The sequence below is a fragment of the Streptomyces sp. 840.1 genome (assembly GCF_003751445.1).
Classification (GTDB): domain Bacteria; phylum Actinomycetota; class Actinomycetes; order Streptomycetales; family Streptomycetaceae; genus Streptomyces.
Map to the genome: position 1 here is coordinate 115,202 of NZ_RJUU01000002.1, position 115,343 is coordinate 230,544.

At 70.5% G+C, this 115,343-nt stretch carries 91 protein-coding genes and 1 tRNA gene (2 of these 92 running past the window's edge); 49 read left to right on the forward strand and 43 right to left on the reverse strand.

Translation table 11 applies throughout. From position 1 onward, the window contains the following. The 3 genes from EDD93_RS26835 to EDD93_RS26845 all read left to right on the forward strand — a co-directional run. Nucleotides 1-619: the end of an ABC transporter ATP-binding protein gene (locus EDD93_RS26835; RefSeq protein ID WP_123528076.1), read on the forward strand. Its footprint begins 740 nt before the window's first position; only the last 619 of its 1,359 coding nucleotides appear in the window; the start codon falls outside the window, past its left edge; the stop codon is at nucleotides 617-619. A 112-nt stretch (nucleotides 620-731) separates the two neighbouring features. Continuing rightward, on the forward strand, nucleotides 732-2,126 hold the full coding sequence (locus EDD93_RS26840) for an aldehyde dehydrogenase family protein (protein ID WP_123528077.1): 1,395 nt from the start codon (nucleotides 732-734) through the stop codon (nucleotides 2,124-2,126). A gap of 97 nt (nucleotides 2,127-2,223) precedes the next feature. After that, a complete protein-coding gene (locus EDD93_RS26845; protein WP_123528078.1) occupies nucleotides 2,224-3,303 on the forward strand; it encodes a zinc-binding dehydrogenase in 1,080 nt (359 codons plus the stop codon). A gap of 130 nt (nucleotides 3,304-3,433) precedes the next feature. Here the strand turns inward: EDD93_RS26845 and EDD93_RS26850 are convergent, their stop codons facing one another. From EDD93_RS26850 to EDD93_RS26870, 5 genes are all read right to left on the reverse strand, one after another. Then, on the reverse strand, nucleotides 3,434-3,994 hold the full coding sequence (locus EDD93_RS26850; RefSeq protein WP_123528079.1) for a hypothetical protein: 561 nt from the start codon (nucleotides 3,992-3,994) through the stop codon (nucleotides 3,434-3,436). A 110-nt stretch (nucleotides 3,995-4,104) separates the two neighbouring features. Then, the gene (gene ppk2 / locus EDD93_RS26855) at nucleotides 4,105-5,028 is read right to left on the reverse strand and encodes a polyphosphate kinase 2 (protein ID WP_123528080.1); all 924 of its coding nucleotides are present in this window, start codon (nucleotides 5,026-5,028) and stop codon (nucleotides 4,105-4,107) included. Further along, nucleotides 4,994-5,965: a DMT family transporter gene (locus EDD93_RS26860; RefSeq protein WP_123528081.1), complete on the reverse strand. Its 972-nt coding sequence runs from the start codon at nucleotides 5,963-5,965 to the stop codon at nucleotides 4,994-4,996. Before EDD93_RS26860 ends, ppk2 begins: the two co-directional genes overlap by 35 nt. 33 nt (nucleotides 5,966-5,998) lie before the next feature. After that, a complete protein-coding gene (locus EDD93_RS26865; protein ID WP_123528082.1) occupies nucleotides 5,999-6,709 on the reverse strand; it encodes a helix-turn-helix transcriptional regulator in 711 nt (236 codons plus the stop codon). A gap of 15 nt (nucleotides 6,710-6,724) precedes the next feature. Next, nucleotides 6,725-7,399 (reverse strand): TetR/AcrR family transcriptional regulator, encoded by a 675-nt coding sequence (locus EDD93_RS26870; protein WP_123528083.1) that lies wholly within the window; start codon nucleotides 7,397-7,399, stop codon nucleotides 6,725-6,727. Between the two features lie 62 nt (nucleotides 7,400-7,461). Here EDD93_RS26870 and EDD93_RS26875 point away from each other — a divergent pair, with 62 nt between their 5' ends. The 3 genes from EDD93_RS26875 to EDD93_RS26885 all read left to right on the forward strand — a co-directional run bounded on the left by EDD93_RS26875 (nucleotide 7,462) and on the right by EDD93_RS26885 (nucleotide 9,701). Next, nucleotides 7,462-8,613, forward strand: coding sequence for an acyl-CoA dehydrogenase family protein (locus EDD93_RS26875; protein ID WP_123528084.1), 1,152 nt, complete (start codon nucleotides 7,462-7,464; stop codon nucleotides 8,611-8,613). A gap of 90 nt (nucleotides 8,614-8,703) precedes the next feature. Then, the gene (locus EDD93_RS26880) at nucleotides 8,704-8,994 is read left to right on the forward strand and encodes a YiaA/YiaB family inner membrane protein (RefSeq protein ID WP_185092537.1); all 291 of its coding nucleotides are present in this window, start codon (nucleotides 8,704-8,706) and stop codon (nucleotides 8,992-8,994) included. Between the two features lie 83 nt (nucleotides 8,995-9,077). Beyond that, on the forward strand, nucleotides 9,078-9,701 hold the full coding sequence (locus EDD93_RS26885) for a TetR/AcrR family transcriptional regulator (protein WP_123528086.1): 624 nt from the start codon (nucleotides 9,078-9,080) through the stop codon (nucleotides 9,699-9,701). Between the two features lie 22 nt (nucleotides 9,702-9,723). Here EDD93_RS26885 and EDD93_RS26890 read toward each other — a convergent pair whose 3' ends face one another. Beyond that, on the reverse strand, nucleotides 9,724-10,185 hold the full coding sequence (locus tag EDD93_RS26890) for a MaoC family dehydratase (RefSeq protein ID WP_123528087.1): 462 nt from the start codon (nucleotides 10,183-10,185) through the stop codon (nucleotides 9,724-9,726). A 130-nt stretch (nucleotides 10,186-10,315) separates the two neighbouring features. Between EDD93_RS26890 and soxR the strand changes: the two genes are divergently transcribed. After that, nucleotides 10,316-10,798 carry a redox-sensitive transcriptional activator SoxR gene (gene soxR / locus EDD93_RS26895; protein ID WP_123528088.1) on the forward strand — a complete coding sequence of 161 codons (483 nt, stop codon included), beginning with the start codon at nucleotides 10,316-10,318 and terminating at the stop codon, nucleotides 10,796-10,798. A gap of 73 nt (nucleotides 10,799-10,871) precedes the next feature. Here the strand turns inward: soxR and EDD93_RS26900 are convergent, their stop codons facing one another. Then, the gene (locus EDD93_RS26900) at nucleotides 10,872-11,483 is read right to left on the reverse strand and encodes a hypothetical protein (protein WP_123528089.1); all 612 of its coding nucleotides are present in this window, start codon (nucleotides 11,481-11,483) and stop codon (nucleotides 10,872-10,874) included. A gap of 233 nt (nucleotides 11,484-11,716) precedes the next feature. On the opposite strand from EDD93_RS26900, the gene EDD93_RS26905 reads away from it, so the two are divergent. Continuing rightward, entirely contained in the window at nucleotides 11,717-14,557 is a 2,841-nt protein-coding gene (locus tag EDD93_RS26905) for a penicillin acylase family protein (protein WP_123528090.1), read from the forward strand. Between the two features lie 46 nt (nucleotides 14,558-14,603). Here the strand turns inward: EDD93_RS26905 and EDD93_RS26910 are convergent, their stop codons facing one another. Further along, a complete protein-coding gene (locus tag EDD93_RS26910; RefSeq protein ID WP_123528091.1) occupies nucleotides 14,604-15,881 on the reverse strand; it encodes an exo-beta-N-acetylmuramidase NamZ domain-containing protein in 1,278 nt (425 codons plus the stop codon). A gap of 184 nt (nucleotides 15,882-16,065) precedes the next feature. Between EDD93_RS26910 and EDD93_RS26915 the strand changes: the two genes are divergently transcribed. Genes EDD93_RS26915 through EDD93_RS26925 form a run of 3 tightly spaced genes read left to right on the forward strand, consistent with a single transcriptional unit; the run spans nucleotide 16,066 to nucleotide 19,114 of the window. Beyond that, nucleotides 16,066-16,830 carry an SDR family oxidoreductase gene (locus tag EDD93_RS26915; RefSeq protein ID WP_123528092.1) on the forward strand — a complete coding sequence of 255 codons (765 nt, stop codon included), beginning with the start codon at nucleotides 16,066-16,068 and terminating at the stop codon, nucleotides 16,828-16,830. Continuing rightward, nucleotides 16,827-18,482 (forward strand): class I adenylate-forming enzyme family protein, encoded by a 1,656-nt coding sequence (locus EDD93_RS26920; RefSeq protein WP_123529367.1) that lies wholly within the window; start codon nucleotides 16,827-16,829, stop codon nucleotides 18,480-18,482. The genes EDD93_RS26915 and EDD93_RS26920 overlap by 4 nt, the downstream gene beginning before the upstream one ends. Nucleotides 18,483-18,520: 38 nt before the next feature. After that, nucleotides 18,521-19,114: a TetR/AcrR family transcriptional regulator gene (locus tag EDD93_RS26925; protein ID WP_123528093.1), complete on the forward strand. Its 594-nt coding sequence runs from the start codon at nucleotides 18,521-18,523 to the stop codon at nucleotides 19,112-19,114. 109 nt (nucleotides 19,115-19,223) lie between these two features. Here the strand turns inward: EDD93_RS26925 and EDD93_RS26930 are convergent, their stop codons facing one another. Then, nucleotides 19,224-20,141, reverse strand: a complete 918-nt coding sequence (locus EDD93_RS26930) for a LysR family transcriptional regulator (protein ID WP_123528094.1) — start codon at nucleotides 20,139-20,141, stop codon at nucleotides 19,224-19,226. Nucleotides 20,142-20,215: 74 nt separating this feature from the next. Here EDD93_RS26930 and EDD93_RS39700 point away from each other — a divergent pair, with 74 nt between their 5' ends. Together EDD93_RS39700 and EDD93_RS26935 are read left to right on the forward strand one after the other, a co-directional pair. Beyond that, nucleotides 20,216-20,380: a hypothetical protein gene (locus EDD93_RS39700; protein ID WP_185092538.1), complete on the forward strand. Its 165-nt coding sequence runs from the start codon at nucleotides 20,216-20,218 to the stop codon at nucleotides 20,378-20,380. A gap of 63 nt (nucleotides 20,381-20,443) precedes the next feature. Then, entirely contained in the window at nucleotides 20,444-25,159 is a 4,716-nt protein-coding gene (locus tag EDD93_RS26935; RefSeq protein WP_123528095.1) for a HEAT repeat domain-containing protein, read from the forward strand. Nucleotides 25,160-25,189: 30 nt separating this feature from the next. On the opposite strand, the gene EDD93_RS26940 is transcribed toward EDD93_RS26935, so the two are convergent. Continuing rightward, nucleotides 25,190-26,404: an acyl-CoA dehydrogenase family protein gene (locus EDD93_RS26940; protein ID WP_123528096.1), complete on the reverse strand. Its 1,215-nt coding sequence runs from the start codon at nucleotides 26,402-26,404 to the stop codon at nucleotides 25,190-25,192. A gap of 8 nt (nucleotides 26,405-26,412) precedes the next feature. Continuing rightward, on the reverse strand, nucleotides 26,413-27,435 hold the full coding sequence (locus tag EDD93_RS26945) for a phosphotransferase family protein (protein ID WP_123529369.1): 1,023 nt from the start codon (nucleotides 27,433-27,435) through the stop codon (nucleotides 26,413-26,415). Between the two features lie 155 nt (nucleotides 27,436-27,590). On the opposite strand from EDD93_RS26945, the gene EDD93_RS26950 reads away from it, so the two are divergent. The 3 genes from EDD93_RS26950 to EDD93_RS26955 all read left to right on the forward strand — a co-directional run bounded on the left by EDD93_RS26950 (nucleotide 27,591) and on the right by EDD93_RS26955 (nucleotide 30,313). After that, nucleotides 27,591-28,880 (forward strand): glucarate dehydratase family protein, encoded by a 1,290-nt coding sequence (locus EDD93_RS26950; protein ID WP_123528097.1) that lies wholly within the window; start codon nucleotides 27,591-27,593, stop codon nucleotides 28,878-28,880. A 329-nt stretch (nucleotides 28,881-29,209) separates the two neighbouring features. Further along, nucleotides 29,210-29,341: a hypothetical protein gene (locus EDD93_RS40720; protein ID WP_311318339.1), complete on the forward strand. Its 132-nt coding sequence runs from the start codon at nucleotides 29,210-29,212 to the stop codon at nucleotides 29,339-29,341. A 36-nt stretch (nucleotides 29,342-29,377) separates the two neighbouring features. Continuing rightward, entirely contained in the window at nucleotides 29,378-30,313 is a 936-nt protein-coding gene (locus EDD93_RS26955; RefSeq protein WP_123528098.1) for an NADP-dependent oxidoreductase, read from the forward strand. Nucleotides 30,314-30,343: 30 nt separating this feature from the next. On the opposite strand, the gene EDD93_RS26960 is transcribed toward EDD93_RS26955, so the two are convergent. From EDD93_RS26960 to EDD93_RS26985, 6 genes are all read right to left on the reverse strand, one after another. Next, entirely contained in the window at nucleotides 30,344-30,655 is a 312-nt protein-coding gene (locus tag EDD93_RS26960) for a DUF202 domain-containing protein (protein WP_123528099.1), read from the reverse strand. Beyond that, a complete protein-coding gene (locus EDD93_RS26965) occupies nucleotides 30,652-31,047 on the reverse strand; it encodes a YidH family protein (protein ID WP_123528100.1) in 396 nt (131 codons plus the stop codon). Before EDD93_RS26965 ends, EDD93_RS26960 begins: the two co-directional genes overlap by 4 nt. Before the next feature lie 43 nt (nucleotides 31,048-31,090). Continuing rightward, nucleotides 31,091-31,603, reverse strand: coding sequence for an NUDIX hydrolase (locus EDD93_RS26970; RefSeq protein ID WP_123528101.1), 513 nt, complete (start codon nucleotides 31,601-31,603; stop codon nucleotides 31,091-31,093). Nucleotides 31,604-31,637: 34 nt separating this feature from the next. Then, the gene (locus EDD93_RS26975) at nucleotides 31,638-32,411 is read right to left on the reverse strand and encodes a glucose 1-dehydrogenase (protein ID WP_123528102.1); all 774 of its coding nucleotides are present in this window, start codon (nucleotides 32,409-32,411) and stop codon (nucleotides 31,638-31,640) included. 46 nt (nucleotides 32,412-32,457) lie between these two features. Further along, complete coding sequence (locus tag EDD93_RS26980; RefSeq protein ID WP_123528103.1) at nucleotides 32,458-33,096, reverse strand: TetR/AcrR family transcriptional regulator; 639 nt, start codon at nucleotides 33,094-33,096, stop codon at nucleotides 32,458-32,460. A gap of 102 nt (nucleotides 33,097-33,198) precedes the next feature. Then, nucleotides 33,199-34,092, reverse strand: a complete 894-nt coding sequence (locus EDD93_RS26985; RefSeq protein ID WP_123528104.1) for a DMT family transporter — start codon at nucleotides 34,090-34,092, stop codon at nucleotides 33,199-33,201. Between the two features lie 224 nt (nucleotides 34,093-34,316). Here EDD93_RS26985 and EDD93_RS26990 point away from each other — a divergent pair, with 224 nt between their 5' ends. Together EDD93_RS26990 and EDD93_RS26995 are read left to right on the forward strand one after the other, a co-directional pair. Then, nucleotides 34,317-35,972: an FAD-binding dehydrogenase gene (locus EDD93_RS26990; protein ID WP_123528105.1), complete on the forward strand. Its 1,656-nt coding sequence runs from the start codon at nucleotides 34,317-34,319 to the stop codon at nucleotides 35,970-35,972. Between the two features lie 103 nt (nucleotides 35,973-36,075). Continuing rightward, a complete protein-coding gene (locus tag EDD93_RS26995; RefSeq protein ID WP_123528106.1) occupies nucleotides 36,076-37,335 on the forward strand; it encodes an aromatic acid exporter family protein in 1,260 nt (419 codons plus the stop codon). Nucleotides 37,336-37,341: 6 nt separating this feature from the next. Here EDD93_RS26995 and EDD93_RS27000 read toward each other — a convergent pair whose 3' ends face one another. Further along, nucleotides 37,342-37,785, reverse strand: a complete 444-nt coding sequence (locus tag EDD93_RS27000; protein ID WP_123528107.1) for an ASCH domain-containing protein — start codon at nucleotides 37,783-37,785, stop codon at nucleotides 37,342-37,344. 188 nt (nucleotides 37,786-37,973) lie between these two features. On the opposite strand from EDD93_RS27000, the gene EDD93_RS27005 reads away from it, so the two are divergent. After that, entirely contained in the window at nucleotides 37,974-38,639 is a 666-nt protein-coding gene (locus EDD93_RS27005) for a molybdopterin-dependent oxidoreductase (protein WP_260256031.1), read from the forward strand. A 67-nt stretch (nucleotides 38,640-38,706) separates the two neighbouring features. Next, nucleotides 38,707-39,273: a cytochrome b/b6 domain-containing protein gene (locus EDD93_RS27010; RefSeq protein WP_398905841.1), complete on the forward strand. Its 567-nt coding sequence runs from the start codon at nucleotides 38,707-38,709 to the stop codon at nucleotides 39,271-39,273. Between the two features lie 206 nt (nucleotides 39,274-39,479). Here EDD93_RS27010 and EDD93_RS27015 read toward each other — a convergent pair whose 3' ends face one another. Together EDD93_RS27015 and EDD93_RS27020 are read right to left on the reverse strand one after the other, a co-directional pair. Then, nucleotides 39,480-40,877, reverse strand: coding sequence for a GntP family permease (locus EDD93_RS27015; protein WP_123528110.1), 1,398 nt, complete (start codon nucleotides 40,875-40,877; stop codon nucleotides 39,480-39,482). A gap of 11 nt (nucleotides 40,878-40,888) precedes the next feature. Continuing rightward, nucleotides 40,889-41,398: a gluconokinase gene (locus EDD93_RS27020; protein ID WP_123528111.1), complete on the reverse strand. Its 510-nt coding sequence runs from the start codon at nucleotides 41,396-41,398 to the stop codon at nucleotides 40,889-40,891. Nucleotides 41,399-41,541: 143 nt separating this feature from the next. Between EDD93_RS27020 and EDD93_RS27025 the strand changes: the two genes are divergently transcribed. The 3 genes from EDD93_RS27025 to EDD93_RS27035 all read left to right on the forward strand — a co-directional run bounded on the left by EDD93_RS27025 (nucleotide 41,542) and on the right by EDD93_RS27035 (nucleotide 44,043). Beyond that, a complete protein-coding gene (locus EDD93_RS27025) occupies nucleotides 41,542-42,243 on the forward strand; it encodes a FadR/GntR family transcriptional regulator (protein ID WP_123528112.1) in 702 nt (233 codons plus the stop codon). 85 nt (nucleotides 42,244-42,328) lie between these two features. Beyond that, the gene (locus tag EDD93_RS27030; protein WP_123528113.1) at nucleotides 42,329-43,414 is read left to right on the forward strand and encodes an S-(hydroxymethyl)mycothiol dehydrogenase; all 1,086 of its coding nucleotides are present in this window, start codon (nucleotides 42,329-42,331) and stop codon (nucleotides 43,412-43,414) included. Next, nucleotides 43,414-44,043, forward strand: a complete 630-nt coding sequence (locus EDD93_RS27035; RefSeq protein ID WP_123528114.1) for an MBL fold metallo-hydrolase — start codon at nucleotides 43,414-43,416, stop codon at nucleotides 44,041-44,043. Before EDD93_RS27030 ends, EDD93_RS27035 begins: the two co-directional genes overlap by 1 nt. Nucleotides 44,044-44,054: 11 nt before the next feature. Here EDD93_RS27035 and EDD93_RS27040 read toward each other — a convergent pair whose 3' ends face one another. The 4 genes from EDD93_RS27040 to EDD93_RS27055 form a co-directional block, all read right to left on the reverse strand. Beyond that, nucleotides 44,055-44,990: a pseudouridine synthase gene (locus tag EDD93_RS27040; RefSeq protein WP_123528115.1), complete on the reverse strand. Its 936-nt coding sequence runs from the start codon at nucleotides 44,988-44,990 to the stop codon at nucleotides 44,055-44,057. 101 nt (nucleotides 44,991-45,091) lie between these two features. Next, the gene (locus EDD93_RS27045; RefSeq protein WP_123528116.1) at nucleotides 45,092-46,312 is read right to left on the reverse strand and encodes a hypothetical protein; all 1,221 of its coding nucleotides are present in this window, start codon (nucleotides 46,310-46,312) and stop codon (nucleotides 45,092-45,094) included. Next, nucleotides 46,309-47,376, reverse strand: coding sequence for a hypothetical protein (locus EDD93_RS27050; protein ID WP_123528117.1), 1,068 nt, complete (start codon nucleotides 47,374-47,376; stop codon nucleotides 46,309-46,311). Before EDD93_RS27050 ends, EDD93_RS27045 begins: the two co-directional genes overlap by 4 nt. A 55-nt stretch (nucleotides 47,377-47,431) precedes the next feature. Next, the gene (locus tag EDD93_RS27055) at nucleotides 47,432-50,374 is read right to left on the reverse strand and encodes a glycoside hydrolase family 2 TIM barrel-domain containing protein (RefSeq protein ID WP_123528118.1); all 2,943 of its coding nucleotides are present in this window, start codon (nucleotides 50,372-50,374) and stop codon (nucleotides 47,432-47,434) included. A 325-nt stretch (nucleotides 50,375-50,699) separates the two neighbouring features. On the opposite strand from EDD93_RS27055, the gene EDD93_RS27060 reads away from it, so the two are divergent. After that, nucleotides 50,700-51,434, forward strand: a complete 735-nt coding sequence (locus tag EDD93_RS27060; RefSeq protein WP_123528119.1) for a dienelactone hydrolase family protein — start codon at nucleotides 50,700-50,702, stop codon at nucleotides 51,432-51,434. Between the two features lie 296 nt (nucleotides 51,435-51,730). Here EDD93_RS27060 and EDD93_RS27065 read toward each other — a convergent pair whose 3' ends face one another. From EDD93_RS27065 to EDD93_RS27085, 5 genes are all read right to left on the reverse strand, one after another. Next, on the reverse strand, nucleotides 51,731-55,480 hold the full coding sequence (locus EDD93_RS27065; protein ID WP_148083907.1) for an ATP-binding protein: 3,750 nt from the start codon (nucleotides 55,478-55,480) through the stop codon (nucleotides 51,731-51,733). Nucleotides 55,481-55,617: 137 nt separating this feature from the next. After that, nucleotides 55,618-59,034, reverse strand: coding sequence for a hypothetical protein (locus EDD93_RS27070; RefSeq protein ID WP_123528121.1), 3,417 nt, complete (start codon nucleotides 59,032-59,034; stop codon nucleotides 55,618-55,620). A gap of 158 nt (nucleotides 59,035-59,192) precedes the next feature. Further along, nucleotides 59,193-60,713 (reverse strand): 5'-methylthioadenosine/S-adenosylhomocysteine nucleosidase, encoded by a 1,521-nt coding sequence (locus tag EDD93_RS27075; protein WP_260255964.1) that lies wholly within the window; start codon nucleotides 60,711-60,713, stop codon nucleotides 59,193-59,195. A gap of 135 nt (nucleotides 60,714-60,848) precedes the next feature. After that, complete coding sequence (locus EDD93_RS27080; protein ID WP_123528123.1) at nucleotides 60,849-65,126, reverse strand: hypothetical protein; 4,278 nt, start codon at nucleotides 65,124-65,126, stop codon at nucleotides 60,849-60,851. Then, nucleotides 65,123-66,061 (reverse strand): 5'-methylthioadenosine/S-adenosylhomocysteine nucleosidase, encoded by a 939-nt coding sequence (locus EDD93_RS27085; protein ID WP_185092539.1) that lies wholly within the window; start codon nucleotides 66,059-66,061, stop codon nucleotides 65,123-65,125. The genes EDD93_RS27080 and EDD93_RS27085 overlap by 4 nt, the downstream gene beginning before the upstream one ends. A gap of 181 nt (nucleotides 66,062-66,242) precedes the next feature. Between EDD93_RS27085 and EDD93_RS27090 the strand changes: the two genes are divergently transcribed. From EDD93_RS27090 to EDD93_RS40845, 3 genes are all read left to right on the forward strand, one after another. Further along, nucleotides 66,243-66,782, forward strand: coding sequence for a hypothetical protein (locus EDD93_RS27090; protein ID WP_123528125.1), 540 nt, complete (start codon nucleotides 66,243-66,245; stop codon nucleotides 66,780-66,782). 306 nt (nucleotides 66,783-67,088) lie between these two features. Continuing rightward, a complete protein-coding gene (locus EDD93_RS27095) occupies nucleotides 67,089-70,871 on the forward strand; it encodes an AAA family ATPase (protein ID WP_260255965.1) in 3,783 nt (1,260 codons plus the stop codon). Nucleotides 70,872-71,756: 885 nt separating this feature from the next. Then, nucleotides 71,757-72,203: an NUDIX domain-containing protein gene (locus EDD93_RS40845; RefSeq protein WP_398905844.1), complete on the forward strand. Its 447-nt coding sequence runs from the start codon at nucleotides 71,757-71,759 to the stop codon at nucleotides 72,201-72,203. Nucleotides 72,204-72,227: 24 nt separating this feature from the next. Here EDD93_RS40845 and EDD93_RS27100 read toward each other — a convergent pair whose 3' ends face one another. Then, nucleotides 72,228-72,995 (reverse strand): IclR family transcriptional regulator, encoded by a 768-nt coding sequence (locus EDD93_RS27100; protein ID WP_071330616.1) that lies wholly within the window; start codon nucleotides 72,993-72,995, stop codon nucleotides 72,228-72,230. A 278-nt stretch (nucleotides 72,996-73,273) separates the two neighbouring features. Here EDD93_RS27100 and EDD93_RS27105 point away from each other — a divergent pair, with 278 nt between their 5' ends. Next, a complete protein-coding gene (locus EDD93_RS27105; protein ID WP_123528126.1) occupies nucleotides 73,274-73,798 on the forward strand; it encodes a hypothetical protein in 525 nt (174 codons plus the stop codon). A gap of 209 nt (nucleotides 73,799-74,007) precedes the next feature. Here EDD93_RS27105 and EDD93_RS27110 read toward each other — a convergent pair whose 3' ends face one another. After that, entirely contained in the window at nucleotides 74,008-74,328 is a 321-nt protein-coding gene (locus tag EDD93_RS27110; protein WP_123528127.1) for a helix-turn-helix transcriptional regulator, read from the reverse strand. Between the two features lie 21 nt (nucleotides 74,329-74,349). Between EDD93_RS27110 and EDD93_RS27115 the strand changes: the two genes are divergently transcribed. Together EDD93_RS27115 and EDD93_RS27120 are read left to right on the forward strand one after the other, a co-directional pair. Further along, a complete protein-coding gene (locus EDD93_RS27115) occupies nucleotides 74,350-75,354 on the forward strand; it encodes a hypothetical protein (protein WP_148083908.1) in 1,005 nt (334 codons plus the stop codon). Continuing rightward, nucleotides 75,351-77,252, forward strand: coding sequence for a hypothetical protein (locus EDD93_RS27120; RefSeq protein WP_148083909.1), 1,902 nt, complete (start codon nucleotides 75,351-75,353; stop codon nucleotides 77,250-77,252). Before EDD93_RS27115 ends, EDD93_RS27120 begins: the two co-directional genes overlap by 4 nt. A 242-nt stretch (nucleotides 77,253-77,494) precedes the next feature. On the opposite strand, the gene EDD93_RS27125 is transcribed toward EDD93_RS27120, so the two are convergent. Further along, nucleotides 77,495-77,582: transfer RNA gene (locus tag EDD93_RS27125), tRNA-Leu, on the reverse strand. A 183-nt stretch (nucleotides 77,583-77,765) separates the two neighbouring features. Here EDD93_RS27125 and EDD93_RS27130 point away from each other — a divergent pair. From EDD93_RS27130 to EDD93_RS40725, 3 genes are all read left to right on the forward strand, one after another. Beyond that, nucleotides 77,766-79,100: a M20/M25/M40 family metallo-hydrolase gene (locus EDD93_RS27130; protein ID WP_123528130.1), complete on the forward strand. Its 1,335-nt coding sequence runs from the start codon at nucleotides 77,766-77,768 to the stop codon at nucleotides 79,098-79,100. Between the two features lie 142 nt (nucleotides 79,101-79,242). Continuing rightward, complete coding sequence (gene chpH / locus EDD93_RS27135; protein ID WP_123528131.1) at nucleotides 79,243-79,476, forward strand: chaplin ChpH; 234 nt, start codon at nucleotides 79,243-79,245, stop codon at nucleotides 79,474-79,476. A 138-nt stretch (nucleotides 79,477-79,614) separates the two neighbouring features. Continuing rightward, nucleotides 79,615-80,421, forward strand: a complete 807-nt coding sequence (locus tag EDD93_RS40725; protein ID WP_123528132.1) for a chaplin — start codon at nucleotides 79,615-79,617, stop codon at nucleotides 80,419-80,421. A gap of 112 nt (nucleotides 80,422-80,533) precedes the next feature. Here EDD93_RS40725 and EDD93_RS27145 read toward each other — a convergent pair whose 3' ends face one another. Continuing rightward, complete coding sequence (locus EDD93_RS27145) at nucleotides 80,534-80,722, reverse strand: DUF5703 family protein (RefSeq protein ID WP_123528133.1); 189 nt, start codon at nucleotides 80,720-80,722, stop codon at nucleotides 80,534-80,536. Between the two features lie 47 nt (nucleotides 80,723-80,769). On the opposite strand from EDD93_RS27145, the gene EDD93_RS27150 reads away from it, so the two are divergent. Then, complete coding sequence (locus EDD93_RS27150; protein ID WP_123528134.1) at nucleotides 80,770-81,441, forward strand: hypothetical protein; 672 nt, start codon at nucleotides 80,770-80,772, stop codon at nucleotides 81,439-81,441. A gap of 66 nt (nucleotides 81,442-81,507) precedes the next feature. Here the strand turns inward: EDD93_RS27150 and EDD93_RS27155 are convergent, their stop codons facing one another. Both EDD93_RS27155 and EDD93_RS27160 read right to left on the reverse strand, forming a co-directional pair. Beyond that, a complete protein-coding gene (locus EDD93_RS27155; RefSeq protein ID WP_123528135.1) occupies nucleotides 81,508-83,757 on the reverse strand; it encodes a helix-hairpin-helix domain-containing protein in 2,250 nt (749 codons plus the stop codon). Continuing rightward, a complete protein-coding gene (locus EDD93_RS27160) occupies nucleotides 83,754-84,737 on the reverse strand; it encodes an aldo/keto reductase (protein ID WP_123528136.1) in 984 nt (327 codons plus the stop codon). Before EDD93_RS27160 ends, EDD93_RS27155 begins: the two co-directional genes overlap by 4 nt. Before the next feature lie 140 nt (nucleotides 84,738-84,877). On the opposite strand from EDD93_RS27160, the gene EDD93_RS27165 reads away from it, so the two are divergent. Beyond that, on the forward strand, nucleotides 84,878-85,927 hold the full coding sequence (locus EDD93_RS27165) for an LLM class F420-dependent oxidoreductase (protein WP_123528137.1): 1,050 nt from the start codon (nucleotides 84,878-84,880) through the stop codon (nucleotides 85,925-85,927). A gap of 425 nt (nucleotides 85,928-86,352) precedes the next feature. Continuing rightward, complete coding sequence (locus EDD93_RS27175) at nucleotides 86,353-87,141, forward strand: ferritin-like domain-containing protein (protein ID WP_123528138.1); 789 nt, start codon at nucleotides 86,353-86,355, stop codon at nucleotides 87,139-87,141. A gap of 15 nt (nucleotides 87,142-87,156) precedes the next feature. Here the strand turns inward: EDD93_RS27175 and corA are convergent, their stop codons facing one another. Further along, nucleotides 87,157-88,152 (reverse strand): magnesium/cobalt transporter CorA, encoded by a 996-nt coding sequence (gene corA / locus EDD93_RS27180; RefSeq protein WP_123528139.1) that lies wholly within the window; start codon nucleotides 88,150-88,152, stop codon nucleotides 87,157-87,159. A 59-nt stretch (nucleotides 88,153-88,211) separates the two neighbouring features. Between corA and EDD93_RS27185 the strand changes: the two genes are divergently transcribed. The 5 genes from EDD93_RS27185 to EDD93_RS27205 all read left to right on the forward strand — a co-directional run bounded on the left by EDD93_RS27185 (nucleotide 88,212) and on the right by EDD93_RS27205 (nucleotide 94,985). Next, a complete protein-coding gene (locus EDD93_RS27185) occupies nucleotides 88,212-88,922 on the forward strand; it encodes a histidine phosphatase family protein (RefSeq protein WP_123528140.1) in 711 nt (236 codons plus the stop codon). A gap of 107 nt (nucleotides 88,923-89,029) precedes the next feature. Next, nucleotides 89,030-89,620: a DUF3090 domain-containing protein gene (locus tag EDD93_RS27190; protein ID WP_123528141.1), complete on the forward strand. Its 591-nt coding sequence runs from the start codon at nucleotides 89,030-89,032 to the stop codon at nucleotides 89,618-89,620. After that, on the forward strand, nucleotides 89,584-90,423 hold the full coding sequence (locus EDD93_RS27195; protein WP_123528142.1) for an SCO1664 family protein: 840 nt from the start codon (nucleotides 89,584-89,586) through the stop codon (nucleotides 90,421-90,423). The genes EDD93_RS27190 and EDD93_RS27195 overlap by 37 nt, the downstream gene beginning before the upstream one ends. A 178-nt stretch (nucleotides 90,424-90,601) precedes the next feature. Continuing rightward, entirely contained in the window at nucleotides 90,602-91,831 is a 1,230-nt protein-coding gene (gene mshC / locus EDD93_RS27200) for a cysteine--1-D-myo-inosityl 2-amino-2-deoxy-alpha-D-glucopyranoside ligase (RefSeq protein WP_123528143.1), read from the forward strand. 109 nt (nucleotides 91,832-91,940) lie between these two features. After that, a complete protein-coding gene (locus tag EDD93_RS27205; RefSeq protein WP_123528144.1) occupies nucleotides 91,941-94,985 on the forward strand; it encodes an NPCBM/NEW2 domain-containing protein in 3,045 nt (1,014 codons plus the stop codon). A 77-nt stretch (nucleotides 94,986-95,062) separates the two neighbouring features. On the opposite strand, the gene EDD93_RS27210 is transcribed toward EDD93_RS27205, so the two are convergent. Next, nucleotides 95,063-96,175 carry a PAC2 family protein gene (locus EDD93_RS27210; RefSeq protein ID WP_123528145.1) on the reverse strand — a complete coding sequence of 371 codons (1,113 nt, stop codon included), beginning with the start codon at nucleotides 96,173-96,175 and terminating at the stop codon, nucleotides 95,063-95,065. Between the two features lie 257 nt (nucleotides 96,176-96,432). On the opposite strand from EDD93_RS27210, the gene EDD93_RS27215 reads away from it, so the two are divergent. The 5 genes from EDD93_RS27215 to EDD93_RS27235 all read left to right on the forward strand — a co-directional run bounded on the left by EDD93_RS27215 (nucleotide 96,433) and on the right by EDD93_RS27235 (nucleotide 102,273). Next, on the forward strand, nucleotides 96,433-97,770 hold the full coding sequence (locus tag EDD93_RS27215) for an L-fuconate dehydratase (RefSeq protein WP_123528146.1): 1,338 nt from the start codon (nucleotides 96,433-96,435) through the stop codon (nucleotides 97,768-97,770). Then, nucleotides 97,767-98,546: an SDR family NAD(P)-dependent oxidoreductase gene (locus EDD93_RS27220; RefSeq protein ID WP_123528147.1), complete on the forward strand. Its 780-nt coding sequence runs from the start codon at nucleotides 97,767-97,769 to the stop codon at nucleotides 98,544-98,546. The genes EDD93_RS27215 and EDD93_RS27220 overlap by 4 nt, the downstream gene beginning before the upstream one ends. Nucleotides 98,547-98,651: 105 nt before the next feature. Continuing rightward, entirely contained in the window at nucleotides 98,652-99,692 is a 1,041-nt protein-coding gene (locus EDD93_RS27225; protein ID WP_123528148.1) for a sugar ABC transporter substrate-binding protein, read from the forward strand. A 2-nt stretch (nucleotides 99,693-99,694) separates the two neighbouring features. After that, nucleotides 99,695-101,224 carry a sugar ABC transporter ATP-binding protein gene (locus tag EDD93_RS27230; protein ID WP_123528149.1) on the forward strand — a complete coding sequence of 510 codons (1,530 nt, stop codon included), beginning with the start codon at nucleotides 99,695-99,697 and terminating at the stop codon, nucleotides 101,222-101,224. Then, nucleotides 101,221-102,273 (forward strand): ABC transporter permease, encoded by a 1,053-nt coding sequence (locus tag EDD93_RS27235; protein ID WP_123528150.1) that lies wholly within the window; start codon nucleotides 101,221-101,223, stop codon nucleotides 102,271-102,273. Before EDD93_RS27230 ends, EDD93_RS27235 begins: the two co-directional genes overlap by 4 nt. 92 nt (nucleotides 102,274-102,365) lie before the next feature. Here the strand turns inward: EDD93_RS27235 and EDD93_RS27240 are convergent, their stop codons facing one another. From EDD93_RS27240 to EDD93_RS27260, 5 genes are all read right to left on the reverse strand, one after another. Next, nucleotides 102,366-103,037, reverse strand: coding sequence for a FadR/GntR family transcriptional regulator (locus EDD93_RS27240; RefSeq protein ID WP_123528151.1), 672 nt, complete (start codon nucleotides 103,035-103,037; stop codon nucleotides 102,366-102,368). Between the two features lie 207 nt (nucleotides 103,038-103,244). Next, nucleotides 103,245-104,858: a glycerol-3-phosphate dehydrogenase/oxidase gene (locus tag EDD93_RS27245; protein ID WP_123528152.1), complete on the reverse strand. Its 1,614-nt coding sequence runs from the start codon at nucleotides 104,856-104,858 to the stop codon at nucleotides 103,245-103,247. A gap of 5 nt (nucleotides 104,859-104,863) precedes the next feature. Further along, entirely contained in the window at nucleotides 104,864-106,405 is a 1,542-nt protein-coding gene (gene glpK, locus EDD93_RS27250) for a glycerol kinase GlpK (RefSeq protein ID WP_123528153.1), read from the reverse strand. 55 nt (nucleotides 106,406-106,460) lie between these two features. After that, entirely contained in the window at nucleotides 106,461-107,252 is a 792-nt protein-coding gene (locus EDD93_RS27255; RefSeq protein WP_123528154.1) for an MIP/aquaporin family protein, read from the reverse strand. A 240-nt stretch (nucleotides 107,253-107,492) separates the two neighbouring features. Next, a complete protein-coding gene (locus EDD93_RS27260; protein ID WP_260255966.1) occupies nucleotides 107,493-108,257 on the reverse strand; it encodes an IclR family transcriptional regulator in 765 nt (254 codons plus the stop codon). Between the two features lie 238 nt (nucleotides 108,258-108,495). On the opposite strand from EDD93_RS27260, the gene metH reads away from it, so the two are divergent. The 3 genes from metH (at nucleotide 108,496) to EDD93_RS27275 (ending at nucleotide 114,801) form a co-directional block, all read left to right on the forward strand. Then, a complete protein-coding gene (gene metH, locus EDD93_RS27265; protein ID WP_123528156.1) occupies nucleotides 108,496-112,008 on the forward strand; it encodes a methionine synthase in 3,513 nt (1,170 codons plus the stop codon). 120 nt (nucleotides 112,009-112,128) lie between these two features. Beyond that, nucleotides 112,129-112,830, forward strand: coding sequence for an HAD family phosphatase (locus tag EDD93_RS27270; RefSeq protein WP_123528157.1), 702 nt, complete (start codon nucleotides 112,129-112,131; stop codon nucleotides 112,828-112,830). A gap of 375 nt (nucleotides 112,831-113,205) precedes the next feature. Next, nucleotides 113,206-114,801, forward strand: coding sequence for an ABC transporter substrate-binding protein (locus EDD93_RS27275; RefSeq protein WP_123528158.1), 1,596 nt, complete (start codon nucleotides 113,206-113,208; stop codon nucleotides 114,799-114,801). 69 nt (nucleotides 114,802-114,870) lie between these two features. On the opposite strand, the gene EDD93_RS27280 is transcribed toward EDD93_RS27275, so the two are convergent. Next, nucleotides 114,871-115,343: the 3' portion of a response regulator transcription factor gene (locus EDD93_RS27280; RefSeq protein WP_123528159.1), read on the reverse strand. It continues 199 nt past the right edge of the window; 473 of the gene's 672 nt are visible here — the last part of the coding sequence; its start codon lies off the right edge, out of view; it ends in the stop codon at nucleotides 114,871-114,873.

The following is a 115,343-nucleotide window of genomic DNA, read 5'->3' on the forward strand; positions in this document are numbered from 1 at the left end:
GCACGCCCCCCTGGAGGGGCGGATGTCCATCGACCTCGGCCGCCAGCGCCTCACGCTGACCGAACCGCTCAGCCCGGACCACCAGTTGCTCCGCATCCAGCAGGGCCGCCGGATCATCGTCGGGCTGCGCTCCGAGGCGGTCCGGATCGCCCCGCCGAGCCGGGCCCGCCCCGGAGAGGTCGCGCTCAGCGGCATCGTCGAGCACGTCGAGTACCAGGGGCACGAGGCGCTGGTCCACCTCAACACCGGCTCGCGGCCCGCCGTGGTGCCGGACCTGGAATCGGCCCGCCAGGACCACGGCACCCAGCGCAGGCGCCGCGCCGCCGAAGGCGGAGCGGGGGTGCTGGGGCGGCTCAGAGAACGCGCCGCCGGGCACCTCGGCGGCTCCGTCGCCGTCCTGGACGCGCCGGAGGCCGACGCGCAGGCGCCCGCCGTGCGCAGCCCCGACCGTCCCGCGGTCACCGCCAGCGACCTCGTGGTGCGCACCGGACCTGACATGCGGCTGCGCAATGGCGGCCAGGTCCCGCTCCTGGTGGATCTGGCACACCTGTACGTCTTCGACCACCACGGGCGCCGGATCTGCCCGTTGCCCAGGGACGTTCCGGGGCTGGACATGTAGCGGGGCGTCCGGGCGGGCGCGGAGTGACCTGTGTCTCTGGCGCCAGAAAACTAACGGCGCTAGTTTGGGGCGAGGACGACCGTGTCCGTCACCGTGCCCGGGAGGAACAGCCATGAAGGCCCACGACGGTATGTACATCGGCGGCGAATGGCGGCCGGCCGCGGGAACGGACACGATCGCGGTCGTGAATCCGGCGGACGAGCAGGTCATCGCCCACGTCCCGGCCGGGACGGCGGCCGATGTCGACGACGCGGTACGGGCCGCGCGCGCCGCGTTCCCCGGCTGGGCCGCGACCCCGCCGGCCGAGCGCGCCGCCCGGATCGGCGCGCTGCGCGACGTGCTGGCCGCCCGCAAGGACGAGGTCGCCGAGACGGTCACCGCCGAACTGGGCTCACCGCTGCCCATGTCGCAGATGGTGCACGCCGGGGTGCCGGTGCTCGTCGCCGGCTCGTACGCCGAACTGGCCGCGACGTACGCCTTCGAGGAGCGGCACGGCAACTCCACCGTCCTCCTGGAGCCGGTCGGCGTGGTCGGCGCGATCACCCCGTGGAACTACCCGCTGCACCAGATCGTCGCCAAGGTCGCCCCGGCGCTCGCCGCGGGCTGCACCGTCGTCCTCAAGCCCGCCGAGGACACCCCGCTCACCGCCCAGCTCTTCGCCGAGGCCACCGCTGAGGCGGGTCTGCCCGCCGGGGTCTTCAACCTGGTCACCGGTACGGGGCCGGTCGCCGGACAGGCCCTCGCCGCGCACGAGGACGTCGACCTGGTCTCCTTCACCGGCTCCACCGCCGTCGGGAAGCAGATCGGCGCGGCCGCCGGCGGCGCGGTCAAGCGCGTGGCCCTGGAGCTGGGCGGGAAGTCCGCCAACGTCATCCTGCCCGGCGCCGACCTGGCCAAGGCCGTCAACGTCGGCGTCGCCAACGTGATGTCCAACTCCGGCCAGACGTGCAGCGCCTGGACCCGGATGCTGGTGGACGCCGACCGGTACGAGGAGGCCGTGGCCCTGGCCGCCGCAGCCGTCGCCAAGTACGTGCCCGGCGAGCGGGTCGGCCCGCTCGTCAACGCCAAGCAGCAGGCCCGGGTGCGCGGTTACATCGAGAAGGGCATCGAGGAGGGCGCCCGCGTCGTCGCCGGCGGCCCCGAGGCACCGCTCGCCACGGGCTACTACGTCAGCCCCACCGTCTTCGCGGACGTCACCCCGCAGATGACCATCGCCCAGGAGGAGATCTTCGGCCCGGTCATCTCGATCCTGAAGTACGAGGACGAGGACGACGCCCTGCGGATCGCCAACGGCACGGTGTACGGGCTCGCCGGCGCGGTCTGGGCCGCCGACGACGATCGGGCCGTCGCCTTCGCCCGCCGGATGGACACCGGCCAGGTCGACATCAACGGCGGCCGGTTCAACCCGCTCGCCCCCTTCGGCGGCTACAAGCAGTCCGGCGTCGGCCGCGAACTGGGCGTCCACGGCCTCGCGGAGTACCTGCAGACCAAGTCCCTCCAGTTCTGACAGTCCGGACCGTCCTGACAGACCTGATAGACCTGACAGTTCTGACAGTTCTGAGTACGTTCCCCAGCCGCACCCCCGATCAGCAAGGAGCCATCCCGTGGTCCGCGCCGCCGTACTGCCCGCCGTCGGAGCCCCGCTGGAGATCACCGGCATCGAACTTCCGGAGCCCGGCCCCGGCCAGCTCCGCGTCCGGCTCGCCGCGGCCGGGGTCTGCCACTCGGACCTCTCGCTGTCCAACGGCACGATGCGGGTGCCGGTGCCCGCCGTCCTCGGCCACGAGGGAGCCGGCACGGTGCTCTCCGTGGGCGAGGGTGTCGGCCATGTCGCACCCGGTGACGGCGTGGTGCTCAACTGGGCCCCGTCCTGCGGCAACTGTCACCACTGCGGGATCGGCGAGGTCTGGCTCTGCGCCAACGCACTGGCCGGGGCGGCGAACATCCACGCCCGCACCTCCGACGGCACCGAGCTCCACCCCGGGCTGAACGTCGCCGCCTTCGCCGAGGAGACCGTGGTCGCCGCGAACTGCGTGCTGCCCGCACCGGCCGGCGTCCCGCTCACCGACGCCGCGCTGCTCGGCTGCGCGGTGCTGACCGGGTACGGCGCGGTCCATCACAGCGCGCAGGTCCGTGCGGGGGAGTCCGTCGTGGTGTTCGGCATCGGAGGCGTGGGTCTCGCGGTGCTCCAGTCCGCCCGGATCGCGGGCGCCGCGCGGATCATCGCGGTGGACGTCTCCCCGGACAAGGAGGAGCTGGCCCGGCGGGCGGGCGCCACCGACTACGTCATCGCCTCGGCCACCACGCCCCGCGAGATCCGCGGCCTCACCGGCGGCCAGGGCGCGGACGTCGCGATCGAGTGCGTCGGCCGGGCCGCCACCATCCGTACCGCCTGGGAGTCCACCCGCAGGGGCGGCCGCACCACGGTCGTCGGCATCGGTGGCAAGGACCAGGAGGTGACCTTCAACGCCCTGGAGATCTTCCACTGGGGCCGCTCCCTGACGGGCTGCGTGTACGGGAACAGCGTCCCGGCCCGCGACCTGCCGGTGCTGGCCGCGCACATCGCGGCGGGCCGCTTCGACCTCTCCATGATGGTCACCGAACGGATCGGTCTCGACGGCATCCCGGCCGCCTTCGACAACATGATCGCCGGCAAGGGCGGCCGGGCCCTGGTGGTCTTCTAGGGTGTGTTCCGAAGGTGGCGTCGTCCGTCCCGCAGGGCGGGCGTGGCGGGCCTCCCCTGCTCGGGCGAAGCCGAGAGCCGGCACCGTGGCCGCGCGGGTGCTCGGGCGTCAAGGCCAGGAGCTACCTGGCTCAGAGAGGTGCCATATGCAACTCGCCGATGACGTCGAGGCCGACCCGCGCCGCCAGCCAAGCAGCTCGCTGGGCTTCGACCTGCTTCACGTGGACGTACACCGTGTGGTCCGTCGCGGGCTCCTGGAGACAGAGGTCGCGGGCATTCACACATAGCGTCACGTAGGCGCCCCTGGTGCCACCGCAGCCGAGTCCCACCTCCGGAGCCTCCGGCCAACCACTGAAATCCCAGCGCACCATGGCCGGGGCGTCCCCCGCCGCCACCAGGAACGCCTCCACGTCTTCGTCCGCCATGCACCACCTGCTCATGAAGAGGGGGAGGTGCTGTGACGGAGAGTCACCCTTCTTCGAAGAGCCGTGCCGGTCGGCCCCGTGGGACCACCAGTCGGCGTTCGGCATCACCGCGCTCAACCGCTCCAGCTCCCGGGGCGTGGAGACCCGTGCTTCGAAGTCGACTTCGAGTTCCCCGGTGTCAGCGAGATCGAGCAGCTGCCCGGCGACTCGCAGTGCCTCCGCAATATCCGTCGTCCTCAGCACCGCCTGCGCGTACGAGTTGCTCATGACGGGCAGTCTGCCAAGTCACCCGACGGTCGACGATCGAATATCTGAGCAATCTCCGGCTCCGGACCGATCACAACCCGGCACCACGCAGAGGTCAAAGAACAGGCTGGTTAATCCCGCGAGTGGCCCGTCAGTAGCCGGGACGCCATCTCCCCCTGTTCGAACAGCTGGGCGGCCGGGCCCACGACCAGCGGGTCCGGCCGCCCGGCCACCGACGCGTCCTTGCCCGGGTAGTCGAAGCGGTGCAGCACGTGCCGGATCGCCTCCAGCCGGGCCCGCTTCTTGTCGTTGCTCTTCACCACGGTCCAGGGCGCGTCCGCCGTGTCCGTGTGGAAGAGCATCAGCTCCTTCGCCTCGGTGTACGCGTCCCACTTGTCGAGCGAGGCGAGGTCGACCGGGCTCAGCTTCCACTGCCGCACCGGATCGGTCTGCCGGTTCATGAACCGGTTGCGCTGCTCGTTGCGCGAGACGGAGAACCAGAACTTCACCAGGTGGATGCCGTCCCGCGCCAGCATCCGCTCGAACCCCGGTGTCTGGTGCATGAATTCGAGGTACTCGCGGGTCGAGCAGTACCCCATCACCCGCTCCACCCCGGCCCGGTTGTACCAGGACCGGTCGAACAGCACGATCTCCCCGGCCGCCGGCAGGTGTGCCACGTAGCGCTGGAAGTACCACTGGGTGCGTTCGCGCTCGGTGGGCTTCTCCAGCGCCACCACCCGCGCGCCACGCGGATTGAGGTTCTCGGTGAAGCGCTTGATCGTGCCGCCCTTGCCCGCGGCGTCGCGGCCCTCGAAGAGCACGACGAGGCGCTCGTCGTGCTCCTTGACCCAGTGCTGGAGCTTGAGCAGTTCGATCTGGAGGGCCCGCTTGGACCTGTCGTACGCCTTGCGGCGGAGCTTCTCGGTGTACGGATAGTCCTCCCGCCAGGCGTCACGGGGGTGGCCCTCGGGCGTCACCAGGGGCGGCTTGGGTGCCGCCTGCTTCCCCTTCGTCCTCCTGCTAGGGCCGCTCCGCCGCTCGGCGCTCCGCGTCATGACGGGGTCCCTCCATCGGCCGGGCCGGATTCCTCCGCGTCGCACCAGTCTGCGTACGCGTCCGGGACACCGCCACCCCGGCGAGGCAGAGCAGCCCGCCGCCGATGGTGAGCAGGGCGGGGACCTCGTCCAGCAGCAGCCAGCCCATCAGCACGACGAGCGCGGGCACCGCGTAGGTGGTGGCGCCCATCCGCCCGGCGGTGGTGCGGGCCAGCGCGTAGGCCCAGGTGGTGAAGGCCAGCGCGGTCGGGAAGAGGCCGAGGTAGACCATGTTCAGCGTCGCGGACAGCGGCGCGTCGGCGGCGTCGGAGACCAGCGCGCCGGAGAACGGCAGGCACGCCACCGTGCCGACCAGGCAGCCGAACGTGGTGATCTGGAGCGCCGACCCGTGCCCGAGCGCCGGCTTCTGGCCGACCACCCCGGCCGCGTACGCCACCGCGGCCAGCAGGCAGAGCAGCACGCCCAGGACCGAGGAGCTCCCCTTGCCCGACATGGAGAGCCCCACGACCACGGCGCCCGCGAAGGACACGCCCATGCCCATCGCCAGCCGGCGCGGCAGGCCCTCGCCGAGCAGCCGGGAGCCGAGCAGGGCGATGAGCAGCGGCCCGATGTTCACGACCATGGCGGCCGTTCCCGCGTCGACCTGCTGCTCACCCCAGTTGAGCACCACCATGTACAGGCCGAACCACAGGAGTCCGGAGGCGATGATCCCGGGCCAGGCCGCCCGCCCGGGAAGGCCCTCGCGCCGCAGGAGCAGGAGCGCGCCCAGGGCCAGTGAGCCGGTCAGCAGCCGTCCGAGGGCCAGAGCGCCGGGGGAGTAGGCCTCGCCCGCGCTGCGGATGGAGACGAAGGCGGAGGCCCACAGCACCACGGTGGTGCAGGCGGCGGCGGGGGCCCGCCAGTCGGAGCGTGGCGCGGGGGCGGGGATAGTCGTCATGGCCCTGACCGTAAGGCCGTGATCGTTCGGCGCCTACCGAATTGTGGCCGGCTCGATGCCCAGCCGGGCGGCCAGGGCCCGTTCCCCTTCCGGGGTGGCCCGCACCGCCCGCCCGGACCCGATCCGTACGCACCAGCCGGACTCCAGCACGTGGCGGCACAGGGCGGCGCCCGCGGCGCCCGCCAGATGCGGCCTGCGCTCGGTCCAGTCCAGGCAGCCGCGGACGAGGGGACGCCGCGATCCGGTCTCCAGGGCGATCCCCAGTGCGCCGAACCAGTCGAGTCCCGCGTCGGTGAGCGCGAAGCCGGTGTCCTGGCGCAGCAACCCCCGTCCGGTCATGGCGTCGGTGATCGCGAGTCCGATGCGGCCCGCGAGATGGTCGTAGCAGGTGCGGCCGCGGGCCAGGGCGTTGTCGGCGCCCGAGGCGCCCAGGCTGCGGGGTGCGGAGGGGGCGCCGGGGGCCTCCCGGCCCGCCAGTTCCTCGACGAGGTGGGCGACCTGCTCGCCGGCGAGCCGCACATAGCGGTGCCGGCCCTGCCGCTCCTCGGCCAGCAGCCCGCCCGCGACGAGCTTGCCCAGGTGCTCGCTGGCGGTCGACGGGGCCACCGACGCGTGCCGGGCCAGCTCGCCCGCCGTCCACGCCCGGCCGTCGAGCAGGGCCAGGCAGAAGACGGCGCGGGTCTCGTCCGCGAGGAGGGCGGCCAGGGCGGCGAGGCGGGGCGCGGCGGGGTCGGGGTATGCCATGTGTTCCAGGATGCGTCAGGAACGCTTCGGCGCCGGCCGAACGGTCCCGGCGGCCGTGGGCGGCGCGTACTGGAGCCCGAGGCCGTCGATCAGCGCGCGCAGCCCCGTCTCGAAGGCCCCCTCGTCGACCTGCTGGCGGCGTTCGGCCAGCAGATGGGCCTGGCCGAGGTGCGGGTAGTCGGCGGGGTCGTACGCCGTCTCGTCGTCCACGAAGCCCCGGGCGAAGGAGCCGAGCGCCGAGCCGGTGATGAAGTAGCGCATCAGGGCGCCGATGTACGTGGCCTGGGCGGGCGGCCAGCCCGCGCGGACCATGGCGCCGAACACCGCGTCGGCCACCCGCAGACCGGCCGGGCGGCGGCCGGGCCCCTGCGCCAGCACCGGGACGATGTGCGGGTGCTCGGTGAGCGCCGCACGGTAGGAGACCGCCCAGTCGTGCAGGGCGGCCCGCCAGTCACGGCTGTCGGACTCGTCGAACATCGACAGATCGACCTGCGCGGAGACGGCGTCGGCGACCGCGTCCAGGATCTCGTCCTTGTTGCGGAAGTGGTTGTACAGCGACGGTCCGCTGACCCCGAGCTCGGCCGCCAGCCGCCGCGTCGAGACGGCGTCGAGCCCCTCGGCGTCCACGAGGGCACCCGCCGTGGCGACGATGCGGTCTCTGCTGAGGAGGGGCTTGCGCGGGCGGGCCATGCGGCACATAGTAGGGCCAGGGCATTAAACTAGCAGTGCTAATTAAACTGGAGGGCCGAGCGATGAACCTGGAGCTCAGCGAGGAGCAGGAAGCCGTCAGGCAGCTCGCCGAGGACTTCGTCGCCCGCGACATCGCGCCGCACGTCGTCGAGTGGGACCGGGCCGAGAACGTCGACAAGTCGATCGTCAAGAAGCTGGGTTCCCTCGGCTTCCTCGGGCTGACCGTCCCCGAGGAGTACGGCGGCTCGGGCGGCGACCACCTCGCGTACTGCCTGGTGACGGAGGAACTCGGCCGTGGCGACTCCTCGGTCCGCGGCATCGTCTCCGTCTCCCTGGGGCTGGTCGCCAAGACCATCGCCGCATGGGGCGACGAGGAGCAGAAGCGGCAGTGGCTGCCGAGGCTGACCTCGGGCGACGCGGTGGGCTGCTTCGGGCTCACCGAACCGGGCACCGGTTCGGACGCCGGGAACCTGACCACCAGGGCCGTGCGGGACGGCGGGGACTACGTCATCAACGGCTCCAAGATGTTCATCACCAACGGCACCTGGGCCGATGTGGTGCTGCTCTTCGCCCGCACCAACGACACCCCCGGCCACAAGGGCATATCCGCCTTCCTGGTCCCCGCCGACACCCCCGGCCTCAGCCGTCGCACCATCCACGGCAAGCTCGGCCTGCGCGGCCAGGCGACCGCCGAGGTGGTACTCGAGGACGTCCGGGTCCCCGCCGCTGCGCTGATCGGCCCCGAGGGCAAGGGCTTCTCGATCGCCATGTCCGCGCTGGCCAAGGGGCGGATGTCGGTGGCGGCCGGCTGTGTGGGCATCGCCCAGGCCGCGCTGGACGCCGCCGTCGGATACGCCGGTGAACGCGAACAGTTCGGCAGGCCCATCGCGGGCTACCAGCTCGTCCAGGAGCTCATCAGCGACATCGCCGTGGACGTCGACGCCGCCCGGCTGCTCACCTGGCGGGTGGCCGACCTGATCGACCGGGGCGAGGAGTTCGCCACCGCCGCCTCCAAGGCCAAGCTCTTCGCCTCCGAGGCCGCCGTACGCGCCGCCAACAACGCCCTCCAGGTGTTCGGCGGCTACGGCTACATCGACGAGTACCCGGTCGGCAAGCTGCTGCGCGACGCCCGCGTGATGACGCTCTACGAGGGAACCAGCCAGATCCAGAAGCTGATCATCGGCCGGGCGCTCACCGGGGTCTCCGCCTTCTGAGGCCGGGCCCGCACCCGAACGGGCGTCTGAGTACCTGACTGAGTACCCCGACGGATGTGGTGTGCGTCATACCGCCGGATGCTGGGCGGCATGAGTGAGACGACATCGGTCAAGCAGCAGGGCACCGCCGCCTTCTACGGTCAGGCCGTCGCATCCTTCGGGGTGGCGATGGGTGCGGTGACCCTCGGTATCTACTTCCTCGACGCGGACGCCTGGGTGCGCGGGTTCCTCGCCATCGGCGTCATGTACCTGGTCACGTCCTGCTTCACCCTGGCCAAGGTCATCAGGGACCGGCAGGAGGCGGGCCAGCTGGTCAGCCGGGTCGACCAGGCCCGGCTGGAGAAGATCCTCGCCGAGCACGACCCCTTCCAGAAGCTCTGACGATCTCACGCCCCGGACCCCTAAGCGCTTGCTCAGGATCGGGGTATGGTGTTCGTCCTGCTGACTGAGAGGGGCCACTGACGATGAGCACGGCGCAGGAGACCGACGGCGAGAACACGCCGTGGGCCGAAGTGACGCCCGAGGCTGCCAGGCGGCTTCTCGTCGCCGCCGTCGACGCCTTCGCCGAGCGCGGGTACCACGCGACCACCACCCGGGACATCGCTAGCCGCGCCGGAATGAGCCCCGCCGCGCTCTACATCCACTACAAGACGAAGGAAGAGCTGCTCCACCGGATCAGCAGGATCGGTCACGACCGCGCCCTGGCCGTGCTGGAAGCGGCCGCCGGCAGCGAGGGCACGGCCGCCGAGCGGCTGGACGCCGCGGTGCGGTCCTTCGTCCAGTGGCACGCCGAGCGGCACACCACCGCCCGCGTCGTGCAGTACGAACTCGACGCCCTCGGCCCGGAGCACCGGGCCGAGATCATCGAACTGCGCCGCCGGAGCGACGCGGTGGTGCGCCGGATCATCGGGGAGGGCGTGGCGGCGGGCGAGTTCGACGTCCCCGACGTGCCGGGCACCGCGCTCGCCGTGCTCTCGCTCTGCATCGACGTGGCGCGGTGGTTCAACGCCCAGGGCAGCCGGACACCGGACGAGGTCGGCGACCTGTACGCCGGCCTCGTGCTGCGCATGGTCGCGGCCGGACGGTGACCCGGCCGCCCCCGGGCCGGGCTCAGAAGTAGTACCGCGACACCGACTCGGCCACGCAGGCCGGCTTGTCGCCGCCCTCGCGCTCCACCGTGACGACCGCGGTGACCTGCACGCCGCCGCCCGCCTCCTCCACGCTCCTGAGGACCGCCGTCGCCCGCAGCCGCGAGCCCACGGGCACCGTGGAGGGGAAACGGACCTTGTTGGTCCCGTAGTTGATGCCCATCTTCATGCCCTCGACCCGCATGACCTGGGGCACGAGCGCCGGCAGCAGCGAGAGCGTGAGGTAGCCGTGCGCGATCGTCGTGCCGAACGGTCCGTCCGCGGCCCGCTCCGGGTCCACATGGATCCACTGGTGGTCGCCGGTGGCGTCCGCGAAGAGATCGATCCTCTTCTGCTCGACCTCCAGCCAGTCGCTGTACCCCAGCTGCTCGCCCACCCCGTCGCGCAGCTCCTGCGCGGACGTGAAGATCCTCGGCTCTGCCATCTTCCCGGCCCTGCCTTCCCGCTCTCGGCCAATCGTCATCGCGCTGTCTAAGCGCTTGCTCAGCATGGTTCGCGGGTGCCTTCCTGTCAACGACGGACCGGCCGGTACCGGGACACGTAGGGTTCGAAGGGTGCCCCAGATCCCACAGACACTCCATGAACTCACGGTCGGCCAGCTCTCCGCGCGCAGCGGCGCCGCCGTATCGGCCCTGCACTTCTACGAGGCCAAGGGCCTGATCAGCAGCCGCCGCACCAGCGGGAACCAGCGGCGCTACGACAGGGACACGCTGCGCCGGGTCGCCTTCGTCCGTGCCGCCCAGCGGGTCGGCATCCCGCTCGCCACCATCCGCGACGCGCTGGCCGAGCTCCCGGAGGAGCGCACCCCCAACCGCGACGACTGGGCGCGGCTCTCCGAGGCGTGGCGCTCCGAACTGGACGAGCGGATCGTGCAGCTGGCGCGGCTGCGGGACCACCTCACCGACTGCATCGGCTGCGGGTGCCTGTCGCTGGAGAACTGTGTGCTCTCCAACCCGGACGACATCTCCGGTGAGCGGATGAGCGGCTCGCGCCTGATGCCGGGCAAGCTCGCGAAGAGCGCCGGGGAAGGGTGCTGAGGCGGGCCCGTAGGTATGTGTTGCCCGTCCGGCAGCCGTGCGTCCTCGGACGCCGGGCGGGCCGCTCCGTTCCTCAGGCCACCGATGCCAGGTCGCACAGCCGGGTCCGCCGGGCCCTCGCCAGCGCCGCCCGGGTGAGCACGGGCTGCGGCACCACGATTCCGCACCCGGTGCAGACCGGGCCGGACCACGGCTCGCTGTCCAGGTCCTGCCGCCAGGCGATCCGGCCCTGTGCGCAGACCGGGCAGGCCTCGCCCGGCTCCGAGCCCAGGGCGGAGATCAGCCGCGCCAGCACCTCCGCGAGCGGCGCGTCCGGGTGGACGGCCGGATCGTCGCACCGGGCGACCCCGTTCCCGCCCCAGGTGCGCCGGTGCCAGTCGTCGAACGCGCCGGGCCGGCGCAGTCCGTCGTGCTTCTCCCGCCGGCGGCGCTCGGCGAACCCCGCCTCGTAGCCGAGCCAGACCGCGCGTGCGGTCTCCAGCTCCTCCAGTGCGCGCATCAGCCGCACCGGATCGGGGGCCCGGTCCTCGTGCCCTATTCCGTGCCTGGCACACAGGTGGTCCCAGGTTGCCCGGTGCCCGTAAGGGGCGAAGCGTTCCAGGCACTTGCGCAGCGAGTACCGCCGCAGCGCCAGATCGCTCCGCGGATCGCGGACCTGTCTCGCAAGACTCCGGAAACCGGCCATTGCGCTGCCACCTCCGTCGCTCGTACTCCGTCGCCCCGAAAACCGGGCGTCAACCCAATGGACGTACGACTGCCCGGATCGGCTCCATCCATGAGTGCGGCGGTCCGGCCAATGAGATGACCGGTCGTCATGCGGCCGCATGTGGCGATTCGGAAAAGGTGACTGATGTTCACCTTACCGGTGGGTCATACCGCCGGTAACGTCCGGCGCATCGGCCTTTCCGAGGAGCACGCATGCCCCCACGCACCGGCACCACCGCCCGCACCGGCAAGTTCCGGGCCGCCACGATCGCGGCCGTTCTCGCACTCGGCGCCTCACTGCTGGCCACCGCGCCCCACGCGGGCGCCGCCGAGCCGGATCCCGTACCCGACTACTGCCAGGGACAGTGCGACGACATCCTGCCCCCCGGCGAGAACGGCAATGCCACCCTCGTCGACATTCTGGGCAACAAGGCGTTCGGCACCCACCCCGCGCACAGCGACGACCAGCTCAACCGCTACGACGGGCTGGTGGCCGGGCACACCGGCCTCACCGACCAGAAGCTCACCGACTTCTTCAACGACGCCTCCTTCGGCGTCCCCAAGGACCAGGTCGAGTCCGTCACCTCGCCCCGGAACGACGTCACCATCACCCGCGACAAGGTGTCCGGCGTCCCGCACATCAAGGGCACCACCCGCTACGGCACCGAGTTCGGCGCCGGGTTCGCGGCCGGGCAGGACCGGCTCTGGCTGATGGACCTCTTCCGCCACATCGGGCGCGGGCAGCTCACCTCGTTCGCCGGCGGCGCGCTGGCCAACCAGGGCCTGGAGCAGCAGTTCTGGCCGCAGGCCCCGTACACCGAGGACGATCTCAAGGCCCAGGTCGAGTACATAAGGACCCACGAGGGCGTCCGGGGCGAGCAGGCCATGGCCGATGCCCAGGCCTATGTGGACGGCATCAACTCCTACCGCGAGAAGTCGAAGAAGGGCCGCTACTTCCCCGGCGAGTACGTCCTCACCGGCAAGATCGACGCCATCACCAACGTGGGTGAGATCCAGCCGTTCGAGCTGACCGACCTGATCTCGATCGCCTCCGTGGTCGGCGGCCAGTTCGGCGGCGGCGGTGGCGGCGAGGTCCAGGCCGCGCTCTCGCTGCTCTCCGCCCAGCAGAAGTACGGAGTGGCCGAAGGTACCAAGGTCTGGGAGTCGTTCCGGCAGCGCAACGACCCCGAGGCCGTGCTCACCGTCCACGACGGCACCTCGTTCCCGTACGCGAACAAGCCCGGCAACGCCGTCGGCACGGCGCTCCCGGACCCCGGCTCCGTCACCGCCGAACCCCTGATCCACGACCGCACCGGCTCGGCGGGCACCGACGCCAAGGCCCCGGTCAAGGCGCCGGCCGAGCTCAAGAAGGCCCAGGGCGTCTTCGACGACGGGGTCATCCCCGAGGGCTCGCTCCCCGGTTCCGGCACCGGCGCCCAGAAGCGCGGCATGTCCAACGCGCTGCTGGTCTCCGGCAAGAGCACCGCGAGCGGGAACCCGATCGCCGTGTTCGGCCCGCAGACCGGCTACTTCGCCCCGCAGCTGATGATGCTCCAGGAGATCCAGGGGCCCGGCATCAGCGCCCGGGGCGTCTCCTTCGCCGGCGTCGGCATGTACATCCAGATGGGCCGGGGCCAGGACTACGCCTGGAGCGCCACCTCCGCCGGCCAGGACATCACCGACACCTACACCGTCGAGCTGTGCGAGCCCGACGGCTCGGCGCCCACCAAGAACTCCACGCACTACCTCTACCGCGGCGACTGCACCGCCATGGAGAAGCTGGAGCGCACCAACTCCTGGAGCCCCACCGTCGCCGACTCCACCGCGAAGGGCTCCTACCGGATGCAGGTGTGGCGCACCGGCTACGGAGTGGTCACCCACCGCGCCACGGTGGACGGCAAGCCGGTCGCGTACACCTCGCTGCGCACCACCTACCGGCACGAGGCCGACTCGATCACCGGCTTCCAGATGCTCAACGACCCCTCCTACGTGAGCGACGCCGCCTCCTTCCAGCGCGCGGCGAGCAACATCGACTACGCCTTCAACTGGTTCTACGCCGACTCGCGCACCGCCGCCTTCTACAACAGCGGCATGAACCCGGTGCGCGCGCCCGGCGTCGACCCGGCGCTGCCGGTCAAGGCCGAGAAGGCGTACGAGTGGCAGGGCTACGACCGGGCGGCCAACACCGCCGACTACACCCCGTTCGCCGAGCACCCGCACTCCAGCGGCCAGGACTACTACGTGTCCTGGAACAACAAGCAGGCCGAGGGATACGCCTCCGCCGGCTTCGGGCTCAGCGCGGTGCACCGGGCCGACCTGCTCGACGAGCGGGTGTCCAAGCTGGTCCAGGAGGGCGGCGTGACCCGCGCCTCGCTCACCCGCGCGATGGCGGACGCGGCACTCACCGACCTGCGCGGGGAGCAGCTGCTGCCCGAACTGCTCAAGGTGATCCGCTCCCAGCCGGTCACCGACCCGGAGCTGAACGCGGTGGTCCAGCAGCTGGACTCCTGGCGGGCGGCGGGCGCCCAGCGCAAGGAGAGCAGCCCCGGTTCGCACGCGTACACCTACGCCGACGCGGTACGGATCATGGACGCGTGGTGGCCGAAGCTGATCGACGCGGAGTTCAAGCCCGGCCTCGGCGACGACCTGTACGGGGCGCTGACCGCCAACCTCGCCACCGACGAGTCCCCGGCGGCCAGCCACGGGCCGAGCGGCGCGCACAGCGGTTCGGCGTTCCAGTACGGCTGGTGGGGGTTCGCGGACAAGGACCTGCGCCAGGTGCTCGGACAGCCGGTCAAGGGGCCGCTGGCGAGGACCTACTGCGGCAACGGCGATCTCAGCAGCTGCCGCGCGGCGCTGCTGTCCTCGCTGAAGCAGGCGGCGGCGGTACCGGCGGCCGAGGTCTATCCGGCCGACGCCACCTGCAAGGCCGGTGAGCAGTGGTGCACCGACTCGATCATCCACCGGGCACTGGGCGGGATCGCGCAGAAGGCGATCCACTGGCAGAACCGCCCGACGTACCAGCAGGTGGTGGAGTTCCCGGCGCACCGCTGACGCCGGACGGCCGGGCGGGTCCCTTGCGGGGCCCGCCCGGCGCACCTCAGCGGTACTGCAGGTACCGCTTGCGCACGGCCCGGAACGCGGCGAGGTCCTTCGCCCACGCCCCGACGACCTCGTCCGTGTCCGCGCCCGCGTCGATCATCGTGCGGACCCGCGTGTTGCCGGTGAGCTTGTCGATCCAGTTGTCGGACCGCCAGGCGAAGCCGCTCCAGGTCTGCTTCGCCGTCACCAGCAGCGCGATCCCGGTGCGCACCGGGTCGAAGGCCTCCCGGTCCCGTACGTGGACCTGCACCCCGCCCACCGTCTTCCCCTCGAACTTGGAGAACGTCGGGGCGAAGTACGCCTCGCGGAAGGCCACTCCGGGCAGGTCGAGCGCGCCCGCGGCGGCCGCCCACGTGTGGTCGATGCCCTCCGCGCCCAGCAGCTCGAACGGGCGCGTCGTGCCGCGTCCCTCGGAGAGGTTCGTGCCCTCGAAGAGGCAGGTGCCCGAGTAGACGAGCGCCGTGTCGGGCGTCGGCATGTTGGGGCTCGGCGGCACCCACGGCAGACCGCTCGCGTCGAAGAAGTCCGAGCGCGACCACCCCGACATCTTCACAATTTCCAGGTCGGCCGGGCGGTCCGCGAGGAACTCCCCGTTGAACAGCAGGGCGAGCTCGGTGACCGTCATGCCGTGCGCCTGGGAGATCTCCCGGCGCCCCACGAAGGTGCCGAAGGCCGGATCGAGTACCGGTCCCAGGGCCGCGCGCCCGGACACCGGGTTCGGCCGGTCCAGGACGACGAACCTCTTGCCCGCGAGGGCCGCCGCCTCCATGCAGTCGTACAGCGTCCAGATGTACGTGTAGAAGCGCGCGCCCGCGTCCTGGATGTCGAAGACGATCGTGTCGACGCCGGACTGCGTGAACACGTCGGCCAGCGGCTGCCCGCTCTTGAGGTACGTGTCGTAGACCGGCAGCCCGGTCGCCGGGTCGTCGTAGCGGCCCTCCGAGCCGCCCGCCTGCGCGGTGCCGCGGAAGCCGTGCTCGGGGCCGAAGACGGCCGTCAGGTTCACCCGCCCGTCCCCGTGCATCACATCGACGATGTGCCGGAGTTCGGAGGTGACCCCGGTCGGGTTGGTGACGATCCCGACCCGCTGCCCCTTCAGGAGCGCGTATCCGTCCGCCGCGAGCCGGTCGAAGCCGGTGCGGAACCCGCCGTGCCCGCCGCCCCCGTGCCCGTGTCCCCTGCCGTGCGACGTGCCGGCGGCTGCGGGTGCGGCGGTCGCCGCCAGAGCTCCGACGGCACCGCCGGCGGCCAGCAGACCACGTCTGGTCAGGCTCATTCGGCTACCTCCATGATCGCGACGACTGTCATGGTCACGCACGCTAGCGCGCACCCGGTCCGCAGGGAACGAGCCGGACGCCCCCGATGTGGCAGGAGTGACGTATGAGGGGCGCCGGCCTCTTCCCCGACGACATACCGACTGGTTAGTCTGCTGGTGCAGCCGGCAGAGAGAGGCGGGACCGATGAGTACGGTGCAGGGCGCGGGCGTAGTGGTCACGGGAGCCGGAGGCGGCATCGGAGCCGCACTGGCCCGCAGATTCGCCGCCGAGGGCGCACGGGTCGTGGTCAACGACCTCGACGAGGGCCGGATCGAGGCGCTGGCCCGGGAGATCGGCGGCGTCGCCGTCGCCGGTGACGCCTCCGGGATCGTCGACGCCGCCCGGGACGCACTGGACGGCACGGTGGACATCTACTGCGCCAACGCGGGACTCGCCTCGCCCGGGGACGTCTTCGCCGACGAGGAGGTCTGGGCCGCCGCCTGGGACGTCAACGTGATGGCCCACGTCCGCGCCGCCAGGGCGCTGCTCCCGGACTGGCTCGAGCGCGGCAGCGGCAGGTTCGTCTCCACCGCGTCGGCCGCCGGGCTGCTCACGATGATCGGCGCGGCGCCCTACAGCGTCACCAAGCACGGGGTGGTCGCCTTCGCGGAATGGCTCGCGCTCACCTACGGCCACCGGGGCGTCAAGGTCCACGCGATCTGCCCGCAGGGCGTGCGCACCGACATGCTGACCGCGGCCGGATCGGCCGGGGACCTCGTGCTCGCCCCCGGCGCCATCGAGCCCGAGGCCGTCGCCGACGCGCTCCTCGCGGCCATGGCCGAGGACCGTTTCCTCGTCCTGCCGCACCCGGACGTCGCCACGTACTACCGGTCGCGGGCCAAGGACACCGACCACTGGCTCGCCGGCATGAACCATCTCCAGCAGAAGTGGGAGGCGACCGGCGCATGACCGAGTCGATCTACGCGGCGAAGCCCTGGCTCCCGCTGCTCAGCGAGGCCCAGCGGGCCGGGGTCCACCCCGCCGCCACCCTGGTGCACGCCTTCCGCGCCTCGGTGGCCCGCACTCCGGACCACCCGGCGCTGGCCTACTTCGACGGGCGCCTCAGCTACCGCGAGACCGACGCGCTCTCCGACTCCGTGGCCGGTCACCTGGCCGCGCGGGGACTGGAGCGCGGCGACCGGGTCGCGATCATGCTGCAGAACTCGCCGCACTTCGTCATCGCGCTGCTGGGCGCCTGGAAGGCCGGGGCGACGGTCGTCCCGCTCAACCCGATGTACAAGTCGGGCGAGGTCGGCCATGTGCTGAAGGACGCCGAGGTCTCCGCGCTGATCTGCTCGGACCGGGCCTGGGACGCCTATCTGCGGGACACCGCTGCGGCCGCCCCGGCCGTCCGGATCGCCGTCACCGCCTGCGAACTGGACTTCCAGACGGTGAACGACGAGCGGGTGCTCGACTTCGACCGGCTGCCCGCCGACGACGCGGACGATCTGGTGGCCGTCGCCCGCCACGGCCTCGCCGCTCCGGCCGGCCGGGAGCTCACCGCCGCCGACGTGGCGCTGATCAGCTACACCTCAGGGACCAGCGGCACCCCCAAGGGCGCCATGAACGCGCACGGCAACATCATGGTCAACGCCGAGCGCCAGCGCACCGGCCACCCCGTCCCCGAGGGCTCCGCCTACTTCGCCCTCGCCCCGCTCTTCCACATCACCGGCATGGTCTGCCAGCTGGCCGCCTGCCTCGCCAACGCCGGCACCCTGGTCCTGGCGTACCGCTTCCACCCCGGCGTGGTCCTGGACGCCTTCACCGAGCACCGCCCCGCCTACACCGTCGGCCCCTCGACCGCCTTCATGGCGCTCGCCGCGACCCCCGGCGTCACCCCGGCGCACTTCGGCTCCTTCCGGGTGATCTCCTCCGGCGGCGCACCCCTGCCGCCCGCGCTCGTCGAGAAGTTCCGGGCGGACTTCGGCCCGTACATCCGCAACGGCTACGGCCTCACCGAGTGCACCGCGCCCTGCGCCTCCGTGCCGCCCGAGCGCGAGGCCCCGGTGGACCCGGTGTCCGGGACCCTCTCGGTCGGCGTGCCGGGCCCGGACACGGTGGTGCGGATCATCGACGAGAACGGCGCGGACGTGCCCTTCGGCGAGCAGGGCGAGATCGCGGTGCGCGGACCGCAGGTCGTCTCCGGCTACTGGCGGCTGCCCGAGGCCACCGCCGCAGCCTTCCCGGACGGCGAGCTGCGCACCGGCGACATCGGCTTCATGGACCGCGAGGGCTGGCTCTACGTCGTCGACCGCAAGAAGGACATGATCAACGCCTCCGGTTTCAAGGTCTGGCCGCGCGAGGTCGAGGACGTCCTCTACACCCATCCGGCGGTCCGCGAGGCGGCCGTCGTGGGCGTCCCCGACGCCTACCGGGGCGAGACGGTCCGCGCCTACGTCAGCCTGCGGCCGGGCACCTCGGTGGAACCGGGCGAACTGGGCGCGTACTGCAAGGAACGGCTCGCCGCGTACAAGTACCCGCGCGAAGTCGAGGTCCTGACCGAACTTCCCAAGACGGCAAGTGGGAAGATCCTCAGGCGGGAACTGCGTTCACCCCGCTAGGACCGGTTCACGCACGGCACGGAAGGAAGGCGGCGGCCATGGCCAAGGCGACGGACGGGAGCGGCACCCCCGTTCCCCAGCGGCTGCTCGCCGCCGCCACCCGGCTCTTCGCCGAGCAGGGGTACGACCGCACCTCGGTCCAGGAGATCGTGGAGGCGGCCGGCGTCACCAAGGGCGCGCTGTACCACTACTTCGGCTCCAAGGAGGACCTCCTCCAGGAGGTCTACGCCCGGGTGCTGCGGCTCCAGCAGGAGCGCCTCGACGCCTTCGCGGACGCCGACGCGCCCGTGGAGCAGCGACTGCGCGACGCGGCGGCCGACGTGGTCGTCACCACCATCGAGAACCTCGACGACGCCTCGATCTTCTTCCGCTCGATGCACCACCTGAGCCCCGAGAAGAACAAGCAGGTACGGCTGGAGCGGCGCCGCTACCACGAGCGCTTCCGGGCCCTGGTGGAGGAGGGGCAGCGCAGCGGGGTGTTCTCCACCGCGACGCCGGCGGACCTGATCGTCGACTACCACTTCGGCTCGGTCCACCACCTGTCCACCTGGTACCGGCCGGACGGCCCGCTCAGCCAGCAGGAGGTCGCCGACCACCTGGCCGACCTGCTGCTGCGCGCGCTGCGGCCGTAGAACGGCGGACGTGGCGGGGCGGGAGGCGGACGGGACCGGCGTCGCTGAGCCGCCCGGCGGCCGCAGTACAGGGGCCCTCGCCCAGGAACCGTCAGTCAGTACCTGCCACTCAGGACCCGACAGTCAGGGCCTCACTCGGGACCGGCCACTCAGGGCCCGCCCCCGTCAGCCGGTCCAGCAGCGCCCCCGCCGCCGGGTTGCGCGGCCGGGGCGTGCGCCCCGCCAGCACCACCGTCCGGCCGGGCTCCGGCTGCCGGATGCTCACACACGGCAGCCCGGCGTCCTCACCGATCCGGCGCGGCACGATCGCCACGCCGATGCCCGCCCGTACCAGGTCGACGAGCAGCCGGATCTGAGTGACGTCGCAGGTGATCCGGCGCTCCAGACCGCAGTGCGCGGCCAGCCGCCGCACCGCCGTCTCCAGACCGGTGCCGGCCCGGAAGTCGACGAACGGCTCCCCGGCGAGGTCCTTGATCAGGGTGCGCCCGGCCGTCGCCAGCCGGTGGCCCGGGGCGGTGATCAGGACCAGGTCCTCCTGCCAGGAGGCGAACGCCGCCGTGCCGTTCGGGAGCCCGGCCGCGTCCGGCGCCAGATAGGCGAGGTCCAGCTCACCGGCGAGCAGACCGGCAAGCAGCTCCGGGGTCGTCGCCTCGCGCAGGGAGATCTGCACCCCGGGCCTGAGCCGGTGGAAGGCGGCCAGCTCGGCGGCCAGATCCACACAGGTCAGGGTCTGGATCGTGCCGATCCGCACCCGCCCGGTGACCAGGCCCGACACGGCGGCCACCGCGTCGCGCGCCGCGTCCGTCCCGGCCAGCACCGTACGTGCCGACGGCAGCAGCGCCCGGCCCGCCTCGGTCAGCACCACCCGGCGGCCGGTACGGTCGAACAGCTCGGCCCCCAGCTCCCGTTCTAGGTTGCGCACCGACGTGCTCAGCGCGGACTGCACGATCAGTTCGGCGCGCGCGGCCGCGGTGAAACTGCCGTGCGTGATCACCGCCATGAAGTGGCGGAGCTGGCGAATCTCCATCCATCTACGGTACCGATGGCAGCCAGCGAAACCATCTGTTGGACCGAACCGGCTGCCGGGGCCACGCTGGATACATGGCGCACATTCAGACATCAACGCGTGTTCCCGCCCTGTGGACCGTGGCCTACGGGCCGCACCGCCCCTTCAGCGTCCGGATCCTCGCACGGTGCCTGCTGCGGGTCCGGGCCTTCGCCCGCGACCTGGCACTGGCCGAGCACGTACCGTACGGCGGCTACTGAGCCTGCGGGCACGGCCCCGAAAGGGGTTGGTGCGGCCGGGGCGCACCCGGTTAGCATCCGACGATGCGGACGCCGGCCGACGAAGAGATCCACGCCCTGGGCCGACAGACCGGCCACGAGGACCCCGTGCTGCGTCACGCGGCACTCGTCCGGCTGGCCGGACTCGTCACCGCGTGTCCGCCGTCCGACGACGCGCGCGGGGACGCACTCGCCGCACTGCTGCCCGCCTCCCTCACCGGACCGCCGGAGGCCGATCTCCTCCTGGCCGGCCTCTACGAGCGGCTCGGCCACCGGCTGACGGGCCGCCCCCGGCCCCGGTGGCGCACGGCCGGGCAGCTGCCGGCGACGGTACGGACCGCCTGGCTGCGCGCCGATGTCCTGCACGATCCCCGGATCTTCCGCGAGGAGCCGCCGGGTGAGCACCTCTACCAGGCCGTGCGCGGTGTGAGCGTCACCGACGCACACCGGCCGGCCCGGCTGGTGGACGAACTGGCGGCCACCGGCGATCCGGTGCTCGGGGCCGAGGCGCTGCGGCTGGCCCGTGAGGGACTGCACGCCGCACTGCTCGCCCCGGCGGTGGTCCGGGAGCAGCTGATCGCCCTGCTGGCCGCGGACAGCGCCCCGGTCGTCGCGGGCGCGCTGGGCGAACTGGCCCGGCCCTGGGCGGCGATGGCCCCCCTGCCGCCGGGCCTGTTCGCCCCGCTCCTCCTCCCCGGCCCGGTGCGGGAGCGGCCGGGCGGTGCGCCGCAGGGCTCGGTGCCGTGGCAGGCCGGGGAACCGGCGGGGGACGGCGTGCGGAAGCGGCCCGAGGTGGCCGCTGCCGCCCTCGTCACCGCCGCCCGCCACGGCCACCGCGCGCTGCTGCTCCGGGTCGTCGAGGACCCCCGGCAGGCGCCCGGCCTGCGCCGGCGCGGGATGGAGCTGCTCGGTGAACTCGCGGACCGCGACGACATCGGAGCACTGAGCGCTGTCGCCGCCGGCGACCCCCTGCTGCTCGGCGGCCCCGCGGTGGCCTGCCTGCGCGGCCTCCACCGCCGAGGGCACTTCCCGGCCGACGCCGATGTCGGCGTGCTCGTCGGCCTGGCCCTGTCCGACCACTCGATCCCGGCCCGCGACGTGGCGACGGTCCTCTACACCTCCCGCCACGAGGCGCTCAGGGTCCTGACGGACGCGCCGCCCGCCGACCCGGGCTGGCCCCGACGCCTCGAACTGCTTCTCGCGCTGGCCGGACAGGGGACGGGCGACCTCCCGGCCGGGGACGCCGTCACCCGCCTGCTGCCCTCGGCCCCCGAGCCCGCGCCCTTCCTCGGCGCGATCCGCGCACTGCGCCACACGGACGCCGAGGCGGCCGTGCTCGCCCTGCTGCCCCGCGCACCGGCCGCCGCCCTGGACACGCTGGATGCGATCGGCGGGGACCCGACGGTACGGGCCCTGGCCGAAGGGCTGGGCCTCACCACCGGAGCGACGGCTCCCCACCTGCGCCCCGTACGGGGCCGCGCCCTCGAACTGCTCTGGCAGCTGAACCGGGACCCGGAGCGGCGCCGCGCCCTGCTCGGCCGGCTCGACCCCGTCGACCTGCCGCCGCGCGTCGCGGCCGGCCTCGGCGGACCCGACGCGGCCGAACTGGCCCTGCTGAGCTCCCACCTGGACCCGGGCGCACCCGTGGAGGCGCTGTGCCGGCTCGCTGCCCACGGCGATGCCGAGACCCTCCCGGCCATCACCGACCTGCTGTCGCGCGTCGTGGCCGGCCTGGCCGCTTCGAGGAGGCCGGACGCGGCGCCCCGGACCGGCGAGCACGGGCAGCCGGCCGGTGAGCCCGTAGTACCGCAGGAGGTCCTGGACGCCCTGAGCGCCCTCGGCCGCCGACTCCACGAACGGGGCGCGATCCGGCCCGTCTGCCTGCTTGACGTGGACGCGAAGGACGCCGGGCACGCGCTCGTCGCAGGCCTGGCGCTGGACCTCGTCGACCGCCCGGGGCTCTGTGACGACGAGCACGTGGTCCTGCTCGAACTGCTGCTCAGAGCCCCCTGGACCGGCACCCGCGCGCGGGTGCACCGACTGCTGCGCCACCACGACCGGCACGTGCGAGGGCACGTCATCGCCCTCCTCGCGCACGACGCCACGGGAGAGGACGCCCAGGCGCTCTCGGCGTCGCTCATCACCCTGACGAGGGCCCAGGACATCCAGACCGTCCGCCAGGCCCTGCTCGCCCTGGGCCACGCCCGAGCCCACTGGGCGAGCGCGGCGATCTCCGCCTGCCTGGGCCACCCGAACATGAACATCAGGAAGACGGCGGCCGAGGCGCTGATCCGGCCGGGCGCACCGGCGGCGCTCCCCGCACTCCTGTCCCGGCTCGGGCAGGAGGGCAACCCCGGCCTGCGCGCCTCCCTCGTCGCCGCCCTGCGCGCCGTCCTCGGCGACGCCTACGCGGCCACCCTCGTCGCCGCCGCCGAACACAGCCGGGACGACACCGCCCGCCGGCTCCTCCTGGAGGGCCTGCACGGCGCCCTCACCGCACGCTCGGTGCTCGCCCTGGACGAGCAGGAGTCACCGGTGGCGATCTTGCTGCTCACCCTGATCGCATCCCGCCAAGTAGCCCTGGCCGCCGGCCTCGTGACGGACCTGGCGCCGGCCATGGCCGCGCACGGGATCACCGCGCAGCCCGCCCCGGAGGCCCCCGGCGAGGCGGAGCGCGACGTCGAGGCCCTGGCAACCGGGGGCTGGGACCCCGTGACCGCACTGCGCCTGGTGGCCCGGGGCGAGCGCCCCGGCCCCGCCCACAAGGACCGGCTGCGCCCGATGCTGGCCGACTGGCTCGCGCTGGCCGCCTCGCGGCACCCGAAGGTCCGATGCACGGAGGCCCAGGGCGGGGCGGCTTGGGACACGGCAGCCCAGGACACGGCAGCCGGGGGCCCGGCGGCTCGGGGCAGGGCGCGGAGCGCCGACGTGCTGCGGTTCGCGCTGGCGCTCTGCTCCGCGCCCCGGAGCGGCCCGGAACTCGCGGCGCTCGCCCGGTCCGCCCCGCTCCTGCTGGACGCGCTGGCCGACGCCCGCGACTCCTGCCGGAACGAACTGATCGCCGTACTCGAAGAGGTGGCGCCGCTGCTCGCGGCCACCGTGAAACCGGCCGCCGTCACCTCGGTACGCGCCCTGGCCCCCGCACCGGCGACGCGCGGCCGGTCCACCCTGACGCTGCTGCGCCGCCTCGGCGCGATACCGGTCCGCGCCGATCTCGACCGGGCCCTCGCGGCGGCCCGGCTCGCCGCCGACCCCGGGCGCGCCACGACCGCCGTGCTCCGCGAGGCCTTCTCCGTACCGGAGCCCCGGCCGGACGCCGCACCCCGGTCCGAGGCGGCCCTGGCCTGGCGGTCCGCGCTGGCCGACGCGGTCCGGGAACCGGGCGCGCTGGCCGGGTTCCGCCGCACGGACGACGGCGCCGCGCACGACGGCGCCGTCTCCTCCCGGGACCGGCTGGCCGCCCTGATCGAGGCCCACGACGGCGCCGCCCCCGCAGCCCGGGACGCCCTCATCGACTGGATGACCCGGCTCCAGCCCCTGGACGCCCCGCCCTGGACCCTCGCGGAGACCGCCCGCGCTCCGCAGCCGCCGCCGCGCCTGGTCCGGGCCGACGACCTGGACCAGCCTCGGTCGGCGGCCCTGCGGGAGCGGCTGCTCGACATGCTCGGCTCGGCGGATGCGGGGCGCCGCCGGACCGCCGCCGAGGCGCTGGCACGGTGGCCCGAGCCGGAGGCCCGCACGGTGGTGCTGCGCGCGTACCTGCACGGCCGGGTCTCCCTGCCCGCCTCAGCCGTGGCCGGACTCGGCAGCGCGCTGGCCGGCATCGGCGAGAGCGAGCTCCGGGGCGACGGAATCCTGCGTGACAGGGTGGCGGCCGTGGCCGTCGGGCTCGAACCGCAGCAGCGGGAACGGCTCCTGCCGCTGCTCCTCGACTGGTGGCAGCACGCACCGCCCGCCGAGGCCGGCGCCCTCGGCACCGCGTTGCGTGCCCACCCCGCCGACGCGCTGGCGGTGGCACTGGGCGACCGCCTCGACGCCGGGGCCTGGGGCTTCCTGGACCTGCTCGTCGCCCGTACACTCCTGCGCACCCCGGCCCTGACACGGACCTGCCGCCGGCTGCGCGGCGAAGGGCGCGACGAACTCGCCGGCCGGCTGCTCCTGACGGACGGACCCCTGCGGGGGCCGGACGCCGGACAGCGGGACGCGGCGGCACTGGCCGCACTGCGCGAGCGCGACGCGGACCTCCCCGCCGCGAGCCGGCACCGCCCGGCCCGGCGGGAGCTGATGGAGCTGGCCCGGACCGGCGCCCCCGAGCAGATCTGCCGCGCGCTCACCGAGCTGGCCGGGGCGCACACCGACCCCGGCCCCGACCGGGACCCGCACCTGCTGAACCTGCTCGACGAGCTGCTGACGCACCCCCGGCCCAGGGTCCGGCTGCGGGCCCACCGCACCGCGCGGGTGATGCTCGACCGGGCGGCGTACCTGCGCCACACCGGGCAACTGCTGGACGACCCCCGCCCGGACGTGGTGCGCATGGCACTCCGGACGCTCTGCCGGGCGGGCTGGGAGCCGGCGTTCCCGGCCGTCACCGGGCTGCTGGGGCACCCGCACCCGACCGTGCGCGCCGCGGCGGCCGACGCACTGGCCGAGGTGGGCGGGGCGGCGGTCCCGGCGCTCCGTCACGCCGCCGCCCGCGCCCGGCCCGACCGGCGCGCCCGGTACGCGGACGTACTGGACCGGATCGGGACCGGCGGCGACTGACGCCGGCCCACCGCCCCCGGACCCTCCCGGCTACAGGTACTTCTTGATCTCCCGGCGGGCCAGCGACCGCTGGTGCACCTCGTCCGGGCCGTCCGCCAGCCGCAGCGTCCGCGCGGCCGCCCACAGTTCGGCCAGCGGGAAGTCCTGGCTGACGCCGCCCGCACCGTACAGCTGGACCGCCTGGTCGAGGATGGAGACCACTGCACGCGGGGTGGCGATCTTGATGGACTGGATCTCGGTGTGCGCGCCCCGGTTGCCCACCGTGTCCATCAGCCAGGCCGTCTTCAGCACCAGGAGCCGCAACTGCTCCACCGTGACCCGGGCGTCCGCGATCCAGTTCTGCACCACGCCCTGCTGGGCGAGCGGCTTGCCGAAGGCGTTGCGGGACACCGCGCGCCGGCACATCAGCTCGATGGCGCGCTCCGCCATGCCGATCAGCCGCATGCAGTGGTGGATACGGCCAGGGCCCAGCCGCGCCTGGGCGATGGCGAAACCGCCGCCCTCCTCGCCCACCAGGTTCGCCGCCGGCACCCGCACGCCGTCGAAGATCACCTCGGCGTGGCCGCCGTGGTAGTGGTCCTCGTAGCCGTACACCTTCATGGCGCGCTTCACCGTCAGCCCCGGGGTGTCGCGCGGGACGAGGATCTGCGACTGCTGGCGGCGGATGTCGTCGCCGTCCGGGTCGGTCTTGCCCATCACGATGAAGATCGCGCAGTCCGGGTTCATCGCCCCGGAGATGTACCACTTGCGCCCGTTGATGACGTAGTCCCCGCCGTCACGGGTGATCCGGGTCTCGATGTTGGTCGCGTCCGACGAGGCCACCTCCGGCTCGGTCATCGCGAACGCGGACCGGATCTCACCGGCCAGCAGCGGCTCCAGCCACTGCTTCTTCTGCGCGTCGGTGCCGAACTGGGCGAGCACCTCCATGTTCCCGGTGTCCGGCGCCGCGCAGTTCAGCGCGGTCGGCGCCAGCTGCGGGGAGCGGCCCAGGATCTCGGCCAGCGGGGCGTACTGGAGATTGGTCAGCCCCGCGCCGTACTCGGCGTCCGGCAGGAAGAGGTTCCACAGCCCCTGGCGGCGCGCCTCGGCCTTCAGGTCCGCCACGATTCCCGGGGTGTCCCACGGCGACGCGAGCTGCTCCCGCTGCTCGTCCGCGATCCGCTCGGCGGGGTGGACGTGCTCGTCCATGAAGGCGAGCAGCTTGGTGCGCAGCTCCTCGGTACGGGCGTCGAATGCGAAGTCCATGGGGTTGGTCAGCCTTCCTGGAGGGTGGTGAGGCCGTGCGCGATGAAGACGGGGACGAGGTCGCCGATGCGGTCGAAGCCGCCGCCGACGGTCTGGCCCAGCGTGTAGCGGTAGTGGATGCCCTCCAGGATCACGGCGAGCTTGAACCAGGCGAAGGCCGTGTACCAGGAGATGGCGGAGGTGTCCCGGCCGGAGCGGGCGGCGTAGCGCTCGATCAGTTCGGCGGGGGAGGGGTGGCCGGCCGCGCCACTGGTGGTGGAGACCGGTGACTGGGGCAGGCCGAGGTCGGAGCTGTACATCACCAGCAGGCCGAGGTCGGTGAGCGGGTCACCCAGCGTGGACATCTCCCAGTCGAGTACGGCCCTGATCCGGTCGTCGGGGCCGATCAGGACGTTGTCCAGGCGGTAGTCGCCGTGCACCACCGTCGGTGCGGGGGAGACGGGGAGTTCGCGGCCGAGCGCCGCGTGCAGCTCGTCGATGCCCGCCAGTTCACGGTTGCGGGAGGCGTCCAGCTGCTTGCCCCAGCGCCGCAGCTGCCGGTCCAGGAAGCCCTCGGGGCGCCCGAAGTCGCCGAGCCCGACGGCCTGCGGGTCCACGGCGTGCAGTTCGACCAGGGTGTCCACCAGGCCGAGCACGGCCGCGCGGGTGCGTTCGGCGCCGAGCGGGGCGAGCTGTTCCGCCGTGCGGTACGGGGTGCCCTCGACGTACTCCATGACGTAGAACGGCGATCCGATGACGGAGTCGTCCTCGCAGAGCAGCAGCGTCTCGGGGACCGGGACGGCCGTCGGGTGCAGTGCGCTGATCACCCGGTGCTCGCGCTTCATGTCGTGCGCGGTGGCCAGCACATGACCCAGCGGCGGGCGCCGGACGACCCAGTGGCCGGTGCCGTCCGTGACGATGTACGTCAGGTTCGAACGCCCGCCCTCGATCAGCCGGGCGTCGAGCGGTCCGTTCACCAGGCCCGGCCGTTCGCGGTCGAGATGGCCGCGCAACCGGTCGAGGTCGAGGCCTGGCGGGTGGACTGGGCTCATCGTGCGCACCTCCGGGATGAATGAACGGTCGGTGTTCATGATGCCGACCAGTCGGTATGTCGTCCAGTGAACTCCCGGAACCGGATGCAGCCGGTCCGGCACGATCGGCTGTCCAGCCTCTGGTGTTCAGTCGTATCTCTGAATAGAGTTCACGTATGGATACAGCGTTGTTGATCGAAGAAGTCCGGCTCACCCCGATCCTCATTGCCGACCCGCCGCTCCTCAACACCCAGGGCGTCCACCAGCCCTACACCCCGCGCCTTGTCGTGGAGGTCGTCACCCGCGGCGGAGTGACCGGCATCGGGGAGACGTACGGCGACGGCAAGTACCTCGAACTGGCCGAGCCGCTCGCCACCGCCCTGGTGGGCCGCCCGGTCAGCGATCTGAACGGCCTCTTCGCCCTCGCCGACGAGGTGTGCGCGGATTCACGCGCCGCCGACGAGCGGGTCGACGCGGGCGGACTGCGCGGCGTGCAGACCGCGGACAAGCTGCGGCTCTCGGTGGTGTCCGGCTTCGAGGTGGCCTGTCTGGACGCGCTGGGCAAGTCGCTCGGCCTGCCGGTGCACGCGCTGCTCGGCGGCAAGGTGCGCGACACCGTCGAGTACAGCGCCTACCTCTTCTACCGCTGGGCCGAGCACCCGGCGGGCGGCGAGCGCGACGACTGGGGAGCGGCCGTCGACCCGGCCGGAGTCGTCGCCCAGGCGCGGCGGTTCGCCCGCGACTACGGCTTCTCCTCCTTCAAGCTGAAGGGCGGCGTCTTCCCGCCCGACCAGGAGATCGCCGCGGTCCGCGCACTGGCCGAGGCGTTCCCCGGCCGGCCACTGCGTCTCGACCCCAACGGCGCCTGGTCCGTCGAGACCTCGCTGTACGTCGCCGAGCAGCTCAAGGGCGTACTCGAATACCTGGAGGACCCGGCGGCCGGTACCGCGCTGATGGCCGAGGTCGCGGCCGGCACCGACGTACCGCTGGCCACCAACATGTGCGTCACCACCCTCGCGGAGGTCCCCGAGGCCTTCGCGAACGACGCCGTCCAGGTCATCCTCTCCGACCACCACTACTGGGGCGGCCTGCACCGCACCCGTGAACTCGCCGGGATCTGCCGCACCTTCGGCGTCGGGCTCTCCATGCACTCCAACACCCACCTCGGGATCAGCCTCGCCGCCATGACCCACGTCGCGGCCACCGTCCCCAACCTCGACTACGCCTGCGACAGCCACTACCCCTGGCAGACCGAGGACGTCATCACCGCCCGCCACGTCTTCGAGGACGGCAGGCTCACCGTCTCCGACGCCCCGGGCCTCGGGGTGGAACTGGACCGGGACCGCCTGGCGGAACTGCACCGCCGCTGGCTCGACGACGACAGCACGATGCGCGAGCGCGACGACGCCGCCGCGATGCGCAAGGCCGAGCCCGGGTGGCGGACGCCGTCGATCCCGCGCTGGTGAGGACCCCGCGCCGGGCGGCCGGGCCCCCCGGCCCCGTGCGCCCGGCCCGGAGCCCGCTCAGTCGTCCCAGCCCTGCGCGACCGGGTGCTGATCGACTGCACCAACGCGGTCGGACCCGGCTTCGTCCTCACCACCGAAGGCGGCCCCGGAGCCGCCCGTTCCCTCGCCGATGCCACCGGGGCCCGGGTCATCAAGGCCTTCAACCACCTCCCGGACGCGGTCTGGCGGCTCACCCCGCCCGCCTTCGCCGACGGCCCGGTCGCCGTCCCGCTGTGCGGGGACGACGAGGACGCCCTGGGGACCGTGGCGGCACTGGTGCGGGACCTGGGATGCGAGCCGCTGACAGCGGGCTCGACCGGGCCGCCTGCCTGGAGGCGACCACGGCCTTCCTCATCGGGCTCTGGCACTCCGGTTTCGACCCGCGCCGCCTGCTGCCGCCCTACGCCGCCGCCACGGCATGACTTGCGCCGCCCGCGGGCCGCACCGATGGTCGGAGGATGAAGGCGATCAGCTACAGCGGATACGGCGATGCCGACGTCCTGGAGTACGGCGAGCGGCCCGACCCCAAGGTCGGCCCCGACACCGTCCTGGTGAAGGTGCGGGCCGCCGCGGTCAACCCGGTGGACCGGCAGGCGCGGCAGGGGAACCTGGACGCCGCCCTCGACACGGTCTTCCCGGTGATCCCCGGCTGGGACGTCTCCGGGGTCGTCGTGCAGCCCGGCGTCGCCGTCGACGAGTTCGCCGTCGGCGACGAGGTCATCGGGTACGTGCGGGAGGACTTCCTCAGCCGCGGCACCTTCGCGGAGTACGTCGCCGCGCCCGTGCGCACACTCGCCCGCAAACCGCTGAGCCTGAGCTTCGAGGAGGCCGCCGGTCTGCCGCTGGCCGGCCTCACCGCCTACCAGGTGCTCCACCGCTCGCTGCGGATCCGCAACGGGGACACCGTCCTGGTGCACGCGGCGGCGGGCGGGGTCGGCTCGCTGGCCGTCCAGCTCGCCCGCCACGCGGGCTGCCGGGTCATCGGCACCGCGAGCGCCCACAACCACGATCACCTCCGGCAGCTCGGCGCGGAGCCCGTGGAGTACGGGGACGGGCTGGTGGACCGGCTGCGGGCGCTGGCCCCGGACGGGATCGACGCCGCCTTCGACACGGTGGGCGGCGACGCGCTGCGGGCCTCCGCCGAGACGCTCGCGCCGGACGGGCGGCTGACCTCCATCGTGGACAGCGAGGTGTTCTCGTACGGCGGCAAGTACGCCTTCGTGCGGCCCGACGCGAAGGACCTCGCCCATCTGGCCGAACTGGCCGAGCGTGGCATCGTCACGGTCCACGTCGACCGGGTCTTCCCGCTGGAGCAGACGGCCGAGGCGCACCGGCTCAACGCCCAGGGGCGCACCCGGGGGAAGATCGTCGTCACGGTGGACTGGGAGAGCTGACGGGCGCGCGCCCGGCCCCGGGCCGGGCGGTCAGAACAGCATGGCCGCCGCGAACACGGCCAGCGCGACCGTGCACCCCGCCGCCGCCAGCGCCGCGCGCGCACCGAGCGGGCGCGGCCGCGCGGTACCCATCCCCTGCACCCGGCGGTTCGCCACCCGCAGGAACCCCAGCCAGGCGAACACGCTCAGGGACAGCGCGACGATCCCCGCCGGGCCCGCCCCGCCGTGCAGCGCCTGCTTGCCCGCCAGCAGCGCCACCACCGTGCACGACAGCGTGGTGCGCCGCCAGGCCAGCCTGGTCCGCTCCGGCTGGAGCCCGGGATCGCGTTCCGTCGCGGTCACCGCCCCTCCCAGCCGAACAGGACCACCACCACCATCGCCACGGCCACCACCGCGACCGCGAGACTCAGCAGCGTCGGGAACCGGGACACCGGCAGGTCCTCGCCGCGCCGCATCGCCCGCTCGCACCGCACCCAGTGGTTGACGGCCCGCAGCGCGCACAGCACCCCGGCGGCGAGCAGCGCCAGCGCCAGGCCGGCGCGCACGCCCCAGGACAGTTCGGGCAGGAACTGGTCGACCGCGAATCCGCCGCCGATCAGCGCCAGCGCCGTCCGGATCCAGGCGAGGAAGGTCCGCTCGTTGGCGAGGGAGAAGCGGTAGTCGGGGGTGTCGCCCTCTTCGCGGATTCGCTGCGGCGCGAACCACAGCCGCAGACTCTGTACGAATTCGTTCACGTCCGGACCTTATCTGCCACTTCGGTACCCGGTGCGGGGCCGTTCAGGATGCTTCGCGGAACGCCCGAAGCCGTCGGTACGCCTCGATGCCGTCCGGCACCCACGGCCAGTCGCCGAGCCGCCGCTCCAGCTCGTCGTCGGTGAGGAAGGTGTGCCAGGCGACCTCTTCCACCTGCGGCTTCACCGGCAGCTCGCACCGGACCCGGTACACGTAGGACCACCAGGTGTGCCCGCCGCCCTCGTAGAGGAACTTGAAGAGCGGCTCGGGGCGGGGGAGCCCGGTGACACCCAGCTCCTCCTCGGCCTCCCGCAGCGCCGCCTCGTCGTAGCTCTCGCCCGCACCGACCACCCCGCCGACGAACATGTCGTAGTGGGACGGGAAGACCAGCTTCGTGGCGGTCCTGCGGTGCACGAAGATCCGGCCGTCGGCGTCCCGGGCCTCGATAAACGCGCAGCGGTGGCGCAGGCCGCGCGCGGTCGCCTCGCCGCGCGTGGCCTGCCCGACGACCTCGTCGTTCTCGTCGACGATGTCCAGGAGCTCGTCAGAAGGTGTCATGCACCTCATCCAACAGCAGAGCGCCCGGCGGCGATCACTGCCCCATGACGTACTTGACGGTCGGGCCCGTGGTCCAGCCGCCGTCCACGGCGAGTTCGGCGCCGGTGATGTAGGAGGCGGCGTCCGAGAGCAGGAAGACGACGGCCTCGGCGATCTCGCCGGCCTCGCCGACCCGGCCCATCGGAGTGTTGGGGTAGTTGCCGTCGCCCTGCTGGATGCCGACGGAGGCGGTCATCGGCGTGTAGACCATGCCGGGGTGCACCGAGTTCACCCGCACCTTCGCCGTGCCGAGCTCCACCGCGCCGACCTTGGTCAGCCCGCGCACGCCCCATTTGGACGCGCCGTAGCTGGAGGTCAGGGCCAGGCCCATCAGCCCGGCGGCCGAGGAGATGTTGACGATCGAGCCGCCGCCGTTCTCCTTCATCAGCGGGATCACCGTCTTCATGCCGATGAAGACGGCCGTCAGGTTGATGTCGATGACCTTGCGGAAGTGCTCGACCGTCTCGCTCTCCAGCGGCTGCCCGGTGGAGACCCCGGCGTTGTTGACCAGGCCGTCGATCCGGCCGAACTCGGCGAGGGCGAAGGCGGCCACGCGCTGCCAGTCCTCCTCGGAGGTCACGTCGTGGTGCACGAAGCGGGCCTTCGGGCCGAGCCCCGCCGCGGTGGCCGCGCCCTCCTCGTCCAGCACGTCGGTGATCACCACGTTCGCGCCGCCGGCCACGGCGAGGCGCGCGGCCTCGGCGCCGAGGCCGCGCGCGGCGCCGGTGATGACGACGGTCCGGTCACTGAGGTTGTTCTTCTCGGTCATGACATGTCCTTCATGTGATGCGGGTGGTTCGTTCGGTGCGGGCGGTTCACGCGCCGTGCGGCGCGGGGGCGTGCAGGAACGCGGTGGTGGTCCCGACGAGATCGGCGAGGAAGAGCTCCTGGCCGGTCAGCGGCTCGGTGCCGTCGAGTCCCTGGCGGGCGCGGTCGGCCAGCGCCGCGCCGATCAGGGTGAGTGCCAGATCGAGCCGCTCCAGGCGGACCGGCTCCGCCAGCGCGTCCAGGCGGTCCCCGATCCGGCCGATCAGCCGGCCGTAGGCCGTGCCGTCCAGGGCGGGGTGCAGGCGGCCGGTCCGCAGGCCGGTCTCGTGGCTCAGCTGGGCCGAGACCCGCAGACAGCGCCGGCCCCGGTCGTCGGTGAGCAGGCTCGCCTCGGCCGTCACCAGCGCGGTGAGCAGCTCCCGTACGCCGCAGTCCTCGGCGAGTGCGTCGAGCAGCGGTGCCACCACCTGTTCGGTACGGGCCTGGCGGCCCGCCATCACCGCGTCGAGCAGCCCTGCGCGGGAGCCGAAGTGGTACTGGACCGCCGACGGATTGCTCTGCCCCGCCAGCCGGACGATGTCCCGCAGCTGGGCGCCGTCCGTACCCTGTGCGGCGAAGATCTCCTCGGCCGCGCGGATCAGCTTGTCCCTGGTCTCTTGTCCTGACTGTCCTGACGTTCTCGCCATGCCGCAACTGTAATGCTGGCCATTATTAATTGCCAGGACGGGGCGGCCGCACGGCTGTGAGAAAGGGGACAACCGCTGCCGCGGGGTGCGGATGGACCGGCCTCAGCGCGGTTCGAGGGTCTTGGCGCGCCGCCCGCCCACCGGCCCCTCCGGCATCGCCGGATGCAGCCCCAGCAGCACGATCCCGACCACGATCGCCGCGAGCCCGGCCGCCTGCCAGGCCAGCGCGCCGGTATCGGTGCGCACCTGGTCGCCGAGGAACCCGATCCCGCAGGCGATCCCGGCCAGCGGCTGGGCCGCGGTCAGCGCGGGCAGCGACATCCGCAGCGGACCGGTCTCGAACGCGCTCTGCACCAGGAGCAGCCCCGTCACCCCCAGCACCAGCACCGCGTAGGGCTGCCAGCTCATCACCAGGGCCGCCCAGCCGTCGTCCCCGATGAGCTGACCGCTGACCCGGGTCAGCGCGTCCTGCAGCCCGTAGAGCAGTCCGGCCGCCACCGCGAGGAGCGCCGGGGCCGCCACCGACCGCGAGCGCGCCGCGTACATGGTGAGCGCCAGGGCGATGCCCGCCACCACGCCGATGACCAGCCAGTGCCGCAGCGGGCTCGACACCGCCGTGCCGCCCTTCGGCTCGCCGGCCAGCAGGAACGCCGCGACCCCGCACGCCAGCAGCCAGAGCCCGGCCCAGCCCTGCCGGCCGAGGCGCTGGCCGGTGCGGTGGCGCGACAGGGTCATCGCGAAGAGCAGATTGGTGGCCAGCAGCGGCTCGACGACGGAGACCTCGCCCTTGCCCAGGGCCAGCGCGCCCAGCACCATCCCGCAGACCATCAGACCGATACCGGCCAGCCAGCTCCGGACCCGCATCAGGTCCAGCAGCAGCCGGGGCGACAGGTAGTCGCTCCTGGGGGCGTGGCTGGCGGCGGCCTGCTGCAGCACGAAGCCGAAGCCCAGACAGCAGGCCGCGCTCACGGCGAGTACGAGAACCAGCACCGACACGCTTCTCTACCCCAAGTCAGGCCGGAAGAGAGTGAATTGTTTCGACGATAGCGCCTGGACGCCACCGGTGCGCCCGTAGCGCGGCCGACCGGGCGGTTGACGCCGGGGCGGCCGGTACCGAAGATCTGACGCACCAGTAACTTCTGACTTCGCGAGGAACCTCACGGGAATGTGCGGTCCTTCCGCCGGACCGTGTCCGGATCGCCCCGACAAGGATGGAACCCATGGCGTACGACGCTGATGTGATCGTGATCGGGGCGGGACTCGCCGGGCTCGTCGCCACCGCCGAGCTGGCCGAGGCGGGCCGCTCGGTGATCCTGCTCGACCAGGAACCCGAGCAGTCGCTCGGCGGCCAGGCGCACTGGTCCTTCGGCGGCCTCTTCCTGGTCGACTCACCCGAACAGCGCCGGATGCGGATCAAGGACAGCCACGAGCTGGCCCTCCAGGACTGGCTCGGCACGGCGGGCTTCGACCGCAAGGAGGACCACTGGCCGCGCAAGTGGGCCGAGGCGTACGTCGACTTCGCCGCCGGTGAGAAGCGCTCCTGGCTGCACGCGCAGGGCATGCGCTTCTTCCCCGTCGTCGGCTGGGCCGAGCGCGGCGGGTACGACGCGAACGGCCACGGCAACTCCGTCCCCCGCTTCCACATCACCTGGGGCACCGGCCCCGGCGTCGTCGCCCCGTTCGAGCGCCGGGTCCGCGAGGGCGTCGCCAAGGGCCTCGTCACCTTCCGCTTCCGCCACCGGGTCACCGGTCTGGGCCGCACCGGGGGCGCCGTCGACACCGTCAGCGGCGAGATCCTGGAGCCGAGCGGCGCGGCCCGGGGCACCGCGAGCAGCCGGGAGACTGCGGGCAGCTTCGAACTGCGGGCCCAGGCGGTGATCGTCACCTCCGGCGGCATCGGCGGCAACCACGATCTGGTGCGCAAGCAGTGGCCCGAGCGGCTCGGCACCCCGCCCGCCAAGATGCTCTCCGGCGTCCCCGCCCATGTGGACGGCCTGATGGTCGGCATCACCGAGGACGCGGGCGCCCACCACATCAACCGCGACCGGATGTGGCACTACACCGAGGGCATCGAGAACTGGAACCCGATCTGGGCCAGGCACGGCATCCGCATCCTGCCCGGCCCGTCCTCGCTCTGGCTGGACGCCCGGGGCAAGCGGCTGCCCGTCCCGCTCTTCCCGGGCTTCGACACCCTCGGCACCCTCGAACACATCATGCGCACCGGCCACGACTACACCTGGTTCGTGCTGGACCAGAAGATCATCGGCAAGGAGTTCGCGCTCTCCGGCTCCGAGCAGAACCCCGACCTGACCGGCAAGTCCGTCCGAGGCGTGATCGGCCGGGCGCGCGCCGACGTGCCCGGCCCGGTGAAGGCGTTCATGGACAACGGGGCGGACTTCGTCGTCGAGAAGGACCTCGGCGCCCTGGTCCGAGGCATGAACGCCCTCACCGGCGAGGGGCTCATCGACGAGGACGACCTGCGGCGCGAGATCACCGCCCGCGACCGCGAGATCGCCAACCCCTTCACCAAGGACCTCCAGATCACCGCGATCCGGGGCGCCCGCACCTACCTGGGCGACAAGCTGATCCGGACGGCCACGCCGCACCGCATCCTCGACCCCAAGGCCGGGCCGCTGATCGCCGTACGGCTGAACATCCTGACCCGCAAGTCGCTCGGCGGCCTGGAGACGGACCTGTCCTCCCGGGTCCTCACCGCCGACGGCTCCCCGCTGTCCGGGGTCTACGCGGCCGGTGAGGCGGCCGGCTTCGGCGGCGGCGGGGTGCACGGCTACCGCTCGCTGGAGGGCACCTTCCTCGGCGGCTGCATCTTCTCCGGCCGGGCGGCGGGCCGGGCCGCGGCGCAGGCGGTCGGCTGACGGCTGTCCCGCCGGGCTCCGTGCGCCGCGGTGTGCACGTCCGTCCGGTGGGGTTCGGCGCCCAGGACCGTGCGCGGGCGCCGAATTCGGGCATGGGAAGAAGATGCCAGGAGTAGCCGAACCCGTCATCAACCTCGTCCGGCGCACGACCGAGCCCGTGGCCGCGCAGACCCTGCGCTCCACGGGCGCCGCGGTGATCGCCTATGCCGTGGCGACCGCGACGCTGACCGAACCCGCACCGCTGACCGCACCGCTGACCGCGCTGCTCGTCGTCCAGGTCACCCTCTACGCCACCGTCAACATGTCGGTCAAGCGTGTGGTGGCCGTCATCGTCGGCGTCCTCATCGCGAGCGGCTTCAGCGCCCTGGTCGGCATTTCCTGGTGGAGCCTGGGGCTGACCATCTTCACGGCGCTGATCATCGGCAGACTGGTCCGCGTGGACGAGTTCGTCCCCGAGGTGGCGATCAGCGCCATGCTCGTCCTCGGTGTCACCTCGCAAACCGCGCGGTCCACCATGGCGTGGGAGCGCGTGTACGAGACACTGATCGGCGCCGGTGTGGGGCTGCTGTTCAACCTGCTGTTCGCGCCGCCCGTCTGGGTGCAGACCGCGGGCACGTCCATTGACGGACTGGCCCGCGAGATGGGGCAGATGTTCCGCGACCTGGGCAGCGACCTCGCCCGTCCGGTCACCGTCCCGGAGGCGGCCGACCGGCTGCACCGGGCCCGCCGTCTCGACCACGACATCGTCGAGGTGGACGCCTCCCTGCGGCAGGCCGAGGAAAGCCTCATGTACAACCCGAGGGTGCGGCAGGGGCTGCTTCACCGCGTGGTGCTGCGCACCGGTCTGGACACGCTGGAGATCTGCGCGGTCGTCGTGCGGGTGCTGTCCAGGACGCTGACCGACCTGGCCAAGGACCGGGGCGACGAACCGCTGTTCCCCGCTGAGGTTGCCGTCCACATCACGGAACTGTTCGAACAGATGGCGGGGGCCATCGAAAGCTTCTCGGTGCTCATCACCACCTCGATGGCCGCCAGCGGGGAGGAGGCGGAGGACCGGCTCGCCGACGCGCTCACCACCAGCCGGATGACCCGCGACCTGGTGGCGGACATGCTGCTGGCCGCCGTCCAGGAACATCCGAGGAAGTGGCAGTTGCACGGGGCCCTGCTCGCCGAGGTGGACCGGATCCTGGACGAGCTGGACATCGAGAAGCGGGCCGAGCGCCTGGGCCAGGAACTCGACCGCCGCTCCGCCGAGCTGCACGAGCGCCACCCCCGGCTTCTCACGGTCCGGCGCCGGCTGGGCCTCGTGAAGGGAGCGAGCCGGGAGAACGGGGAGAAGGGGGCCGAGGCCGAGGCGCGGTGAGCCCGCTCAGCCCTGTGGGGCGTCGGGGCCGATGCGCTCGACGACCCGGAACCGCTCGGCGACGATCATCGTGTCGTCGTCCACGGTGAACTCGGGGTCGCCGAGCGCGTCCCGCATCTCCTCGCTGTGCCAGAACCGCTCGTGTCCCGCCCGCCACTCGGCGACGGACGCGTACCCCTCGCCCTCGTCCAGCGCGTGCTGGAGGCCGACGTCGGCGAGCCGCAGCACCCGCACCCCGGTCACTTCGAGCACCGCGATCTCCCGCCCGTCCGAGTCGATGAGGGCCGACCGCTCACCGACCGGAGGCAGCTCCTCCTTCTCGATCTCGTACTCCACGAGCAGGCCGGAGGTCGACACCTTGCGCCCGTCCAGGACCGCGGCGACCAACTGGTCGCGCAGCGGGCCGGGGAAGGCGAGGAGGAAGGGCTTGAGCGCTTCACGGTTCTGCATGGCGCAAGTCTGTCACCGGCGGTCCGGCCCGGGGGCGGAGAATCTGACGGACCGGTGACGGAGGGCCGCCGCCCCTGGCGTCCGGTGGCGCGGAGTGCTCGAATCGGGGAGTGAACAGTCCTCCTCCCGGCGCCGGACCCGATCCGGACGCCGTCGGCGCCCCCGTCGGCCGCCGCCTGGTCCTGACGATGCTCGGCCTCGGCGCCGCCGGTCTCGTCGCCGCACCGGTCCTGCAGAAGACCCTTGAATCCGGCCTCGGCGCGGTCGCCGACAAGGACCCCACCGGGCTGACCGGCCTGCTGCCCAACGGCGGCGGCTTCCGGTACTACTCGGTGGCCTCCTCCGTACCGTCGAAGGGCGCGGCCGACTACCGGCTGACCGTGGACGGGCTGGTCGACCACCCGGCCACGTACACCCTGGACGCCCTGAAGGCGCTGCCGCAGACCCGGACGGTCCGCGATGTGCAGTGCGTGACCGGATGGCGGGTGCCGGAGACCCCGTTCGAGGGCGTACGGCTCTCGGCGCTGCTGGACGCGGCGGGTGTCCGGCCGGGCGCCAGGGCGATCCGCTTCACCTGCTTCGACGGGACCTACAGCGAGAGCCTCACCCTCGCCCAGGCCCGCCGTGCGGACGTGATGGTCGCGCTGCGCATGCAGGACAAGCCGGTGCCCCACTCCCACGGTGGCCCGGTCCGGCTCTACGTGGCGCCGATGTACTTCTACAAGTCGGCGAAATGGCTCTCCGGGATCACCGTCACGGACGCCGTACGCCCCGGATACTGGGAGGAGCTCGGTTATGACGTCGACGCCTGGGTCGGCCGGTCCAACGGCCGTGACGACGCCCCCACGGTCTGAGGCGTCCGGCCGGGTACGGCGGTTCGGCCGGCCGGTGCGGTGGGTGCACCGCAGCACGGCGGCGCTGATGCTGACCTGCGTGGCGACGGCCGCCTGCCTGTACGTGCCGCAGCTCGCCGAACTCGTCGGCCGCCGCCTGCTGGTGGTCACCGTGCACGAGTGGTCCGGGCTGCTGATCCCGGTGCCGCTGCTGGCCGGGCTGGTCTCGCGGGCCGTGCGGGGCGACCTGTCGCGGCTCAACCGCTTCGGGCCGCACGACCGGACGTGGCTGCTGGCCGTGCGCCGGCGCGACCGCCGGCCCGGCTCCCGGCCCGCCGGGAAGTTCAACGCCGGGCAGAAGCTCTACGCGGCCTGGATCGCGGGTGCCGTGCTGGTGATGACCGGCACCGGGCTGCTGATGTGGTTCACCGGGCTGGCCCCGCTGATGTGGCGGACCGGTGCCACGTTCGTCCACGACTGGCTGGCCCTGGCGATCGGCATCGTGCTGGGCGGTCACATCGCCATGGCGTACGCCGACCCGGAGGCACGCCGTGGCATGCGCACCGGGTCGGTCGAGCGACGGTGGGCCCGTCGCGAGCACTCGCTGTGGCGGATTCCGGCGGACCCGGCCGGGCCACCGGAGGAGGACCGGTGACCCGTGGCCGCGCCGCGGCGCCGGACCGGCCCCAGGGCGTGTTTTGAAAGTCCCGTCTTCCCGGCGGCGTCCGGCACGCACGCTCGCGGCGTTGCGGAAATGCCCCAGTAACTCCGCTACGAGACCATGTCCGCGCCTTGCGATCGCACGCACCGGACGCCGTCGGCCCGCCCTCCGGGCGGACGACGCTACTTTCAAAACACGCCCTAGAGGATCAGCGACAGCAGCAGGATGAAGACCAGCGAGACGACGGAGATGATCGTCTCCATCACCGACCAGGTCTTCACCGTCTGGCCGACGTCCATGCCGAAGTACTCCTTCACCAGCCAGAACCCGGCGTCGTTGACATGGCTGAAGAAGAGCGAGCCCGCGCCGACGGCCAGCACCAGCAGGGCGACGTGCGAGGTCGACATGTCGGCCGCCAACGGGGCGACCAGACCGGCCGCCGAGATGGTGGCGACGGTCGCGGAGCCGGTCGCGAGGCGGATCGCCACGGCGATCAGCCAGCCGAGCAGCAGTGCGGGGATCGACCAGCTCTCGGAGAAGTCCAGGATCATCTGGCCCACACCGGCGTCGATCAGGGTCTGCTTGAAGCCGCCGCCCGCGCCCACGATCAGCAGCACACCGGCGATCGGGGCCAGCGACTTCTCGACGGTGGAGGAGAGCCGGCCCTTGGTGAACCCGGCCGCCCGGCCAAGGGTGAACATGGCGACGATGACGGCCGCCAGCAGCGCGATCAGCGGCGAGCCGATCACGTCGGTGACCCGCTGGACACCCTGCTCGGGGTCGTCCACGACGATGTCGACGAGTGCCTTGACCAGCATCAGGACGACGGGCAGCAGGATCGTCGCCAGCGTGGCGCCGAAGCTGGGCCGGCGGTCCAGGTCCTCGGACGGGCGCTGCGGGATCATCTTCTCCGGCGCCTTGATGTCCACCCAGCGGGCGGCGAAGCGCGAGAAGACCGGACCGGCGAGGATCACCGTCGGGATCGCGACCACCACACCGAGGGCCAGCGTGACACCGAGGTTGGCGCCGAGGGCGTCGATCGCCACCAGCGGGCCGGGGTGCGGGGGAATGAGCCCATGCATCACGGAGAGGCCGGCCAGGGCCGGGATGCCGATCCGCATCAGGGAGTAGTTGCCGCGCTTGGCGACGAGCAGCACCACCGGGATCATCAGGACGATCCCGACCTCGAAGAACAGCGGCAGGCCGATGATCGAGGCGATCAGGACCATCGCCCAGGGCATGGCCCGCTTGCTGGTCCGCGCGAGGATGGTGTCGACGATCTGGTCCGCGCCGCCGGAGTCCGCGAGGAGCTTGCCCAGGATCGCGCCGAGCGCGATGAGGACGCCGACGCCCGCGACGGTCGAGCCGAGGCCCGCGGTGAAACTCGCGATCGTCTTCGCCGGCGCGGCGCCGGCGAACGAGCCGAGCGCCAGCGAGCCGATGGTCAGCGCGAGGAACGCGTGCATCTTGAACTTGGTGATGAGCAGGACGATGACGGCGATGCCCGCCAGGACGGCGATGCCCAACTGGGCGTTGCCGGCCGAGGTGATCGGTTCGACGGCGTCCGCTGCCAGCGTCTCGACGCTGAGACTGGTCACGGTGATGATCCTTAGCTGTCCAGCCGGCGCAGTGCCGCGACGGCTCGCTGGGTGATTTCCTCGGGCGTGCCGGACACATCCACGGCGACGCCTGCCTCGTCGTCCTCCAGGGGCTGGAGGGTGGCGAACTGGGAGTCGAGGAGTGCGGTCGGCATGAAGTGGCCCTTGCGGTCCGCCATCCGCTCCTCGATCAGGGACCGTTCCCCGGTCAGGTGGAGGAACACGGCACCGGGGGCCTCGCCGCGCAGCCGGTCGCGGTAGACCCGCTTCAGGGCGGAGCTGCTGACCACGCCGCCGAGCCCGGCCCGGCCGTGCGCCCACTGCCCGATCGCATCCAGCCAGGGCCACCGGTCGGCATCCTCCAGCGGGGTGCCGGCCGACATCTTGGCGATGTTCGCGGGGGGATGGAAGTCGTCGCCCTCGGCGTACGGAACGCCCAGTGCGGCGGCGAGCAGGGGACCGATCGTGGTCTTGCCGGTCCCTGCCACGCCCATCACCACGACGACGTGGGGGGTGCTCATTGCGGTGCCTCGCTGTTCTCTTCGATGTCTTCCTCGACATCGGTCCGTCGCGCTACTGAAACCCATACATACGACTTATTCAAGATGCTGTGACATAAACGTCGTACTTAATGTTCCCGCGAGGGTCCCCGTACCCTTGGCTCATGACCACACAGGGCCAGGGGCTGCATACACATGTGCTGGACACCCTGGGTCTGGAGATCGCCGCGGGTGAGCACCTGCCCGGTCAGGTGCTGCGCACCGACGAGCTGGCCCAGCGCTTCGACGTCTCGCGCACGGTCGTGCGTGAGGTGATCCGCGTCCTGGAGTCCATGCACCTGGTCGAGTCCCGGCGCCGGGTCGGCGTGACCGTACGGCCGACCGAGGAGTGGAACGTCTACGACCCGCAGGTCATCCGCTGGCGGCTGGCCGGCGCCGACCGGCCGCGCCAGCTGCGCTCACTGACGGTGCTGCGCTCGGCGATCGAGCCGGTCGCCGCCTCGCTGGCCGCCCGCCACGCCACCCCCGACCAGTGCGCGCAGCTCACCGAACGGGCCCTCGGCATGGTCGCCACCTCGCGCGGCCAGCAGCTGGAGGGCTACCTCGAACACGACATCGCCTTCCACCGGATCGTCCTCAACGCCTCCGGCAACGAGATGTTCGCCCGCCTCGGGGACGTGGTCGCGGAGGTCCTGGCGGGCCGCACCCACCACCAGGTGATGTTCGAGGACCCCGACCCGGCGGCCGTCACCCTCCACGTCCGGCTCGCGGAAGCGGTCCGCGAGGGCGACGCGGCACAGGCGGAGCGGCTCACGAAGGAGATCGCCGTGGGCGCCCTGCACGAACTCGACGTACTCGCGCCCTGACCCGGACGCCCCGCAGGGCGTCCCCGCGGGGATACGGTTGTCGGTGATCGATCTCAGTGAAAGTCGGGAAAGGGAGACCACGGGAATGGCGCAGCAGGTACAAGGGGTCATCGCACCGGGAAAGAACGAGCCGGTCCGGGTCGAGACGATCGTGATCCCGGACCCCGGCCCCGGTGAGGCCGTGGTGAAGATTCAGGCGTGCGGTGTGTGCCACACCGATCTGCACTACAAGCAGGGCGGCATCAACGACGAGTTCCCCTTCCTCCTCGGCCACGAGGCCGCAGGTGTCGTGGAGTCCGTCGGCGAGGGCGTAACGGACGTCGAACCGGGCGACTTCGTCGTCCTCAACTGGCGCGCGGTGTGCGGACAGTGCCGCGCCTGTCTGCGCGGCCGCCCCTGGTACTGCTTCGACACCCACAACGCCAAGCAGAAGATGACCCTGCTCGACGGCACGGAGCTGTCGCCCGCACTCGGCATCGGCGCCTTCGCGGAGAAGACCCTGGTCGCCTCCGGCCAGTGCACCAAGGTCGACCCCGAGGTCGCCCCGGCCGTCGCCGGACTCCTGGGCTGCGGCGTGATGGCGGGCATCGGCGCCGCCATCAACACCGGCCAGGTCGGCCGGGGCGACTCCGTCGCCGTCATCGGCTGCGGCGGCGTCGGTGACGCGGCGATCGCCGGTGCCCGGCTGGCCGGAGCGGCGAAGATCATCGCCGTCGACATCGACGACCGCAAGCTGGAGACGGCGAAGAAGATGGGTGCCACGCACTCCGTCAACTCCCGCACCCAGGACCCGGTCGAGGCCATCCGCGCGCTCACCGGCGGCAACGGCGCCGACGTCGTCATCGAGGCGGTCGGCCGCCCGGAGACGTACAAGCAGGCGTTCTACGCCCGCGATCTCGCCGGCACCGTCGTCCTGGTCGGCGTCCCCACCCCGGAGATGCAGCTCGAACTCCCGCTCCTGGACGTCTTCGGGCGCGGCGGCTCGCTCAAGTCCTCCTGGTACGGCGACTGCCTGCCCTCGCGCGACTTCCCGATGCTCATCGACCTGCACCAGCAGGGCCGCATCGACCTCGGCGCGTTCGTCACCGAGACCATCGCGCTCGGCGACATCGAGCAGGCCTTCGCCCGGATGCACGACGGCGACGTCCTGCGCTCGGTGGTGGTGCTCTGATGACCGCCCGCATCGACCACCTCGTCACCTCCGGCACCTTCGCCCTCGACGGCGGCGAATGGGACGTCGACAACAACGTCTGGATCGTCGGTGACGACACCGAGGCCGTCGTCATCGACGCCGCCCACGACGCGGCCGCCATCGAGGCCGCGCTGAACGGCCGTACGCTGCGCGCCATCATCTGCACCCACGCGCACAACGACCACATCGACGCGGCCCCGGCGCTCGCCGAGGCCACCGGCGCGCCGATCCTGCTGCACCCCGACGACCTGCCGCTGTGGAAGCAGACCCACCCGGACCGGGCCCCCGACGGTGAACTGGCCGACGGCCAGGAACTGACCGTCGCCGGTACCACCCTCAAGGTGCTGCACACGCCGGGGCACGCCCCGGGCGCCGTCTGCCTGTACGCCCCCGGGCTGTCCACCGTCTTCACCGGTGACACGCTCTTCCAGGGCGGGCCCGGCGCCACCGGACGCTCGTTCTCCCACTTCCCGACGATCGTCGCCTCGATCAGGGACCGGCTGCTCGCCCTCGACCCGGACACCGCCGTCCGCACCGGGCACGGCGACTCCACCACCATCGGCGCTGAGGCCCCGCACCTGGACGAATGGATCGCCCGCGGCCACTGAGCCCGGGAGATTCACCCCTGCGGCCACGCGGAGAGCCGCAGCCCGCTCTCGAAGCGGCGCGGCTCTCCCGTGACCGGATCGGTGAACTCCAGCGCCCGCGCCAGCAGTTGGAGCGGGCGCGACCAGTCGTCCGGCGCCCCCTCCGCCTCGACCACCGGGTAGACCGGGTCGTTGACGAGCGGCAGCCCCAGGCTGTTCATATGGACCCGCAGCTGGTGCGTCCGCCCGGTGGCGGGCAGCAGCCGGTAGCGCCCGAGCCCCTCCCGGTGCTCCAGCAGCTCGATCCGGCTCTCGCTGTTCGGCTCGCCCGGCTCCTCACGGGCGGCGATCACCCCGCGCTCCTTCACGATCAGGCTGCGCACGGTGCGCGGGAAGCCGAGCCGCGCGTTGTACGGCGCCACCGCCTCGTACTCCTTGCGCACCAGGCGGTCCCGGAACAGCGTCTGGTACGCGCCCCGCTCCTGCGGCCGCACCACGAACAGCACCAGCCCCGCCGTCAGCCGGTCCAGCCGGTGCGCGGGCTGGAGCAGGGGAAGGCCCAGCTCGCGGCGGAGCCGGGCCACCGCCGTCTGCGTGATGTGCCGGCCGCGCGGCGTCGTCGCCAGGAAGTGCGGCTTGTCCGCGACGACCAGGTGCTCGTCCCGGTACGCGACCCCGACCGGGAACGGCACCGGCTCCTCCGGCGCGAAGTCCCGGTGGAACCAGAGGTACCGGCCCGCCTCGTAACGCTCCCGGCCCGCCACCGGGCCCCGGGCCGAGACGAACCGGCCGGCCGCGAGCATGGCGTCGACCCGGCCCGCGCCGATCGCGCCGCCGAACCGCTCCAGCAGATGATCACGCACCGTCGGCCACTGCCCGCCGGGGTCCTCCGGGAGCCGCACCCGCACCGGATCGATCCCGTCACGCTGCGGCAACGGCGACGGAGGAGGCTTTGCGCGCCCCCTCACCGGGGCCCGCCCGGTGCCCGGGTGCTGGTTCTCATGGTGCGGAGAATCCTTCCACAGCGGACGGGCCCGCACGTCGGCGGGGCTCGCCCGGCGCGCGCCCCTCAGGCGGCCGGGAGCGTCACCTTCTGGGGGCCGCAGCCGATGCGCCCGGCCTCCGCCGCGACGTAGCCGGGCAGCAGCTCACCGGTGAGCGTGAAGCGGCCCCCGTCCGTCTGCCGCAGCTGCTCCACCACGAACACCACGGGCCCGGTCTGGCAGCGCGCCCGGTACACGGCCCGGCCCCCGTTCGTCTTTCCGTAGCCGGTGGTGCCCTTCACCGAGGCGCCGGACCGCAGCGAGTCCCAGGAGAAGATCTCTGCCAGCGCCGGGTCCACCACCGTCGTCATCCGCACCACCGGCTCCCGGTCGTCGCCGCCGACCTCGCAGATCCGGGCGGGCCCGTCGTCGCCGGCACCGATCCGGGTGCGGGACAGCTCCTTGCGGTACGCCTTCGGCAGGACGAACCCCTTGGTGCCGCAGAGCGCGGCCGCATCGGTGTCCCGCCGGGTGTCGATGGACGGCAGCGTCCGGGGCGACCGGTAGCTGCCGGTGCAGCCGAAGGACCGGATGGCTCCGTTGGCCGCGTCCACCAGGGCATCGGTGAGAGCACCCCGGTCCTCGGTCGCGAGGTCCGCATCGATGTCGAGACCCGCCCGCCCCATGCCGATGTCCACCACGGTGGGCCCGGTGAAGTCACCGCGACCCGTGCACCCCTGCGGCAGCGCCAGCCAGCCGCGCGATCCGGACACCATCCCGGGCAGCCCTTCGCCCAGCGACACCATGCCGGCCGCGAGGAACTCCTGGGGCCACCGCGTCGAGTCGGTCCCGCGCAGCCCGTCCAGCTGGTGCACGTTGACGGTCACCTGACGCAGCGCCCGGTCGTCCTTGAAGCTGGTGATGCGGCACTGCCCGTAGGACAGCCCGTCACCCTGCCGGCTGTTCCGCAGCGGCTGTTCGTCGACCTCGATCCTGCGGTCGCCGAACAGCGCCGACACGCTGGAGTCCTTGACCGAGTCCCAGCAGGGGGCGGGTCCGAGCAGTGGCAGCGAGTCGGTGCGCCAGGCGACCGTACCGGCGCCGAGCAGCGCGCCGGCCAGACCGGCGGCGGTGACCGCACGGGCGGTACGGCTCCTGAGCAGGCGGCGCACGAAGGACGGACGCCCGCGCCCGCCCCCGGCGTTCTCGGCGGTGTCGGTGTTCTGGGTGTTCTGGGTGTTCTGGGCGTTCTCGGTGTTGTCGGTGTGCTCGTTGTTCTCCACGGGCACGGGCCTGTCCTCGCTCACGCGTCCTCACCGTCCCCGCATCCGATGCGCTGCCCGACGGACTCCGCGAAGCGGTCGAACACCCGCCGGTCGTCCGGCCTGCCCCGGCCCTGCAGCCCGGCGTCGACGTTTCCGTAGAACACCGTCGCGCTTCCCCCGCACTCGGTGCGCAGCAGCCCGTGCGCCGCGCCGGCCGGGAGGCCGTCGAACACCGCGACCAGGCGCGGCCGGCGGGCCATCACATACTGGGCCGACGGCTCGTCGGGCTGTCGCGGTGTCTGCCACACCACCGAACAGGTCTGGAGCCGGTCGGTGACCGCGCCCACCTGCTGCTGGTAGCGCGAGCCCTCGCCGAAGTCGAAGGACATGCCGGGTATCCGGCACAGCGGATTGGCCGCCCGCTCGTCGTCCTCGGCCAGTGTCACCAGCGGCGACGTCGTGCGCAGCGGCTTGTCCGGGGCGCAGCCCGCCTTCTTCATGGTGGTGTTGGCGGCGTCGAGCAGCATCCGCCCGACCTCGGCGCTGTTGCCGATCGCGAACGGCATGGCCACCTTGCCGAGGTGGCCGTCGCCCGAGCTCTCGCTCCGGATCGTCACGGCCGACGGACGTCCGTCCGCATCGCACCCCGCGGGCAGCACCAGCATGGCCCGGTCAGCGGCGACCAGCCCGTCGAGCCCGTCCGGGAGCGGCGAGGCGGAACCGTGGAAGTACTGGGCTATCCAGGCCCGGCGCTCCTTAGCGCCGGCGGGGACCGGCCCGTACTCCAGGGTGATCTGCTCCCTGAAGGTGAGCGGCCGGTCGGAGTCGTCGTCCTCGACCTCGGAGGTCACCGCCAGCGTGCAGGTGCCGTGCGGGCGGCCGGCCGAGGGCGGCGCGGACTCCGTGGCCCGGCGCTCCGATCCGGACCTGTCGAGCGCCTCCTCGCCGAGGAACGACGCGCCGCTGTCCTGCTCCCACGCGCCCCAGCAGTAGGAATCACGGAACGGCCAACTGTCCGTCGCCCAGAGGCCGATGCCGGACAACAGCACCGCCCCGGCGAGCACACCTCCCAGGACCGCGGCACGTCGTCTGCCCCCGCCGACCATGACCATTCCCCCTTGCGAACCATGAACATCACCGCAGGGCGCCGATGCTACGTCGTCACCGACCTTGACGGGCAGGGGGGTTGGGGCCGGCGGCGGGGCGTGGAGCGCGGGATCGGCCCAGGGGCGAGAACACGAACGAGAACTCCGCCGGGGCCGCGTGCAGCCGGTGCTCCGGCAGAACGCCCGGTCCGCACGACTGCGAGCCGATGCCCTGCACCGCGTGGTCCAGGCCGACCCAGACGAGCTCCCCGGCCACCAGGTCCGGCAGATGCTCCGCCGCGTCCAGCTGCTCGCTCGTCCAGCGCCGGGCGGTGAACCAGAACGGCGTGCCGCCCTCGGCCCGGAACCCCGAGCCGCTGCCGTCCGTCAGCTCCGCCCACCGCACATCCGCCCGCGCGCCGTTCTCCTGCGGCCTGACGTACGGGGTCTGCAGCGCGTCCACGTCCCGCTCCCAGAGCCCGAGCATCGCGGCGGCCCGGGTGTCCGGGTACGCCTCACCCGGACCGCCGCCGAACCACCGCGCCCGGCCGAGCGCGGCGGGCACCCCGAACCGGATGCCGAGCCGGGGCAGCGGCAGCCGCCAGTCGCCCTCCGGCACCACGGACACCGTGAGGCCGAGCCGGTCCCCGGCCGAGGTCCACCGGTATGTGGTCCGCAGGGCCAGGCCCCGGCCGGCCGGAGCCACCCGGGTCCGTACGGTCAGGGCGTCCTCCCCGGCCTCTACCGCGTCGAGGCGGTGCCGCATCCGGTGCAGCCCCAGCTCGCGCCACCGCAGCCCGTACCGCTCGTCCGGATGCCACGCCGCACCGTTGTCGTTGTCGGTGGGCGCCCGCCACACGTCCAGCCGCAGCGCCTCCACCGCGACGTCCCCGATCCGCACCGGCGCCCCGGTGGCAGCGTCGAAGGCACCCGGCCCGAGCGTGATCACGCCCCCGTCCCGTACCGGACGGGCACCGGCCGCCGGAGCGGGGGCGGCCGGCGCGACCGTCCCGGCCTGGCCCCAGGCCACCACATGCCCGCGCCCGGCCCACGCGGTGTCCTCGGCGAGCACCGCGCGCAGCGTCCACAGCCCCTCGCCCGCCGCTTCCGGCGCCACCTCTGCCGAGGCCCCCGGCGCCAGCTCCGGCACCGTCAGCGTGCCCGAGGCGACGAGCGCGCCCGCCACCTCGTGCGACCACTCGAACTCCAGGTGCCCGAGCCCGGTGAAGTCGTACCCGTTGGTCACCGTGAAGGTGCCCGCCGAGGAACCCGGGCCGATCCGCACCGGCTCGACGACCTTCTTGTACTCGACGAGCCCGGGGGAGGGGGTGCGGTCCGGGAAGAGTAGGCCGTCGCAGACGAAGTTGCCGTCGTGCAGCTCCTCGCCGAAGTCCCCGCCGTAGGCGAAGCCGTGCTCCGGGTGGGCCAGGCCGTGGTCGATCCACTCCCAGACGAAGCCGCCCTGGCAGCGTTCGTACCGCTCGAAGAGCCGCTGGTACTCGCTCAGTCCGCCCGGACCGTTTCCCATGGCATGGGCGTACTCGCACATGATGAACGGCATCGCGCGCCGCCGGGCGTCCAGTTCGGCGTCGGGCAGCGGCTCCTCGGCCCGCCTGCCGATGAGTTCGACCTCGGCGTGCGTCGGATACATCCGTGAGTACAGATCGACGTCCGCGCACGACAGGTCGCCCTCGTAGTGCAGCAGCCGCTCCGGGTCCCGCCCCCGGATCCACCCGGCCATCGCGCTCAGGCCCCGGCCCGTGCCGCACTCGTTGCCCAGCGACCAGATGATCACCGAGGCGTGGTTCTTGTCGCGCTCGACCGTCCTTCGCGCCCGGTCGAGCAGCGCGGGGGTCCACCGCTCGTCGTCGACCGGGTTGCCGCGCCACTGGAGGTCGACAAAGCCATGTGTCTCCAGATCGCATTCGTCGATCACCCAGAGGCCCAGTTCGTCGCACAGGTCCAGGAAGGCGGGGTGCGGCGGGTAGTGGCTGGTCCGTACGGCGTTGATGTTGTGCCGCTTCATCAGCACCAGGTCCTGCCGCATGGTGCCGGCGTCCACGGTCCGGCCGGTCTCCGGATGGAACTCGTGCCGGTTCACCCCTCGGAAGAGCAGCCGCCGGCCGTTGACCTTGATGACGCCGTCCTCGACGACGACCGTGCGGAAGCCGATGCGCAGCGGGATGCGTTCGCCCGGCGTCACCAGCTCCGCGTCGTACAGCCTGGGTGTCTCGGCCGTCCAGGGCTCCACCGGCAGGGTCACCGGTTCGCCCGCCGGGACGTCGATGCCCAGTTCGGGTACGAGGACCCGGCCCTCGGCCCCTTCGCACTCCACCCGCAGCGTCCCGGAACCGGCGCGGTGGTCGTACCCGGCGTGCACGAAGAAGTCCCGGGGCGCGTCCTGCGGCCGGTGCAGCAGCGTCACGTCGCGGAAGATCCCGGGCAGCCACCACTGGTCCTGGTCCTCCAGATAGCTCCCCGAGGACCACGCGTGCACCCGTACGGCCAGCACGTTCTCACCGGCCCGCAGCAGGCCGCCCACCGCGAACTCGTGCGCCAGCCTGGACCCCTTGAAGTCGCCCAGCTCCTGCCCGTTCAGCCAGACCCGGGCGCACGAGTCCACCCCGTCGAACCGGAGCACGCGCTCACCGTCCTCCGGCAGCCCGGCGGGCAGCGTGAACGTCCGCAGATGGTCGCCGGTCGGATTCTCCGACGGCACCCGCGGCGGATCGACGGGAAAGGGATAGACCACGTTCGTGTAGGCGGGAGCGCCCCCGGCCCCCTGCAGCACCCAGTGCCCCGGCACCCGCACCGTTGGCCACCCCGATGCGTCGAACCCCGGCTGCGCGAACGACTCGTCCTCGGTGTCAGCCTCCGGCGAGAGCCGGAAGGCCCACTCGCCGTTCAGGGACACCCGCCGGGCGTCGGACGCCGGGTACCAGGACCGGGGCGCGAGCCCGCCCGAACCCGGACTCGGGTCCTCGTACCAGGAAGTCGCGTCGGCGGCTGTACGGCTCATGGGTCTCCTCGTTCGGCAACGCCCGTCTCACGGTGGACGTTAACGAGCCGCGAACCGGCTCAACAAGGGGGTGTCCGCAGGTGGGATGCCGGCCGGAACCGCTCCGGCCGTGCGCCGAAGCGCCCCCGGGCGGTGGGCTATGCTGCGCGGCCATGACTACCGGGACGGCCTCGCGCCACACACGGATCGGTTACCCGGCGCTCCACTGAGCGCCGTACGGGCCGCCGCCGGTCCGCCTTCCGACCGGGGATCCGGCGCTGCCGCGCGGGCCCCGCCTCCTGTCGTGCCGATCAGAGCCGACACGTTGACCACGACAGGAGAACCCATGCCCACCACCACATTCCTGATCCCCACCGCGGACGGCCGGGCCGACGCGTTCGCCGCCTTCCCCGACGGGGGCGGGCAGCATCCGGGGGTGCTGATGTACCCCGACGGCTTCGGCATCCGGCCCGTGCTGCGGGAGATGGCGAGTGAACTGGCCGGACACGGCTACTGCGTACTCGTCCCCAATGTCTTCTACCGGCACGGACCGGCACCGCTGACCGAGCTTCCCGGGTACATCGGGGCAGAGGCCCGGCCCGCGGTGATGGCCCAGGTGATGCCCCTGATCCAGGCGCACACCGCCGAACGCGTCCGGAGCGACGCGGACGCCCTGCTGGAGTTCCTCGTCGGCCGTCCCGAGGTGTGCGACGGCCCGGTCGCGGTGACCGGGTACTGCATCGGCGGTCTCACGGCGATGCGCACCGCCGCCGCCCGTCCGGATCGGGTGGCCGCCGTCGCCGCTTTCCACGCCCCGGTGGCCGCCGACGGGCCCGGACTCTTCTCCGGGATCACCGCACGGGTCCACCTCGGCCACGCGGCGGGCGACATCACGCCCGACGGCCTGAGCGAGCTGAACCTGTCCCTGGACGCCGCGGGCGTCGGCCACACCTCCGAGATCTACCCCGGCACCGTCCACGGCTTCACCATGTCCGACACCGACGCGTTCAGCGCTTCCGGGCTCCGGCGCCACTGGGACCGCCTGCTGCCCCTCCTGAGCGGCTCCCTGGGCAGCGGCTGAGGTTTCGGGAGCCGTGGCGCCGCCGGTCACAGGGCCGGCGGCGCCACGGCGTCACGGCCCGAAAAATCAGAAAAACCCCACACGGAGTGGGGTTTCTGCTGGTGGGACGTTCACGAGTTCCGCTGACTAGCGACGATGCAGCAAGTTGATCATGCACTTCCCTGCGGCATCAAGGTCACTCCCCAGATAGTTGCGGATGCATGCAATCGCAATGGGGCACTCGGGGCAAGCCTGCATAGTCACATCAGGCACTGGCGGAAACGTTGCCTGACCTCTCGACGCCTGCGTTTTTATGTTCATTGATCGGACAAGGGCGCGATGTCAGTGATTTTTCCGTGCTTCAGCAAGGCATATCTGTGGCACTCATGCAGCGACGGGTCGGTGTGGATGATGTGCCACAGCAGTGTCCACCCGCAGTCGGCTAGCCGGTCGGCAGCTTCCGGTGCCAGAAGCAGGGCATTCGGGCCGCCCTCGGTCAGTGACGGGTCGGTCAATGTGAGAGTGCCGGTAGCGGGATGAATGAAGTCCAGGCGTTGCCCCGTCCAGTGAATTCCGAGCTGCTCGACGACCTGGCGCGTGGGTACCGACCGCCGATCAGGGAGGGCCGCACCGCCTCGCAGAGGAGGAGGGGCCGGCGTTTCTGGGTAAGAGACGGTTGTCGGCCTGTGAGGAATGCCCGACACGTCTAAGGTGGCGAAGTCGGGGTGGCGGTAGTACTCAGCCAGATAAGCATGGCCGGGCCAGTTTCCGCACAGCGCGTCGCCGAATCGATTAGTTTGCAATTTTTGGAGGGCCAGCTGCTCGCTTCCGGCGCGAACGAGCAGAGTGCTGATCTCCACGAAGGCGCTGCGCTCGGCTGGTCGCCTGGCCGGAGAGGCGGACCGCCAGTGGTCCCATGTGCTGATGGTGTTTGGCGACACGCGGAGGATAGGTAGAGTCTCGTCCTCCTCATAGGCCTCACGAGAACCGTCGAGGTATTCGAGGTCGGCAGTGGCACGGGGGTGGAACTCGCCGTGAAGCAGTAGCCAGGTCTGGCCGTCCGGAGCCTGGACGGTGACGACATCCGAGCACGGAATGATCGCGGCCGGGTACGACCCTGTGAGGCTGTCCAGGCCTGGGGAAGTTCCCCACCAGGTCGATGACCTGAGGCTGGCGTTGGTCCTCATGGGCCAGGCAGCGGAGAGAGTCGGGTCAGTGGTGCGCTGGTGATGGCGTGCTGCGCGGCTCTCACCGGGAGCCGCTGCGGGAAGCGTTCCGGCCGTGTGAGAGGCCTGCACCGCATACCATTCTTGCAGCGCCATGGTCAGTGCTTTTGTCCTGGCCACCTTCTCAGGCCATCCCACTCGCGGGCTGCCCGAACGAAACAGGTTGGTCGGCAGCCGCCTCGGCTGCAGGTACTGGGCACGGCGCGAGAGCCAATGCAGCCGAGGCAGCGGCGAGATCTCAGGGAACGGGCTCCAGCTCCCGAGGAGGGCATGGATCCGGCTGATCTGGCGGCTCCGGCCGGGAACAAGGACTGCCGATGATGGCAACTTCAGAAGTACGGGTGGAAAGGAACGTCGATCGCAGGGTTCCCACAGGGCGCGAATGCTGGCAACGGAATCCTGGATTCGCAGATGGGGACGTGACTCGTCCCTCTCGACCAACCCGAGCCACCGCTGTCCCGACGGAAGGTCCGAGCACCGGACCAAGGATCCATAGGCGGCAAGCCACGCCGCCTCCGCAATCATCGCGTCTTGATGGTTCCCGAAGCGGGCGACCTGGACCTCGGCAACATCCGGATGGGCCAGCCATAGGTCGGATGCTAGGCGCACGCACACGTCCCGCAACCCCTCGTACGGAACCGCGCTCAGCCACATGAGTAAGTTTGTGGCATCGAGCGCAGCATGAGCGTCCGCGTCCTGCATTCTGGTCCACGCCAGGAGCCTTCGTAGAAGATCGAGGCCGTCGTCATGGTCGATCAGCTTCAGGACGGGGAGGACGAAACGCTGGTGGAGCTGAGTGCGGCCCCACTTGTTCAATGTCTTGTCGAGGAAGGACCCGCCCAGTCGATGCCCCGGATAGGTGGCATTGACCAGGATCGAATACCAGGCCCACGGTGCAGCATCAGGCTGCTGCAGTTTCCTTAGGACGAATGCAACCGAGCTCTCGAGAACAAGCTCAGGGTCCCTCCCCTCAAGCGACTCTAGGACAACAATGTCGGCCTGGAGCGGGCGGCGCCGTGGCAGGAAGCGAGACAGTTCCAAATCGCTGCCTACATGCGGAGCGGCTCCTGCGAGAGCCTCAAGCATCCGCAGCGCCTCCACCGAAGGCTGTTCCGGTCCGTCGAGATCCTTGACCAGTCGTGCGACTGCCCGCGCTGGTCGAGGCCGGTACAGCAAATTCCGGGCTCGAACATGTTCGGCGAACCGTTGCACTGCGAAGCGCACATGGCCCTGGATCGGGTCGATACCGAGAACTCCCACGCAGTGAAGCCAGTCGACCAGCTGTCCTTGGTCGGGGAACTCGTGACTGTCACCGAGAGTACGTAGCACCGCCCGATACTCAATCGACTCTCGTACTCCGATAGCCTCCGCGATGAGCTCGCAGGCCCGGCTGACCAGAGGAGGAGCACCGCGGACAGTACTGTGCCCGCGGCGCTGTGCCCAGTCCGCGTCCAGCGTGCGAAGCCACATCTGGAACAGCTCGCCCACGGTTGGCACCTTGACGAAACCGTCCTTGGGCTCGAGCGAGTGGTGAATTGACCACGCCAGGACCGATAGCAGAAGGGGGCGACGCAGGTCCCGGATGTCCGGCGGGAGGATCAGTGGCGGGAGATTGTACATATTCTGATACATCCGCCATGCCGCCAGGGGATCCGTGACCCCGGCGTTCCATCGGAACGCGTACTGCCGCTTACGAACCACATCAACGGCATACTCCCCCACGCTCAGTGGTCGGTCCATCCGGATCGTGGCCACCACCGTGACGTCAGGGAAATCAGCAGCGAGTTCCACTAGCGCCGCGAACGCCACCTGCGGATCGCCTCTGACCGCATCCACCTCGTTGAGGGCATCGATAATGAGAACCGCACGTAGTCCCAAGCTCTGGGCATGCGACTGGAGCGCGCCAAGCAGCTCCTGAGCCGAGCTACGCCTTTGCGCACCGCACAGCTCGGCGAGCTGCTGCTCGAAGCCCCGCCGCCCATCGAATTGGTAGCCGCAAACCAGGGCCGTCGGTGCCCCGACAGCGACCCTGGACTCGACCCAGCTGGCCACACCGTACGACTTCCCCGTTCCCCAGCCTCCCGCGATCAGCGCACCGCCCGTGACACGCGCACCCAGCGCCGTATCCGTACACACTCCGCTGAGCAGGAAGGCGCAAGCGTGCAGATCCTTCAGAATCGCCGTGAGATAACCTGCGGCCTGCTTCTGTTCGAATGATCTCTCGGACTCGCGGGGTAGGCACGCCCGCTGCGCCGCGAGCAGAGACCTGCTCAGAGTCGACATGGAGTCCACGACTACAGCTGTGCCATCTATCGTTTCTGACAGTGCCCGTTGCACCGCCCAAGCCTTGTCACAAGAAGACTCCATCAGCAAGCAGGAAGCAGCTTCCAGCTCCGTGCTACATGAATCGCGCAGTTCGGAACCTTGAGCCCATAGATCGATGGCCGCCAGAGCGGCATCGTCAGTCAGGAACAGGCCACCAGAGTCGGGAACCCAACCTGCCCAAGTCCGTAGCGCTAGTGCGGCCCGGCGCATCCGCTCGGCCGCTGGGACAAGATCGTCCAGCTCTTCAAGCGCGGCTGCAAGATCGGTGCGGAGCATTGGCACCGGAGTTCCATCCAGCGCAGGGCGGTAGCAGAGGCCCCTGGCCATAGCCAGTGCGTGCCGGTGGAGCACTTCCAGTGGTACGTGCGGCAATTCGACCCCACCGGACAGGTAGTTGACTGTCAGGTCGCCGTTCTGTACAGCGTTGACCGTGCTCCCATCGGTCGCGGTGTTGCTCTGAACTGGAGAGGTCCCTGCGGCATCGGGCGCCACTGCGGAATCCATGCTGTCACGCAAGGGATCCTTACTCACCGACAGGACCTACCTCTCCGGCGGGCCACACCGGTGCCGGGAACCTCTCGCCAAGGACAGCAGGGACCGCGTGCCTGGCACAGAATTGCGCCCGTTGCCTCAAAAGCATGATGAAATGCCTCTCACCACTGTCGGCGGACATCGAAGTCCAAGTCCTCTCTGAGCGCTCTGCCGATTTCGGCACTCGCGTGCTCCTGGAGTGCGGCGTACAGGCGATCTTCCAGGGAGCCAGCGGGCAGAATTGTCCGGACCCGAGTGGCGCGCTCCCGAATTTCAAGATCCTTCGGATACGGCTCGCCGGGCGACGTCGATTTCACTCCCGATGTGACAGAGCTCATCAGATAGCCGCCGACCCTGCGGTACAACTCTTCCGAATGCTGGGCGGCAGCGTGTAGCACCTCGGTTACGAACTCGGTCTCTTCCCAGAGGAGTTCGCTATGCGCCCCGCTCAAGAGCGGTGCGACAGCGGTCATCCGGGCGGGGTCGCTCGATCCGAAGGACTCCAGCAGCACCTCGCGCACCTGACTGTCGTATACGCCGCCTGTGACGATCGTGAACAGATTGGTTCCGTACAGTTCCCGGCGCCAGGGCTTCTCCCTCTGCTCCTCGAACCACTGCACCAGCTTCCGCAGGAGCTCGACCCGGTGTGGACTGTTCCTGAAAGGTGGCGCGGCGCTCCATGCGTAGGGCAGCGGCTGGAAGCCCCGACCAGGATCGTTCTCCCACGTCTCCAGCCGCTCCAGCATCAGTCCGAGCGCCTCATCCTCATGCGCTTCCGACAGGGCCGCAATAGCTGACTGGACGCGGTGATCGTCCAGTGTCGGCGTCTTGGCCAGCTCTCCTGCACAGGCGGTTCGCTGATCCCGAGTGAGCTCGGGCCAGGAGAGGGCGTTCGGGCCGATGAACGCCCAGCAGAAGTCCGCCGCCCCGCGTCCCAGATCGGAGAAGGGGACAGAACAGAGGAGTGCGATCGCCTCCGGGCGCGAAGCGGAGTGGCGGATCATCGCGACGGCCAGGCGCAGGACCTCCGTACGAACTGTGGTGTCGGCGTGAGTGGACAGCCGACTGGCCATCGTGAACTCCTGCGGGCGAAGTGCCTCGCCTATTGCCAGCCGTGCTGTGCTCGCCCGCACCAAGGCTCGGACGGACGCGGCACGGTCTGTATCAAGGAGATCCACCGCCACCTGCTCGGCGCTTTGCGGCTCGCTCCCCCACAGGGCTTTCAACGCCGGCGCAAGGACAAGATCCACTGTGCTGTCGTCGCACTCCAGTGTTCCGCGGATGATGGCCACTGTGCGAGCGGGCTGGTCCAAGGTCATGCTGGCGATGAGCGCCGTGCAGCCTGACGGAACCTCAGCGAACACTTGCATGCCTGTCTCCAGCAAGTCGCGCAGGACCTCCCAAGCCGTGCCATTGGCCCAGGCCGAGGCTTGGACAGCAGCTTCGGACACTTGGCGCTGCCAGTCGTTGTCAGCCGCTTCGAAGTCGTACTCCTCGTTCACCACTGCCCATTCGTGGGGGTCGCTGTACATCAGCACGGCGAGCCGGTGCGGAAGCGAATCGGGCAGGGCGTCCAGAACTGTCTGCGCCGCCGCGGCGGCTTGCTCAGAGCCGTATGCCACATGCCAATGGACCGATCGCCGCACAGCCAGCGCGACCAATGGCCCGGGTTGGACCTCACGGGTACGAGCGGCCAGCGCCTCCAGCGCCGGAACCAGTGAATCCTCGAACGGCCCGCTCTGATCTCTGAATGCCTCTGCGAAACTGCGCGCCGCCGCGCCCGCTTGCACGGGATCCGGCGAGCCGTAGGCATCGAGCAGCACCTGGTAGGCCCGGGCGCGTACGGTGGCCACGGGCTCGGCCAGCAGCGGAAGACGGGAGATCGTGAGCGTCCAGCCGTTGGCTTCGTGGCGTTCTGCAGTGGTCTCGAAAATGCGGTCCAGTAGTGCGAACGGCATCCGACCGGCAGAGCTCACCGCGCCCTGCCGGGCCCATCGGGCGACGGCATCGATCACGGCCTCCTGATAGAGCAGCGGCTTGTCAGGTGAATAGGAGGCGAGATCGCTGAGGAGTCGCAGCGCCGATTGGGGGGTCGAGTGGAGGGGGCGCAGATCGTGCTGCCCGAGCTTCCACAGCAGGTCGAGAGCCTCGCCGAGATGGTCCGGGTCATGAGCGGCCGCAGCCAGTACCAGAGGAACGTCGTCCAGGACGTGGCACGCGTCGGCTGTGTCGGCCTCCACCACTGGACGCAGGAGATCGAGGACCCGCCGCGGCTGGAACGTGGCGATTTTGCGGACGACCTTTAGCAGGCTGCTCTGGGTGACGGGATCCCCCTCGGTGTACTCCTGCTCAAGGAGGTGCCACAGCGGTTCGACAGGGGACTGGCCGAACGGCCGGAGCCTCCTCCACTGCCAGTCCACCCGGCCCGTGTTCACCAGCAGGTTGGTCAGCGGTTCTCCGTCGGTCTCGGCAAGGACGCGTTCGAGGAAACCGGTTGACGCCCCGCTTTTGGGATCGATCGCGGCCTCGGCCAGCAGGACGTCACCCAGCAAGTCGGGCAGGATCCGGTGCGAGTTTCCCCGGCGTGTCAGGACTCCGCTGTCCACCAGTCGACTCAGTTGAGCGCGAAGGACGGTGTCCGAGGTGCCGAGCAGGGCTGCCATTGCTTCGAGGAAGCGAGGGGCATCTGCGCGCACGGGCTGCAAGGCCGCGACCGCATGCAGCAGGGCCTGGTCCTCGTCATGCGTCGCCGGGTCCGCCAGGGCTGTTGCGATGAACGCCTCCGATACTTGCTGGTGCAGGCTGGCGTCGCTCTCCAGCCAACGGGGATCGAGCCTGCCGCGTGCGATCTCCACCGCGCTGAACACGAGCAGGAACGGCGAGTCACCCACGGCTGCGGCAAGCCGACGGGCCAGGTGCTCCTTCGCCTCGCCGAGTGCCTGTGCCGCGAGGGCGGCTGCATCACGCGTCGAGAGCTCCCCGAGTTCCCATGTCGGCACCTCGGCGTCATCCACCCGGAGTTGCCTGAGTGTCTTCCTGAGCGCTGCTGTGCCGGACGGCCGAGTTGAGACGAGTACGACGGCCTTGGGCCGTTCACGTCGGAGCTCCCGGACGATCCCTGTCAGGTCTTCGGGACGCTGGTGGGCATCCTCAATGATGATGAGCAGGGCGGCATCTGCGGGCAACCGCTCGGCGAGACGGTGGCCGACGGGAGCAATGGCAGGCAGCACCCTCACGACGCCCTCGGCGCGGTGGGCGAACTCTGCAGCGAGAGCGCGCAGCACACGGCTCTTGCCTCCCCCAGCCGCGCCGAGGAGGACACCGATCCTCCCCTCTGTACGGCCTTCGCCCGTCGTGAAGGAGCTCAGCTGTTCGACGAGCTCTGACCGACCCACCAGGTCCCAGCGGTGGGAGAAGTAGGCGGCAGCCTGCGGATCGTCGAAGGCTTCGTGCGGCGTGAGCCACGGATCGGGTGCGCTGGGCTCCACATGGAGGTGATGGTTAACCATCAGAGGACCGTTCTGCACCGCGTTGACCATGCCGCCGCGAGTAGCCGTATTCCTCTGGACAGGGCCGTGGGTGTCAGGTCCTGCGTGGTCAGGCTCTGTGCCACTCGGCGTGACGTTCTCATCCACCTTCGCGCTCTCCTTGTCTGCTGCGGGCAGGACGGACGCCGGACGTTCCTGTCTCGGATATGTCAGAAACCGCGCTTCGGCTTGCGGAAGCTGTTGAGCAGACGAGCGGTGAGTTCCTCGGCGACGCTGTCCCTGTTACTGGTCAGGTCCGTCATAGTGAGGGTTTCGTCCGGCTGGACTCGCAGGAGATCACCTCTCATCCAGGGATGAGCCCTGGACCGGGGCATCCGGCTGACCTCGTCTTCGCTGACCGTCATGGCGGGATCGACCCCGATGCCCAGGGCGACGGATCTGGGGTCAGACAGGGGAAGCCGGGTGAGCAGGGTCAACAACTGGGAGATCTGCTGGGGTAGCACGGCCGGGTCCAGAATGGCTCCCATGCCGTCATGGGGGAGTGGCTGCCAAGCGGAGCGTTGCCCTGTGCGCAGCACCGCAAGTCCGCTGGCGGCCTGACGTACGCCTCCTGCGGCTGCCATTGCCCGTTGGTCGTCGGCAGTCGAGGCAACGAACTCGGCAAGAGTGAAGAATCCGCTCGCGCGCCCGAGGACCATGAGCTCCTCACTGAGCTGGGCCAGCCTGCGGACCTCTATCCGGCTGCCCGAAGGCACTGGGACGAGGTGGATCTCCAATGCGGCGGGGCCGGCACTGAAGGCGGAGTTGTGGCCCGGTCTGCGCCAGTCCACCTCGACGGTCCCGGTCACGGGTTCCCACCGCACTCCCTGACTGTGGGCCGCCGTCTGCGCACCGGTGCTGTGGGAGAAGCCTGCGGGTCCCAAGCCGTTGGAACCGGTCAAGGGTAGGTGCTCGCTGGCGGCCGTACCCGTAGGAGGCGTGAGCGCCGTGATCACGGTGATGGCGGCCGCGGCCGCATGTGCTGCTGCTTGCGGCTGGTTTCCCCCCGCGTCCGCTGCGTGCTTTTGCCCGTCGGCCTTGTCGCTGATGCCTCGGATGGTGAGAGCGTCCAGGTGGCCGGCGAGGTGTACTGCCCGGGCGAAACCTGCGCTCTCCATCTCAATCGCCACCGCGTCGTTGTAGGTGTGGCGCAGTTGGTCCGACAGTGGGTTGTCTGCGGAGTTGAGAACGACATCGCCGGCGGCGATGGGCTTGAGTTGAACGGCGGGCGTGCGCTGTGGTCGTCGGCTGCGGATCTGGATGGTCCACTCGCCGGACCGCAGAGTGTGACGAGCGGCCTGTTCGAGCCAGTGGGAGGCATCCCAGGCACTTGGACGGGCCATGAACCCGCCAGGGTCCAGCTTGCCTCCCTGGTAGGCATAGGTCTTGGTCGCGACCACGACATCACCGAGTTCGAGGCCGTCCTTGATAGCTCCGGCTACACCGACGAAGAACACGGCGGCCGGCTTCAGCCAGGAGTTGATCCGCTCGGTGAGGGCTGCGGCATTGGTGTTGCCCTCACCGAGTTCGGCGAGCGCCACCCGCCAGGGCGTACCCGGCAGCGCCCCCTCCTCGACCCGAGTCCCCATCTCGTGTTCGTAGCTCTCCAGGTCGGTGAGATGGGCGTGCACCGCCTGGAATTCCAGTTGAAGCGCGGTCAGAACCACCACGCGGGGGCCGGGTCGGATCACAGGGAAGTTCCTTGTCGTCGTCGTTGGTGAGGAAGCACGGGCTCGCAGGACGCCTTTGCCCCCTGCACCCGGCGTGCGCAGGGGCCCGGCATGCGAGACCGCAGTAGCCATACATGTCTGGGGCCTTGGCAAATCTCATTCGTCCAGTCGTTGCAGCGCAGAGGCGCTGGGATGCTGGGCAAGGGCGAGACCGTCCACCACCGCCCGGAAGTGCGGCCGGGCGCAAGCGGTCACCTCGGGGTGCAGGTCCTGTAGCCATTCGGCCAGGGAGAGTCCGGCGGAGTCGATCTTCCCGGCGCTGTTGACACACAGCTGCCGTACCCACCGCAGGCCAGGATCGACCTGCTCGTGGACAGGCTGCGCCTTGAGGAACCCAATGAGGTTGTCGACCGCGAACCACCCCTCACCGGCCGAGGTGGTCCAGTTGTCGACCATTTCGGCCAAGGGCGGTAGTGGAAGCCACCGACTGCGGGCCTCTCGCAGGGTGCCGTCGATGTCCTGATCCATCATCGACGGCACGGGGTTGGGTATGAGCTCTCCCATCAGCGACTCGTAGTCGTGCCGCGCGAAGCCGTCGTCATCTCTGTCCGCGTGAACAGGTACGGGCTGAGTCAGGGCCGATTCCATGAGATAGGGCCAGTTGGCGGTGAGGGGCCGCACGAGCTCTCTCTCATAGGTCGCGGCGGTCTTCAGGCCCCTCAGCAGGTGGCTGAGTGCCGATGGAGAGCCGGCGAGCCGATCGGCGAACCCGTGCAGCACGGCGGGCTCCGTGTCGGCGGCGCGCAAGAGGGATACCGCCAGCGCCGCGTGCTTTTCCGTATGCGGTTCGTTGCCCCAGGCGGAAGCTGCTCGCGTATAGGCGTCCAGCAGGGGTCCCCGCAGTGCCAGGGCCTGGGCCGTACGGCAATGCTGCACCCGAGCGGCTTCCAGGATCGCGGGCACGGTGGTCTCTAGGAAGGCCGGAGTCGTCTCCTCCCCGCCCAGGCGGTCCAGTGCTATGGCGAGCACATCCGAGGACGAGTCGATCCCCCAGAGGCCAGATCGGCTGCCTCCGTCAACCAGTACCAGGCCGACGAAGGCTTCTACGGCGCTCCAGGCGAACACGTGATGACAGCCGATATCGCCCGTCGAACATGACACCGACCAAAGCGGCCGCAATCCCTCGACAGCGTACTCGCGTACCTCGTGGACGGGATGGGCCGCGGCGTGCACCACCGCTGCGTGGACGCGCATGGTGCGGTCAGCGTCCAGAAGCGGCGGTGCCGACGAGGCAATCGCGGGTACAAGCACGCGCGGCAACGCGAGGGCTGCCAGACGGCTCCCTGACCAGGGATGTGTGGCATCCGGGCTGCACGAGAGGTCTACCGGCTCCTGGACAGCAGCAACCAGCAGATCCACCGACCAGCGCAGGTCCTCAGCACACGGCGCATTGCCGACCGCTGCCATGTGCACGGCAGCCGCTGCGACCGCGTACAGCCCGTCGGTCATCTGGGCGCCGTCGTCCGCCAGACTCTCGCGGAGCTCACGCGCCGCCCGGAGATCGAGGACCAGCAAGCCGGGGTCGGTGAGAACCGGATCACTGACGCGATGCGGCATAGTCCGTCGAAGCCCATACCGGTTGAGCAGCTCATACTGTTTCGAGGTGCGGCCCGCCCGAGTCCGGCGGCTGTCCAGCTCCCGCTGGATGTCCTCGGACGGCCGGACCTCGACAGCCACCTGGTTGCCGTGCCGTGCCAGGGTGAAGCACTCCCAGTCGAGGTGATCGGCCCAGGATCTGATTTCCAGGCCGTTGATGCCGTCCGGTGCTGCTACGCGCAAGCGATCGGCCACGGCTCTCAGCCGCGCGACAGCCTTCCGGTCTTCCCGGTGCACGGCTTCGACAACGAGGGACATCGCGATCTGGGTCGGCGAGCGCTTCAACCATTCACTGCCGGTCAGTTCGTCGCCTCTGCGGAACATGCTGTCGCTGACGAAACGGCTGTACTCAAGCTCCCAGACGAGTGGCAGGGACAGGAAGCTGTCCAGCTCATCTGTGACTTCGTCCAAATGGCGAAGGAGCATGCCATGCACGAGACCGAGACCGGCGACCGTTCCCACGCGGGTCAGTACCAGCCCGGCGGCCTCGCGCACCGAGGCAATGCCCGGTCGAACGAGTTCCGGCTCCAACCAGCGGTCCAGAGCCATGAGCGCGCTGATGCACGGCTGGGGACCATTCAAGACACCCCGGTACCAGGACCAGGCTTCCGTATCGCCGGCGTAGTTGCGCAGACCAGTGCCCAGGAAGTCGCCCGTCAGGCCAGGCCCTCCCGTGCTTCCACCGTCGTCCCCGTCCTCACCCTCGTCCAGGAACCGACCCCTGTCACCGCAAAGCTCGACGGTGCCCTTGACGATGACCTCGATCAAACTCAACCCACTCGGGGGATCTGCCTGGAGGAGTGAGAAAAACGGCCCGCGCCACCACTGGGCCTGGCGCTGAAGAACGCCGCCCAGGAACTCGTGCTCCCCCATACGCCATCGCCACCGCCTAGCACCGTGCCCACGCCGCCGATCGCAAGGTGGCAGATAGTAGGCTGCGGCCAACTCCACCAGCAGAGGGGGGTCGGTGGCCGCGAGGCACCTACCAGCCTCGGTACGGTCCACCGCCGGCATGAGGCAGCGCGGGCGCCTGCGGGCCAGGTCCTTCAGCACGTCGCCTGCGGCACCGCTGCGGTCGCTGCCGAGCAGTGCCAGCGCCTCGACGAACGAGGCCGAGGGATACTCGGGGGCCTCCCGGAGCATGGCCTCGCGCACCAGGATCCGTACCGGTCGCTGATGCTCCACGTCCAGCCCGAGGGCCTCCTGCTGGGATACGCCGCGCAGCCACGCGAGGACGACCGCGTCACCGGGGTGGTCCTCGCGGTGGGAGAAGATCTTCGTGTGCCGTGCGAGCCACTCGACGACCGGGGCCGCGACGAGAGGGTCACAGGCCCCGCCGTCACCGAAGCGCAGCATGGTGCACCGCAGGAGCCCGCTCAGCAGGTCCGGCTCGCGGGTGAGCTGTCCGGTCAGGGCGGCGAGGGCGTCTGCGCACCAGCCGGCGGACAGCACCGCCTCCCAAGGGACCTCTTCCCAGCGTATTCCGTGCAACGCCGCGAGTTGCACGAACTGCCGGTGTGTCCGGTTCCAGCGGGTGCTGAAAGCGCTGGGTGTATCCGGGCCGGACCGCAGTCTGACCTGACAGTAGATGCGGCCAGCGCGAACGGCCCACCGAGGGCCGTCGGCATCCAGTAGAGGAAGGCCGTCATCCAGCAACAGACGTCTGGCAGTGGCGAAGTCCCTCAGCACGTCGTGGGCGAAGGCGTGTTCCTCGTTTGAGGTCACCGACGCCTCGTCGAGGGGCGCGAGAATGCCGTCCGAGCGCAGCGAAGCCAGTGCCGCGCCGAGGACGGACGACCCGCGGCGACCCGTCAGCCGGCCCTCGGCCAGCGAGAGCAGCGCTTGCCCACGGTCCTCGGACGCCACCCCGCCGACAGCCCGACCACTATTCAGGACGAAGGCGAGCCAGACATGCGTATAGACGTCGGCTTCGCTCGCCAGGAGCAAGGGCAGCTCGGTACCCCGCTTAGCGGAACGGAGCAGAAGGTCGACAAGCGCGATCCGGCGCAGCAGCCAACGTGAACGGCCGCCGTCGGCAATCCTTGCCAACTGCGGTACAGAGGTGAGGATTTCGGTAATCTCACGATCATCCAAAGGGGGCACGGTGACCTCGCCGACATCTGTGCAGCCAGCTCGATCGAGCAGTCCGCGCAGCGTGTCCACCGCGTCGTCGCGGCTGACCAGCACAGGTACCAATCCGGCAGTCATCGCCGCGCCAACGGCCTCCGCGATGAGGTCCTCGAACCCCTCCTGCGCGGCCTCGGCACCGTCCAGAACCAGGATCCCGGGCGGAGCGGACGCCCCCGGTGCGCCGCCATGGCCCACCGCCGCACGAACCAGTGCCTCCAGACCGCCCGCGTATGGAGCCATCGCCCGGACGGCAGCCGCTAACACCCACATGGAACGGTCACGCAGCTCGTCGATAGACCGTAGGACCATGGCAGTCTTGCCGACACCCGGCTCTCCACGGACGACCACAACCTGATGGGGACGATCGCAGCCGAGCGTGCCGCTCAGGCAGGCAAGCGCAGCCGCTCGGTCGATCGCCAGCACCTGGCCGGGCCCGATGCCCAACGTTCCCGGGCTGCGCCGCAGACTTCTCTCCCACTGGGCGAAGAGCAGCTTCCCGTCAGGCCCAAGAAAGTACTGGTTGCCGTTTTGGACGGCGTTGACGGTACCGCCGGCATCGGCATGGTTGGTCTGCGCCATTGGTTGCTCGTAGAGGGGGAGCGATGGCTTGGGCTGCGGGTCCTCTGCTGGCTCGTCGTCCTCGCTCACCGATCAGTTACCTGGGGTCCGTAATTGATGGTCTGGTTGCCGTTCTGGACGGCGTTGACCACCCCTTTTCGATCCGCCCTGTTGACCTGCCTCGGGCCCTGCGCAAGCGCAGGCGCATCATCGGCGGGCCCGGGTTCCTGCCCTGTGGCGCCGCTTATATCGTCGTCGCCTGGTAGAGCGGCGATGACAGCCATGGCAGCCGCTGCGGCATGTGCGGCTGCGATCTGCTGGCTACCGCGGGCATCGGCGGACGCCTTGGCGCCGTCCGCGCAGTCGCTGATGCCCCGGATCGTCAACACGTCGACCTTGCCGAGAACGGCTGCTGTCGCCAGCCCCGCGCTCTCCATCTCAACCGCCACTGCGTCGTTAAAGACGTTGGTGAGGCGCTCCCGCAGTGGGGAGTTCATTGAGTTCAGGACGGTCTCACCGGCGGCGACGGGTTTGACGTGGACCTCAGGCAACCGGTCAGGCTGAAACGCGCCCGCACGCACCCTCTCCGTCCACGCCGTTCCGCGCAGGCTGTGCTTCGCGGCCTGCAGCAGGCCGTGCGAAGGCTCCCAGGCCGCTGGACGGGCGAACTCCGCGTCGGACGCCTGCTTCGATCCGTCGTAGGCGTAGATCTTGTCCGCGACCACGACATCACCGAGCCTGACATCCGGCTTCAGGCTGCCAGCTACCCCGACGAAGATGATCGCCCGAGGTGCGAAACGGGCCCTGGCCCGCTCAGCGAACGCCGCTGTCGCTCGGTTCCCCGGCCCCACCTCCGCGAGGACAACCTGGTGACCCGAGCCCGTCACCTCTCCGGCTTCGAACCACGTCCCTTCATGGATCACCCTGCGCGGATCGACGAGATGCGCGCGCACGGCCTCGTACTCCAGACCGATCGCCGTCAGTACAATGATCGGACCAGCAGGTCCGAACTCACCTGTGAGCAAAGGACTTTCCCTCCGCGGCTGCAACGTCTCCCGAGCGTACCGCTGCCCACTGACAGCCCGGTCTCGGTCGGGCGGGCCAAGTGCTGCCCCGTCGAGATAGTTGTCGCCTCCCTTTCATCGCCCGTCGACCGACACAGAGTTGGCGGTCGGCATCTTCACTCCCAGCAACGGGGAAACAGACGTGGCAACGACCGAGGACATCACCGTCGGCAAGCTACTCCTGGCCGAGTACGACCGAGTGAAGGAGGAACAGAAGACTCGAATAGGGTTTCGGGACAATCTGCTCTACGTCACGCTGGCTGTGATGGTGACAGTGCTGATTGGCGCGGCCCAGACGAACCAAGCCGCCATGCTGCTGGCACTACCTGCCGCCACCTCCATCCTCGGATGGACTTACCTGGCGAACGATCAGAAGATCAGCGCGATTGGCCGCTACGTCCGAAGCAACCTTGGGCCCCGCCTGGGTGAACTCGCTGGCCAACAAGAGAGCCCCTTCGGATGGGAAACAACCCACCGGTGCGACGGCCGTCGGAGGCAACGCAAGATCATCCAGTGTGCTGTCGACCTCACTGCCTTCGGCGCGGTTCCACTGGCAGTCCTCGTCGCCTTCTGGATTTACGGAACTGGAGGGTTCCTGCCAGTCGCTGTCTCCGTTCTGGAGACCTTGGCGGTCGCTGTTCTGGCTACCCAGATTGTCCTCTACGCCGAGACTGAGTCGTAAGCACAGCCCTCGGGTTGGCCTAGACCGCTTCCGGGTTTTACGGAGACTCTAGATCTGGGTTTTGGGGTGACCCTGGGGGCGGAACCAGACACCGGGCTTGGACTAATTTCGAGCAGTTTACGCAACGCCTGAAGCCAAATGACCAGCTCTCCTGCCACCACCTCACCCACGTCTCTTGGGCAGATGTGCGCCGGCCCGGTCACGTGGCACATTGGGAATCGTTGCTTGCCTCGGTGGGGTGTCAGTGCTTCACCGTAAGGTGACGAGCGAGTACTGGAAGTGGTGGAGGGGATCCCAGTGGTACACGTGCAGCATCTTTCGGTCCGGGTGCCTTGGCACGACACAGGCTGGGAGGGCCGAATCTGCGCCGATCCACTAGGCAATGCGTCGTGCGTGCTACTGGAGAACATCGGGCGGCGGCGAAAGGACGAGCTGGAGGTCGAGTATGCGGGCCAGGCCTTCAGCGCGTTGCCGGACAGCTTGCCCGCGTGTGCCGGTGAGCGGGGCGGGTTTCTGAGCAGCAGAGATCATGTGCTGCGGACGTCCCACCCCTACAACCATGCCCTCAAGACGCTCAAGGGTGCGTCCGTTCCGTTGCCCGCGTGGTCTGTCCACGGCATCCCGTTTCGCTGGCTCAACCGGGCGATGCTTCTGGACGGTGTCATGGAGCAGCAGCCGGTGGACGGCTACAGCTCGGAGGCGGAGGAGCATGCGATCTCCGCGCTGGGCTTCGAACCTCCGTGGGTCCTTCACGGGGACAACCAGAAGGCCGTCATCGACACGTTCTTCCAGGACGTCGTCGAGGGGCAGTCGCTGGTCTTCTTCTATCTCAAGCACGCTCCGTTCGAGGACCATCCTCGTCGAATCCTCGTCGGTGCCGCGTTGGTCGCCTCGGTCACGCCGCCCGGCCGGTGGCCGGCTGAGGGTCCCACCCCGTTCCCCAATCACATGTGGGAGACGGTGGTACGGCACACGCTGCGGTCGGACGGCAATGGAGGCATCCTGCTGCCGATGCAAGCCCTGGCGCAGATCGCCGCTGATGGTACTGATGTCTCGCGCGCCCTGGCGCAGGCCCCGGAGACGTGCTGGGAGTTCTCGTACGGAACCGAGCACGTGCCGTCAGACACAGCAGTCGCCTCGCTGATGGAACTCAAGCGTGCCGCCGAAGCTGCCATCAACCTGGGCTGTGAGCTGCCGCAGCGGTCCTTCGACTGGCTCGACGAGCAGTTGCGCCATGCCTGGCTCCGCCGCGGTACCGCCCCTGGTCTGCCCGCGGTGCTGAGCCTCCTCGGTGTGACTCACCCCACGTTCGCGGCCCGGGAGGTGACGTCTGCCGTCAGCGACAGGAAGGACCCCTGGCCCGTACTGGAACGGGCGCTGCAAGGACGCGGCGGTCCGGCCTCGGTCATGGCGCTGGCCACGCCCACCCGCCAGAAGGTATGGGCCGCGCTTGGACACGATCAACGCCAGGCTCTGAGGCTGTTGGCCCGCTTTGACCTGACTGCAGACCAAGTGCGCCTGGTATGTGAGCAGAAGACCACGATGCCATTGTCCGTGGAGGAGCTGCGCGCGGACCCGTACACCCTGGTGACCTGCACGGTGGACGACGCGGATCCGATCCGCTTCGAAGCCGTGGACCGGGGCTGTTTCCCCGACCTGCAGCTGACGGACCGGCATCCGCTGCCGATCTCGGAGCCGCTCACGGATCCCGACGACAAGCGGCGCCTCGAAGCTGCAATGGCGACAGTGCTGCTGCGCGCCCAGGCAGAGGGGCACACTCTGCTGCCGCTTGAAGAGATGCTGGAGGGTCTGGAGAGGCTGAGCTCCGTCAGGCCATTGCGCCCCAGCCAAACGGTTTTGGCAGCTCACCAGTTGCGTGCCGAGGACCTGGACGACGACTTGAACTTCAACTGGCCGCAGTTGTGCCGGACGCACGTCGCCGATGGTACGGCGGCCTACAAGCTGCGTTCCGCGCTGTGGCGCAAGCATGCAATTCGAGAGGTCATCGACCAGCTCCGCTCCGCGGCCCGGCATACGGCGCCGAAGGATCTCGCGGCCACCCTGGATTCCGTGCTCGACGAGCAAGGTGAGATCGCTGAGGCCGACCGCGTCGACGAGGCCCAGGCGCGGCAGGAGAAGGCCGCGGCCTTGCGTGAGATGTACGAGAGCCGGTTCACCGTGCTCAACGGTCCGGCGGGCACAGGCAAGACCATGCTGGTCAAGGCACTGGTACGACGGCCGGAGGTGCTGTCGGAGGGAGTGCTGCTACTCGCTCCGACGGGCAAGGCACGGGTCCAGTTACAGAACAAGGTCGGCCATCAGGCCCAGACGCTCGCGCAGTTCCTGAGCAAGTCAGGCCGCTATGAAGGCGACACCGCCCGGTACGTGATCACGGGCCGCCTACCCCGCGAGCGCCAGTACGGCACAGTAGTCATCGACGAGGCCTCGATGCTCACGGAGGACATGCTCGCCGCATTGCTCGACGCCTTGGAACCTCGACAGCGCCTGATTCTGGTCGGTGATCCGCGCCAGCTACCGCCCATCGGCGCGGGCCGTCCTTTCGTTGACCTTGAACGCTCAGCACGGCAAAGCCCCAGCGCCTCATGGCCGCGCGTCGCTCCGGGATGGGCCGAACTCACGGTGCTGCGCCGACAGCGCGAGCTGGGCGATGTCCGCCACGACCTCATGCTGGCGCGCTGGTACAGCGGTGACGAGCGCGGGCCGGGCAGCGACGAAATCTGGCAACGTCTCCGCCAAGGCGAGAACATGCCCACGCTCCGCGCAGTTCCTTGGAACGGCCGGACAGCCGCGCAGGTGGTCGATGACGTGCTGAGAGAAGAGTTCGGCGTGGTGGACGACGCCTACGGCCTGAGCTTCGCGATCTCATACGGGGCGGGAAGAACGCAGCGCGGAGCCAGAACGTACCCGGACTTCTCCAAGGCCGCAGCTCAGTGCGGCACTTGGCAGATCCTCAGCCCTGTTCGCGGGACGGCACACGGGACCGTGGAACTCAATCGCCACCTCAAGCGGGACTACCGCGGTGCCTCCCTCGAGAATGCGCTGAGGAAGGGCTGGGATCGCAAGGTGCCCAAGCCGCTGGGTGCGGAGCAGATCGTGCTCGGCGACAAGGTCGTCCATACCCGCAACGGCACGCTCTCCGCTTGGTCGCAGACCGAGAGCCGGGCAGCGAAGGGCTATGTCGCCAACGGCGAACTCGGCGTGGTCACCGGTCAGGTAAAGACCCCGCGTATGAAGAGGCCGCCATGGATTACAGAGGTCGAATTCTCGTCCCAGCTCGGATTGCGTTACAAGTACGGGCGCATCGGCGGCGAAGACGACGTGCCCCTGGAGCTAGCGTGGGCTCTTACCGTGCACAAAAGTCAGGGCAGCGAGTTCGACACCGTCATCGTTGTTCTGCCCGCGACGGGCCGCAGCATCTCGCGGGAGCTGCTGTACACCGCCCTCACCCGCCAGACCAAGAGAGTGGTCCTCTGCCATGAAGGGCCGCTCGACGACCTCATCGAACTGACACGGGCCACCGGATCCGACACCGCCCGCCGGTTCACCGACCTCATCGACACACCGGACCCACGCGCGGTGATGACACCGAGCGGCGCCGATTGCGGACGGGTCGACGCGCGGCTCGTCCACGTAGCGGTCAACGGCGTCATGGTACGAAGCAAGAACGAAGTCATCGTCGCAGGCATCCTCGCACAACTCGCCCCTGGAGGCTGGGTGTACGAGCAACCCTTCAAGGGAAACGATGGCCGCACAGTACTGCCGGACTTCACTATCACGCCGCTGTCCGGGCCTCCCATCTACTGGGAACACCTCGGCATGCTCGACAACCCCGAGTACGCCGCCAGGTGGCAGCAGCGCCTGAAGTGGTACGCGCAGCAGGGCGTCCTCCCCGAAGAAGACGGTGGTGGCCCCAACGGCATCCTGGTCTGGACGAGCGACGAGCACGGCGTGAACGAACCGGAGTGGCGGGCACTCGCCCAACGTGTCATCGGTGCCGCAGCTATCCGCCGAGCCCGGCCTGCGCCCTCGAAGAAGACGGCCGCGCGTCCCCGCCCCGAGCGTCCTTGACTTGCCGGCCCATCATGAACTGCCCAGGTTCCACGGAACCCGGGCAGTTCTCATCGGGGTATCTGGTGGGTGGGGTCGCTGTTGCAGGCTTCTGTTCTGATCGTGACCAGACAGTAGAGATCCCGCGCGGCGCATTTCCATCGTCTCGATAGCCCACAAGAGCTCCTTCGGAAATATTCCACGCTTCACCCAGAGGCAATCCCTCTCGTCAACATGCCGACGGCTGCCGCCATAGCCTGCGGCGGATAGCGGAGACGGGGATTGCACGCTCGAAGGGCCGAGTGAAGCAGCGCTCTGAGGTTCGCCTCGGTGAGGCTGCTCATGGGCTTCCACCCCGCCGCAGGCCGAAGTCACGGCGGAAGAGATGGCCCGCGCGGAGGACTGGTGCAAACGAAGTTCGCCACCGAGGATTGGATCGCACGCGTGCCGTGGCCTACTCGCCTGCCCATGATCACGTCGGCTCGTGGTGTCTTCCCTGACCGACCTTCGCCGCCCCTGACCACCTCAACGGCATTCCGGGACACAAGGCCGATCCGAGCCGGCGTTACTCGCCCGAGCAGACCTTTCCAGAACAGTGAGGCTTCGTTTCGTCTCTGCAAGAGAGTCGCCGCAATGGAATCGTCTGTGCAGCGGGACAGCAGGCCCAGCGTCCGGAGAAGAAAGCCGACCGCACAATTCACAGGCAGCGGTCATCGCAGTATCCGTGCCGCCTGTGGGCTGCCCAGGCGCGGATTACATTCACCGAATTGAGGTCAGAGATGAAACTCACGTCGATCCAGGACACGAGTGGCCGGTTAAGCGGCCGCATGTCAGGATCGGACCGTGCCTGTTTTCCTGGACGCTGCCGAGAGTTCGGGGCGCCCTGCCGTGGTGCCGTCCCCCAGGATGCGGCGGGTGGTGTTCGTTGCGTTGCTGAGCTCGGACGGGCGGCTTGCCCTGGTGGCAGACGACCTGCCTGGAGCTGTTCCCCGATGGGCGCTCCCGTCAGGATCCGTCCGAGCCACAGAGCCCTACCGTGAGGCGGCAGTGCGTGTCCTCCGCGATGCAGTCGGCGCGGTGCCGGCCCGCGGGGGCACCGTAGAAGGATGCCGCTGGGCTCAGGTGCCTGTGCCCGTAGGCTGGAGCCGTCGAGAGGCGCACGTGTTCATCTTTCGTCTCGCTGCGGCTGGTGATCCGCCGGACCGTCTGTCGTGGAGGGGAGCGACACGCTGGGCGGGGCCTGAGCAGTGGCAGGAGTTGTGCACACGGTGCGATCTGCCAGATGTGGATGTGCTGTTGACGGGATACCTGGAGGGGTGGATCCCGGACGGGCGGATCACGTTAGGGCCTTGAGTCCCGGCACCTCGACACCCGCTGTCACTCTGCCCTGGCGATCGTGGTGGCGGTCTCCTGCAGGGCTGTGGCAACCGCTGGCATGTCCTGTTCACGCAGACGTACGGCGGGTGCGTACACGGAGATCGCGGCGAGCGGTTCCCCGATGCGATTGCGGATGGCCACGCCGACGCCGTGCAGGTCGTGTGCACTTTCCTCGAGGTCTGCCGCCCATCCCCGGACTCTGACTTCCTCCAACTCCACCTCAAGCAGCGGCCACTCAGTGATGCTTCCTGCCGCCGCGGCAGGGAGCGCGGCCGGGAGCGTCGCGCGTATATCTGCCGGGTCGCGCAGTGCGAGCAGGGCCTTGCCCGCCGCTGTGACGTGGGCGGGGAACTCCTGTCCGAGCGGAACGCTGACGCGCAGGACATGCCGGCACTCGACTCCGTCGAGTAGTCGGACGACGGCCGCATCCAGGGAGTACAGGCACACCGTCTCCTGCAGCTTCTCGGAGAGCTCCTCCAGGGGTCTGCGCGCCTGTCGCCGGACGTCCAACTGGGCGATCGCGGCCAGTCCCATGCGTACGAGCTGCGGCCCCGCCGAGTATCCGTGCTGGCCAGGATCGTGACGCAGGAAACCCGTGCGCTGCAGGGTGACCAGGACGCGGTGTGCGGTGGAACGTGAGATACCGAGTTCCCGGGCGGTTTCGGTAACACCGATTTCCCCCCGGTCATAGGCCAGGACTAGAACATCCAGGGCCTTCGTCGCCGAACCCAAGGCCTCTGTCGCCGACAGATGCTTGCCATCCACCATGAAGGAACCGTAACGCTCAAACGTTCCCGGAGACCGGGACCTTCGACAGAATCCACACGTCAGAATTCTTTGGTGGCACGTCTCACAGTTCCGGAGCGGCATCGCACGAACCCGGCGAGCCAACTTTGCGCCAAGACAGTTCGAGTCCTGCGATAACCCCGACCGGACTTGCCGTGCTTGAGCGCACTGCTGACCGTTTGATAGCGCCTCACAGGAACTGCGTGCGTGCCACAGTGCGCCGTCCCTACACTGGCAGCGACCTTCCTTAGGAGTTCGCTATGGCGGGATACCGGACCAGCACACCTGTGTCAGACAAGGGTGTCTATATCGGCCAGGCCCGGCATGCCGTGAAGGAGCTGATCACTTCACTGCGCGGCGAGTTGGCGACGTTGGAAGCCGTGTACGCGATGATGTGCCAGGGCGCCGAATCCACCGATGTCCGCGAAGAGCCGCAGGACACTGGCGAGGACGCGGCGGAAACCGCCCAGCCTTCCCGGGAGGGTCCGTCTGAAGTTTCTGTCGCCGACGAGGATCCTTCGTCCGAAGATGCGCGCCCGGGGATTGGCACTCGGACCCTGGGGCCACCGCGTAACGGAAGCATGCGCGATGCGATCCTCACACTCCTGTGTGCCGCTCAAGAGGCAATGTCCATCACCGATATCGCGGCGGCGGTGCGCCCGGGAGCGGACGCGACGGTCCGCTCATCCGTAGGAAAAACCCTCAACCGCATGAAGCAACTTGGCGAGGTGGAAAACGTAGCACCCGGAATGTTCCGGGCTGTGCTGTCATCCCAAGCTGCTTGATCCACCCGAGAACGACCTAACCCAACAAGCAGGCCTCCCTCGATTAGCGGTCGAGGGAGGCCGCCAAACACGCGAACGGACGCTTCTCCTAGCAGGGTTCCGGTCCGTCGCGCACGTTCACTCTAGCGCTCCCACGGGTGGCGCTATAGGGCGTCTGCGTCATCCCGCCCTTGAACGTGCACGACTGACCTCACAAAGGCAACTGGGGATCAGTCATGAGCACATTGAGTCGCATTCGATCCGGGCCAGAGCGCCAGGCCCAGGGCGCGCTCCAGTCGACAGACCGTCAGGACATCCGGCCAGGTGGCTCCCGCCAGCAGATCACCGATGGTCTGTCTGCCGACGTTGCTCTGGGTGGCCAGTGCACGCAGCGAAAGCTCCGGCCTCTCGCTGAGGGCGGCGGCGAGTCGGCGGGCGATCGTCTGGACGACCGCCGCGGCGGGCTCCCCGGCGATCCGGGCATCCGGCCACTCCTCCGGATCGACGGCGTAGCTCCATGGCGGCGCTGTGCGCGCTCGGCCTCCGGTCATAAAGATGCGTTCCTTCAGATCGTGATCGACACTGACACCAGTGGCCGGTTAACCGGCCGCCTGTCATGGGCCTTGCGCCTGGAGGTCGCTGTGTCGAATCGCCTGCTGGCCTACGCACCGAAGGCGGAGACGGTGCGGCCCGCCCAGTGGCGCCGCATCGCGCCGGTCGTCCGCTCGCTGGGATTCCTGGCCGTCGCAGCGGGACCCTACGGCCCAGACGTGATCATGACGCCGCTCACACGGCTGGTCGCCTGGGTCGAGGCCCAGGGCCTCCCGCTCGAACCCTCGGTGATCCTTGACCAGAGCACAGTCGAACGGTTCATCCTCGTCGGATGCCGCGGCATGGGCGCCAACAGTCGCCGAACCTGCAGCAGCCAGCTGCGCCGGGCCTCCGAAGCGCTCCTGTTGGACCAGCTCGGACAGCATCCGCCGATCCGGCTGAAGGCCACCGCCGCCCCAGTGACCCCCTACCCGCCGGCGGAAATCGCCTACTGGCTGATCTGGGCGCAGAGCCTGCCCACCCCGGCCCAGCGGCGCAACGCCTGCCTGTTGTTCTGTCTCGGCGTTGGCTGCGGGCTCGCCGTTGAGGATCTTGTGTACGTTCAGGGGCGGGATATCCTCGCGGGCCCTACCGGCCGGGCCCTGGTCAAGGTTCACGGGCGCCGTCCGCGCACTGTCGTATGCCGGTACGCCTACGAGGAACTGCTGCTGGCGGAAGCCGCCCACATCCCGGCAGACGCGTACGCCTTCCGGCCGGACTGGCAGGACCGCACCAGCAAGCACATCGCATCGGACTGGCTGGCCAGGTACCCGCGGATTGTCGGCCGTTGTGACGGTGCAGTGCTGCAGACCCAGCGACTGCGTACGACCTGGCTCGTCGAACTGCTGAGTGCAGGTATTCCGCTGAAGGTGATCCTCAAAGCGTCGGGACTCGGGACCCTGCACAGCCTCTCGCGCTACCTCGTCTTCCTCCACGACGTGTCCGAAGCGGAGGCATCCGATCTGTTGCGGGGGGCGGCGGCATGAGCAGGAAGAACCCAGAGGGCAAACCCTGCCGGCGTACCGGCCTCGCCCTACGCCCTGCACCGCAGGCCCCGGGCCGTACCCTCAGCGACCGCATCGTGAGGCAGGTCTTCGACCTCGTGCGCCACAGCGGAGTACTGGAACGCCTTCCCTCCAACGAGCACCGGCCAGGCCCGAAGGGCTTCCCTTTCCGCACAGTGCTGATCGGCCTGATTCTGTCGCAGTACATGGGCAAGAGCGCGAACATCGACGATGCGTGGGAGACGCTCTTCTTCGCCCTGTCTCCAGGGTCCAAAGCCCTCCTTGACGTCCCCGACGTCGATCTGCACATCCGCGAGGGCGCAACACGAGAAGAAATCGACCGCGTCGCGCACCACCAGTACGCGACGTCGAAGCGCGTCTACCGGTCCTGGGCCTCGATGACTCGGCGCCTCGACCCTGCACCGCATGACCGCCGCAAGCGGCTGTCGCTCAGCGAGGCCAAGAAAATCCGACGGAAGTGGAATGCCCGCGCCAACGAGGACACCGTGCGCAATCTGGAGGCCATCGCCCAGGATCTGGTTCTCGCTCCGGTGATGGCGTCCTACCGGCGCGGCGACTTCGCTCGGTGGCCTGGCCACATCGCGGTCGATGACACTCCGGTTCCGGTCTGGGGCAAAGAGCCGGACTACCACCAGGACCGGGCCTCGCTTGAGATCACCGCCGGGATGTACGTGAAGGGAGGCACGCAGAGGAAGTCGGGGCGTATCGGCAAAGCTGCGGCCTCCACGAACACTGGCACCCGGCGCGGCACGGCGAACAAGCCAGCGACTCGCAAGACCAAGTCGGGACAGGAGAAGAAGGCCAAAGCGCCCGAGAAGAGAGAGTTCCGCTACGCCATGATGGCCGCGTTCCCAGGCCATGGCCATGGCGACCTCGCTGGCACCTACCCGGCGGTCTGCCTCGGCATGATCCTTCATACCCCGGGCACCGAACCCGGCCCGGCCGCCCTGCGCGCCATCCAGCCGGCTTTCGAACGAGGCCTGGTCAAAGACCTTTTCTGCGCCGACCGGGGCATTACCCAGGCCAAGCCTCACAACCTGCATCTGCAGCTGCTCAAACTCGGCCTCAACGCGGTGAAGCACTACAACGACGACAAGGTCGACCGGCAGGGAGAATTCCGCGGCATGCAGCTGGTCGGCGGCGAGTTCTACTGCCCGCTGATGCCCACCCCGCTCATCACTGCGGGCGCCACATACATCGACAGCCGCACGGACGAGGATCGCGCCCACGCATTCAACCTGATCCAGTCCCGGAAGGACTACCAGACCAAGATCAAGGAGTACGGGCCCGCAGGGGACCAGCGTCGACAGTGCCCCGCCCTCGGGCCGCACGCCACGGTCACCTGCTACCGCCGGCCCCGGCCACGCCCGTCCACCGTCGTCGACCTCGACGCCCCCACTGTCCGTACCCCGGCAGCCCTGCCCACCATCCCCAGGCCCAAGCGGGACACCCCCGTCCGCCCCGACATCTGCAGGGGGAAGAGCATCACCGTCCCGGGCGCCGTGCTGGCCAAGTGGCGGCAGAAGTACCCCCTGTTCACCCCTCTGTGGCAGGAAGCCTGGTCCGGACTGCGCAGTCAGAACGAGGGCGGCAACGGCAACCTCAAGAAGTCCGCCCTCGACAGCATCGACAATCCCCAGCTCCGCCTGCCGCACGGACGCGTCGCACAGACCCTGCTCAATGCCGTCATCATCTTCGTGGCGAACCTCAGAGCCATCCGACGGTTCCTCCGCGACCAGGGCATCCAGCCCCGCAAAGCCAGCACGCAGAGCACCGCAACCCAACCCGGTGAGCCCTCCGACCCGCCCCAGACGCGACCGCTTCCGACCGAGCAGGTCGAGCCTCCGCCACGCGAGTGACACACCTCCGCCGCGCTCCGCCCCCTGAAAACCCCACATGCCTGCGCGACGGCTGCCAGCCGTCGCGCAGGCATGTGGGGTTTCCGCAGGTGAGAGGCGCAGTACCTGGACCGCCACCGCCTCACCCCCTCGCCGAGCCGATCACGAGGCTCAAGGCCCCAGAAACGACGAAATACCGGCGAGTCACATGACTCGACCGGTAATTCGTGAACGCTTCGGGACGATCTCGTGAACGTCCCTGCTGGTGTCCGAGGGGGGACTTGAACCCCCACGCCCGATAAAGGGCACTAGCACCTCAAGCTAGCGCGTCTGCCATTCCGCCACCCGGACAAGGTGTCTGTCTCGCGGGCCCGGCCCGTTCCGACGTGGAAAACCATAGCAAACATTGGGAGGTGCTCGATCACGCCCCGGTCTGTGTGAAGGGCGGATGACGAGGGGTGGGGGGCCTTGGGCGCGGGGGCCGGGCGCGGGAGGATGAGGGGGAGCACCACAGCGACAGTGGAAGGAACCAGCGTGAGCGAGACCAGAGCGGCCCGCACCGGCTCGGGCGAGAGCGCCGAGAACGAGGTCGTGGACCTCTGTCGTGATCTGATCCGGATCGACACCAGCAACTACGGGGACCATTCGGGGCCGGGTGAACGGGCGGCCGCCGAGTACGTGGCGGAGAAGCTCGCGGAGGTCGGGCTGGAGCCGCAGATCTTCGAGTCCCACAAGGGCCGTGCCTCCACGGTGGCGCGGATCGAGGGCGAGGACTCCTCCAAGCCCGCGCTGCTGATCCACGGCCACACCGACGTCGTCCCGGCGAACGCCCACGACTGGACGCACCACCCCTTCTCGGGGGAGATCGCGGACGGCTGCGTGTGGGGCCGGGGCGCGGTCGACATGAAGGACATGGACGCGATGACCCTCGCGGTCGTGCGCGAGCGGATGCGCAGCGGCCGCAAGCCCCCGCGCGACATCGTGCTCGCCTTCCTCGCGGACGAGGAGGCGGGCGGCACCTACGGGGCCCGGTTCCTCGTCGACAAGCACCCCGACCTGTTCGAGGGCGTCACCGAGGCGATCGGGGAGGTCGGCGGCTTCTCCTTCACGGTCAACGAGAACCTGCGGCTCTACCTCGTGGAGACCGCGCAGAAGGGCATGCACTGGATGCGGCTGACCGTGGACGGCACGGCCGGCCACGGTTCGATGACCAACGACGACAACGCGATCACCGAGCTGTGCGAGGCGGTCGGGCGGCTCGGGCGGCACAAGTGGCCGGTGCGGGTGACCAAGACGGTGCGGTCCTTCCTGGACGAGCTGTCCGACGCGCTCGGCACCCCGCTGGACCCGGAGGACATGGACGCCACGCTGGCCAAGCTGGGCGGGATCGCCAAGATGGTCGGCGCCACCCTGCGCAACTCCGCCGCCCCCACCATGCTGGGCGCCGGCTACAAGGTGAACGTGATCCCGGGGCAGGCCACCGCGCATGTCGACGGCCGCTTCCTGCCGGGGTACGAGCAGGAGTTCCTGGCCGACCTCGACCGGATCCTCGGCCCGCGCGTCAAGCGTGAGGACGTGCACGGCGACAAGGCCCTCGAAACCGATTTCGACGGCTCCCTGGTGGACGCCATGCAGATCGCGCTCAAGGCGGAGGACCCGATCGCCCGCGCCGTCCCGTACATGCTCTCGGGCGGTACGGACGCGAAGTCCTTCGACGACCTCGGAATCCGCTGCTTCGGGTTCGCCCCGCTGAAGCTTCCGCCGGAGCTGGACTTCGCGGGCATGTTCCACGGTGTGGACGAGCGGGTACCGGTCGAGGGCCTGAAGTTCGGCGTCCGCGTTCTCGACCGTTTCATCGACAACAGCTGACTCGGCACCGAGCAATTCGCCAGTGTGTACGTATCGACCGGAACGAGTGAAAGGGGCTTCCTGCTCGTAGCCCGATTGCTTTCTCCTCGTTACAGGTGATGCGGTCCGCGGCTGGGACCGCATTTGCCAACTAGGAGGAATAATGATCAAGAAGATCGTCGCCGCTGCGGCTGTCACCGGTGGTCTGGTGCTCGCGGGTGCCGGAATGGCCGTCGCCGACTCGGGCGCCCAGGGTGCCGCGATCGGCAGCCCCGGCGTGCTCTCGGGCAACGTCGTTCAGGTTCCCGTCCACGTTCCCGTGAACGTGTGCGGCAACACGATCTCCGTGATCGGGCTGCTGAACCCCGCCTTCGGCAACACCTGCGTCAACGCCTGACGTTGTGCGTCAACCCGCAAGGGTTTGAGCCCGATCGGCCTCGGAGCGCGCGCCATGCGCTCCGAGGCCGTCGGGTCCTTTGCCCCCGCACGTTCAAGTCCGGGGGTATTCCGGAAGGTAGAAGGCAGGAAACAACCTATGCGACAGGTCACGCGTAAAGGCCTGATCACCATGGCGGCTGCGGGCGGCGTGCTCGCGCTCAGTGGCGGTTACGCGCACGCCGACGCGGGAGCGTCCGGCGGCGCAACGAATTCCCCGGGGGTGCTTTCAGGGAATTCGGTACAGATTCCGGTCGAGGTGCCGGTGAACGTTTGCGGTAACTCCGTGAGCGTGGTCGGACTGATCAATCCGACCTTCGGGAACAGCTGCAAAAACGGTTCTGGTGGTGCGGCCGCAGGCCGGACCGGATCGTCCGCGGGTACGTCGGGCAACCACGCGTCGGGCAGCCGGACCAGCGGCGGCCACGCGGCGCAGGACAGCGGCCGGGGGATGCGGGAGGGCACCGGCAAGCACCGCGCCGTCCCCACCGGCAACGGCGGCGGGGCGACGGCGCAGGGATACACGCAGGGCTCACCCGGTCTGCTGTCGGGCAACCAGGTCCAGGCCCCCATCGACATCCCGGTGAACGCGTGCGGGAACAGCATCGACATCGTCGGTCTGCTGAACCCCACCTTCGGCAACTCGTGCGAGAACGAGAGCACGCCGGAGGTCACCCCTCCGGTTACGCCGCCGGTGACTCCTCCGGTCACCCACCACGAGACACCGCCGACGCCCGGCCCCCGCACCGTCCCGAACGCGCCGGAGCCGCAGAGCATGCCCGAAGGCACCCCGCAGCTCGCACACACCGGATCGGGTGGGCTCGACCTGCTGATCCCGGCCAGTGCGGGTCTGCTGCTGGCAGGCGCCGGCACGGTGCTGTACCGCCGCGGCAGGGCCGCCGCCTAGGACGTGTTCCGGAAGCAGCGCCGCCACGCGGACGGTACTTCCGGAACACGCACTGGCGGCCGGAAGGCACGGCGAAGGGAGCGGGCCCCGCGGCAGCGGGGCCCGCTCCGTTTCACCAGGTGGCCCGCAGCTGGCGGATGATCCGTCGCCGCAGCCGCACCCGGCGGCTGCCGTCCAGGCGCAGCGTCAGTCGGTCCAACTCCCAGTGCCCGTACTCGGCATGGTCGGTCAGCAGGCGGGTCGTCTCCTTCCGGGACACCCCGCGCGGCACGTACACGTCGACAAATTCGTATTCCGGCATCGCATCTATTGTGCGGGCAGACCCCCGGTACGGATAGCGTCTGCTCTATGTCTGATGCTGCGCAGCCATCCGCTGCCGAGGTACGCGCCGCCGCCGATGCGGTCAAGGTCGCGCTCGACCGTCACCTCGACGCGGTCGAACGCCGGTCCGGGGACGACGACCCCGCTGTCTACGACGCGTTCAACGCACTGGCCGCTGCGGCGGAGGTCTATGACGAACTCCTCTACGACCGCCACGACGAGGTCACCCCGTTCGAGATTCCGGGAGCAGGGGACTCCCTGCCGCCCTACAGCGGTCCCGAGGAGCCGAACGCGCTCAGCGTGCTGATCCGCCGCGACTACGCGGTGGTGGAGCCCCAGCGGCTGCTCGCCCAGGCACAGCGCCTGGCCGACCTGGACCCGGACGCCCGCGACAACGGGGATGCGGCAGCCGCCGGCAGCAGCGTCCACGCGGCCCTGGGGGTGCTCTTCGGGGAGTACGAGGCGGACGAGATCGCGTCCCGGCACACGGAATTCGGGCTCGAAGAGGGCGACTCGACCCTCTGGGTCGCGGCGGCGGAGGAGCTGCCGGAACCGGGGGAATGGCTGGGTGCGCCCTTCGAGGACGCGGACCCGCAGCTGGTGGTCTGCCGCTTCGACGTCAGTGCCGTCTTCGACGAGGACGAGCTGGACGGCGAGCTGGGCGGGGAACTCGGCGGGCTGGCGCGGGAAGGCTCCTGACCGGTCCGTCCCGTGGTGCGGGGCCGGGCGGGCGCGTCACGCGCCCGCCCGGCCCCGCACCGGGTCTCACCCGTCGGAGGCTTCCAGCAGGGTGCGCAGCCGGGTCGTGCGGTCCTGCGCGGGGGACTGGGCGACCGCGTGCGGCAGCGCCTGGTCCACTCCGTGCACCACCGACAGGTGCCGCTCACCCCTGCTGAAGGCGGTGTAGACCCAGGGGCGGCTGAGCCCCTGCGCCGCGTCACCCGGGAGTACGACGACCACCGCGGGCCACCGCATCCCGGCCGCCTGGTGGGCGCTGAGCGCCCAGGCGTGGCGCACGGACGCCTCCACCCGCTCCTGCGGCACGACGACCGGAGTACCCGCACAGTCCAGGTGCAGGCCCTCGGCGTCGGCCGAGACGACCACGCCGGGAACCGTCCTGCCCGGTGCGGGGACATGGGCGACCCGGTCACCGGGGTCGAAACCGCCGAACCGGCCGGGGCCGGGGTTGAGCCGCTGCTTGAGCGCCTCGTTCAGTGCCCGGGTGCCCGCCGAGCCGCCGTGCCCCACGGTGATCACCTGGGTGTCGGACGACGGCACGCCGATCGCGCGCGGCACCGAGTCGGCCACCAGCTGCACCGTGCGGTGCACCGCCTCGCCCGCGTCACGCACGGGCACGATCACCACTTCGCGGCCCGGCGCCGCCACCTGGTTCAGCTCCCCGATGCCGATGCCGGAGACCAGCTCGCCGATCGGACCGGGATCCGGCGTACGGGAGACGATCTGCGGGCACGCGCCGGCGGCCAGCACATCGGCGAACACCCGGCCCGCGCCCGCCGACCCCAGCACCCCCGGATCGCCGCTGAGCACCAGACGCGTCCCGTCCGCGAGGGCCTCCACCAGCATCGCGCCGGTCTCGACGTCGACCTGCGGGGCGTCCAGCACGACGAGCAGGTCGACGGCGAGCGCCCCCTCCTCGTCTCGTCCGGGGCCCTCGGTACCGGCGAGCAGCCCGGCCAGCGTGACGGCCGCCGACGCGTCGCCCACCGCCTCGGCCAGCCGCCGGGCGCCGTCCACGCTGTGGGCGGCACCCAGGGCCCGCAGGCCGAGGCCCGCCGCCGCGGCGATCAGCGCGGCGGGCTCGGCCCTGGCCGCCTCGCCGCCGGTGTGCGCGACGAGCCCGTGGGCCGAGGCGGCACGGATCAGCTCGGCGGCCGAGGGCGAGGGCGCCGACGAGGCGGCCTGCGACCAGTCGGCGTCCTTCTCGCAGGCGTTCACCAGCCGGGCCAGCCCGTCTGCGAGGCTCTCCTCGGCCAGGGCGTAGCGGTCCAGGCCCAGCAGCACCTGTGCCGGCTCCTGCGGGGCCCCGTCGGTCTCGGGGCCCGCCTCGCGGCCCTCGGCCGGCTCCGCGGCCTCCTCGTCCTCGTCTCCCTCGTCCTCCGGGCCGTCGTGGAAGACCAGGGCGACACCCTCGGAGACGGCGTGCAGCACGGCGGCCACGGGGTCGGTCACCGCCCGTCCGACGAGCGCGGCCCGTACCTCCGCCGCGTCCAGCGCGGTGTGGCCCTGCAGCGCCGCGCGCTCCAGCAGCCAGCCGATCAGGGCCGCGGTGCGCCGCTCGTCGTCCGGACCGCACTCCGCGCCCAGCAGCGCCCGTGCGAAGCCGTCGGCCTGCTCGGGTCCGACGCCGGGGAGGGAGAGCAGCTGCCAGGGGTCGTCGCGCAGGGCTTCGGCCGCGTGTGTGCCGAGCGTGCCGGCCGCCGGGGCGGCCAGGCTCCCGGGGGCGCCGCCGGCGGCCAGCACGGCGGCCACGGCCGCGATGGCCTCGGGAGCGGCCCCCTGGGGCGCGCTGACGGGCTCGGGGGCCCGCTCCCGGGCCGGGGCGGGGACGGTCCGGCGGGGGGCGGCAGGCGCGGGGGAGTCGAAGAACGCGGCTCCGGGCTTCTCGCCGCTCTCCACGGCGCGCACGGCAGCCAGCAGGTCGGCGGCCGGGCCGCTCAGCTTCGTACCGGCGGGGATGGGGCCGTCCTTCTCGGCCTTGCGCTTCTCGATCCGCTCCAGCAGCTCGCGCTGGGCGGCCAGCTCGGTCTCGGCCTCGGAGAGGGCCGGGGCGGCGGCGGTGTCACCGTCGGCGCTCCCGTCGGCCTCCGGGTCGGCGCCGCTGTCGTCCGTCGTGTCGCCGGCCGGCTCGTCAGCCGCCTCTCCGGTCGCCTCTTCGGCCGCTTCGTCGGTCCCTGCGGTGGCCTCCTCGGCCGGGACGGGCGCGGGGGCGTCCGCGACGACGTCGTCGTCGGTTGCCGAGGGGCCGGGGGATTCCCCCCGGGGAAGCGCAGTCACAGCGTGCTCCAGTCCTGGTCGGGATAGCGGTGCACGGGCGCCGACACATCGTCGAGCGCGCGGCAGATCTCGTCAGGAAGACTAAGCGTCTCCACTGACAAAGCCTCCGCGAGCTGGTGCGCGTTGCGCGCGCCGACGATCGGGGCCACCACGCCCGGCCGGTCCCGCACCCAGGCGAGCGCCACCTGGAGCGGTGTCGTTGCCAGCCCGTCGGCGGCGGTCGCCACCGCGTCCACGATGCGGCTCGCGGGGTCGTCGAGATACGGCTCGACGAACGGGGCCAGCAGCTCCGAGGCGCCGCGCGAGTCCGCCGGGGTGCCGGTGCGGTACTTGGCGGTCAGCACGCCCCGGCCCAGCGGCGAGGACGGCAGCAGCCCCACCCCGAGGTCGAGCGCAGCCGGCAACACCTCGCGCTCCACGCCGCGTTGCAGCAGCGAGTACTCCATCTGCGTACTGGCGAGGCGGGTCCGCACGCCCGGTGCGGCCAGCTGCCAGGTCGCGGCCTTGGCCAGCTGCCAGCCGCAGAAGTTCGACACCCCCGCGTAGCGGGCGCGCCCGCTGGACACCGCCAGGTCCAGCGCCTGGAGCGTCTCGTCCAGCGGCGTCACCGGGTCGAAGGCGTGCACCTGCCACAGGTCCACGTAGTCCGTGCCCAGCCGGGCCAGTGAGGCGTCGAGGGCGGCGAGCAGATGCCCGCGCGAGCCGTCGAACCTGCGGTACGGGTCGGGCACGCTGCCGGCCTTGGTCGCGATGACCAGATCACCGCGAGGTACCAGGCCCTCGACGAGGCGCCCCAGCAGGTACTCGGACTCGCCGCCGCCGTACACGTCCGCCGTGTCGACCAGGGTGCCGCCCACCTCCCAGAAGGCCTTCAGCTGCTCGGCAGCGTCGTGCTCGTCGGTGTCCCGGCCCCAGGTGAGGGTGCCGAGCCCGATCCGGGACACTCGAAGGCCGGTGCGGCCCAGATGCCTCTGTTCCATGGGCGCTGAGATTACTGGCCGCGCCCGAACCCGTCGCAGGGCTGTGGACAACCGGGCCCCGGGTCACCCCTGCCGGATCGTGTTCCCGCGCGCTAGAGTCCGGAGCACAGGGACGTTACTGATCAGTAAGGGGAGCGGCTATGCGGCTCGGCATCAATCTCGGTTACTGGGGCGCGGGTATGGACGGGGACAACCTCGCCGTCGCGCAGGAGGCCGACCGGCTCGGCTACGACGTCTGCTGGGCGGCCGAGGCCTACGGCTCCGACGCCCCGACCGTGCTGACCTGGGTGGCCGCGCAGACCGAGTCCATCGACGTCGGCTCCGCGATCATGCAGATCCCGGCCCGCCAGCCCGCCATGACGGCGATGACCGCCGCCACCCTCGACTCGCTCTCCGGCGGCCGGTTCCGCCTCGGCCTCGGGGTGTCGGGACCGCAGGTCTCCGAGGGCTGGTACGGGGTCAAGTTCGACAAGCCGCTGGCCCGCACCCGGGAGTACGTCGAGATCGTCCGCAAGGCGATGACCCGCGAGCGGCTCTCGTACGAGGGACAGCACTGGACGCTCCCGCTGCCGGACGGACCGGGCAAGCCGATCAAGCTCACCGTGCACCCGCAGCGCGAGCACATCCCGCTGTACATCGCCGCGATCGGTCCGAAGAACCTGGAGCAGACCGGCGAGATCGCCGACGGGGCGCTGCTGATCTTCCCCTCCGCGGACCACCTGGAGGAGACCGCGGTCAAGCACCTGCGGGCCGGCCGGGAGAAGGCCGGCAAGACCATGGAGGGCTTCGACGTCTGCCCGACCCTGCCGCTCGCGGTCGGCGACGACGTCAACGGCCTCGCCGACATGTTCCGGCCGTACACCGCGCTGTACGTCGGCGGCATGGGCAGCCGCAAGCAGAACTTCTACAACCAGCTCGCCCAGCGCATGGGGTACGAGAAGGAGGCCGCCGAGATCCAGGACAAGTACCTGTCCGGCGACAAGAGCGGTGCCGCCGCCGCGGTACCCCACCAGCTGATCGACCAGACCACGCTGCTCGGCCCGGTGGAGCGGATCGCCGACCGGATGCAGGCCTACGCGGCCGCGGGCGTCACCACGCTGACCCTGGCTCCGGCCGGCTTCACGCTCGACGAGCGGATCGCCGCACTGCGGGCCGGCACGGACGCGCTGGAGAGCTCCGGGCTCGCGTAGCCCGGGAGCCCGCACCGGGGCGGCACTACGGCCGTGGTGGGGGCTCGGGGGCTCCCCGCCACGGCCGTCACGCGGAACAACGCGGCCGGGACGGTTGGGTTACGGGGCCCGTGCGGAAACGGTTCACCGGAGCGGTGACGGGCCCGCCGCCGGGCGCACGTTCGGCCCAGGGCCTGTCGCCGGACTGCCGTCGTCGCCCGGAGGGCGGCCGCGCGGTGCCGGGCGCGTGCTCTCTGCGTGCCGGCCCCAGGCCCCTGTGCTGGAGGTACTGGGGTCCGGGGCCGGTGCGGCGAGGGTGCGTGCATGGCGCCGCGCGGCAGACGGCAGTCCGACGACAGGCCCTGGTGCGGGGGCCTTCCTGTTGCCCGCCGGGGCCGGGCGCATTTGACTGTCGCTCGGCGGATGCCGGCACGGAGGTGGCAGTGATGCTCTCGGCAAAGAACCTGTTCCAGGAGATTCTCGACGACGACGAGTCGTTCCGGCTGTTCTGCTCCATCGCCGCCGGCGGGGAGTCCCAGGGCGGCTGGGAGAACGGCCGCATCGCCGCCCTGGTGCCCGCGAGCCAGCGCGCCCTGGCCCCCAAGATCGCCCGGCACGGCGCCGACGAGGACAAGCACGGCCGGATCTTCGACGCCCTCCTGAGGAAGCGCGGTCTGTCGCCCGTCGAGGTCCCCCACGAGACCGACTACACGATGCTCCTGGAGAAGTACGGCATCGGTCTCGCCCACGAGCAGCTGGAACGTGACGAACCGCTCGCCGAGCGCGACATCATCACCTACCTCGCGCACAGCCGGGTGACCGAACAGCGCGCCTCCGAGCAGATGCGGCTGCTGCGGAAGTACTTCGCTGACCACCCCGACCTGGGCCGCGCGGTCAGGATGATCTCGAACGACGAGGACAACCACCTCGCCTACTGCCACGAGGAACTGCTGCGCTTGGCCCGGTCCGGACACGGCCGCACGATCCAGAGCGTCCTGCGCGAGTGCGCACTCGGTGAGATCCGGGTCTACCGCGACGTCAGCCTCGCCGTGATGGACCACATGGGCCGCATCCTGGGCTGGCCGAGGGCCAAGGCCGCGGCCCTGGCGGCGGGCATCCACGCCGTCTACGCGTACGAGCGCCTGGTGGGCTGGCGGCGCATGGTCAGCCTCGCGCCGCCCGAGCGGCGCGACGCGTTGGGCGGCCCGGCCGTACCCGCGCCCGAGTACGGCTGAGCCGGCGGGCCCGGGTCAGAGCCAGCCGCGCCGCTTGAACTGGCGGTACAGGCCGAGGACCACGCCCGCCATCAGCAGGATCACCGCCGGATAGGCCCAGACCCAGCGCAGCTCCGGCATGTGCTCGAAGTTCATCCCGTAGATCCCCGCGACCATGGTCGGGACCGCCGCCATCGCCGCCCAGGCCGAGATCTTGCGCATGTCGTCGTTCTGCCGCACGCCCATCTGCGCGAGATGCGCGGACAGGATGTCCGAGAGCAGCCGGTCGAGGCCCTCCACCTGCTCGTTGGCGCGTGTCAGGTGGTCCTGGACGTCCCGGAAGAACGGCTGCGACTGTTCGTACACGAAGGGCACCCCCGCGCTCGCCAGCCGGGCCATCGGGGCGGTCAGCGGGACGGTCGCCCTGCGGAACTCCAGCACCTGGCGCTTGAAGGTGTAGATGCGGGCCGCGGTGTTCTTGGAGTCGCCGGTGGCGGCCGGGGCGAAGACCTCGGTCTCCAGCTCCTCCAGGTCGACCTGGAGCTCGCCCGCGACATCTATGTAGTGGTCCACGATCGCGTCACTGATCGCGTACAGCACCGCGGTGGGCCCGTGCTTGAGCACATCGGCATCCGCCTCCAGCCGGCGGCGCACGGCGGCGAGCGGCGCGCCCTCGCCGTGCCGGACCGTCACGACGAACGAGTCGCCTATGAAGACCATCAGTTCGTCCGCGCTGACCGTGTCGCTCTCGTGGTCGTACACGACCGGCTTTATCACCGCGAACAGCGAGTCGTCGTACACCTCCAGCTTGGGCCGCTGGTGCGCGGCCAGCGCGTCCTCCACCGCCAGCGGATGCAGCCCGAACTCGCTGCTGACCAGCTCGAACTCCTTCTCCGTCGGCTCGTGCAGACCGATCCACAAGAACGCGTCGCCGGCGGCCCGCGCCTCGTCGAGCGCGTCGGAGAAGTCGGTGGGGCCGTCGGTGCGGCGCCCGTCCCGGTAGATGGCGCAGTCCACAATCACGGCGCGCATTCTGCCCTGCTCAGGTCCCGGGCGCACCTTTGCCCGGACGGCGGCCTACGCTGGCCGGTATGCCCACCCTGATCCTCGTACGACACGGACGCTCCACCGCCAACACGGCCGGGGTGCTCGCGGGCCGGACCCCCGGCGTCGCACTCGACGAGCGCGGCGCCGAGCAGGCCGCGGCGCTCCCCGGACGGCTGGCCGCCCTGCCCCTCGCCGCGGCCGTCAGCAGCCCCCTGCAGCGCTGCCGCGAGACGCTGCAGCCGCTGCTCGACGCCCGGCCGGACCTGCCGCTGCACACCGAGGAGCGGATCAGCGAGTGCGACTACGGCGACTGGGCGGGCCGCAAGCTCGCCGAGCTCTCCGACGAGCCGCTGATGACGGTCGTGCAGCAGCACCCGTCGGCTGCCGCGTTCCCCGGCGGCGAGTCCATGAGGGCGATGCAGGCACGCGCCGTGGACGCCGTCCGGGAGTGGAACGCGCGGATCGAGGCGGAGCACGGTGAGAACGCCGTCTACGTGATGTGCTCGCACGGCGACATCATCAAGTCCCTTGTGGCCGACGCGCTCGGCATGCACCTGGACCTCTTCCAGCGCGTCCACGCCGACCCGTGCTCGGTCACCGCGATCCGTTACACCAGGCTGCGGCCCTTCCTGCTGAGGCTGGGCGACACCGGCGACCTCGCCCCCCTGGCACCGCGCGAACCCGCCCCCGACGAGGCGAAGGCGGCCGGCGACGGGGCCGACGCCGCGGTCGGGGGCGGCGCTGGGGCACCGTGATCGCTCCGCGCAGTAGGGTGGACGCGCCGTAGGCGCCTTTCCGGGAGGACTCTCTCCCGGGCCCCGGCCGACCCCCCATCCGCGTCAAATCACAAGGGAGACAGGACGTGTCCCGTCAGGTGTTCCTCTACGACCCCCCGGACCGTTTCGTGGCCGGTACGGTCGGGCTGCCTGGACGTCGTACGTTCTTCCTGCAGGCATCCTCAGGCGGACGTGTCACCAGCGTGGCCCTGGAGAAGACCCAAGTCGCCGCCCTCGCAGAGCGGGTGGACGAACTGCTCGACGAAGTGGTCCGGCGCACCGGGGGCAATTCCCCGGTCCCCGCGGTCGCCCCGATGGACGTCACCGACACCGCCCCGCTCGACGTCCCCGTCGAGGAGGAGTTCCGGGTCGGCACGATGGCACTCGCCTGGGACGGCGAGGAACAGCGCATGATCGTCGAGGCGCAGGCCCTGGTCGAGCTGGACGCGGAATCCGTCGAGGATCTCGCCGAGGCCGAGGAGCGGCTGCTCCAGGACGAGGAGAACGGCCCGCCGATGCTCCGGGTCCGGCTCAGCGGGGCGCAGGCCCGTGCCTTCGCCAAACGCGCCCTGGACGTCGTGAACGCCGGCCGCCCGCCGTGCCCGCTGTGCAGCCTCCCGCTCGATCCGGAAGGACACGTATGCCCGCGCCAGAACGGATACCGCCGCGGGGCCTGACCGACGCAGGGCGGCTGACCCTGCTCGGCAAGGGCGAGCTCACCGTCCTCGGACAGGTCCGGGGAGCCTCCAACGCGGTGCTGTACTGCTCGGTCGCGTACGAGGGCGAGGAGGCCAACTGCGTCTACAAGCCCGTCGCCGGTGAGCAGCCCCTGTGGGACTTCCCCGACGGCACCCTCGCCCAGCGCGAGGTGGCCGCCTACGAGGTCTCCGAGGCCACCGGCTGGGGCCTGGTGCCGCCGACCGTGCTGCGGGACGGTCCGTACGGCCAGGGCATGTGCCAGCTGTGGATCGAGGCGGCGCCGCAGCAGGAGGACGATCCGGGACTGCTCGCGCTCGTCGAGGACGAGGAGCCGGGCGAGGGCTGGAAGGCCGTGGCCCTGGCCGAGGTGGGGGAGGGGAAGACCGCCCTGCTGGTGCACGCGGACGACCCTCGGCTGCGGCGGCTCGCGGTCCTGGATGCGGTGATCAACAACGGCGACCGCAAGGGCGGACACCTGCTGCCCGCGCCCGACGGACGGCTGTACGGCATCGACCACGGCGTCACCTTCAACGCCGAGGACAAGCTGCGCACCCTGCTGTGGGGCTGGGCGGGCGAGCCGCTGCCCGCCGAGGCGGTGGAGGTGCTGGACCGGCTGTCCGGCGAGCTGGAGCCCGGGGCGGCACTGGTCACCCGGCTGGGGGAACTGATCACCGCGGCCGAGATCGAGGCGCTGCGGGCCCGGGTGGCGGGGCTGCGGTCCACCGGTCTCCACCGGGAGCCGAGTGGTGGCTGGCCGGCCATTCCGTGGCCGCCCGTGTAGGCGTGGCCCGGCGGGCGGCGCCCGGTGCGACCGCCCGGCACCGGCCCGTCCCGGACCGTTCGGGGCGGGCGGCCGGGTGGACCGAAGCACTCTTAGGAGCCGGGCGCAAGAGTGCCTCTTCGGACAGGAACCCCCCTCCGGTTCGTATCCGGAAGCCGCGTCCGGTTACGCTCGTCGCATGCATGCCTGGCCCGCTTCTGAGGTCCCCGCCCTTCCTGGCAAGGGCCGCGACCTTCGGATCCACGACACCGCGACCGGCGGACGGATCACCCTTGACCCCGGTTCCGTCGCCCGCATCTATGTCTGCGGCATCACGCCGTACGACGCGACCCATATGGGTCATGCGGCGACCTACAACGCGTTCGACCTCGTCCAGCGCGTGTGGCTCGACACCAAGCGGCAGGTTCACTATGTCCAGAACGTGACCGACGTGGACGATCCGCTGCTGGAGCGGGCCGTGCGCGACGGCAAGGACTGGACCGAGCTCGCCGAGAGCGAGACGGCCCTGTTCCGCGAGGACATGACTGCCCTGCGCATGCTCCCGCCGCAGCACTACATCGGAGCCGTCGAGGCGATACCCGGCATCGTGCCGCTCGTCGAACGGCTGCGGGACGCGGGCGCCGCCTACGACCTCGACGGCGATGTGTACTTCTCCGTCGACACCGACCCTCACTTCGGCCAGGTCTCCAACCTGGACGCCGAGGCGATGCGGCTGCTCTCCGCCGAGCGCGGCGGGGACCCGGAGCGTCCCGGCAAGAAGAACCCCCTCGACCCGATGCTCTGGATGGCCGCCCGCGAGGGCGAGCCGAGCTGGGACGGCGCCTCGCTCGGCGCCGGCCGGCCCGGCTGGCACATCGAGTGCGTCGCCATCGCCCTGGACCACCTCGGCATGGGCTTCGACGTCCAGGGAGGCGGCTCCGACCTCGCCTTCCCGCACCACGAGATGGGCGCCTCGCACGCCCAGGTGCTGACCGGCGAGCACCCGTTCGCCCAGGCCTACGTGCACGCCGGAATGGTCGGCCTGGACGGCGAGAAGATGTCCAAGTCCAAGGGCAACCTGGTCTTCGTCTCGGCCCTGCGCCGCGAGGGCGTGGACCCGGCCGCGATCCGTCTCGCCCTGCTCTCGCACCACTACCGCTCCGACTGGGAGTGGACCGACCAGGTGCTCGCCGACGCGGTGGACCGGCTCGCCCGCTGGCGCGCCGCCGTCTCGCGGCCCGACGGCCTCGCCGCCGACGCCCTGGTCGAGGAGGTCCGCGAGGCGCTCGCCGACGACCTGGACACCCCGACGGCGCTGGCCGCCGTGGACCGCTGGGCCGAGCGGCAGAGCGCCGGGGGCGGCCCGGACGAGGGCGCGCCGGGACTCGTCTCGCGCACCGTCGACGCGCTGCTCGGTGTCGCGCTGTAACCACCCGCCGTATTACGTCCGTTCACCGGCCCCGAACTTCTTGATGAAGTTCGGGGCCGGTTCCGTTTTGTCCATGGTCAAATGCTTGGTGCTGCGCTAAAAGCGCTCTATGCAATCATCAACGCGCATCAGAACGGCAGTAGTTGCAGCGCTGCTGGGACTGTTCGCCGTCGTCTCGGGACCGGGTGGTGCCCGTGCGGATTCGGCCGCCCCGGCCGGGACCACGGTCGGCGATCTCACCGGCTTCTCGGCCGACGGACCCGTCTACCACCTGCGCGCGGGCACCGCCGAGGCCCGCGTCAGCTTCGTCTCGGAGGAGACCTTCCGGATCGAACTCGCCCCGGACGGCACGTTCTCCGACCCGGCCGGCGACGCCATCGTGCTGCCCCAGGGATCACCGCCGCGCACCCGCTGGAAGGAGCGGAGCGACCGCTACGACCTGTCCACCGGCGATGTCACGCTCCGTGCCTACAAATCGCCGCTGCGGTTCGCCCTGTACCGGGCCGACGGCACCCAGGTGTGGTCCGAGGCGAAGGGGCTGAGCTGGGACGGCGAGAAGACCACCCAGACCTTCGCACGCGGCGGCGACGAGCAGTTCTACGGCGCCGGAATGCAGAACGGCCGGGGCAACACCTCGCACCGGGGCAAGACGGTCGAGGTCGGCGTCGACTACAACTGGGACGACGGCGGCCACCCCAACTCGGTGCCGTTCTACCTCTCGTCGGCCGGCTACGGCGTGTTCCGCAACACCTTCGCGCCCAACACCTACGCCTTCACCGACCCGGTGACCACCAGCGCGAAGGAACAGCGCTTCGACGCCTACTACTTCGCGGGTGACGCCAAGGACGTCATAGGCCAGTACACGAAGCTCACCGGCAAGCCGTTCCTGCCGCCGGTGTACGGCATGGAGATCGGCGACTCCGACTGCTACCTGCACAACGCCAACCGGGGCGAGCGCCGCACCCTGGACTCGCTGAAGATCGCCGACGGATACGTCGAGAACGACATGCCCAACGGCTGGATGCTCGTCAACGACGGCTACGGCTGTGGATACGAGGACCTCGCGGAGACCGCCAAGGGCCTCCAGGACCGGGACATGGAGATGGGCCTGTGGACCGAGGACGGCATCGACAAGCTCGGTGACCAGGTCAAGGCCGGCCAGCGCGTCGCCAAGCTGGACGTGGCCTGGGTCGGGGACGGCTACAAGTTCGCCCTGGACGGCTGCAAGGACGCCTACAAGGGCATCGAGGACAACAGCGACGCCCGGGGCTTCACCTACGCCCCGGAGAGCTGGTCGGGCGCCCAGCGCTGCGGTGTCCAGTGGTCCGGCGACCAGTACGGCACCTGGGACTACATCCGCTGGCAGATCCCGACCTACGCGGGCGCCACGATGTCCGGCCTCGCCTACACCACGGGCGACGTGGACGGCATCTTCGGCGGCAGCGCCAAGACGTACACCCGCGACCTCCAGTGGAAGATGTTCCTGGGCACCACGATGACCATGGACGGCTGGGCGGCCAGCGACAAGCAGCCCTACCGGTACGGCGAGCCGTACACCTCGGTCAACCGCGACTACCTGAAGCTCAAGGAGTCGCTGCTGCCCTACCAGTACTCCTACGCGCACGAGGCGACGAAGACCGGCGTCGGCATGGTGCGCCCGCTGGTGCTGGAGTACCCGGACGACCCGAAGGCCGCCACGGACGCGGCGAAGTACGAGTTCATGTCCGGCGAGGACTTCCTCGTCGCCCCGGTCTACCAGGACAGCACCGAGCGCGACGGCATCTACCTGCCGAAGGGCACCTGGACCGACTACTGGACCGGGCGGACCTACCGGGGCCCGGTCACCGTCGACGACTACAGCGCCCCGCTCGACACCCTGCCGCTGTTCGTCAGGGGCGGCGCCGCCGTGCCGATGTGGCCGGGTATCCGCTCGTACAAGGACCGCACCGCGGGCTCCCCGCTCGCCTGGGACATCTACCCGCAGGGCACGTCCTCGTTCACCCTGTACGAGGACGACGGCGTGACCCGTGAGCACCGCGACGGCGCGTACGCGACGCAGACCGCCGAGGTCCGCGCCCCGGCGAAGGGCACGGGCGACATCACCGTGAACATCGGTGAGAGCAAGGGCAGGTTCACCGGGAAGCAGAGCAGCCGCCCGTACGAGTTCACCGTGCACACCGGCTCGGAGCCGAGCGCGGTGAAGCTCACCGGCAAGCTGCCCCGGCTCGGCTCGGCCGCCGCGTACGCGAAGGTGAAGCAGGGCTGGTGGTACGACCGCGACGACCGGGGCGGCGTGGTCAGGATCAAGACCGCCCCGCTGTCCACGGGCAAGAAGTTCTCGGTGCGGCTGGAGAACGCCAGCGCGGTCGGCGGACGGAACGCGGCCGCCACGGCCACCGTCTCGGCGCCGCAGGGCCAGGAGGCGGGCGCGGGCGCGCCGGCCACCGTCGCCGTCGACGTCACCGCAGGCAAGGCCGATGTCACGGACGCCATGGTCTCCCTGGACGTCCCCGAGGGCTGGCGGGCCGCCCCGGCCGGGACCGTGCGCCGGATTCCGGCGGGCGCCACCCGGCGCGTCGAGGTGTCGGTGACCCCGGCGAAGGACGCGGCGCTGGGCGAGGTCCGGCTCACCGCACATGTCCGCTACCGCTCGGCGGGCGAATCCCGTACGGCGGTCCAGCGGATCGCCACCGCGGTGATGCCGCCGCCGCCCGCCGGCGAGGCCTGGGCGAGCGATCTGAAGTGGCTGAGCTCGGTCAACGGGTACGGCCCGGCGGAACGCGACCGCAGCAACGGCGAATCGGGCGCGGCCGACGGCGGTCCGCTCACGCTGGCCGGGAAGACGTACGAGAAGGGGATCGGCACCCACGCCGACTCCGACATCGAGTTCTACACCGGCGGACAGTGCTCGAAGTTCACCGCGGACGCCGGGATCGACGACGAGATCAACGGATACGGCGAGGTGGCGTTCTCCGTCGAGGCCGACGGCAAGGTGCTCTGGACCTCGCCGAAGGTGACCGGGGCGTCGGCGGCCGTGCCGGTCGATGTCTCCCTGGACGGGGCGCGTCATGTGCGCCTGAAGGTCACGGACACCAACGCGTCCAAGACCGGCGACCACGGCGACTGGGGTGCCGCGCGCTTCACCTGCGCCTGAGCCCCGCGGCGGTGCACGCGGGGAAAGAGGGGAGCCGGGCGGGTGTCGTCCACCCGCCCGGCTCCCGGCTGTCCGGATCAGTCCTCCGACGAATCCTCCGACGAATCCTCCGACGAATCCTCCGGCGAGTCGTCCCCCGGAGCGTCCTTCGGGGTGTCCTTCGGCGTCTCGTCCGGGGCCGGGCCCGGCCCCGTGCCGCGCGCGGGACCGTTTCCGGCCCCGCTCACCGGACCCGGGCCGCTGTCGGGCCGGGCCGGCTTCGGCGGCCTGGTCCGTCCGCTCGACGTATCGCGCAGGTACGAGCTGTCGCCGCTCTCCGTCGCGTGTCCGCCCGGCCCGGAACCCGGACCTGGGTCCCGGCGCCGCAGATAGCGCTCGAACTCCCGGGCGATGGCCTCCCCGCTCGCCTCGGGAAGCTCCGCGGTGTCGCGGGCCTCCTCCAGCGTCTGCACGTACTCCGCGACCTCGCTGTCCTCGGCGGCCAGTTGGTCCACCCCGAGCTGCCAGGCGCGCGCGTCCTCGGCCAGTTCGCCCAGCGGGATGCGCAGCCCGATCAGGTCCTCCAGGCGGTTCAGCAGCGCCAGGGTGGCCTTCGGGTTGGGCGGCTGCGACACGTAGTGCGGCACCGCCGCCCACAGGCTCACCGCCGGCACACCCGCGTGGGTGCACGCCTCCTGGAGGATGCCGACGATGCCGGTCGGCCCCTCGTACCTGGTCTCCTCCAGGTCCATGGTCCGCGCCAGGTCCGGATCGGACGTCACGCCGCTGACCGGTACCGGACGGGTGTGCGGGGTGTCGCCGAGCAGCGCACCGAGCACCACCACCATCTCGACGCCCAGTTCATGGGCGAAGCCCAGGATCTCGTTGCAGAACGAGCGCCAGCGCATCGACGGCTCGATGCCCCGGACCAGGACGAGGTCGCGGGGCTTGTCGCCGCCGACGCGCACCACCGAGAGCCGGGTCGTCGGCCAGGTGATCTTGCGCGCCCCGCCGTCCAGAAACACCGTCGGGCGGTTGACCTGGAAGTCGTAGTAGTCCTCGGCGTCCAGCGCCGCGAACACCTCGCCCTTCCACTCCCGGTCCAGGTGCGCGACCGCGGTGGAAGCGGCGTCACCTGCGTCGTTCCACCCCTCGAACGCGGCCACCATGACCGGGTCGATCAGCTCGGGAACCCCCTCGAGCTCGATCACCCAGGCCTCCTTCCGAAGTTCCCTTGCGTACGGAACAACCTTACGGCGTCCGGCCACTCCCGCCGCAGCCCCCGCGCACGGCCGGGTGAACCCGGGCCACGAAGGTGCATCACCGGCCTAACCAGGGCATCAGGCCCGTCATACATCCGAGCTGTGCGGGGGCAATTTCGGTTCAACCCTGGACGTTGGGGCCTTCGGGGCGCTATACATCGGATGATCAGAGCAGAGGTCCGATGTTATTTCCCCTGGGGGCGCGCATGAGTCAGACCGTCACGGACTTCGAGGTTCACGACATCCGTTTTCCGACCTCGGAACAACTGGACGGCTCGGACGCCATGAACCCCGATCCCGACTACTCGGCCGCCTATGTAGTACTGCGTACCGACGCCGCGGACAATGACGGTGGCGGTATCGAGGGACATGGCTTCTGTTTCACCATCGGGCGCGGCAACGAGGTGATGGCAGCCGCCATCCAGGCGCTGCGGCCCTACATCGTGGGCCGTCCCGTGCCCCGCACCGCGGGCGACCTCGGCGCGCTGTACCGGGACCTCACCCACGACTCCCAACTGCGCTGGCTGGGGCCCGAGAAGGGCGTGATGCACATGGCGGCCGGCGCGGTCGTGAACGCGGCCTGGGACCTGGCCGCGAAGCGGGCCGGCAGACCCGTCTGGCAGTTCCTGGCCGAGATGACGCCCGAGGAACTCGTATCCCTCGTCGACTTCCGCTATCTCAGCGACGCCCTCACCCCCGAGGAGGCGCTCACCATCCTGCGCGCCGCCGAACCGGGCCGGGCCGAGCGGGCCGAGCGGCTGCGCGCCGAGGGATATCCCGCCTACACCACCTCGCCCGGCTGGCTCGGCTACTCCGACGACAAGCTGGTCGGACTGGCGAAGCAGGCCGTCGCGGACGGCTTCACCCAGATCAAGCTGAAGGTCGGCGGAGACCTCGGCGACGACGTGCGCAGGCTCGGGCTCGCCCGGGAGGCCGTGGGCGCCGACGTGCGGATCGCGGTCGACGCCAACCAGCGCTGGGACGTCGCCGACGCGGTGGAGTGGATGACCGCGCTCGCACCGTACGACCCGCACTGGATCGAGGAGCCGACCAGCCCCGACGACATCCTCGGCCACGCCGCCGTGCGCGCCGGCCAGCCCGTCAAGGTCGCCACCGGCGAACACGTCGCCAACCGGGTCGTGTTCAAGCAGCTGCTCCAGGCCGGCGCGGTCGACTTCGTCCAGATCGACGCCGCACGGGTCGCCGGTGTCAACGAGAACCTGGCGATCCTGCTGCTCGCAGCCAAGTTCGGCGTGCCGGTCTGCCCGCACGCCGGGGGCGTCGGCCTGTGCGAGCTGGTGCAGCACCTCTCGATGTTCGACTACGTGGCGGTCTCCGGCACCTGGGAGGACCGGGTGATCGAATACGTCGACCATCTGCACGAACACTTCGCCGACCCCACGGTGATCGAATCGGGCCGCTACCGGGCCCCGGCGTCCCCGGGCTTCTCCGCCCGGATGCTCCCCGAGTCGATCGCCGCACACCGCTATCCGGAGGGCCCCGTATGGCAGGCCCGCCGCACCACCGAGGAGGACAGCCGATGACCGGCACACGCGACTTCGAGGGGATGAACGCTCTGGTGACGGGCGGCGCCTCCGGCATCGGGGCCGCCGTCGCGACCACGCTCCTGGAGCGCGGGGCCCGGGTGGCCGTCCTGGACCGGGAGACCGCAGGCGCCCCCGGGGGCACCCTCGCGCTCAAGGCGGACGTCACCGACGACGCGGCCGTGCGCGACGCGGTCGACCGCGCGGCGGCCGAACTGGGCTCCCTGCACACGCTCGTGTCGAACGCGGGCATCGGGTCCATCGGCTCGGTCGAGGACAACGACGACGACGAGTGGACCCGGGTCCTGGACATCAACGTCCTCGGCATGGTCCGCACCGCCCGGCACGCCCTGCCGCACCTGAGGCGCGCCGCCGCCGAGCGCCCCGGCGCCGTCTCGATCACCCAGACCTGTTCGATCGCCGCCACCGCCGGGCTGCCGCAGCGCGCCCTGTACAGCGCGAGCAAGGGCGCCGTCCTCTCGCTCACCCTCGCGATGGCCGCCGACCACGTCCGCGAGGGCGTCCGGGTCAACTGCGTCAACCCCGGCACCGCGGACACCCCGTGGATCGGCCGGCTCCTGGGCCGGGCCGGTGACCCGGAAGCGGAACGCGCCGCGCTCAACGCCCGCCAGCCGCTGGGCCGGCTGGTCTCCGCCGACGAGGTGGCCGCCGCGATCGTGTACCTCGCCAGTCCCGCCGCGGCCTCCGTGACGGGCACCGCACTGGCGGTCGACGGCGGCATGCAGGGCCTGCGCCTGCGCCCCGCCGACAGCTGACCGGGGGGTGCGGTCCGGACCCGGACAGCCCGGACCGCACTCCTCGTACCATCCGCACCACCTTCAGATCTCCGAGCCGGTACTCCACAAAGGAACGGGACCCCAATGAGAGTGCGTACGACGAGTGCGGCAGCCTGCGCCGTACTGCTGGCCGTCACTGCCCTGGCGGGCTGCAACCGCGAATCATCGGACGACGGTGCGGGTGGCGGCAAGGTCGGCATCGACCTGCCGCGCAGCGACAGCGACTTCTGGAACTCCTACCAGAACTACATCCAGAAGGGGGTCAAGGGCGGTGAGGTCAAGGCGCTGCCGCTGACCAACTCGCAGAACGACATCGGCAAGCTGGTCGCCAACGTCCAGACCTTCACCGACCAGGGCGCCAAGGCCGTGGTGATGGCCCCGCAGGACACCGGCGCGATAGCCGAGTCGCTGAACACGCTGAACGAGAAGAAGATCCCGGTCATCAGCGTCGACACCCGCCCCGACAAGGGCGACATCTACATGGTGGTGCGCGCCGACAACAAGGCGTACGGGACGAACGCCTGCAAGTACCTCGGTGAGCAGCTCAAGGGCAAGGGCAAGGTCGTCGAGTTCCAGGGCGACCTGTCCTCGATCAACGGCCGCGACCGCTCCGAGGCCTTCAAGGCCTGCATGGACAAGGACTTCCCCGGCATCAAGGTGTTCGAGCTCGCCACCGACTGGAAGGGCGACGTCGCCTCCGCGAAGCTCCAGTCCACGCTGGCCGCGCACCCCGACATCAACGGCATCTACATGCAGGCCGGCGGGGTCTTCCTGCAGCCCACGCTCGCCCTCCTGGAGCAGAAGAAGCTGCTGAAGCCGGCCGGTTCGCCGGGCCACATCACCATCATCTCCAACGACGGCATCCCGGAGGAGTTCGACGCCATCAAGGCCGGGAAGATCGACGCGACGATCTCCCAGCCCGCCGACCTGTACGCGAAGTACGCGCTGTACTACGCCAAGGCGGCGCTGGACGGGAAGACCTTCAAGGAGGGCCCGACCGACCACGACTCCACCATCATCAAGATCCCGAACGGCTTCGAGGACCAGCTCCCCGCGCCGCTGGTGACCAAGGACAACGTCGACGACCCGAAGCTGTGGGCCAACCAGCTGGAGAAGAAGAGCTAGCCATGGACCAGGCACCACCACCTGCCGTACAGGCGGAAGGCGTCGTCAAACGCTTCGGACCCACCGTCGCGCTCGACGGGGTGAAGCTCACGGTGCAGCCGGGTGAGTCGCACGCCCTCGTCGGCCGCAACGGCGCGGGCAAATCGACCCTGGTCAGCGTGTTGACCGGACTCCACAAGGCGGACGCGGGCACGGTCACCTTCGGCGGCGAGCCCGCGCCCGCCTTCGGGGACACCACGGCCTGGCAGTCGAAGGTCGCCTGCGTCTACCAGAAGTCCATGGTCGTCCCCGACCTGACCGTCGCGGAGAACCTCTTCCTCAACCGGTTCGACGACAACGCCCGCTGGATCAGCTGGGGGCGGCTGCGCAAGCGCGCGGAGCAGCTCCTGGCCGACTACGGCGTGCAGGTCGACCCGAACACCCGGGCACGCGATCTCGCCGTCGAGCAGCGGCAGTTCGTCGAGATCGCCCGCGCGCTGTCCTTCGGCGCGCGGCTGATCATCCTCGACGAGCCGACGGCCCAGCTCGACGCCCGGGGCATCGGACGGCTCTTCGACAAGCTCCGGGAACTGCAGAGCCAGGGAGTGGCGTTCCTCTTCATCTCCCACCACCTCCAGGAGGTGTACGAGCTCTGCACGGCGGTCACCGTGTACCGCGACGCCCGCCACGTCCTGACCGCCCCGGTGGCGGACGTGGCCAAGACGGACCTGGTGTCGGCGATGACCGGCGAGAAGTCCGGCGGCGCGGTCGCCTGGCACGCCGCCGGCGCCGCCGGCGCCACCGCGCCCCCCGAGGCCTCGGCGGAGCCCGTCCTGAGCACCGAGGGGCTCACCCTGGAGGACCGGTTCGAACCGCTGGACCTCCAGGTGCGCCCCGGCGAGGTGCTCGGCCTGGCCGGATCCGCGGCCAGCGGCAACACCGCGCTCGGCGAGGTGCTGGCGGGCATGCGCAAGGCCGGCGGCGGCACGGTCCGGGTACACGGCGAGACCGTGCGCTCGGGGAGCGTGCCGCACGCGCTGGCCGCCGGGATCGGCTACATACCCGAGGACCGGCACGACCAGGGCCTCGTGCTGCAGCGCAGCGTCGCGGAGAACGCCACCCTCACGGTGACCGACCAGCTCGGACCGTGGGGGACCGTACTGCCCTCCCGTACGCGGGAGTTCGCCCGGGGCATGATCGAATCACTGGACATCAAGACCCAGGGCCCCGAGCAGCCCGTCGCCGGGCTCTCCGGCGGCAACCAGCAGAAGGTGGTGGTCGCCCGCGCGCTGGCCCGCAAGCCCAGCGTGCTGGTGGCCGTTCGGCCCACCGCGGGCGTGGACGTCAAGTCCAAGGACTCGCTCCTCGGAGTCGTCCGGCGGGTGGCCGACGAGGGTAACGCCGCGGTCGTCGTCTCCGACGAGCTGGACGATCTGCGGGTCTGCGACCGGGTGCTCGCCCTGTTCCACGGGCGAGTGGTCGCCACGTTCGAAAGCGGGTGGACCGACGGGGAACTCGTCGCCGCCATGGAAGGTGTGGGGGAAAGGGAATGACCGGCACGCTACGGCCGTCCACGGCCGACGACATCAACACGGTCCCGAAGGGCGGGCCCGGGGACGACAGCCCGCTGAGCCGGCTCAAGCTGATCCGGTGGAGCGACTTCTCGCTGGTGCCGGTGATCCTGGTGCTGATGGTGATCGGCTTCATCGTGTCGCCGGTCTTCCTCACCTCGGACAACCTGATCAGCGTCGTCCAGCAGTCGTCCGAGCTCAGCCTGCTGGTCCTGGGCCAGGCGCTGATCCTGATCTGCGGACGGATGGACCTGTCCCTGGAGTCGACGATCGGCATCGCGCCCGTCGTCGCCATGTGGCTGGTGCTGCCCGGCGACGACGGCCGCTTCGCGGGCCTGGGAATACTCCCCACCTGGATGGCGATACCGCTCTGCCTGCTGGTGGGCCTCGTCATCGGCGCGATCAACGGCTTCCTGATGCTGAAGCTGCGGGTCAACGGCTTCATCGCCACGCTCGGCATGCTGACCATGCTGCGCGGACTCCACATCGGCATCACCGAGGGCAAGTCCATCACCGACGTCCCGGAGTCCTTCCGCTACCTCGGCAAGACCTCGTGGTTCGGCGCACCGGCCGCCGTCTGGATCTGCCTGGTGCTCTTCGCGATCGGCGGCGCGGCGCTGGCCTGGCTGCGCCACGGACGCTCGCTGTACGCGATCGGCGGCAACCCGGAGGCGGCGCGCGCCGCCGGTATCCGGGTCGACCGGGTCACCTGGATCGTCCTCGCCATCGGCGGCCTGCTGGCCGCCTTCGCGGGCATCCTCTACACCGGCCACTACGGCGCGGTCGCCGCGACGCAGGGCAACGGCTGGATCTTCCAGGTGTTCGCCGCGGCGGTGATCGGCGGCATCAGCCTCAAGGGCGGCCGAGGAACCCTGTTCGGCGCGCTGACCGGCGTTCTGACGCTCCAGCTGGTGGTCAACGTGATGACCCTCGGCGGCGTCCCGGCGCTCTGGAACCAGTTCCTCAACGGCGCGATCATCATCGTCGCGCTGGTCATCTCCCGCTTCGCGAGCGGCGAGAAGCAGGACTGACGAGCGGTGCACGGACGCCGGACGGGCACGATCAGCCCGTCCGGCGTCCGAGGGCCGGGGCACGGGGCGGAGCCCCGAACCCCGGCCTCCGTTCACAGAGTGGAGCGCAGCCACTGCTCCACGCTCGCCACATGCACCGTCGCCCAGGCCCGAGCGGCCTCCGCGTCGCGGTCCCGCAGTGCGGACACGATCGCCCGGTGCTCGTGGAGCGTGCGGCTCACCGCGTCCTCCTGGGTCAGACCGCGCCAGACCCGGGCCCGCGTCGTCGGCCCCGAGAGCCCGTCCAGCAGCGAGCAGAGCACCGAGTTTCCGGACGACTGCACGATGCCGCGGTGGAAGTCCAGATCGCAGGCCACCAGCTCCTCGACCGATGGGCGGCTGCCCAGGGCATCCAGCTGCGAGCTCAGCAGATCCAGCTGCTCCTCGCTGATCCGGCTCGCCGCCATCGCGGTCGCGGCCGGTTCCAGGATCCGGCGGACCGCCAGGAACTCCAGCACCGTGTCGTCGCGGTGGAAGTCCACCACGAAGCTCAGTGCCTCCAGCAGCAGTTGCGGATCCAGACTGGTGACGTACGTGCCGTCGCCCTGCCGTACGTCGAGAATGCGGATCAGCGACAGGGCGCGCACCGCCTCCCGCAGCGAGTTGCGGGACAGGCCGAGCTCCGCGGCGAGTTCGCTCTCCTTGGGGAGACGATCGCCGGGCCGTAGCGCACCCGAGACGATCATTCCCTTGATCTTCTCGATGGCCTCGTCAGTGACAGCCATGGGCGACCTCCAGACATCCGATGTATCGCCCCCATTATGCGTCCCCGGAGGCGGCCGATACGCCCTTCGGGGCAACCGGTACGACGCCACCCGCGAGACGCGGTGCGTTTCGGGCGGTTCTGGGCGGCAGAGTCCGAAAACCGCTCACCGCCCGCACGCACGGGAGGGGGCGGCGTCCACGGATGGACACCGCCCCCTCCTCGCGGCTCAGCTCCTGCGGCCGCCGAGCACGGACTCCACGCCGGCCCGGATCTCGTCCGTGGCCAGACCCCGGATCGTCAGCGTCGTGCGGCGCCGCAGCACGTCGTCCGCCGTCTCGGCCCACTCGTGGTCGCGCGCGTAGGCGACCTGTGCCCAGATCTCCGGCGCGTCCGGGTGGATGCGCGCGGCGAGCGCCGGGTCCTCGTTGGCCAGCCGGGCGATGTCGAAGGACAGCGAACCGTAGTGCGTGGCCAGATGCCGTGCCGTGTCGGCGGACATCCGCGGCCCCGGCGCACCGCCGTCGACGAGCAGCCGGTGCGCCACCGCGTTCGGGTTGGCGATACCGGGCAGCGGCAGCTTCTTCGGCAGCCGGGCCATCGGCTCCATGTCCTCGGCCAGCGGGTGCCCGGGGAGCGCGGCCAGCTTGTTCATCACCGTCCGGCCGATGTGGCGGAACGTCGTCCACTTGCCGCCCGCGACCGAGAGCATCCCGCCCCGGCCCTCCGTCACGACCGTCTCGCGCTTGGCCTTGGCGGTGCCCCCTGGGCCGCCCGGCAGCACCCGCAGACCCGCGAAGGAGTACGTGATCAGATCGCGCGACAGCTGCTGGTCCCGGACCGAGAACGCCGCCTCGTCCAGGATCTGCGCGGTGTCCTTCTCGGTGACCGAGACATCCGCCGGATCGCCCTCGTACTCCTCGTCCGTCGTACCGAGCAGCAGCATGTCCTCCCACGGCAGGGCGAACGTGATGCGGTACTTGTCGATCGGGGTGGCGAGGGCGGCCTTCCACGGCCGGGTGCGCTTCAGGACCAGGTGCGCGCCCTTGGACAGGCGTATGGAAGGCGCCGCGTCCGGGTTCTCCATCTTGCGCAGGTGGTCGACCCACGGCCCGGTGGCGTTCAGCACCAGACGGGCGTTGATCCCGAACTCCGTACCGTCCACGGCGTCCCGCAGATCCGCACCGGTCACCCGGCCCCGGGTGAAGCGGAGCCCGGTCACCGCGGCGTGGTTGAGCACGGCGGCGCCCGCCTCGACGGCCGCGCGGACCGTCATCAGCGCCATCCGCGCGTCGTTCATCTGGTCGTCGCCGTAGACCGCGACGGCCTTCAGGTTGTCGGTCCGCAGCTCCGGCACGTCGCGCTGCGCCTTCGCCGGGCTGATCACATGGCCGACGCCGTCACCGAACGCGGAGAGCGCCGAGTACGCGAACACGCCCGCGCCGAGCTTGGCCGCGCCGTGCGGCCCGCCCTTGTAGACCGGCAGGTAGAAGGTGAGCGGGTTGGCGAGGTGCGGTGCGACCTGACGGGAGACCGCACGCCGCTCGAAGTGGTTCTCCGCCACCAGCTTCACCGCACCGGTCTGGAGGTAGCGCAGACCGCCGTGGAGCAGCTTGGACGAGGCGGAGGAGGTGGCACCGGCGAAGTCGCCGGCGTCCACCAGGGCCACCCGCAGCCCGGACTGCGCGGCGTGCCAGGCGGTGGAGATGCCCAGGATGCCGCCGCCGATCACCAGGAGGTCGTACGTCGCCTTGGAAAGCTGCTCCCGGGTCTCGGCGCGGCTCGGAAGGGAGCCGGAGGCCGGATGCGTCCCGAGGGCGGGGACGCTCTGCAGGGTGGTCATGTTTCTTACTCCTCGTCCTCGAGCCAGTCCATGGTCCGCTGTACGGCCTTGAGCCAGCTCTTGTACTCGCGGTCGCGGGTCTCCGCGTCCATGCGGGGGGTCCACTCGGCGGCCCGGCGCCAGTTGGCGCGCAGCGCGTCGGTGTCCGGCCAGAAGCCGACGGCGAGGCCGGCGGCGTAGGCGGCGCCGAGGCAGGTGGTCTCGGCGACCATGGGCCGCACCACGGGTGCGTCCAGGAAGTCGGCGAGGGTCTGCATCAGCAGGTTGTTGGAGGTCATGCCGCCGTCGACCTTGAGCGCGGTCAGCTCGACGCCGGAGTCCTTGGTCATGGCGTCGCTGATCTCACGCGTCTGCCAGGCGGTTGCCTCCAGCACGGCACGGGCGATGTGCGCCTTGGTGACGTAGCGGGTGAGACCGGCGATGACGCCGCGGGCGTCGGGGCGCCAGTACGGGGCGAACAGGCCGGAGAAGGCGGGCACGAAGTACGCGCCGCCGTTGTCCTCGACCGACGAGGCCAGGGTCTCGATCTCGGCCGCGGACTGGATCAGGCCCATCTGGTCGCGCATCCACTGCACCAGCGAACCGGTGACGGCGATCGACCCCTCCAGGGCGTAGACCGGCTTCTGGTCGCCGATCTGGTAGCCGACCGTGGTCAGCAGCCCGTTGTAGGAGTTGACGGGCGTCTCACCGGTGTTCATCAGCATGAACGTGCCGGTGCCGTAGGTGGACTTCGCCTCGCCCTCGGAGTAGCAGGTCTGGCCGAACAGCGCGGCCTGCTGGTCACCGAGCGCCGAGGCGACGGGCACGCCGTCGAGCACGCCGCCCTTGGCGTGGCCGTAGACCTCGGCCGAGGACCGGATCTCGGGCAGCACCGCGGCCGGGATGCCGATGGAGGAGAGGATCTTGTCGTCCCACGCCATCTTGTGCAGGTTCATCAGGAGCGTGCGGGAGGCGTTGGTGACGTCGGTGACGTGCACGCCGCCGTCGGTGCCGCCGGTCAGGTTCCAGATGACCCAGGAGTCCATGGTGCCGAAGAGGATGTCGCCCCGCTCGGCCCGCTCGCGCAGCCCCTCGACGTTGTCGAGCAGCCAGCGGACCTTGGGCCCGGCGAAGTACGAGGCGAGCGGCAGGCCCGTCTCACGGCGGAAGCGGTCCTGGCCCACGTTGCGGCCGAGCTCCCGGCAGAGCGCGTCGGTGCGCGTGTCCTGCCAGACGAGGGCGTTGTGGACGGGCTCGCCGGTGTTCTTGTCCCACATCAGCGTGGTCTCGCGCTGATTGGTGATGCCGATGGCCTTCACGTCGGCGGCGGTGATGCCCGCCTTGACGATGGCGCCGGCCACGACCTCCTGGACGTTCTCCCAGATCTCGGTCGCGTCGTGCTCGACCCAGCCCGGCTTCGGCAGGATCTGCTCGTGCTCCTTCTGGTCGACGGAGACGATCCGGCCGTCCTTGTCGAAGACGATGCAGCGGCTGGAGGTGGTGCCCTGGTCGATGGCCGCGATGAACGGCCCGGTTCCGTGGGTGCCGGTGGTGTGTGCGTCGGTCACGGTGTGCTCCCGGAGGTCTGTGAGGTCTTGGGGTTACGGCTCTGGGCCCGGTGTCTCACGCGAAGGCGAGGTTGTAGAGCCCGCCCGCGAGCGCGCCGCCGATCAGGGGGCCGACGACCGGGATCCAGGCGTAGCCCCAGTCGGAACCGCCCTTGTTCGGCAGCGGAAGCAGCGCGTGCACGATGCGCGGCCCGAGGTCGCGGACCGGGTTGATCGCGTAGCCCGTCGGCCCGCCGAGCGACAGGCCGATGCCGACGACGACCAGGGCGGTGATCAGCGCGCCGAGTGCGCCGAGGCCGTTGCCCTTGTCGTTCAGGCCCTGGGTGAGGATCGCCAGGACCAGCACGACCGTGGCGATGACCTCGGTGACGACGTTCTGCACGACGTTGCGGATCTCCGGGCCCGTCGAGAAGACACCGAGCACCGGTCCGGCCTTGGGGGCAGCGGCCTGGTCGACCATGCCCTCGTCACCCGTATGGGCCTTCAGGACCTCGGGATCGGTGAGGTGCGCCCGGAACTGTCCGTAGTAGGCCAGCCAGACCAGCACCGCGCCGATCATCGCGCCCAGGAGCTGCGAGCCGAGGTAGAGCGGTACGTCGCTCCACTTGGTTCCGCCCTCGATCGCCAGGCCGATGGTGACGGCGGGGTTGAGGTGTGCGCCGGACACGCCGCCCGCGATGTACGCGCCGGTCAGGACCGCGAAGCCCCAGCCGAAGCTGATCGCGAGCCAGCCGGCGTTCTGCGCCTTCGAGTGCTTGAGCGTGACGGCGGCACAGACACCGGCGCCGAGCAGGATGAGTATGGCGGTACCGATGGTCTCGCCGATGAAGATGTCGGAGCTGGACACCCGCGACTCCTTTGTCCTTCGTCCAGGAAGCCGAACCCCGGGTCCCTCCGGTGGTCCGCGCCCTCATGTAAGGGCGTTACCGGCCCTAGGCACTTGTCATACCTTAACGCTTGTTTCCGTTTAGTGTTCGACAATGCCGACCGGTGCACGGCAGTGTTTCTCCCAGGTGAATGGGGCGTCAAGGGGTCTGTGGCCTACAACTCGATTGCGGGACCCGTAACCGATGATCGCGCACGCGGCTCAGAAGCGCCTGGCGCCCAGGTCGCGGGAGACCGCGCGGGCGCAGTCCCGTACCGCCGCGACCAGGTCGGGCCGCAGTCCGCCGTCCGTGCAGACCCGTTCCACCGCACCGGTCACCGCGACGGCGCCCACCGGCATCCGGCGCCGGTCGTGGATGGGTGCGGCCACCGAGGCGACGCCCTCCCAGGTCTCCTCCATGTCGGCCGCCCAGCCACGCGCGCGGATCAGGTCGAGCATCGACTCGAACTCCTGCGGATCGGTGACCGTGCGGGGCGTGAACGACTGCCGTTCGGCCTCCATGGCCTCCGTGTGCGCCACCGGGTCGTACGCCGACAGCACCTTGCCCAGGGCCGTCGAGTGGAGCGGCTGCATGGCCCCGACCTCCAGGACCTGCCGGCTGTCGTCGGGCCGGAACACGTGGTGGACGATCAGGACGCCCCGCTGGTGCAGGACGCCCAGATGGGCGCTCTCGCCGCTGGACCTGGCCAGGTCGTCCGTCCAGACCAGTGCGCGGGCCCGCAGCTCGTGGACGTCCAGATAGCTGTTGCCCAGGCGCAGCAGCTCGGCGCCGAGCTGGTAGCGGCCGGAGGCTGCGTCCTGCTCGACGAAGCCCTCGTGCTGGAGCGTGCGCAGGATGCCGTGGGCGGTGCCCTTGGCCAGGCCCAGCGACGAGGCGATGTCGGAGAGCCCCAGTCGCCGTTCGCCGCCCGCCAGCAGTCGCAGCATCGCGGCCGCCCGTTCCAGCGACTGGATGTTCTTGGCCATCGCGCCGTACTCCTCCACTGTGGTTCGACAATGCTGAACACTATCGGTCGATGCCGACCGGTGCTCGATCGCAGGAGAAGTCTGCGGCACCCCGCCGGTCCGGACGGCCCCCGGAACAGCATGCAGTCCGATTCGTGGACGGAGTCACGGCCCGGGACGTCGCCCGGCTAGGCTGGCCAGGTGCGCCTTCCGCCGAAGCCGCAAAGCCGACAGCCGTCGCATCCCAGGGAGTACATCCATGGCCCCGTCGCCGACCCCTTCAGCCGACAGCAGGACCCGGACCGCAGCGCTCCGTGAGGCGCTCGCCACCCGAGTGGTGGTCGCCGACGGTGCCATGGGCACCATGCTGCAGGCCCAGGACCCCACGCTCGAGGACTTCGAGAACCTCGAGGGCTGCAACGAGATCCTGAACCTCACGCGCCCCGACATCGTGCGCTCCGTGCATGAGGAGTACTTCGCGGTCGGCGTGGACTGTGTGGAGACGAACACCTTCGGCGCCAACCACTCGGCGGCGAACGAGTACGAGATCGCCGACCGGATCGTCGAACTGTCCGAGTCGGGTGCCCGTATCGCCCGCGAGGTCGCCGACGAGTTCACCGCGAAGGACGGCCGCCAGCGCTGGGTCCTCGGCTCCGTGGGGCCCGGCACCAAGCTGCCCTCGCTCGGTCACATCGCGTACGACGTGCTGCGGGACGGCTACCAGCAGAACGCGGAGGGCCTGCTCGCCGGCGGCGCGGACGCCCTGATCGTGGAGACCACGCAGGACCTGCTGCAGACGAAGTCCAGCCTGATCGGCGCGCGCCGGGCGATGGACGCACTGGGTATCGACGTGCCGCTGATCTGCTCGCTCGCCTTCGAGACGACCGGCGTCATGCTGCTCGGCTCCGAGATCGGCGCCGCGCTGACCGCCCTCGAGCCGCTCGGCATCGACCTGATCGGGCTGAACTGCTCGACGGGCCCGGACGAGATGAGCGAGCACCTGCGCTATCTGGCCCAGCACTCGCGTACACCGCTGATGTGCATGCCGAACGCCGGTCTGCCCGTGCTGACCAAGGACGGGGCGCACTTCCCGCTCGGCCCCGAGGGGCTGGCGGACGCGCAGGAGACCTTCGTCAGCGACTACGGCCTGTCCCTGATCGGCGGCTGCTGCGGTACGACGCCCGAGCATCTGCGCCAGGTCGTCGAGCGGGCCCGTGGCCTCACCCCCGCGGTCCGCGACCCGCGGCCCGAGCCCGGCGCCGCCTCGCTCTACCAGACCGTGCCCTTCCGGCAGGACACCTCGTACCTCGCCATCGGTGAGCGGACGAACGCGAATGGGTCGAAGAAGTTCCGTGAGGCGATGCTGGAGGCGCGGTGGGACGACTGTGTGGAGATGGCGCGTGACCAGATCCGCGAGGGCGCGCACCTGCTCGATCTCTGCGTCGACTACGTGGGGCGCGACGGGGTCGCGGACATGGCGGAGCTGGCCGGACGGTTCGCGACCGCCTCCACGCTGCCGATCGTGCTGGACTCCACCGAGCTGCCCGTGCTGCGGGCCGGCCTGGAGAAGCTCGGCGGGCGCGCGGTCCTGAACTCGGTGAACTACGAGGACGGTGACGGGCCCGAGTCGCGCTTCGTGAAGGTGACGCAGCTGGCCGCCGAGCACGGTGCGGCGCTGATCGCCCTGACCATCGACGAGGAGGGCCAGGCCCGTACCGTCGAGCACAAGGTGGCCATCGCGGAGCGGCTCATCGAGGACCTCACGGGCAACTGGGGCATTCACGAGTCGGACATCCTCATCGACTGCCTGACCTTCACCATCTGCACCGGGCAGGAGGAGTCGCGCAAGGACGGCATCGCCACGATCGGGGCGATCCGTGAGCTGAAGAAGCGCCACCCCGACGTCCAGACCACCCTCGGCCTGTCCAACATCTCCTTCGGTCTCAACCCGGCGGCCCGCGTCGTCCTGAACTCGGTCTTCCTCGACGAGTGTGTGAAGGCGGGGCTGGACTCCGCGATCGTGCACGCGTCGAAGATCCTGCCGATCGCGCGGCTGGACGAGGAGCAGGTCAAGGTCGCCCACGACCTGATCTACGACCGCCGCGCCGAGGACTACGACCCGCTGCAGCGGCTCATGGAGCTCTTCGAGGGCGTCAACATGAAGTCGATGAAGGAGGGCAAGGCCGAGGAGCTCCTCGCGCTGCCTCTGGACGAGCGGCTTCAGCGCCGGATCATCGACGGCGAGAAGAAGGGGCTGGAGGCCGACCTCGACGAGGCCCTGCAGACGCGTCCCGCGCTCGACATCGTCAACGACACCCTGCTGGAGGGCATGAAGGTCGTCGGCGAGCTGTTCGGCTCCGGCCAGATGCAGTTGCCCTTCGTGCTCCAGTCAGCCGAGGTCATGAAGACCGCGGTGGCCCATCTGGAGCCGCACATGGAGAAGTCGGACGCCGAGGGCAAGGGCACCATCGTGCTGGCCACCGTCCGCGGCGACGTCCACGACATCGGCAAGAACCTCGTCGACATCATCCTGTCCAACAACGGCTACAACGTCGTCAACATCGGCATCAAGCAGCCCGTCTCCGCGATCCTGGAAGCCGCCGAGGAGAACCGCGCCGACGTCATCGGCATGTCCGGCCTCCTGGTCAAGTCCACCGTGATCATGAAGGAGAACCTCCAGGAGCTCAACCAGCGCAAGCTGGCCGCCGAGTACCCGGTCATCCTGGGCGGCGCCGCCCTGACCCGCGCCTACGTCGAACAGGACCTCCACGAGATCTACGAGGGCGAGGTCCGCTACGCCCGGGACGCCTTCGAGGGCCTGCGGCTGATGGACGCGCTCATCGGGGTCAAGCGCGGCGTTCCGGGTGCCGTCCTGCCCGAGCTCAAACAGCGCCGGGTGCCCAAGCGCGAGGCGGCCGTGCTGGAGGTCGAGGAGCCGGAGGAGGGCGTGCGTTCCGACGTCTCGGTCACCAACCCCGTCCCCGAGCCCCCGTTCTGGGGCACCCGGGTCGTCAAGGGCATCCAGCTCAAGGAGTACGCCTCCTGGCTCGACGAGGGCGCACTCTTCAAGGGCCAGTGGGGCCTCAAGCAGGCCCGCGCCGGCGACGGACCCACGTACGAGGAGCTGGTCGAGACCGAGGGCCGGCCGCACCTGCGGGGCTGGCTCGACAAGCTGCACACCGAGAACCTGCTGGAAGCGGCCGTCGTCTACGGCTACTTCCCCTGCGTCTCCAAGGGCGACGACCTGATCCTGCTGCACGAGGACGGCTCGGAGCGCACCCGCTTCACCTTCCCGCGCCAGCGCCGCGGCCGCCGCCTCTGCCTCGCCGACTTCTTCCGCCCCGAGGAGTCCGGCGAGACGGACGTCATCGGCCTCCAGGTCGTCACCGTCGGATCGCGGATCGGCGGCGAGACCGCCAAGCTCTTCGAGGCCAACGCCTACCGCGACTACCTGGAGCTGCACGGCCTCTCCGTCCAGCTGGCCGAGGCCCTCGCCGAGTACTGGCACGCCCGGGTCCGCTCGGAGCTCGGCTTCGCGGGCGAGGACCCGGCCGACGTAGAGGACATGTTCGCGCTGAAGTACCGCGGCGCGCGATTCTCCCTCGGCTACGGCGCCTGCCCGGACCTGGAGGACCGGGCCAAGATCGCCGACCTGCTCCAGCCCGAGCGGATCGGCGTGCACCTGTCCGAGGAGTTCCAGCTCCACCCGGAGCAGTCCACCGACGCGATCGTCATCCACCACCCGGAGGCGAAGTACTTCAACGCGCGGTAAGGCACTGTTCAACGCGTGGTAGCCGGACGAGTCGTACACTGGTCGGTCCAGTGCAGGCCGGTCACCGTTCCTCGGGGGAACGGTGACCGGCCTTCTCGCCCCTCATGAAAGGTGTGCCGGATGACCAGTACGATTCCCGCGTCCCTGACCCGTACGGCAGAGGGTGCGGCCCTGCAGGCCGTGCTCCTCGACATGGACGGCACCCTGGTCGACACCGAGGGCTTCTGGTGGGACGTCGAGAAGGAGGTCTTCGCCGACCTCGGGCACACGCTGGAGGAGTCCTGGCGTGAAGTGGTCGTCGGCGGCCCGATGACCCGCAGCGCCGGGTACCTGATCGAAGCCACCGGCGCCGACATCACCCTCCCGGAGGTGACCGTGCTGCTCAACGACCGCTTCGAGAAGCGCATCGGCCTCGGGGTGCCCCTGATGCCCGGAGCGGCCCGGCTCCTGGCCGAGCTGGGCAGACACCGGATCCCCACCGCCCTGGTCTCGGCCTCGCACCGGCGGATCATCGACCGGGTGCTGGACTCCGTGGGGCACCATCACTTCGCACTGACCGTCGCGGGCGACGAGGTCACCCGGACGAAGCCGCACCCGGAGCCGTATCTCGCCGCCGCCGCAGGCTTCGGGGCCGACCCCCGGTTCTGCGCGGTCATCGAGGACACGGCGACCGGAGTCGCCGCGGCGGAGGCCGCCGGGTGCCGGGTGGTCGCCGTGCCGTCGGTGTCACCGATCGCACCCGCCCCCGGCCGCGTCGTCGTGACTTCTCTCGAAGAAGTCGATCTCGCATTTCTCAGGGGCCTGGTCACGGGAATGCATTGAGCCGTACACCGGGAGTGCTTCTGTGAATGAATGGAAAATCTCTCTGCGTCGGACGTGCGTATTCTGTCGCACTCGCGTGTAAGTAAGTCGGGTGCATGTCAATACCCTGAAGTCTTCATCGATCCCTTGAGTAAGTGACCTTCGTCACCCGAATGGCCGCCAATGTGTTCGGGAGTTTCGCCCGGCTGCCCGGTTTGACGTACCCAAGTGTCCCGGTTCGTGAATGCCTGTACGAATCATTCCGGCAGCCGGTGAACAGCGCTCCACACATTCCCGTCACCACTCCATTACGCACCGGACGGATCCGGTCCGGCATTGCCGGTGGTGCCTACTAATGTCGTTTTCTCCATGACCGCATGAGGGAGAACGTCCAGGATGAACCGCAAGACACTGGTGCTGCCGGCCGTCGTCGGCCTGCTCGCGCCCGTACTCGCCGCGTGCGGCGCGACGGACGGTGGGAGCGATGGTGGCGGCGCCATCGTTGTCGGCACCACGGACCGGTTCGTCGGCTCGAAGGACGCCCCCGCACCACTCGACCCGGCCGTCGGCTACGAGGCGGGCGTCTGGAACGTCCTGCGGCAGACCGTGCAGACCCTGACGCACATCCCGCGCGGCGGCGGCGAGCCGGTGCCCGAGGCCGCCGAGAGCTGCTCCTTCACCGACACGGCCAACGAGAGCTACCGCTGCAAGCTGCGCGGCGGCCTCGAATTCGCCGACGGCAGCGCGGTCACCGCCGAGGACGTCAAGTACTCCATCGACCGCGTCATCCGCATCAAGTCCACCAATGGACCCGTCGCCCTGCTCGACAACATCGACACCGTCGAGACCAAGGGCGACCGCGAGGTCATATTCCACCTCCGGACCTCGGACGCGACCTTCCCCTACAAGCTCGCCACCCCGTCCGCCGGAATAATCCAGCCCGCCAAATACCCGGCGGCCTCGGCACGCGACGGATTCCAGGTGGACGGCTCCGGTCCGTACACGATGAAGCCGGAAGTGAAGAACAATCAGGTCGTGAAAGTCGTCTTCACAAAGAATCCCCGCTACCGGGGAGATCTCAAGGTGCTGAACGACAAGGTCGAACTGGATCTCTTCCCCGACGCCGCCGCCATGGGCAAGGCGCTCGACGAGAAGAAGATCGACATGATGACCCGAACCATGTCGCCGAAGCAGTCGCAGAAGATGCTGGAGCACCCCAAGGACGGCATCAAGCTGACCGAGATGCCCGGCCTCGCCATCAGCTACATCGGATTCGACACCCACGACCCCGCCGTGAAGAACAAGGCCGTCCGCCAGGCCATGGCCCAGGTCATCGACCGGGGCCAGATCGCGAGCGAGGTGTACGGCACCACGGCCGAACCGCTGTACTCGCTCATCCCGTCCAGCATCGCCGGACACACCAACTCGTTCTTCAACAAGTACGGCGAGCCCAGCACGGCCAAGGCCGCGGCGATCCTGAAGGACGCCGGAATCCACACCCCGGTGAAGTTCACCCTCCACTACACGACCGACCACTACGGCGACGCGACCGCCGCCGAGTTCAGGACCCTGCGGAGGCAGCTCAACGACACGGGCCTGTTCGACGTGTCCGTCGAAGGAACCCCCTGGCAGAAGTACCGTCCGGCCGAACTGCGCGGCGATTACGCCGCCTACGGCATGGGCTGGTTCCCCGACTTCCCGGACCCGGACAACTACACGGCGCCGTTCCTCGACAAGAACAACTTCCTCAACTCGCCCTACCGGTCGGCCCTCGCCCAGAAGACGCTCATCCCGCAGTCCCGCCGCGAGGCCGACCGCAGCATCGCGGCCAAAACCTTCAAGCAGCTCCAGGACATCGTCGCCGAGGACGTCCCGGTCCTCCCGGTCTGGCAGGGCAAGCAGTACGTCGCCTCCCGCGAAGGCCTCACCGGCGTGGAGTGGGCGGTCAACTCCTCCGCCGACCTCCAGCTCTGGGAGCTGGGCACCGACTGAGCCCCGGACAGCGCCCCGGCCGCCGCCCCCCGGCCGTCACTCCGGGCCCCGCGCCCCGGCCCCGCCGGGTCACTGGGCGCCGGGGCGCACCAGTCCGCTCTCGTAGGCGTAGACCGCCGCCTGCACCCGGTCACGCAGCCCCAGCTTCGTCAGCACATGGCCCACATGCGTCTTGACCGTCGTCTCACTGACGAACAGGTCAGCGGCGATCTCGGCATTCGACAGACCGCGCGCCACGAGCTTCAGAACCTCCACCTCGCGGTCCGTCAACGTGTTGAGCGTGTCCGGAACCGGCTCCTCGCCCGACGGCAGATGATCCGCGTACTTGTCCAGCAGCCGCCGCGTGATGCTCGGAGCGAGCATCGCCTCGCCACCCGCGACCACCCGGATCGCCTGCACCAGCTCATTGGCCGGAGCATCCTTCAGCAGGAAGCCACTGGCCCCGGCACGCAGCGCCTCCACCACGTACTCATCGAGATCGAACGTGGTGAGGACCAGCACCTTCGCCGGACCGTCCTTACCGGGGCCGGTGATCTGGCGCG

Coding starts and splice junctions, on each gene's coding strand:
- EDD93_RS27235 (WP_123528150.1), top strand. CDS start 101,221: ATGACCGGCACGCTACGGCCGTCCACGGCCGACGACATCAACACGGTC.
- EDD93_RS27070 (WP_123528121.1), bottom strand. CDS start 59,034: ATGGTCAACGCGGTGCAGAACGGTCCTCTGATGGTTAACCATCACCTC.
- chpH (WP_123528131.1), top strand. CDS start 79,243: ATGATCAAGAAGATCGTCGCCGCTGCGGCTGTCACCGGTGGTCTGGTG.
- EDD93_RS26910 (WP_123528091.1), bottom strand. CDS start 15,881: ATGAGCCTGACCAGACGTGGTCTGCTGGCCGCCGGCGGTGCCGTCGGA.
- EDD93_RS26955 (WP_123528098.1), top strand. CDS start 29,378: ATGAAGGCGATCAGCTACAGCGGATACGGCGATGCCGACGTCCTGGAG.
- EDD93_RS27025 (WP_123528112.1), top strand. CDS start 41,542: ATGACCACACAGGGCCAGGGGCTGCATACACATGTGCTGGACACCCTG.
- EDD93_RS26915 (WP_123528092.1), top strand. CDS start 16,066: ATGAGTACGGTGCAGGGCGCGGGCGTAGTGGTCACGGGAGCCGGAGGC.
- EDD93_RS27230 (WP_123528149.1), top strand. CDS start 99,695: ATGGACCAGGCACCACCACCTGCCGTACAGGCGGAAGGCGTCGTCAAA.
- EDD93_RS26880 (WP_185092537.1), top strand. CDS start 8,704: ATGAGTGAGACGACATCGGTCAAGCAGCAGGGCACCGCCGCCTTCTAC.
- EDD93_RS27000 (WP_123528107.1), bottom strand. CDS start 37,785: ATGCAGAACCGTGAAGCGCTCAAGCCCTTCCTCCTCGCCTTCCCCGGC.
- EDD93_RS27275 (WP_123528158.1), top strand. CDS start 113,206: ATGAACCGCAAGACACTGGTGCTGCCGGCCGTCGTCGGCCTGCTCGCG.
- EDD93_RS27105 (WP_123528126.1), top strand. CDS start 73,274: ATGGCGGGATACCGGACCAGCACACCTGTGTCAGACAAGGGTGTCTAT.
- EDD93_RS27195 (WP_123528142.1), top strand. CDS start 89,584: ATGCCCGCGCCAGAACGGATACCGCCGCGGGGCCTGACCGACGCAGGG.
- EDD93_RS26940 (WP_123528096.1), bottom strand. CDS start 26,404: ATGGACTTCGCATTCGACGCCCGTACCGAGGAGCTGCGCACCAAGCTG.
- EDD93_RS27205 (WP_123528144.1), top strand. CDS start 91,941: ATGCAATCATCAACGCGCATCAGAACGGCAGTAGTTGCAGCGCTGCTG.
- EDD93_RS26970 (WP_123528101.1), bottom strand. CDS start 31,603: ATGACACCTTCTGACGAGCTCCTGGACATCGTCGACGAGAACGACGAG.
- EDD93_RS26905 (WP_123528090.1), top strand. CDS start 11,717: ATGCCCCCACGCACCGGCACCACCGCCCGCACCGGCAAGTTCCGGGCC.
- EDD93_RS27150 (WP_123528134.1), top strand. CDS start 80,770: ATGTCTGATGCTGCGCAGCCATCCGCTGCCGAGGTACGCGCCGCCGCC.
- EDD93_RS26840 (WP_123528077.1), top strand. CDS start 732: ATGAAGGCCCACGACGGTATGTACATCGGCGGCGAATGGCGGCCGGCC.
- EDD93_RS27145 (WP_123528133.1), bottom strand. CDS start 80,722: ATGCCGGAATACGAATTTGTCGACGTGTACGTGCCGCGCGGGGTGTCC.
- EDD93_RS27035 (WP_123528114.1), top strand. CDS start 43,414: ATGACCGCCCGCATCGACCACCTCGTCACCTCCGGCACCTTCGCCCTC.
- EDD93_RS27240 (WP_123528151.1), bottom strand. CDS start 103,037: ATGGCTGTCACTGACGAGGCCATCGAGAAGATCAAGGGAATGATCGTC.
- metH (WP_123528156.1), top strand. CDS start 108,496: ATGGCCCCGTCGCCGACCCCTTCAGCCGACAGCAGGACCCGGACCGCA.
- EDD93_RS26950 (WP_123528097.1), top strand. CDS start 27,591: ATGGATACAGCGTTGTTGATCGAAGAAGTCCGGCTCACCCCGATCCTC.
- EDD93_RS27005 (WP_260256031.1), top strand. CDS start 37,974: ATGCTCGGCCTCGGCGCCGCCGGTCTCGTCGCCGCACCGGTCCTGCAG.
- EDD93_RS26875 (WP_123528084.1), top strand. CDS start 7,462: ATGAACCTGGAGCTCAGCGAGGAGCAGGAAGCCGTCAGGCAGCTCGCC.
- EDD93_RS26865 (WP_123528082.1), bottom strand. CDS start 6,709: ATGGCATACCCCGACCCCGCCGCGCCCCGCCTCGCCGCCCTGGCCGCC.
- EDD93_RS26980 (WP_123528103.1), bottom strand. CDS start 33,096: ATGGCGAGAACGTCAGGACAGTCAGGACAAGAGACCAGGGACAAGCTG.
- EDD93_RS27175 (WP_123528138.1), top strand. CDS start 86,353: ATGCTCTCGGCAAAGAACCTGTTCCAGGAGATTCTCGACGACGACGAG.
- EDD93_RS26900 (WP_123528089.1), bottom strand. CDS start 11,483: ATGGCCGGTTTCCGGAGTCTTGCGAGACAGGTCCGCGATCCGCGGAGC.
- EDD93_RS26890 (WP_123528087.1), bottom strand. CDS start 10,185: ATGGCAGAGCCGAGGATCTTCACGTCCGCGCAGGAGCTGCGCGACGGG.
- EDD93_RS27050 (WP_123528117.1), bottom strand. CDS start 47,376: ATGGTCGGCGGGGGCAGACGACGTGCCGCGGTCCTGGGAGGTGTGCTC.
- EDD93_RS27220 (WP_123528147.1), top strand. CDS start 97,767: ATGACCGGCACACGCGACTTCGAGGGGATGAACGCTCTGGTGACGGGC.
- EDD93_RS27110 (WP_123528127.1), bottom strand. CDS start 74,328: ATGACCGGAGGCCGAGCGCGCACAGCGCCGCCATGGAGCTACGCCGTC.
- EDD93_RS27010 (WP_398905841.1), top strand. CDS start 38,707: ATGCTGACCTGCGTGGCGACGGCCGCCTGCCTGTACGTGCCGCAGCTC.
- EDD93_RS26925 (WP_123528093.1), top strand. CDS start 18,521: ATGGCCAAGGCGACGGACGGGAGCGGCACCCCCGTTCCCCAGCGGCTG.
- EDD93_RS26945 (WP_123529369.1), bottom strand. CDS start 27,435: ATGAGCCCAGTCCACCCGCCAGGCCTCGACCTCGACCGGTTGCGCGGC.
- EDD93_RS27270 (WP_123528157.1), top strand. CDS start 112,129: ATGACCAGTACGATTCCCGCGTCCCTGACCCGTACGGCAGAGGGTGCG.
- ppk2 (WP_123528080.1), bottom strand. CDS start 5,028: ATGACGCGGAGCGCCGAGCGGCGGAGCGGCCCTAGCAGGAGGACGAAG.
- EDD93_RS27060 (WP_123528119.1), top strand. CDS start 50,700: ATGCCCACCACCACATTCCTGATCCCCACCGCGGACGGCCGGGCCGAC.
- EDD93_RS26975 (WP_123528102.1), bottom strand. CDS start 32,411: ATGACCGAGAAGAACAACCTCAGTGACCGGACCGTCGTCATCACCGGC.
- EDD93_RS27260 (WP_260255966.1), bottom strand. CDS start 108,257: ATGGCCAAGAACATCCAGTCGCTGGAACGGGCGGCCGCGATGCTGCGA.
- EDD93_RS27165 (WP_123528137.1), top strand. CDS start 84,878: ATGCGGCTCGGCATCAATCTCGGTTACTGGGGCGCGGGTATGGACGGG.
- EDD93_RS26930 (WP_123528094.1), bottom strand. CDS start 20,141: ATGGAGATTCGCCAGCTCCGCCACTTCATGGCGGTGATCACGCACGGC.
- EDD93_RS26995 (WP_123528106.1), top strand. CDS start 36,076: ATGCCAGGAGTAGCCGAACCCGTCATCAACCTCGTCCGGCGCACGACC.
- EDD93_RS26885 (WP_123528086.1), top strand. CDS start 9,078: ATGAGCACGGCGCAGGAGACCGACGGCGAGAACACGCCGTGGGCCGAA.
- EDD93_RS27100 (WP_071330616.1), bottom strand. CDS start 72,995: ATGGTGGATGGCAAGCATCTGTCGGCGACAGAGGCCTTGGGTTCGGCG.
- EDD93_RS27225 (WP_123528148.1), top strand. CDS start 98,652: ATGAGAGTGCGTACGACGAGTGCGGCAGCCTGCGCCGTACTGCTGGCC.
- EDD93_RS27160 (WP_123528136.1), bottom strand. CDS start 84,737: ATGGAACAGAGGCATCTGGGCCGCACCGGCCTTCGAGTGTCCCGGATC.
- EDD93_RS27215 (WP_123528146.1), top strand. CDS start 96,433: ATGAGTCAGACCGTCACGGACTTCGAGGTTCACGACATCCGTTTTCCG.
- EDD93_RS40725 (WP_123528132.1), top strand. CDS start 79,615: ATGCGACAGGTCACGCGTAAAGGCCTGATCACCATGGCGGCTGCGGGC.
- EDD93_RS27030 (WP_123528113.1), top strand. CDS start 42,329: ATGGCGCAGCAGGTACAAGGGGTCATCGCACCGGGAAAGAACGAGCCG.
- EDD93_RS26860 (WP_123528081.1), bottom strand. CDS start 5,965: ATGACGACTATCCCCGCCCCCGCGCCACGCTCCGACTGGCGGGCCCCC.
- EDD93_RS26850 (WP_123528079.1), bottom strand. CDS start 3,994: ATGAGCAACTCGTACGCGCAGGCGGTGCTGAGGACGACGGATATTGCG.
- EDD93_RS26935 (WP_123528095.1), top strand. CDS start 20,444: ATGCGGACGCCGGCCGACGAAGAGATCCACGCCCTGGGCCGACAGACC.
- EDD93_RS27020 (WP_123528111.1), bottom strand. CDS start 41,398: ATGAGCACCCCCCACGTCGTCGTGGTGATGGGCGTGGCAGGGACCGGC.
- mshC (WP_123528143.1), top strand. CDS start 90,602: ATGCATGCCTGGCCCGCTTCTGAGGTCCCCGCCCTTCCTGGCAAGGGC.
- EDD93_RS26990 (WP_123528105.1), top strand. CDS start 34,317: ATGGCGTACGACGCTGATGTGATCGTGATCGGGGCGGGACTCGCCGGG.
- EDD93_RS26870 (WP_123528083.1), bottom strand. CDS start 7,399: ATGGCCCGCCCGCGCAAGCCCCTCCTCAGCAGAGACCGCATCGTCGCC.
- corA (WP_123528139.1), bottom strand. CDS start 88,152: ATGCGCGCCGTGATTGTGGACTGCGCCATCTACCGGGACGGGCGCCGC.
- EDD93_RS27055 (WP_123528118.1), bottom strand. CDS start 50,374: ATGAGCCGTACAGCCGCCGACGCGACTTCCTGGTACGAGGACCCGAGT.
- EDD93_RS39700 (WP_185092538.1), top strand. CDS start 20,216: ATGGCGCACATTCAGACATCAACGCGTGTTCCCGCCCTGTGGACCGTG.
- EDD93_RS27120 (WP_148083909.1), top strand. CDS start 75,351: ATGAGCAGGAAGAACCCAGAGGGCAAACCCTGCCGGCGTACCGGCCTC.
- EDD93_RS27245 (WP_123528152.1), bottom strand. CDS start 104,858: ATGACCACCCTGCAGAGCGTCCCCGCCCTCGGGACGCATCCGGCCTCC.
- EDD93_RS27185 (WP_123528140.1), top strand. CDS start 88,212: ATGCCCACCCTGATCCTCGTACGACACGGACGCTCCACCGCCAACACG.
- EDD93_RS40720 (WP_311318339.1), top strand. CDS start 29,210: ATGCGAGCCGCTGACAGCGGGCTCGACCGGGCCGCCTGCCTGGAGGCG.
- EDD93_RS40845 (WP_398905844.1), top strand. CDS start 71,757: ATGCGGCGGGTGGTGTTCGTTGCGTTGCTGAGCTCGGACGGGCGGCTT.
- EDD93_RS26920 (WP_123529367.1), top strand. CDS start 16,827: ATGACCGAGTCGATCTACGCGGCGAAGCCCTGGCTCCCGCTGCTCAGC.